The sequence below is a fragment of the Demequina sp. genome, assembly GCF_049841215.1.
GTDB lineage: Bacteria > Actinomycetota > Actinomycetes > Actinomycetales > Demequinaceae > Demequina.
Window position 1 is genome coordinate 114,015 of record NZ_JASGEO010000013.1, and the last position, 115,343, is coordinate 229,357.

The window sequence follows — 115,343 nt, forward strand, 5'->3', positions numbered from 1 at the left end:
CCCGGTGGCGCGAGCGAAGACTGGTACCAGGGCATTCGCGTGCGCCTGATGACGCTCGACGGAATCGAGGTGGCGAGCTCTGGCGTCGGCACCGTCAATCACACCTTCACTCTCGATGACCTCACACCGGGCACCTACAAGGTGCGATTCGACGTACAGCCGTACTGGGACTACGAGAACGACGAGTTGGTACAGCCCAACCTGCTCAGCGAGTGGTTCGATGACGCGGCCTCGCTCGCCACCGCTACGGTCGTCGACATCTCAAGCGGCAGCCAGGACCACATCGACGCAACGCTTGCGAGCGGACTCACCATAGGCGGCACGGTGACGTACCCCGCGGGCACGTCGGCGGAGGTCAAGGGCGCTGCCTTCGTCTACACGGAGGTGGAAGACGACTACCGGTACGGGGTCTTCGACGTTGACTCCGGGACGTACGCCATCACGGGCCTTCGCCCTGGTACCTACGAGCTGCACTTTGGCGATAACGGTGTGTTCGACCCCGAGACCGCGGACTACCTGCCTACCGGCCTGTTCCCGTGGGTGGTGGGCGCTACGGAATACTCGCCCATCGCGGAGGTGACCGTCACGAGTTCCGACGCCACCCTCAACGTGGAGTACCGCCAGGGCGCGCGGATTCGGGGCCACGTCAGCCTTGACCCCCTCGCACCAAGCACCTGGATGTCTGGCGTCTACGTAGAGATCAACGGTGACAACGGCTACGCGAAGGTGCGGCCCAACCCCACCACCGGAGACTTCGCGACCGCGCCGCTTCCCCCTGGCGAGTACCGAGTCTCTTTCGACTCCGAGCCAGTCGCGATCGAAGAGCCTCCCGGCTACGTGTGGCCCAACCTTGTACCCGAGTACTACGACGACTCTCCCTTCCCAGACAACGCCGCCACGGTGACGCTCGGCACCACCGATGCCACCGGTATCGACGCACAGTTGGCGCTTGGGCGCGCCATCAGCGGCCGCATCACCATTCCCAGCAGCCTTCCGGAACAGGCTTACGAAGGCATCACCGCCTACGCCACGGACGCGGAGGGCAACTCGTGGAGTGCACACGTTGGCCCGAGCGGGGAGTACGGCTTCCGTGGGCTTGCGTCCGGCGCGTACATCCTTCACTTCGCCGCTGGCGACTACTTCAACGGCTTCGAGGACGTCCCCACGGGGCTCATCAGCGAGTACTACAACGACGCCACCACGCTCGCGGACGCCGATCCCGTGGACGTCACCGCCGGCGATGCACCACACGTCGACGCCACGCTCGAGCTTGGCGGATGGATCTCGGGCCACATCACGCTCCCGCTCGGCGCCGATCCCGACTGGTATGGCGGCATTGCCGTGAGTGCACGCCAAGACTCTCGCGTGGTCTACGGCACGGTGAACAGTTCCGGGGATTACCAGATCACCGGCCTCCCCGTTGGCGATTGGCTCGTGGAGTTCGCGGTTGGCGAGTACTACGACGACGACACGCACACTGTCGAGACCCCCAATCTCGCCTCGATCTACTACCCCAACGCCACGAGCGCAGGCAGCGCCACGTTGGTCACATCCACCGCATCAGGGGCAACCGGCAAGAACGTCACCATGCCAAGCGGCGGTCAGACCTTCACCTCGATGCCAACCCCCACGATCGGCGGCTCCGCGGCGTACGGCAACACCCTCACCGCCACCCCAGGAACGTGGTTGCCGGAACCAGACGGCATCGAGTTCCAGTGGAACCGCGACGGCGCGCCCATCTCCGGCGCCACCAACTGGCTGTACATGATCGGCGACGCGGACCTCGGCCACGTCCTCACGGTCACCGTCACGGCGCGCCGCATCGGGTTCGTCACCCAATCGCAGACCTCTGGCGGAGTGAGCGTGGCGCCGGCCTCGCCCTTCTCCTTGGCGCCCTTGCCCACCATCAGTGGAAGTAAATACAAGGGTGCCGTGCTGACCGCCAAGCCGGGTTCGTGGATCCCCACCCCGTCCGCCTTCGCGTACCAGTGGTACCGCAACGGCTCGCTGATTTCCGGGGCCACCAAGTCCACCTACACGCTCACGGCGTCCGACGCTTCCAAGACCATCACGGTTAAGGTCACCAGTTCTCTGGGCGGCTATGTATCGACCGCGCGCACCTCCGCCGGATCGGCGATGCCCAAGTTCTTCACTTCCACCCCAACCCCCACCGTCAGCGGCACCCTCAAATCTGGATACACGCTCACGGCGAAGGTCGGCACCTGGGCGCCCAAAGCGTCGGGCCTCAAATACCAGTGGTACCGCAACGGCGTGGCAATCTCGAAGGCCACCAAGACCACGTACAAGCTGACGACGAGCGATCGCGGAAAGACCATTACGTTCAGGGTGACGGGTTCGCTGAGCGGGTATGGAACCACACCTGTGACGTCGGCGGGCAAGTACGTTCCCAAAGTCTTCACCACCGTGCCTACGCCAACGATCAGCGGCACACTCAAGTCGGGATCCACGCTCACGGCTAAGGCGGGGACGTGGAAGCCAACGCCGACGAAGCTGACGTATCAGTGGTACCGCAACGGGGTGGCGATCAAGAGCGCGACCAAGAGCACCTACAGACTCACCTCGAGCGATAAGGGCAAGAAGGTCACGGTCAAGGTCACGGCGACCCTCAGCGGGTATCTCACGGCGTCCAAGACAAGTTCCGCAAAGACAGTCGCCAAGTAGCGCTACCGTAACGCCTTACGCCGCGATTACCAGGTAGTCTGGCGGCACATCACGTACTCCAGCTGAGGGAAATACGCCTTGAGACTTCGCCGCGCCCGCCTGTCCACCGCCGTTGCCACCATCGTTGCCCTACTCGTGGGGGCGGTCGTGGTCGCTCCAGCGCAGGCCGTAGAGACCCGCACCATTAGTGGCACCATTTCGTGGCCCGCTGACCTCAGCGCCGAGTGGCAGGGACGGCTCTCCGTGGCGGCCCAATCCACCACCGGCGGCGGCACCGTCGCGATCGGAAGCGTCAGCAAGACCACCGGCGCGTACAGCCTCTCGGTTCCTGCGGGCGTCTACGACATCTCCTTCGGCGTCTACGGATATGAGGACGCCAACCACGTCATCCAGTTCTCGAACATCATCAACGAGTACTACAACGACGTGAAGCTGACGTCGAACGGTGCCACTCACGTGGATGTCACGACGGCGAGCAAGTCCAACATCAACGCGACCCTTGAGTACGGCTACTCAATCTCCGGCAAGGTTACGGTGCCCGCGGGAGTTCCCGCCCAGTGGTACCGCGGCGTCAGCGTGGAGGCGTTCGGAAACGGCGTCAACGGCGTGAGTGGATGGGTCAATCCGGACGGCACCTACGTGATTCGCGGCCTCATTCCCGGCTCGTACACCCTCAACGCGCTGGTTCGCCCCTATTGGAACGACGCAGGCACGGCCACCGTGGAAGTCCCACTCGTTGGCGAGTACTACGTCAATTCGCGCACCGCAGACAAGGCCACCCGCGTCACCGTCAACGGCAATGTCACGGGAAAGAACTTTGCCCTTGATCGCGCGTTCACGATGTCTGGCACGGTGAGCATTCCTGCGGGTGCTGACACTGCGCAGCTCAAGGCGATTCAGGTCTACGCCACGGACGGCGGTGAGAAGTACGGATACGGAACGGTTGATCCCGCCACCGGAAAGTGGACCATCAAGAACCTTCCGCCGGCCTCGTACACGGTTAGGTTTGGCGCGAGTTCCACGTACTGGGATGACGCAACCGCTACCCGCAAACCGGCGAACCTCATCACGGAGTACTACAACAACTCCGTGACGGAGTCCGGCGCCACCAAGGTCACCATCTCCACCGCGAACCGCACGGGCATCAACGCCACCTTGGCGCTAGGCGGCGAGATCACGGGCGGCGTCATCCTGCCCCCGGATGCGCCCCAGAAGTGGCTCCACGGAGTCCAGGTCTACGCGATTCCTAGCAGCGGTGATCGCATCCTCGGAACCGTCGATCGCACCACGGGCTCGTACCGCATCGGGCAGCTCCCCGCCGGAACGTATCGGGTGCTGTTCTCCGTGGCGAGCATGGTCTCGTACAACGGAGAGACGTTCTCCCCCGCAATGGCTAGCGAGTATTGGAGCAACGCGCGGACTCTCGATACGGCCAAGGCCGTCACCGTGGCTTCGGGCAAGACGGTGACGGGAATTCACGCGGCGCTGGAGCCGATCATCACCGATGCCCCTTCGCCCACCGTGCAGTGGTACGAAGGCACCGCTGGCCTCAAGGCGAACATCGCGGCATGGACCCCAGCGCCCACCACCCGCACGTTCCAGTGGCTCCGAGATGGCGTCGCCATTCCTGGCGCCACGTCAGACATCTACATGCTCAAGGACTCCGACCGCGGCCACCTCTTCGCGGTGCGTGCCACCGGGGTGCTCGAGGGCTACGCGGACACGGTGCGCACCTCAAGCAGCTACCGGATTCCGGAGTTGACCTTCACCACCACGCCCACTCCAACAGTCTCAGGTACCGGCAAAGCGGGATACACCCTGACCGCAAAGCCCGGCACGTGGGCGCCCAGCGCCACGCTGTCGTACCAGTGGTACCGCAGCGGAGCTAAGATCTCCGGCGCCACCAAATCCACGTACACGCTCACCACGAGCGATCGCGGCAAGACGATCACGGTGAAGGTCACGGGAAAGCGCACCGGGTACACGAGCGTAACCACCACGTCCGCAGGCAAGGCGATCCCCAAGGTCTTCACCACGGTCACGCCCCGCATCACCGGCACGCCTCGCTCGGGTCACACGCTCACGGTGGTGCGCGGCAGCTGGACGCCCACACCGTCGTACACCTACCAGTGGTTCCGCAATGGTGTGGCGATCACCGGCGCCACCGCAAAGACGTACAAGCTCACAAGCAAGGACAAGGGCAAGAAGATCACCGCCCGCGTGTACGGCAAGAAGTCCGGTTACCTCACCACGTACCGAACAAGCGCAGCAAAGACGATCGCCAAGTAGTCGCCCTTCCGCCCAGTCTCACCCTGGTCTCAACTTCCTTGGGGTTACGCCCGACGCTCCCCTAGCGTCATGCGTATATCGCGCCTGCGCGCGGGCTGAGGGAGGACAACATGGGGCGGCGCCTCACGTCATTGCTGGTGCTGGTGGGTTTGGCGACGGGTTTGGGGCTTGCCTCTGCGACGCCAGCCAACGCGGACACGTACACGATCTCGGGGGCGATTAGCCTCCCTGCGGGCGCTCCCGAGGCGTGGGAGGACCAGATCTACGTTTCCATCGGAGGCGATACGAGCTTCACCGTCAAGGCGGATGCTTCGAACGGCAAGTTCTCTTTCACCGGCCTGGAGGACGGCTGGTACGACCTCAAGGCCTACGCCTATCCTCCCGGCGGAAACGGCGAGGTGCCCAACCTCGTCACCGAGTACTACGGGGGCTCGTACCTTTGGGAAGACCGCACCACCATCACGATCAATGGTGCGAGCGCGACGGGGAACAACATCGACCTCGATTTTGGGGCGATCTTGCGCGGTCAGCTATACCCCCACAGCTCGCTCACCATGGCCGACATGCAGGGCGTCCAGGTGACCGCGACGGGTCCGAGCGGCGTGACATACCGTGCCACGGGAAATGGCACAACCGGCATGTACGCCATCACGGGCATGATCCCGGGCGCGTACACGCTGCGGGTGGACGCCACGAGTTACAGCGGCGCGGGAGGGGGTTCGGTGACACCCAACGTCGCGTCGGTTTACGACGGCCCGTGGTTCGACGTCCCGAGCACGTACAACCTCGCCGCCACGTCCGGTAGCAGCAGTTACACCCGAAACCTCGTGCCGTATGAGGCGTTCACCGCCTCTGGAACCGTGTCCCTCGAGGAGGGGGCCGACCCAGCATTACTGGGAGGCGTCAAGGTCACGTTCACGAGCGAGTACCACTCCACTGGACCCTCGGCCACGGTGGACCCCGTCACGGGCGCGTGGTCCCTTCCGGGCCTGCCTCGCGTAACGTACTACGGGGCGCGAGCGAGCGGGCTAGGCCTGGTGCCCAAGACATACCCCGTATCACTCACCTACCCGTCGAGCGATCTAGACCTTGGCATGATCACCCTTGCTGCGGGCCGCACCGTCTCAGGCACCGTGACCCTCAACGGAGTGACTCCCACAGAGGAAGACCCCATCCCCACATACGTGCAGTTCGCGAGCCCGGGATATACGTCTCCCGCAATTCTCGTGGATGAGGACACGCGAACGTACACATCAGAGGGACTTCCCCCAGGCACCTACACGGCCCGCTTCTGGGGTCCGTACCCCGTGGTGGTCGCGGAGGAGTACTACAACGACGTCTACGACGTGGCCGACGCCACCCCCATCGTGGTCACCGCCGATGCCGACATCACAGGCATCAACGCCGAGCTGAGCCCTGTCCGCCACTTCACGGCAACGCCCACGCCCACGTTCACGGGAACCAAGGGCCTGGGGAACACGCTCACGGTCTCCAAGGGCACGTGGAAGAGCACCCCCGAGGCCTTCAGTTACCAGTGGTACCGCAACGGCTCGGCGATCTCCGGCGCCACCAAGAGCACCTACAAGCTGACGTCCTCCGACTCGACCAAAAAGATCAGCGTCAAGGTGACAGGGTCCAAGCCCACCTACACGTCGGTGTCCAAGACGTCCGCTCAGGTGACGATGCCCAAGTTCTTCACCAAGGCGCCAACCCCCGCCATCAGCGGCACTCTGCGCTCTGGGCACACGCTCACCGCGAAGGCCGGCACCTGGTCTCCCTCCGCAAGCCTCAGTTACCAGTGGTACCGCAATGGGGTGGCGATCTCCAAGGCGACCAAGAGCACCTACAAGTTGACGTCAACCGACAAGGGCAAAAAGATTCAGGTGCGCGTGCGCGCTGCCAAGTCCGGTTACGGAACGGACTACAAGTACAGCTCCGCGAAGACGGTCTACCTCGAGTTCTCCAAGGCGCCAACGCCTACCATCAGCGGCACAGCGAAGGCGGGCTCCACACTCACCGCGAAGGCTGGAACCTGGTCACCGACGGCGACACTGAGTTACCAGTGGTATCGCAACGGCGTCAGGATCTCCGGCGCCACCAAGGCCACCTACAAGCTCACGTCGAGCGACAAGGGCAAGAAAATCTCGGTCAATGTCGCGGGAAAGAAGTCTGGGTACTACACGATCGTGAAGTCCAGCGCGAGCAAAACCGTCGCTAAGTAACCCACCCAGCCCGGCCGTCGGGCCTCAAGCGGTTTGCGTGATGTCCACGGTGACTGCGAGCGTCTTCGTGGAGCCCGCCACAACGCCCGTGAGTGGCGGCACGTCGCCGTATTCGCGGCCGCGTCCCACGACCACGTGGTGGTCCCCCACCTCGCGATCGTTGGTGGGATCAAAGCCAAACCAGTCGCCGGTCCACCACTCCACCCACGCGTGAGACTCGCCGCGCACCTTCTCGCCAATCGCGGCATCGCGCTTGGGGTGCAGGTAGCCGGAGACGTAGCGAGCGGGAATGCCAACCGAGCGCAACGCGCCGATCGCAAGGTGCGCAAAGTCCTGGCACACTCCCGAACGCACCTCCCACGCATGCGCGGCGGGCGTGTGCACCGAGGTGACACCAGGCACGTACTTGACCTCATTGTTGAGGAAGTCGCAAATGGCGCGAGCGGTCTCGTCTGGGGTGCCTTTGTGGGCGGCATCCGTGGCGAAGGCGCGCACGTCCTCCGTGGGCTCGGTCGTGGGGGTGTTCACCAGGTACTCGCACAGCAGATCCTGAAAGCGCGGCCCGGTGATGGCGTCCCACCCGGCCCTCTCCTCCCGCGCGGGCACCGATGACACCTCAACAAGCGAAGCGCCGACTACCGTGAGCGACTGGTGCGGTTGAAGTACCTCGAACACCGTGACATCGGTCTCCCAATAGTCGCGGTAGGTCTGCCGCCACGTCACCGGGGACACCTCGATGCGGCTGTCCAGCACGCGCTGACGCGGAAGCCACGCGGGAGTGAGGCGCGCCTCGTTGTACGACGACACGACCTCCTTCTCGTATGCGAAAGAGGTCTTGTGCTCGATGCGCAAAGTCGACATCTAGAGGGCCTCCTGGCTCCACAGCACCGTGGATGCTGGGAGGAAGTAGCGGTCGCGAATAAGGTCCGACGCTAGGGCACAGGCGCGCTGTACCTCCCGCATTTGCTCTGGCAGGTTATCGAGGATCTCGCGGACGTCTCTGTATTCGAGGTTGGTGCGCGCCCTGCCGAGGGCGAGGCGAGCGCGGTCACTCAGCGCCCGATTATTGGAGGCTCCCTCGATGAGGCTCAGGGTCTCCTCTGCTTTGGCAAGGCTGTAGGCGATGGAGCGCGGGAACAGGCGATCTACCAGCAGGAATTCCGCGGCGCGCTCTTCGGTGACGAGCGCCCTCACCGTCCTGAGGTATGCCTCGTGGGCGCTGCACGAGCGCAACAGGGTGGTCCAGTTGGGGCCTGTTGTGCCCTCGAAGTGACGGGTCATGAGGAGGCGCGCGATCATGTCAGCGCGCTCCAGGGAGCGGCCAAGTTCCATGAAGTGCCAGGCGTCGTCGCGACTCGTGGTGGCGCTCGAGAGGCCCCAGACAACCGCGGCACGCTCGCGCACCCACACGAAGTACTCGTGCGGCCGTGCGGAACTGGACCACCGCGGCAACTGATTCCGCGTTGTGTTGAGGGACTCCCACACCTCCGTGGAGATGACCTCGCGGGCGCGCCTGGCGTTTTCGCGGGCGGCAGTGAGCGTGCCCGCGATGGAAGAAGGCTTAGTGGCGTCGAAGGCGAGAGCCTGCAGCACGTCCCGGCGCGTGACGGGAGCGGTGAACTCGCAGTTCATGACGTTAAGCAGGGAGGCATTGGCGCTTGGCTCATCCACCCAAGGGTCTTCGAGCAGCACATTGAGGTGCACGTCCAAGAGCCGGGCCGTGTTGTCCGCGCGCTCCACGTAGCGGCCAATCCAGAACAGCGACTCGGCGATGCGGCTCAGCACGGCGTGCTCCCCTCATCCGCGAGCTGCTGTTGCTGCTGTTGCTGCGCTTGCTGCTGCCCCACGTAATCGTCTGGGTGAGCGGCCTGCGGCACGGCCGTGACTCCTGAGAACTCCACCCGGCTCTCTGGCGGCGGGGACATCGAGCCGCGGTGGCGCACGCCGCCAAGCACCCAGGTGTCTTTGGACCCGCCGCCCTGCGACGAGTTCACGATCAGCTGCCCCTTCGCGAGCGCCACGCGCGTCAGCCCGCCCGGCAGCACCCACACGTCGCTGCCGTCGTTGATGGCGAAGGGACGCAGGTCCACGTGACGCGGCTCGAGTCCCTCCTCGGTGAGTGTGGGCACGGTGCTGAGCTGCACCACCGGTTGCGCGATCCACCCGCGCGGGTCCTCAAGGATCTGCGAGCGCGCTTGCGAGAGCTCCTCCTTGGACGCCTTGGGCCCAATGAGCACGCCCTTGCCGCCCGCGCCGTCTACCGGCTTGACCACCAGCTCGTCGAGCCTGTCGAGAACCTCGGCCAGAGCGTCGGGCTCCTCAAGCCGCCACGTGTCCACGTTAGGCAAAATGGGGTCTTCCCCCAGGTAATACCGGGTGAGGTCGGGCATGTAGGTGTAAATGAGCTTGTCGTCGGCCACGCCGTTGCCCACCGCGTTGGCGATGGTCACGTTGCCAAGGCGGGCCGCGTTGATGAGGCCCGGCGCGCCAAGCGACGAGTCGCTGCGGAAGACCACGGGATCCAAGTAGTCGTCGTCAACGCGCCGGTAGATGACGTCCACGCGGCGCCTGCCGGCAGTGGTGCGCATGTACACGCGGCCGTTGTGGCACTCGAGGTCGCGGCCCTCGACGAGCTCAACACCCATGGTGCGCGCGAGCAGCGAGTGCTCGTAGTACGCCGAGTTGTAGACGCCAGGAGTGAGGACCACGATCGTTGGATCGTCCACGTCCTCTGGCGCCGCCTTGGCAAGCGATGAGCGCAAGCGCTGCGAGTACTCGAGCACTGGACGCACGCCCATGGCGCCAAAGAGCTCGGGGAACATTTGGGACATGGCGCGGCGGTTGGAGAGCACATAACTCACGCCCGACGGCACGCGCACGTTGTCCTCGAGAACTCGCCAGATCCCGTGCTGGTCCCGTACAAGGTCGATGCCGGCGATGTGCACGCGCACGCCGTTAGTGGGCTCAATGCCGGCGACGGAGCGGTAGAAGTACTGGCTGGACGCGATGAGACGGCGAGGGACGATGCCGTCGTTCACGCAGTGCTGGGAGCCGTAGACGTCAGCAAGGAAGGCCTCGAGGGTCTTGACGCGCTGCGCCACTCCAGGGGAAATGATGTCCCACTCGTCCGCGCCCACGACGCGCGGAACGATGTCGAGCGGGAACGGCCGCTCCTCGCCAGCGTGGTCAAACGTGACGCCTTGGGCCAGGTACGTGTTGGCGAGGGACTCGGCGCGAGCGAAGAGGTCGTCGCCGGACATGCGGTCGATCTCGGCGTAGACGCGGGCGTACGGCTCGCGGACCTTGCCCTTGACATCCATGGCCTCGTCCCACGCCTGAACGGGTGCGTAACGAGTCCACGGAGTCTCTGACGTGTCCTGCGACATGTTCCGAGCCTAGGGCGTACGTGTTTCCGATGCGTCACAACCTGTTTTCGGTTCGATGTGGCTGATAGATTGCCGAACATGGGGTACCCAGAAGACCACCTCGCCGCGGGCGAGAACATCATCGTCAACGCGCGTCCGCACTGGAAGCGACTCATTGGATCGGGGCTGCTCTTCCTCGTGGGGACGGGGCTCGCGATCTTCTTGTACTCGCTGCTCGGACCCGAAGACTCCACCACCAACACCGTGCTCACGATCCTCATCGTGGTGGGCTGGCTCGTGGTGGCGGTGATCTGGGGCTTCATTCCCTTCATCCGCTGGTTCACCACGCACTTTGTGATCACGGACCGGCGCATCATGTTCCGCACGGGCGTGATCACGCGCCAGGGCATCGACATTCCCATGGCGCGCATCAACTCGGTGCAGTTCCGGCACGGACTCATCGACCGCGCATTCAAGACGGGAACCCTCGTGATCGAGTCGGCGTCAGACGATCCTCTCGAGTTCAATGACATTCCGAATGTCGAGGCCGTCCACAAGATGCTCTACGAAGAGCTGTACGACGAGCTCCACGACGACGGCAAGAACTGAGCCTTACCCAGCCACAGCGTCGGCTCGGCGCTAGATTTGCAGGTATGACGACCGACTCCCTGTCCCCCGAGTTCGCGCAAGAAGTTGCCAACGGCTACACGTTCGACGGCCCCACCCTCAAGCTCGGCGCCTTGGTGCAGGGCGAGGAGGCCACCGAGTCCGCGCAGGTGCAGATCCCGCTCGCGATGATGAACCGGCACGGCCTCGTAGCGGGCGCGACGGGAACGGGCAAGACGCGCACGCTCCAGCTCATGGCCGAGGGGCTCAGCGAGGCCGGAGTGCCCGTGTTCGCCGCCGATATCAAGGGCGACCTCACGGGCATGGCGATCGACGGCGAACCCAAAGACTTCATCGACAAACGCGCAGCGGACATCGGGCAGGACTGGTCCCCGGCGTCGTACCCCATGGAGTTCTACAGCCTTGGCGGCATCGGCACGGGGGTCCCCATCCGCACCACTGTGACCGACTTTGGGCCGCTGCTGCTGAGCAAGGTGCTTGGCCTCAACGACACGCAAGAGAGCTCGCTGAGCCTCATCTTTCACTGGGCGGACACGAACAAGCTCGCGCTGCTCGATCTCAAGGACCTGCGCTCCGTCATCGCCTACCTCACGTCGAAGGAGGGCAAGGAGGAGCTCGCCGGGATCGGCGGCGTCTCCCCCGCTACCGCGGGCGTGATCCTGCGCGAGATCTCCTCGCTCGAGGCCCAAGGCGCCGAGGAGTTCTTCGGCGAGCCGGCCTTCGACACCAAGGATCTGCTGACGGTTGGCGCCGACGGGCGCGGCGTCATCTCCGCGCTGGAGCTGCCCTCGCTGCAAGATCGCCCCGCGCTATTCAGCACCTTCCTTATGTGGCTGCTCGCTGACCTCTTCGCGGACCTGCCAGAGGTGGGCGACCTCGACAAGCCCAAACTCGTCTTCTTCTTCGACGAGGCGCACCTGCTCTTCACGGACGCGTCCAAGGAATTCCTCACCCAGGTCACGCAGACGGTGCGCCTCATCCGCTCCAAGGGCGTTGGCGTGTTCTTCGTGACGCAAAGCCCCAAAGACATTCCGGCCGACGTTCTTGGCCAGTTGGGCTCTCGCGTCCAGCACGCGCTGCGCGCCTTCACGCCGGAGGACGCCGCCGCGCTCAAGGCCGCGGTGCGCACGTACCCCAACTCGCCGTATGAGCTGGAAAAGACCCTGACCTCGCTCGCGACGGGCGAGGCCGTGGTGACCGTGCTGAGCGAGAAGGGCGCGCCCACTCCGGTGGCGTGGACACGATTGCGTGCCCCGCGCGGATCAATGGATGCCGCGCCGGCGGAGGCCGTGACGGCAGTGATCAACGCCTCGGCTGGCTCCGCCAAGTACGCCGTGGAGACCGACCGCGAGAGCGCCTATGAGCTGCTCGCCGCGCGTGTGGAGGCGACGGCGGCCGCGGCCGCGCAGGCCGAGGCGGCTGAGGCACAGGCGAAGGCCGACTCCGCGGCCAAGAAGGCGGAAACCGCACCCCGACGCACGAGCACTCGCAAGGAGAAGTCGGTGGTCGAGGAGATTCTGACCTCGTCCACCACCAAGTCACTGGCCCGCAGCGCGGGGCGCGAGCTGATCAACCAGATCTCGCGCTCGATCTTTGGGACGCGCTCGCGCTAGCCGGCACGCCCCGCTGCGGACGCGATCCCCAGCCACGTGTGCGGCACTCCCTCGAAGCACCAACCCAACTTGGGAGCACGCTGGGAGATCCAGATCGCGGGGACGCGCTTGTCTCCCCTGCGGGATCCGGCGAGCATGAAGCAGTGGTTCTTCTCCACGAAGTGGGGCGCGACGGTCGCAAGCGAGAGTCCCTCGTCGATCGTGAGCGGCGTGCGGCCGCGCTCGGCGATCGCGGGCAGCGCGTCGCGAGGCGCCACGTTGAGAAACTCGTCACCGCGATCGATGCCGTAGAGCCAATACACGGGGGCCTCCGGAATGTCGACAACCGGCGCATACGGTGCCAGGCCCGCTTCTCCGTGGTTGCGATCGAGAATCCCCTCCTTCGCGGATCCAGGAATCCTGAGTGCGGGCACCCGCGCTTCTGCGGGGATCACCTCGGCAGTGACCACCGCAAGCGCGGGCTCGTCAACGGGCTCAAGGGCGCCGAACAGCGCCCGGAACGCGTCCTCCGTCAAACCGGCCAACTGCGGATAGCCCACTGACACGTACGCGTCGACTTGGGATTCGAGGGTGGCGGTGAACTCGGGCAAGGTGGCCTCCAGGCGCTCGGGTGCGACGTCAACGCACCTGGCGGCGGCTATGTTCCCGGCCGCAACTCCCGGGGCAAAGCCCAGGAGACCTAGATGCCGCCCGCATCGCGAAAGCGGTCCGCGATGATGTCGATCAGCCGCTCGTCTGGCGCCAGCGGATCGGTCACGTGGTCGGCGCCGGCCTTGCTTAGCGTGTCTTGGAAGAAACCGGGTGATAGCAGGTATGACACGACGGCGACGTCCGAGTCCTCCTCGTATTCGCCATTGGCACGCGCGGCCTCCACAGCTTGCGCAACCGTGGGCTCAATTCCTGCCGCATACCCCACGCGAACCGGCCCGTCCCACGCCAGCCGCAGCGCATCGAGAGTGCGCTCGGTGTCCGCCTGGGAGCGCGCGTCGGAACTGCCCGCGGGAGCAAGCACCAGGGTGGCTGTGGGGTGCACGGAAGCCTCGTCCACGCGATCCCGCACAATGGCGATGAGACGCGGGTCGGGGCCAAGAGCGGGAGCTGCCACAACGTCGGGCCTGGTACGTACGGCGTTGGCGATGTCCACGTGCACGTGATACCCGCCAGCAAGCAAGTACGGAACCACCACCGCGGCAATGCCGTCGGCGGATTCGGGGATGCCAAGCACCACCTCGTCAATGTGCGGTTCCTGGACATCGACGTAGGCCACGCGCACCTCCACCCCCAACCGCTGTCGCACGCGCTCGGCCACGGCAAGCACGCTCGCCTGCCCAGCCGCGTCACGCGTGCCGTGCGCGCACAGGATCATCACCGGCGCGCTCACGCGGCCACCGCCAACGCATAGCCGCGCTTGACCACCGTGCGCACCAAAGCTCGGGCCTGCGACGCCTCGCGAAGGCGGTTGATGGCCGCCTCCACCGCATGCGCTCCGCTTTGACCAGACGGCATGATCTCTCCCAACTGCTCACGCGTGAGCACAGAGCCGTTCGCCTCGGCGAGGGCCTTCAGAATCGCAAATCCGGAGGGCGAGAGCGGCAAGGGCTTGCCGTCAAGCACGGCCGTGGTGGCCCGCACCACGAGGCTACCGGCGCGCGTACGGCGCGTCAGGCAGTCCTCCCCGTAGTGCTTCACCAGGTCCCGCACGAGCGCGCCAAGGCGCCAGCGATCGGGGTACTGGACGGCAAGGCCAGCGCTCGCCAACGGCTCCGCGGTAATAGGCCCGACGGCCTGCAACAGCAAAGCTCCAGCGGACACTTTGGCACGGATTGCGTCGAGCAGTCCAAGGTCGGTGGCGCTCGCCACCCACGCCGAGGCGCCGGGTGCCGAGGTGAACAGCACGGCGTCGCACTGCCCGTTCGCTGCGGCGCGCAGCCACTCTTCGTGGGCAACCGGATCAAGCGGCGGACCCCAGCCGTAGACGACGAGGCCAACCACGTCAGCGCCCGCGCCACGAAAGGCCTCATCGAGCCCGTCAGAGCCATTGCCGTGGTGCTGCACCGCGATGCGCGCGCCGCTCACGCCTTCGGCGAGCAGATAGTCACGGAGTTCGGCGGCAGTCTCAGACTCGGCGACCCAGTCTGCTTCAAGCCCAGCGGCTTGAATCGCCCCGCGCGCCTTGGGCCCGCGGGCGATGAGTCGGGCGTGACTCATCACCTCCAGAAGTTCGTCAGCGAGGCCAGCAGCGTCGGCGGCCTCCACCCATGCGCGGAAGCCGATTCCGGTAGTTGCCACCACGATGTGCGGCGGATCCGCGATGACGCGGCGAGTGTCGCGCACGAGCGCGTGATCGTCGAGGTGCGGGACGGTGGACAGCGCGGGTGCGTGGCGCACGGTTGCCCCGCGGCGCTCGAGCGCCGCCGCCAATTCACGCTTGCGCCGGTCTGCCGTGATGACCACGACACATCCCACAAGCGGTTCGCCAATTGCCGACACGCGCGCCTCCCCTTCAGGAGGTGGCGCCTGCCTGAGAGCCGAGGAAGTCCGGGGCTGCCACCTCTCCGATGACGATAACCGCCGGAGGTTTCACCGCCGTTTCGGCAGCGATACGAACGATCGCGCCAAGTTCACCGCGCGTGACGCGCTCTTGTGAAGTGGATCCGCGCTCAATGATTGCCACGGAAAGTTCCGGATCTGCCCCTGCCGCGAGCGCCGCCTCAACGATCCCCGGCAGCGCGTTCACCGCCATCAAGAACACCACCGTGGAGCCCGAGGTGATGGCCGCGAGCGCCGCCGCATCCGCCCCTGCATGTCCCGAGGTAACGAGCACCGAGTTGGAGATGGCACGGTGCGTCACGGGGATTCCGGCAAGCGCGGGCACGCTCAGCGCGCTCGTGACGCCAGGAACCACCTCCACGTCCACGCCAGCCTCGAGGCACGCGTGCACCTCTTCGCCGCCTCGCCCAAACACGAACGGATCGCCACCCTTCAGCCGCACCACGGTCTTGCCGGCGAGCGCCCTGTCCACCAGGATCGCGTTGATCTGGTCTTGCGGAACAGGGTGATTATCAGGGCTCTTGCCCACGTTGACGATCTCGACGTCATAGGGAACCGCCACCAGCAGGCCGGTAGCTCCCAAGCGATCGGTGACCACAACGTCGGCCTCTGCTAGGGCCTGGCGACCGCGCACTGTCACCAACCCAGGGTCTCCGGGGCCGGAGCCAACGAGGATGACACGGCCGGCTCCTTCGCGCCGGCGGCGCAGGTCAACCTGCCCAGAGTCGATGTAGTCGGCAATGGCGTCACGCACCGAACGGATCCGGTGCGGATCCGGAGCATCCACGGACACCACTCCAACGGTCACGTCACCGTGGGTGGACATCGCCGCTTGGCGGGCCGTGCCCTTGCTCGCATCCGAGGCGTCGATGCACCACACGCGGCGCTCCAACGCCCACGCCGCGATGGCGTCGTTGAGGGCCGCGTCATCCGTGGCGGCGAGCACCAGCCATGCGTCGTCGAGGTCCGCGGGCTCAATGGGCCGCGCCTCCCACGCCAGGTCACCATGGCTCGCTTGGCGCTCAATATCGTCCGACGCTGCGGGCGCCACCACGCGCACGGCGGCCCCGGCGGCGAGGAAGCGGCGAATCCTGCGGGTCGCCACCGCGCCAGCGCCCGCGACCACAACGCGCTTGTCCGCGAGGTCGAGCCCAAAGAGAACTGTCACCGGTGACCGGCCAGGGTGAGGAACACCTGGCCATTGTCGAGGGTGACGGGGAATGTCTCCAAGTCGGGGCCGCCCGGTGTGACCGGTTCGCGGTCCATCGTGGAAAGGCACAGCCCCGTGGTGAGGGAAAACACCTGCTTGTAGATGGGGGAAGCAATCGTTGGTTCGGCTCCCCTGGAGCCGGTGATTCCTCTCGACATGACGTGCGCCCCAGAGAATGGATCGAGGTTCTGAACGGCGTAGACGGACCCGTCCGCGAGGCGGAAGATCGCCACCTGCAGATTGCCGAACAGCGCCGCTACGCCCAGGTCAGGGGTGAGACGATCCAGGCCGCACACCAGGGTCAGCGTCGCGGGGAGGGACACCGCGGTCATGCCCGCACCTCCAAAGTGTCGCCCGCAACGAAAACTGGACCCCGCGGCCTTCTCTGCCCACGCTCGGCGACGTATTCCAGCGACGGATCCGCAGCGTCGGGCGCATTGACGAAACTGGCGAACTGCGCGAGGCGAGCGGGATCGCGAAGCACGGCGGCCCACTCGTCCTCGTAGGAATCGATGTGCCGGGACATGTGCGCGTCCAGGTCCGCGCAAATGCCAAGGGCGTCGTCGACGATGATCTGCCGCAAGCGATCAAGCCCGCCTTCGAAGTCCTCTTGCCATGGCGCGGTGCGTTGCAGGCGGTCCGCGGTGCGAATGTAGAACATGAGGTAGCGATCGATGACCTTGAGGAGCATGGCGTCGTCGACGTCCTCCACCAGTAGTTGGGCGTGCTTGGGATTGAATCCGCCGTTGCCGCCCACGTAGACGTTCCAGCCCTTCTCGGTGGCGATAACGCCCACGTCCTTGCCGCGCGCCTCCGCGCACTCGCGCGCACAACCGCTGACGCCAAGCTTGATCTTGTGCGGGCTGCGCAGCCCGCGGTAGCGAAGCTCGAGCGCGATCGCCATGCCCACGGAGTCCTGCACTCCGTAGCGGCACCACGTGGAGCCCACACACGACTTCACGGTGCGCAGGCTCTTTCCGTAGGCATGCCCCGACTCCATTCCGGCATCTACCAGGCGCTTCCAGATGGCTGGCAATTGCTCAATCCGCGCGCCAAACAGGTCGATCCGCTGGCCCCCAGTGATCTTGGTGTAGAGCCCAAAGTCCTTGGCGACCTCGCCAATCACGATCAGCTTTTCCGGGGTGATTTCGCCGCCGGGCACGCGCGGCACCACCGAGTAGGTGCCATCCTTTTGCATGTTGGCCATGACGCGGTCGTTGGTGTCTTGCAGCGCCGCGCGCCCTTCCGCGAGCACGTGGCCGTTGTACAGGCTCGCGAGGATCGACGCGATGGCGGGCTTGCAGATGTCGCAGCCGCTGCCCGTTCCCAGGCGGTCGATGATTGCGCTGAACGACGTCAGTTCCGCGATCTGCACCGCGCTGAAGAGTTCCGCGCGGCTCATCGCGAAGTGTTCGCACATCGCGTTGGACACGGCGATGCCCGCCCGCTCCAGTTCCGTGGTGACGAGCTTCTTCACGAGCGGCACGCAGGATCCGCACGCGGTCCCCGCCTTGGTGCACGCCTTCACCTCACTCGTGTCGGTACATTCGTGCTCCCTCACGGCCTCGCGGATGGTTCCCGCACTCACGTTGTTGCACGAGCACACGGTCGCCGCATCGGGGAGTTCCAGTTGTGGCCGCCCTGCTCCGTCTCCAGAACCTGCGCCCTCGGGCAGCAGCCACGCCGCCGCGTCGCCAGGCAGTTCCGCCCCCACCATGGGCCTTAGGCTCGAGTACGCAGAGGCGTCGCCCACGAGGATGCCGCCGAGCAGCGTGCGCGCGTCGTCGGTCAGCACGAGCTTCTTGTAGACGCCGGCCACCGGGTCCGCGAACACCACCTCGAGCGCACCCGGCGTGGTGGCAAACGCGTCACCAAAGCTCGCCACGTCAACACCAAGGAGTTTGAGCTTCGCGGAGGTGTCGGTGCCCGGATAGGTGGACGTTCCGCCAAGCAGGCGGTCCACGGCGATCTCCGCCATCGTGTATCCCGGTGCCACGAGCCCCACCCACGCGCCCTGAATGGACGCGACCTCGCCAATGGCACTGACCGCCGGATCCTCCGTGAGGCACGTGTCGTCAACAGTCACTCCCCCTCGCTCACCAAGCGAAAGGCCCGACGCTGCGGCCAGTTCGTCTCGCGGCCTCACCCCGGTAGCGACGATGATCACGTCGGTGGCGAGCTCGGCGCCGTCGGCAAACCTCACGGAACCCACGGCGCCGGTGCGGCCAGGCGCGAACCGCGAGGTCTGCGCATCCACCTTCACGGAGACGCCCAACTTCTCGACGAGGCGCTTGAGCGCCGCACCACCGGCGTCGTCTACTTGCACGTTCATGAGGCGCGGCCCGGCCTGAATAACGGTGGATACCAGGCCTAACTCTTGCAGTGCTCCCGCGGCCTCAAGGCCAAGGAGTCCACCCCCGAGGACCGCGCCGCGCAATACTCCCCCGCCGCGCTCCGCACGCAGGCGCTCCACGTAGCCGCGGATCGCGGCCACATCATCGATGGTCCGGTACACGAACACGCCGGGCAGGTCCGCTCCCTTGATGGGCGGCACCCACGCGTACGTGCCGGTGGCGAGCACCAGATGGTCGTAGTGCTCGCTGGTGCCATCCGTGGCCGTGACTGTGTGCGCGTCGCGGTCGATCGCTTCGATGCGGTGGTCCCGACGCAACGTCACGAGCGGGTCATCCCACAGGCCGCGGTCACCCAGCTCGAGATCCTCCGGGTGCCTGCCGGTGAAGTAGGTGGTGAGCGCCACCCTGTCATACGGGCGCCGGGGCTCTTCGGCACACACCGTGACGCGATACCGCCCCTCAGTGTCGCGAGAGCGCAGCGCCTCAACGAACCGATGGGCAACCATTCCGCCGCCTACGACGACCACATGTTCCGGGGACTGGATCATGCCAACCACGGTAGGAAGCGGGTGTTACAGCGGCGCCGGTGGGGCGTAAAGGTCTGCGAACATCTGTCTCACCGTTCGTGAAGCGGCGATGTGAGAAGTCAGGCGCTGGCCCAGGCCGTCACGGCGTGAACGACCACTGCGATGTCCTCCGAGGTGTGCTCCGTCGACACAAACCACGCCTCGAACGCGCTCGGCGGCAGGTAGACCCCGGCCTCATGCAAGGAGTGGAACAGGCCCGCGTACGCCCCCGAATCCTGCTTGCGCGCGTCATCAAAGGTGACCGGAGAATCGGGCAAACCCAGGAAGAAGGATGCCAACGTGCCCGCTCGCCCCACCGCGAACGTGCGCCCTGCGGCAGCCAACGCCCCCGAGACCCCGGCAACCAGAGCGTCGGACGTGTGCGAAAGCCGCGCATACGCGGCCGCATCCATGAGCCCAAGCGTCGCGAGCCCCGCGGCCACGGCCACCGGGTTCCCCGAGAGCGTCCCCGCCTGATACACCGGCCCAAGCGGCGCCAGCTGCTCCATGAGATCCGCGCGCCCGGCCACCGCGGCAACGGGAAGGCCGCCGCCGATGACCTTGCCGAACGTCACCAAGTCTGGGGTCCAAGGTTCACTGCCCGACGCTGCGGCCAGGTCACGCTCCACGCCCCAGTACCCGGCGGGGCCGGCTCGGAAGCCCGTGAGGACCTCGTCGCAGATCATGACTGCGCCCTCGTTGCGGCATAGCGTGGCGATGAGGCGGTTGAAGCCAGGCGGCGGTTGCACCACGCCCATGTTGCACGGGGCGGCCTCGACGATGACCGCCGCGATGGAGCCGCCGTGCTCGGCGAAGGCGTCGGTGAGCGCGGCCTCGTCTCCGTACGGAAGCACCATGGTGTCCGCCGCAACGGCTTTGGTGACGCCGGCGGAATCCGGGGTGCCCGCGGTCGCGAGGCCGGAGCCCGCAGCCACGAGCAAGGAGTCAGAGTGGCCGTGATAGAGCCCCGCGAACTTCACGATCACATCGCGGCCCGTAGCCGCGCGCGCCAGGCGCAGCGCGGTCATCGTGGCCTCGGTGCCCGTGGAGACCAGGCGAACTCGCTCCGCCGGGGCATAACGGGCGCGGATCTCCTCCGCGAGCGCGATCTCGCCCTCGGTGGTGGCTCCAAAACTCAGGCCGCGTTCGGCCGCCTTGCTGACGGCCTCCACCACCACCGGGTGCGCGTGGCCAACGATTCCCGCTCCCCACGAGCAGACAAGGTCGACGTACTCGCGGCCGTCTGCGTCGGTGACGCGAGAGCCGTGCCCGGACGCGATGGGAACCGGATGCCCGCCCACGCCGTTCCACGCGCGCACGGGTGAGTTCACACCACCGGGGACGATCGCCGCGGCGCGGTCAAAGAACGTCATGCCAGCCACTCGCTCAGCTCGAGCGCCGCGTAGGTGAGGATGATGTCGGCGCCCGCTCGCGCGATCGACGTCACCGCCTCCACGTGTGCGGTGCGGCGATCGATCCAGCCGTTCGCGGCCGCCGCCTCGATCTGCGCATACTCGCCGCTCACGTGATACGCGGCCACCGGAATGGCCGACGCTGCGGCAACGTCCGCGAGCACGTCCAGATAGGGCAGGGCTGGCTTCACCATGACGATGTCGGCGCCTTCGGTCTCGTCGAGCGCGGCCTCAAGGAGACCCTCGCTACGGTTGGCCGGGTTCATTTGGTAGGTGCGGCGGTCTCCTTCGAGTTGGCTTTCCACGGCGTCGCGGAAGGGGCCGTAGAACGCGGAGGCGTACTTGGCCGAGTAGGCAAGAATCGCGGTGTTGGTGTGCCCCGCGCCCTCTAGCGCTTCACGCACGGCTGCCACTTGGCCGTCCATCATCCCGCTGAGCCCCAGCACCTCTGCGCCGGCGGCGGCCTGCGCGAGCGCCATGCTGGCGTACACCTCAAGGGTGGCGTCGTTGTCCACGGAGCCGTCTTCTCCGAGGACGCCGCAGTGGCCGTGATCGGTGAACTCGTCAAGGCACAGGTCAGCCATCACCACGAGGCGACCTGCCGCGGCCTCGTTCGCAACGGAGATGGCGCGATTCAGGATTCCCTCTGGAAGCGACGCCTGTGTACCGACAGCGTCACGGACTTGCGGAACGGCGAAGAGCATGACTCCGCCGAGGCCTGCATTCGCGGCGGCGTCCACCACGTCCGCTAGCGAGTCCAGCGAGTGCTGCGAAACTCCTGGCAGAGAGTTGATGGGCCGAGGCTCGTCGAGTCCTTCGCGCACAAAAACGGGCAGCACCAGTTGGGACGCCGAGACGCGGGTCTCGGCCACGAGCCTGCGCATCGCGGGTGTGGCGCGCAAGCGGCGCGGGCGAATCGCTGACGTCATGCGTCCTCCCTGGTATTCCAGGCGTTCTCGAGAGCCTCAAGGATACCGTCGTGACTGGGGATGGCGGCAACTGCGCCCACGGTCAGGCCCGCGCCCTTGGCGGCGGCCTGGGTGGTGCGCCCAATCGCCACCACCAGGGTTCCCTCCGGTGCCGCGTGCGGCGCGTACCGCTCAGCCACGGAACCGCTTGTGAGCAGCACCGCGTCGAACTCACCCGCTGCCAGCGCAGCGGCCGTGTCTGCGGAAATGCCGGGGCCGTCAACAACGCGATACGCCTCCACCTTGGTGACGTCCCACCCCTTGCGTTCAAGCCCACGAGCGAGCACCGGCCCGGCCAGATCCCCAAGCGGGACGAGCACGCGGCCGGGTCCCTCCGGGAAGTCCGCGACGATCCCGCGGGCGTCTTGCGTGCCGCTGGGCACAAGGGCAACATCGAGCCCCACGCCCGCGCACACAGAGCGCGTTGCCTCGCCCACCGTTGCTACCTGGGCGAACGGAACGGGGTCGGCGAGCGAGCGAGCGTTTGCGGTGGCAACGGCCGCCATGGCGAGAACCGCGTTGCGGCTCGTCACCGCGAGCCAGTCAAACGCCCCGTCGCACCACTCGAGCGTCGCCGCCGCGAGCACCTCTGGCTGCGCGGTCTCCACGACCTCGATGAACTCGACCTCGTCCACGAGCGCTCCTGCAGCGCGCAAGCGCTCGGCGAGATCCCGTCGTCCCGCGGTGACAGGGACGAGGATGCGGCGGCCTGCGACGCTCACCCACGCCCCATGAGGCTTGCGGCACCGCGCCCAAGCAGAGCGTGCGCGGCGGCGCGGCCAAGCGACTCTGCGTCGTCCGCGCGGCCAGCCGTCTTCTCGGTGAGGGTGAGCGTGCCTTCGGTGTTCATGACGCGCACCGTGAGCCTCAGCGTGCCGTCCTCAACGGTGGCGAACGCGCCAACGGGCGCGCTGCACCCCGCGTCGAGCACTGCGAGCGCCGCACGCTCCGCAGTCACAGCTGCGCGGGTCGCGGGATGATCCAGCGAGCGCACCAGCTCCGCGAGCTCCGCGGGCGTGTCGTCCGCGATCTCCACCGCGAGCGCGCCCTGACCCGGCGCGGGCAGCATGTCGGCGGGGTCAAAGAGTTCGCTCGCCTCGGCCTCGCGGCCAAGCCGATTGAGGCCGGCCGCCGCGAGCACCACGGCATCGAGATCCGCGCCCACCATCGCGAGCCGTGTGTCCACGTTGCCGCGAATGGGCACGGTCACGAGGTCATGACGCAAGGCGAGAACCTGGGCGGCGCGCCGCGGCGAGCCCGTCCCCACGCGAGCGCCCTTGTGGAGCCCGGAGAGGGTGCGCCCGTTGGCGCACAGCGCGTCGCGAACGTCTTCCCTTTCAGGCAGCGCAGCGAGTTCCAGGCCCTCGTACGGAGCAGTTGGCATGTCTTTGAGCGAGTGCACGATGAGGTCGCACTCCCCCGCGAGTAACGAGGACCGCAGCGCCGTCACAAAGACGCCAACCTCGCTGAGGCCTACCAGGGAGGCCCGTGAGATGTCGCCGTGGGTGGTGATAGGCACCAGGTCTACGTCCACCTCGAGGCCTCGGCGAGCACCTGCAGCGACGAGCGACTCGGCGACCATGCCCGACTGGGTGGTCGCGAGCGCCGAGCCCCTGGTACCGAGCCTGATGTGCACGCTTACTCCGACGGAGTGCCCGTTGGCGGCTTGCGCGTTGCGGCGATCAGCGCCGCGGCAGCGCCACCGATCACGAGGAGGCCGAGGATGCCCCACAGCCACGGGCTCACCCCGCCCGTCTCTTCAACGGCTTCCGCGCTTGGGCTCACCGAGGGTGTGGCGCTTGGCGTTGGCGATGCGCTCTCCGTTGCGGTCACGGTCACTGTTGGGGTTGGCGATGCGCTCGGCGAGGGCAGCGGAGCGACCAGATCGACGTGAATCTCGCCCTCCTCCGCGTGACCGTCCACCGACGCGTTGCGCCACGCAATGGTGATCTCGCCAGGAGCGAGATCGGTCACGGGCGCCTCGAGCACGGTCGGCTCGGCGAGGGTGACCTCAAGCTCCTGGGTTGCGCCAAGACCGTCCGTCACGGTGATCGAGTTGCCGATCTCCAGCAGCTCCTCAGAGAACTCAAGGCGAATGCTGCTGAGCTCGGTGACCGACGACCCATCGACGGGATCAGACGACACCAACTCGGCGTGAGCGGAAGCGGGAACGGCAAAGGCCGCAGCGGCGAACGTAAGCGCCGCAACCGCAAGGGCGCGACGAGAAAACTGAGTCACAGGCATGGTGACCATTCTGACATCCCCAGCCACAGCGTCGGGCATGCCAAGGCCCATGCGAAAGGGCGGGTGACATCGCCACCCGCCCTTTCGCGTTCAGAGCGTCACTAGACGGTCCAGTGACTGGCTCCCACCTTGCTCTTCCACCACTCTCCTAGGCCGATGGCCTGGCGGTAACGAAGCTCCAGAAGCACAGCCGCGATGATGCCGAGCGCCTCAATCCAGTGCTCGTCAAGGAACGGGTTGGTGGACGGCCACATCTGCGTCAGATACATGAACAGCAGCATGAGCGAACCCGCCCACATGGCGACCTTGGTGCCCACGCCAAACATCAGCGCAAACCCAACACCGAGCAGGCCGAGCATGAACGGCCAGTCGGTCCAGCGCTGGCCACCGAGGTCCACGAAGAAGTCATGGAACGGGCTGTTGACGTTCCCGCCGTAGACCAGATAGCCCTCGGTCACGTGACCGCCGTTGACCCATGCGCTGTCGCACATGGCGTCGATGCTGAATGTGCCGTCGTCGTTGGTGGTGCGACACGTGCTGTAGCCAAGGCCAAACAACTTGTCGAAGAACGCCCAGAGGAAGATGAATCCAATGGCGATGCGGAGCAGGCTGAGGAAGATCCAGCCGGCGCCTCGGTAGTCCGACGGCGTCTTTGCCGCCGGCTCAGCGGTGGTCGTAGGTTCAGTACTCATGCGTGTTCCCTCCCATGGTGGACACAGAGGGGACCGGGGACCCGTCCCCCGCAAAACACGCTAGCCCTCATTGGTGGCAAGCGCGCGAGATACCTGTCGTGTCGCACAAAGGAACGGGCCCCGCGACGTGTGGTCGCGGGGCCCGTTTGGGGGAGGGTTCTAGACGAGCCAGGTGTTCGAGCCGACGAGCTTGCGCCACCACTTGCCCAGTCCAATGGACTGGTAGCCAAGTTCCAGCAGCACCGCCGCGATCACCGCGACCGCCATGATGATGTGGTCATCGAGGATGGGGTTGGTGGCCGGCCACATCTGCGTCATGTACATGAAGATCAGCATGAGCGGACCGGTGACCATGGCCACCTTGGTGCCGATGCCGAGCATGAGGGCGAGGCCGATGCCGAGCAGACCGATCATGAAGACCCAGTCGGTCCAGCGCTGGGCGCCGAGGTCGACGAAGAAGTCGTGGAACGGGCTGTTGACGTTGCCGCCGTACACGAGGTAGCCCTCGGTCACGTGGCCGCCGTTGATCCATGCCTTGTCGCAGAAGGCGTCGATCGTGTAGGTGCCGTCCTCTGCCACGGTGCGGCACGTGCTGTAGCCAAGGCCAAGCAGCTTGTCGACAAAGGCCCACAGGAAGTAGAAGCCGATACCGATACGGGTAATGCTCAGGAATACCCAGCCAAGCTTGTGGCCGGTCAATGCGGGCGCCGTTGTGGGCGCTTCAGGCGTCGTTGCCATGGTGTGTTTCTCCTCATCACACGGGCCTTGTGGGCCCTTAGCGCCGGGGTAGCGCCTAACCGTGAATCTATGAGGCGTTTTGAGCGCGCACATGGGACCACAGTCCCGTCTTGGTCCAAGGGCCTCGCGGCGCCGAAAAACCGCATAGAGTCGAGAACCATGACGAGTGTTGACTTCCCCACCGACGGCGCGGCCTGGCGCGATTACCTGGAGATTCACGTGAGTTCGCGTCTCGAGGGCGCAAAGGGCGTCCTCGACGCACTGCGTTCGGGGAACGCCGTTGACGTGCTTGCGGAGTGGAATGAGGCGGACATCGCGATCATCCACGCGATGGAACTGCCCCAGATTCTGGCGGAGTGCCACCCCGACGCGGGGGTTCGTGAGCTGGCCGGAGAACTGTTTGTGCGCGCCCAGACGGTGCGCCAAGAGCGCGATCAGGATGCGGAGCTCTACTCCCTCATCGCTGGGATTGATGCGTCCACGCTGACGGACGACGCCGCGAACGTCCGCGAGCTCTTGCTTGGCGACTTCCGTGCGGAGGGTGCCCACCTTGGCGACGAGGCTCGCGCGGAGCTTGCCACCGTGAACGAGCGCATCACCGCGCTGTCCACCAAGTTCAGCGAGAACATTCGCGACGCTCAGGCCTCCATTCGCATCGCGCCGGAGCGCCTCGCGGGGTTGCCGCAGGACTACATCGACGCCCACCCGGTTGGCGACGACGGCCTTGTCACCATCACCACCGAGTACCCGGACAAGTTCCCGTTCATGGAGATGGCCCACGACGCGGATGCGCGTCGCGACCTCGTCATCGCCGACTATCAGCGCGCCTACCCCGCCAATGACGCCGTGCTCGCCGAGTTGCTCCAGGAGCGCCACCGCAAGGCCGAACTGCTTGGCCTGCCGTCCTTCGCGGATGTCGCTACCCAGCGGATGATGATGCCCGACGGCGACAGCATTGGCCGCTTCATCGACGAGGTGAATCTCGCGGCTCGCCCCGCGGCGCTCCGCGACGTAGAGCGCCTGCTCGAACGCAAGCGCAAGGACTTCCCCGACGCGACCAACGTCACGGTCTACGACGCCACTTACTACGTGGAGCGCATCAAGGCAGAGGAGCTTGGCGTTGACGCCAACCAGGTGCGCGAGTATTTGGACTTCGGCAAGGTCAAGCAAGGCGTGCTCGACCTCACCGCGCACCTCTTCGGCTACACGTTCGAGCTGGTTCCCGACGCGCCCACGTGGCATCCGGACGTCGAGGTCTACGACGTGAAGGAGGACGGCGAGTGGGTGGGCCGCATCCACCTCGACATGCACCCGCGCGAGGGCAAGTTCAGCCACATGGCGTGCTTCGCCGTGGCAAGCGGCTTCACCAACCGCAACGTTCCCGAGTCGTCGCTCATGTGCAACTTCCCGCGCGGGCTCATGACCTTCGACGACCTCGTGACGTTCCTTCACGAGTTTGGCCACTTGATCCACGAGATCGCCGCGGGCCAGCAGGTGTGGGGCCGTCACACCGGGCTCAGCGATCAGCAGGAGTGGGACTTCGTCGAGGCCCCCTCACAGATGCTCGAGGAGTGGGCGTGGACCGCTCCCGTATTGCAGCGCTTCGCCACGAACGCCGCGGGAGAGCCGATTCCCACCGAGCTCGTGGACGCTCTGCGCGCCTCGCGTGATTTCTGCGAGGGCATGGGAACCGCCCGCCAGCTCGCGTACGCGGCGCTATCCCACCGCTTGCACAGGGACCACCCCACGGACATTGCGCCATTCGCCGAGGCGATCGAGGCGGAGTACGACGTCCGCGACATGATCCCGGACACCCACCAGTACGCGTCCTTTGGGCACCTCACGGATTATTCGGCCTGCTATTACACGTATCAGTGGAGTCTGTCCATCGCCAAGGACATGTTCACGCAGTTCGATCCAGACAACCTCCTGGATGCCGAGGTTTCCAAGCGCTACCGCCGCGAGGTGCTCAACCCCGGCAATAGGCGACACGCCGCCGAAAGTGTCGAGGCCTTCCTTGGGCGTCCCTACTCCACCGACGCTTACCGGGAGTGGCTCGCCTCGCTGTAGTGAGCGTCGGGCAGCTTTGAAGCTGCCCGACGCTTAGGCCAGTTGGGCATCCAGGTGCGTCTTGAGCACGCCGGCCATATCGATGGATTCGTTGAGGAGCCACTGAATCTGGAGGCCGTCCATGAGGGCCACCCACTGGCGGCCCGCGTCGGCCGGATCCAGGCCCGGGCGTGCCTTGCCGTCCTCGATGAGCTCTACGAAGTGCTGCGAGATCTCCGCAACTACGCGGTCATAGCGCGCCACGAAGTAGGCGTGGGCGGGGTGATCGGGAGCGGTCGCCTCCGCGGACAGCGTGGCGAAGAGCTCAACAAGACCCCTGGTGCCGGAGTTCTTCCGAGCCACCTCGACGAGGGAGTTGAGCGCGTCGAGGCCACGCTCCGCGGCTCCGGCGAGAGCGGAATCGTCTTGGTCGCGGCGCATAAGTACGGCCTCGAGCAGTCCCGCCTTGGTGGGAAAGTGATAGAGGAGTCCGGGGTGGGTTAGGCCGCACCGGGCCGCGATGTCACGCAGCGAGGCGCCCCTATAGCCACTCTCGCCGAACATCGCGGTGGCGGTGGCGAGGATGTGCTCGCGGGTTGCGGCTCCGCGTTCGGATTCGCCCATCTGGCGGCCCCCTTGGTCGCTGTCGCAAGCCCGGCCGGGCCGCGTGGCGCTTAACTTACCACACGGTAGGTCTTGCGCTACACTGGCGCGCGTGACCGAATCGTTTCGTGACCCCAGCCTGCCCATCGCGGACCGCGTAGCCGACCTCGTTGGGCGCATGACGCTCGCCGAGAAGGTGGGCCAGATGCTCCAACTCGACGCGAAGAACGGGGTGGACGAGTACGTACTCGAGTACAACGTCGGGTCCCTGCTGCATGCGTCACCTGAAAACCTGGCACGCGCGCACGAGTTGGTCAAGCGAACCCGCCTGCAGATTCCACTCATCATCGGCGACGACTGCATCCACGGTCACTCGTTCTTCGAGGGCGCCACGATCTTCCCGACGCAGTTGGGCATGGCGGCGTCCTTCTCCGCGGACCTGTTGGAGCGCGTTGCCCGCGCCACCGCCGTGGAGGTGGCGCCCACGGGCATCCACTGGACGTTCTCCCCCGTGCTGTGCATCGCGCGCGACCTGCGCTGGGGCCGGGTTTCCGAGACGTTTGGCGAGGACCCGTTCCTCATCGGCGAGCTCGCCTCGGCGATGGTGCGCGGTTACCAGGGCCACGGCCTCACGGATCCCGATGCAATCCTCGCCACCGCTAAGCACTTCGCCGGATACTCCGAGACCCAGGGTGGCCGCGATGCGTCCGAGGCAGACATCTCCCAGCGCAAGCTGCGCTCCTGGTATTTGCCGCCTTTCGAGCGTGTGGCGCGCGAGGGGGTCGCGTCGTTCATGCTCGGCTACCAGTCCACCGACGGCATCCCGATCACGATCAACAAGTGGCTGCTCAACGATGTGCTGCGGGCCGAGTGGGGCTACACCGGCACCCTCGTGACGGACTGGGACAACGTGGGCAACCTCGTGCGCGAACAGCGTCTCTACCCCGACTACGCGCAGGCGGGCGCGGCGGCCGTAGACGCTGGCAACGACATGATCATGACGACGCCCGCGTTCTTCGAGGGAGCCCAGGCGGCCGTTGCACAGGGTCTGCTTGACGAGGCGCACGTCGACGCGGCCGTCTCTCGCATCCTGACGCTCAAGTTTGAACTGGGGCTGTTCGAGAACCCGCGGGTGCCGGATCTTGCTCGGCAATCAGAGGTGATCGGGTCTGCGGCTCACGCTGAACTCAACCGCGAGGTGGCTCGGCGTTCGATCGTGCTGCTCCGGAACGATGGGACGTTGCCGCTTGATCGCGACGAGGTGCGCCGCATCGCGGTGGTGGGCCCCAACGCTGACGACCCGGACGAGACGCTCGGCGACTGGGCCGGCCGCTCCGGCCAGGCGGATTGGCTACCCGATGGCCACCCACGCCACATGATTTCCGCGGTCCTCGACGGCATTCGCGCCTTTGCCGGGCCCGACGCTGTGGTGGAGTTTGCGCGCGGCGCCGAGATAGTGCGCACTGGCCCGGATCCCATCGGCGACTTCTTCCCCGACGGTCAGCCGCGCCCGCACATCGCCTTCCCCGTGGCGCCAGACCCCGAGCAGATCGCGGAGGCTGTTGCGCTCGCCGAGCGATCCGACGTGGTCATTGCCGTACTTGGCGACGTGATCCAGTTGGTCGGCGAGGGCCGGTCCACCGCAACACTTGAGTTTCAGGGCGGCCAGGTGGCACTCCTCGACGCCCTCGTGGAGACCGGGAAGCCCGTGGTGCTCGTCGTGCTCGCGTCGAAGCCGCACGTGCTGCCGCCGTCTGCAGAGAAGGTCGCGGCGATCCTCTGGGCAGCCAACCCGGGCATGGAGGGCGGAAACGCCCTGGCAGAGCTGCTGTTCGGTCTCGTCGAGCCGTCCGGTCGCATGCCCATTTCGTGGCCGCGTCACGTGGGCCAACAGCCCACGTTCTACAACCAGATCGACGCCCAGCACGGGTACCGGTACGCGGACCTCACGCAGGAACCGCAGTTCGTGTTTGGCGAGGGGCTCTCGTATTCGTCGGTCTCCTACGACGTACCTGCCCTTGAACTCGCTGTGCTGCGCCCGGAGGACACTGTGCGCGCGAGCATTCGCGTCACCAACACAGGCGACCGTCCGGTACTCGAGACCGTTCAGGCATACATCCGGGACGTCAACACCTCGGCGACGTGGGCCGATCGCGAACTCAAGACCGTTGCCCAGGTGAGCCTGGCGCCGGGCGAAACCGTGGCCGTCGGGCTGGAAGTCCCCGTCTCCGCGTGCACGATCGTGACCTCTGACGGCCGCCGAGTGGTGGAGCCGGGCATGTTCGAGCTGCTTGTTGGCCCGTCCTCGCGCCTCGCGGACCTCCAGAGCGCGGCCTTCGAGGTGAAGATCTGATGTCCGTCGCCGCGAGCGAGTACACGGCGGCTCGCCTCAGCCGCGCGCGGCTTGGGGTGACCCTGCTCTTTGTCACGAACGGCCTCATTTGGTCCAACCTCGCGCCTCGCTACCCCGAGATTCGGCGCGGCCTTGAACTCACCTATGGGCAATTCGGCACAGCGGTGATGTTTGGCGGCATCGGCGCGATGGTGGTGGGCCTCAGCGCCGCAGCGATCATCCGCCGGTACCGCTCCGCTCGCGTTGCTGTGGTGACGATGGTGTTCATGGCCGCGGGGCTCGTGCTCGCGGCGCTCGCGCCCAATGGCGTGCTGTTTGCCGCGGCGTTGTTCGCGGTGGGCGCGATCGACTCCATCGTTGACGTGGCGCAGAACTCGCATGGCCTGCGAGTGCAGCGCGAGATGAAGCGATCGATCATCAACTCGCTGCACGCGATGTGGTCCATCGGCGCCGTGCTCGGCGGCCTCATGGGTGCGGCAGCCGCAGGCCTCGACATTCCCGTTCCGACGCACTTCACGATCGTGTTTGTGCTGGTACTCGCCATCAATATCGTCGCGTACCGGATGTTGCTCCCTGGTGCCGATCCCGTGCCAGAGGCGACCGCAGCGTCGGGCGGCGGCAGCCTCCGTGCCGTCTCTGTTCGCGTGTGGCTGATCCTTGCGTCGCTCGCCGTGGTGGCGATCGCCGGCGGTTGGGTCGAGGACGCTGGCGGCACCTGGTCCGCGAACTACCTGCATGACTCGCTTGGCGCGGCGGCGTCGCTAGCGGCGATGGGCTTTGTGGCGCTCATGACGATGCAGACCATTGGGCGCCTCATCGGCGATCGGCTCGTGGATCGCTTTGGGCAGCGCACGGTGGCGAGGGCGGGCGGCCTGCTGGTGATCGTGGGCATGGGCAGCGCGCTGCTGTGGCCGTCGATCCCACTGACCATCGTTGGCTTTGGCCTCGCGGGGCTTGGCGTGGCCACGACCATCCCGGCGGCGATGCACGAGGCCGACGAGCTACCTGGTTTCCGGGCGGGCACGGGGCTCACGATCCTGTCATGGACCCTGCGGCTTGGGTTCCTGCTCTCCCCCGTGCTCGTTGGGCTCATCGCGGACGAGGTGTCGCTGCGCGTTGGGCTGACGCTCGTGGTGGTGGCTGGCGTGCTCATCGTGGTGTTCGCGCAGGCGCTGTCCCAGCGGCCCCGGTCGCGTGCTCTCGACGTTGAGACGCCGGAACCCCACCCGGCGCCGTAGCGCCGCTCGATCCTCGCTCGGCGCCCGCCCCCGAGGAGACCCCAAACGCGAGCGCAAGCGGCAGTGCGACCACGCCCACCGTTAGCCCCGCAAGAACATCAACTCGCCAGGTGGTGCGCAATCCCGCGTAGTCGGCGCGGCTGGGCAGCAGCTCCCTTACCGCACGGAATCCGGCGTTCATTCGGCGGCGGCAACCATGGCGTGGCGCGCCGCGAGCACCTCTCTCAGCAAGGTGCGCGCGGCGGCAAGCAACTCGGTCACACCCTCGTGAGCGAGGCGGTAGAACACCTCGCTGCCGCGGCGTTCCGACGTCACGAGGTCATACCCTCGCAGCACTCGCAAGTGCTGCGACACGTGGGATGCCTCGAGCCCCGTCTCGGCAATGAGCCTGGTAACCCCTAGTTCGCCGCCCTCGTCCAAGAGTTCTAGGATGCGGATCCGCACCGGATGCGCCAGTCCCTTGAAGAGTTCCGCCTTCACCACGTTGAGCGACCTGCCGGAGTCCATGCGCTCGCCTTTCTTGACATGACGGTTGCATCATATCGCTATATCAGCGCAATCTCGACCCACCCGCCTTAGCCTCTAGTCGACGCGCAGAGGCCGCTCCCCCGCGGTTTAGGCAGCTCACGCATACCGTTTGGCGAAATCTGGCCCGGATTAGGCACCTGAGTGTCACTCTTTGTCCCGTAGCGCCCGGGCGCCCTGCTCAGCCCGAGCCGCACCACCCGAGCCGCACCACCCGAGCCGCACCACCCGGGCCGCACCACCCCAACCACCCAGCCACCCCCGCGTCGGCCAGCGCGAGAAGTACCACTGGCGTGCCTAAACCGAGGCCACTTGGGCTTCGAGGTACACGTGAGCTGCCTAAACCGCAGAAACCCCGGGAATGGATCGGCGCGGTTCGCGTTATTACATGCAAACGCATATAATCGACTAAGGCACAGACCCAAGAGGAGCACCCCATGCAGTTCGGCATCATGTCCGTCAGTGACATCACCCGCGACCCCGTTTCCGGCTACACCCCAAGCGAGGCCGAGCGCATCGACGCGATCGTGAAGATCGCCAAGAAGGCCGAGGAGGTAGGCCTCGACGTCTTCGCCGTTGGCGAGCACCACAACCCCCCGTTCTTCAGCAGCAGTCCCACCACCCTCCTCGCGAGCATCGGCGCCCAAACAGAGCGCATCCAACTCACCACCTCCACCACGCTCATCACCACCAACGACCCTGTGCGCCTCGCCGAGGAGTACGCGATGCTGCAGCACCTCACCAAGGGGCGCATGGACCTCATGCTCGGCCGCGGCAACACCGCGCCGGTGTACCCGTGGTTCGGCCAGGACATCCGCCAGGGCCTCCCGCTCGCGCTCGAGAACTACAACCTGCTGCACCGGCTGTGGCGCGAGGACGTCGTGGATTGGGAGGGCACCTTCCGCACGCCCCTGCAGGGCTTCACGTCCACGCCGCGCCCGCTCGACGACGTTCCCCCATTCGTGTGGCACGGCTCCATCCGCACCCCAGAGATCGCCGAGCAGGCCGCCTTCTACGGCAACGGCTTCTTCGCTAACCACATCTTCTGGCCCAAGGAGCACACCATGCGCATGGTGGACTTCTACCGCCGCCGCTTCGAGGCCTACGGCCACGGCACCGCTAAGGAGGCGATCGTTGGGCTCGGCGGCCACATCTTCGTGGGCAAGACGTCTCAAGAAGCCAAGAACCAGTTCCGCCCGTACTTCAACGAGGCCCCGGTGTACGGCCACGGCCCGACGCTGGAAGAGTTCGCGGCAGCCACACCTATGGTGGTTGGTTCCGTTCAGGAAGTCATCGACAAGACCCTGACGTTCCAGGAGTACGTGGGCGATTACCAGCGCCAACTGTTCCTCGGCGATCACTCGGGACTGCCGCTCGGCATGGTGCTTGACCAGCTGGAACTCATCGGTGGCGAGGTTGTGCCCGTGCTCCGCAAGGAGCTAGAGGGCCGCCGCGATCCCGAGGCTCCCGCGAACCCACCAACGCACGCCGAGATGGTCAAGGCAAAGTACGGCGACGCCGAGCCGCGCCAGCCGCGCCCCAACGCCAACCGCGGCGACAACGTCACGGGCGGCTCACCGTACCAGGACACCGACGTCGAACTGCAGGCGTCGTACCCGGTGATCTGATGGGAGCCAAACTTGCGAACGACGCATGGGAGGGCGTGCTCACCGCGCACGCCGTCCTGATGCGGTCCTTCGCCTCCACGGACATCTGGGGCAACACCTCAATGCGCGAGTACGACGTCCTCTACGCGCTCGCCAAGTGCGACGAGCCGCAACGCCTCACGGACCTCCGGGAGCACGTGCTCCTCAGCCAGCCGGCGCTCTCTCGCCTGGTAGATCGCCTTGTGGAGCGCGGCCTCGTGTCCCGGTGCGAAGACTCCGCGGATGCCAGGGCCGTGCGCGTGGCGCTCACGGACGCGGGCAAGGACCTGCAACGCACCATCGGCCGCGCTCACGCCAAGGACGTCACCGCCGCCATGGCGCCCCTTACTGACGAGGAGTTGGAGACGCTCCGGCTGCTCACCTCAAAACTGATAGGAAGGTCGTCATGACGAACTTCTCCGTCGTCGTCGTCAACGCTGGCGTCTCCGACCCCAGCTCCACCCGCCTACTCGCCGACCGCGCCTCCCAGCGCCTCGCGAGCCTCGCCAAAGAACGCGGGCACGAGGTCGCCCTGCGCACCATCGACCTGCGCGAGATCCTCCCGGAACTCCCCGCGGCCCTCTCAAGCCAACTGCTCGGCCCCAAGTTCCAGGCAGCCGTCGCCGCACTCGCGGACGCAGACGCAATCGTCGCCGCGACCCCCGTCTATAAGGCCGGCGCGAGCGGCCTCTTCACGAGCTTCTTCCAGGTGCTCGACAACGACCTGCTCATCGGCAAGCCCGTGATCCTCGCGGCCACCGCCGGCACCGCCCGCCACGCCCTCGTGGTCGATGAGGAACTGCGCGCGCTCTTCGCCTACCTCCGCACTCTCCCCGTCCCCACGAGCCTCTTCGCCTCCACGGAGGACTGGAACGATAAGGCACTCGGCGAACGCATCGATCGCGCCGCGTTCGAGGCCGTGTTGCTCATGGAGTCCGGCTTCGCGCGAGCCCTCAAGGACGAGTCGTGGCGCCGTTACCAGCACGAATACGGGTCGGCTGGCGGCACCAACACCGAGATCGACCTGAGCACCGACCTGATGCGCCTTGCCCAGGGCGGCACGCTCAAGCCGAGAGACAGCCAAAGGTGACCCAGCGTCGGGCCGTGTTCTTGGACGTCGACGGCACCTATGCCCTTCACGGCAGGGTGCCCGACGCTCACGTGGGGGCGGTGCGCGCGGCAAGGGCGGCGGGGCACAAGGTCTTCCTGTGCACGGGGCGGCCCGTTTCCGCCCTGCCGCAGTCGCTCACGGGCGCCGGGTTCGACGGGTACGTGTGCGCGGCTGGCGCGTATGTGGAGATCGGCGGCGAGACGATCGCGGACGTCGACTTCCCGGCGCCGTTGGCCGCAGCGCTCCTCGCGGAACTCGACGCGCACGGCGTGGACTACATCGTCGAGAACGCACACGAGCTGCTGCTCCCCCGCACCGCGAAGCACCTCATGACGCGTGCGCTTGGCGCGTACGGCGGCGAAAACGCCGAGGTCTTGATTGAGGTCGTGGACTCATTCACGGGGATCCCCGTCACCAAGGTCATCTGCTTTGGCGGCGACCGCGCGCTCACGGAGATCATCCAGCCGCTGGGACCGGACGTCGCGGTGGTTGCGAACTCAATCGAGGACCTTGGCCGCGGCGCGGGCGAGGTGTTCCAGGCGCACATCAACAAGGCCGTGGGCATTGCCGCCGCAATCACAGAGCTAGGAATCGATCGCGACGACGTCTTCGCGTTCGGCGACGGCCTCAACGACCTCGAAATGCTCGAGTTCGCTGGGGTTTCGGTTGCGATCGAGGGCTCGGATCCGCGCGTGCTCGCGGCCGCCGACCACGTCATTCCTGGTCCCGAACGTGCGGGGCTCGCGAGCGCCTTCCATGACCTGGGGCTGATTGCGTGACGCGCGTGGGCGTGCTCGGTGCCGGAAAACTCGGCACTGCGCTGGCGCGCCTCGCGGTTGCCGCAGGCCATGACGTGCGGATCGCGGGCTCTGGCGATCCTAAGTTCATCGCGCTGCACCTCTCCATCGAGGCCCCGGGTGCGGCTCCCGTCACGGCCGCGGAAGCAATCGCGAACGCCGACCTCGTCATCCTGGCGATCCCCCTCCACCGCCTCGCGGAACTAGACACCGCGACTCTTGCTGGCCACACCGTCGTCGATGCCACCAATTACTGGTCTGCCGTCGACGGCCCGCTCCCCGAGTTCACGGACCACCCCGGCGGCACCTCGGTGGCCGTGGCCTCCGCGCTGCCCGGTGCCCGCGTCGTCAAGAGCCTCAACCACATCAGCGCGAACGACCTCGCTCAACACGCGCGGGACAAGCGCCGCATCGCGATTGGCGTGGCGTCGAATCACGCCATCAAGGCCGACGCCGTGGCAACGTTCGTGTCCAGCCTCGGCTTTGAGCCCGTTCAGTTGGGCGGGCTGGATCGGGGCGTCGAACTCCAACCGGGCGCCGCCGCTTTTGGAAGGCCACTCACGCAAGAGGCGCTGTTGCGCGCGGTGGCGGGGTAGCGTCGGGCCATGAGCGAGCACACGGTAACCCGCAACGACGAGCGCAACCGCTACGAACTGCGCGTTGGCGACGAACTCGCCGCGCTCGTTGACTTCATCGAAGGCGACGGCGGCATCGTCTTCACCCACACGGAGACGCTCCCCAACTTCTCCGGTCAAGGCCTGGGCCTTGAAGTCGTCCAGCACGCCGTCGCCGACGCGGTTGAGCGCGAGCACACCATCACTCCCCTGTGCCCCTTCGTGCGCCGCTACCTTGAGCGCAACGAGGTGCCCGGCGCAAACATCAACTTCCCCGAGTCCCCGTGACCGGCCGACGCTGGGCGGGCCTGGGCGCCGTAGTCGCCTTGGCCGTGACGATCGTTTTCGCCACGATTGGGGACGGAGTAGAGTCCCAGGGCACGGGTTGGCGCGCGTGGGTCATTGATTACGGACACACCATCACCTGGGCTTTTCTCACCGTCGCGCTAGCGCTCGTAGCGCTCAATTGGGGCCCACGCAGACTGCGAGATGCCCTGTTCTGGGCGGCACTCGCGAGCTATGCGGCGTTCATGGCGACGCTCCTCACGCGGTAGCGCACCCACCGCGGAACCACCTTCCACCCCTGCGCGTTGCCCCCACAACGGCGTACCCCGCGCCACGACAAGGAGAGCAGCGATGCAGTGCCCAGTAGACGGCGAACGCCTGGTGATGAGCGAGCGACAGGGCGTGGAGATTGACTACTGCCCCCAGTGCCGAGGCGTGTGGCTCGATCGCGGCGAACTCGACAAAATCCTGGACCGCTCGGTCACAGAAAGCGCGCCTCGCGGCGCCGAACGCGCTGGCGCTCCGCAACAGCAGGCCTACCAAGACCCTCGCGGCCAGCAGCAGTACGGGCAGCGCAAGAAGAAGGAATCGTGGCTTGGAGACCTGCTCGACTTTGGATGATCCTCGCTAGATCAGCACCACCATCGCCCGGGCTACGGTCCAGTGACGCTCTCCACAAACGTTCGCAGGTGGCCGAGTTCTTGTTCGCTCACGTTGTGCCCAACGCCCGTATAGACGTGCGCTTCGAGGGTTGAGTGCGCGGGGAGGAACTCCTCCGTCGCGGCGATCGCGTGCGGCGGAATCACAAAGTCCGCGTCTCCCCTTCCCCAGAACACCGGGGGGCGTGATTCGGCGAGCACAGCGTCGGCTCGTTGAGTTGAGGGAAGCACGTATCCGCTGAGGATCACCGTGCCCGTGAGGCGATCGGGGTGCGTTCGCAGCAATTGGGACGCCATGAGACCGCCTTGCGAGAAGCCAATGGCGATGAGTGGGCGGTCCTGGAGCTCGGCGTCCGCCCAGGTCCACAGCGCGTCGGTGGCCGCATCGATGGGCGCCTGGCGATCCCACGAGTCCTCGGACTCGAGTGGATACCAGGCGTAACCGAAGCTCGGATGGCGAAGGGGTGCGCGTACGGAAGCCCAAGCGAGGCCGCGCGGGAGGTAGCCGGCGAGCCCCGCGAGATCCTGCTCATCGGAGCCCCAGCCGTGCAGAAACACTGCAACCGGGCCCGGATCCTGCGCGTATGTACCGACAGCGTGAAGGGTCACGAGCGGTCTCCGTCCGCGAACACGCGCCGACCCTCAACGAAGGTTTCGGTCACTCGAGCCGCGCTGATCTCTTGGGGTGCGTGGGCGAATGGATCGCGATCCAGCACGGCAAGGTCCGCCAGTTTGCCGACTTCGATGGTGCCGGTGCTGTCGTCGAGGTGATTCACGTAAGCCGAGCCTGCCGTGTACGCGGTGAGCGCCTCACGAAGGGTAAGGGCTTGGCCGGGAAGGAACGGCTCCTGCTCCCCTTCCTCGGGTGCCCAGCGGTTCACCGCGGTGTGAATGGCCTCGAGTGGATTGGGGCTCGAGACGGGCCAGTCGCTGCCCGCGGCGAGGCGCGCGCCCGCGCGGGAAAGCTCGCCGAATGGGTACTGCCACGCGCCGCGGGTCTCGCCGAGGAAGGGCAGCGTGAGCTCCGTCATCTGGGGCTCGTAGGTGGCCCACAAGGCCTGCATATTGGCGGTGACGCCCAGCGCGGCGAAGCGCGGGATGTCTTCTGGGTGCACCACCTGGATGTGCGCGATGTGGTGGCGAGTCTCGCGCATTCCATTGGCCTCGCGAGCGGCCTCCACGGCGTCGAGGCACTCCCGTGCGGCACGGTCGCCGATCGCATGGAAGTGCACCTGGAAGCCCCTGGAATCCAGCGCGGTCACGGCCTCTTCGAGGAGCTCGGGGTCCACGAACGAGATCCCGTCGTTGGTGGTGGCGTGGCCGTGGCCGTCCGCGTACGGCTCGAGCATTGCGGCCGTGAAGTTCTCCGCGACCCCGTCCTGCATGATCTTGACGCTCGTGGCGCGGAACCGGCCTGCGCCGAGCGTGGCTCTGCGCTCCTCAAGTTCTGCAATCTGCTCCAGACCACGGTCCCTGTCCCACCACAGGGCGCCTACCACGCGGGCCGTAAGCGACCCGGCCGTCGTTGGGTGTCGCGTACCGATACGGTGATACGCGGCGCCGGGGTCGCGCATGTCCGCGTAGTCGCCGATGATCGCGTCTTGCCACGCGGTGATTCCAAAGCCGTGGAGGTGCTCTTGGGCCACGAGCAGCGCATGCTCGCGCTGCTCGAGGGTGCTGTCAGGGATAAGCCCGCTGACGAGGGCCATTGCACCCTCGTGAAGCGTTCCCGTGGGGTCACCCGCCGCGTCGCGTTCGATGCGGCCGTCGCGCGGATCTGGCGTGTCCCTGGTGATTCCCGCGAGTTCAAGCGCGCGCGAGTTCACCCACGCACCGTGCGCGTCGCGGTTGGTGAGGAACACGGGTCGGTCCGCCACGGCGCGGTCGAGGAAGGCGGCCTCTGGGGTGCCACCGGGGAACATCGACATGTACCAGCCGCCGCCGGTGATCCACTCGTCGTCAGGGTGCGCGGCCGCGTACTCGGCGACGTTGGCGAGCGCCTCTGCGGGCGTCTCCGCGGCACGCAGATTGCAACTCAGCAGGCTTCTGCCGCCCCCATACGGGTGCACGTGCGCATCCTGGAACCCTGGAATGAGGAGGCCACCGGCGAGGTCAACCACCTCCGTACCAGGGACAATGAGGTTCCGAACCTCATCGCCGCCAACCGCAACAATTCGGCCCCCAGCTACGGCGACGCTCGACGCGGGAGGCGCCCCAGCGTCGGGCAGGAAGACGGAACCACCGGTGAAGACGAGGTCTGCGTTCACGCCCCTACTCTCCCATCAGGTGCCATGTCGCGTACTTGGGTTCGCGGCCGCGGCCCGTGGAGCGCGAGGCGAGGCGGCGGCCGATGTACGGGAGCACGTGGACGCGCGCGTAGTGAGCCTCGGAACGGAAGGTGGCGGGGGGTGCGGGATCGCCCTCGTCGGGGAAATCCGTGGGATAGCCGAGCGCGGTGAGCACGGCCGCGGCAACACGCTCGTGGCCAAGAGGGCCAAGGTGGAGCCGGTCATCTGCCCAGTAACGGGCGTCCCTGATGTGGTCGTCACCCCAATTGCTGATGAGTTCGTTGCCGGTGCGGCTCACGAGTTCCGTCGCGGCATCCATGTAGGCATCTCCGCGGCCGTCCATGCGCCGAGCCAAAGGCAGGCGCTCGGTGGGATGCGCGCCGGTGACGAAGACGAGGCGCACGCCCGCCTCGCGGCACTTGTCGATCGCGAGTTCGGTGAGGCGGATCATCTTCTTCACGTTGAAGGTGGGGCGCAGCATGTCGTTGCCGCCACCGTTGAACAGGATCAGGTCCGGCTTGGGGTCCAGTGCGAGCGCCGCGTCGAGCTGCGTCGTGGCGATGGGCTTGAGGATGCGGCCGCGAATGGCGAAGTTGGCGTAGTAGACGGGCTCGTCGAGGCGTTGCGCGAGTTGTTCCACCACGCGATCCGCCCACCCGCGCGGCTCGCCGAGCACGCCGTCTGGCCCCACGACCTCGTCGCCAATGCCTTCCATGAAACTGTCACCGACGGCTGCGATACGCACCCATCGATCGTAATCCCGGCTAGTCCTGCGGCTGAACGAGCGCTATCTCGATCCACTGCGGATGCTTCGCGGACCGCCCATCCCCCGACGAGCGGCGCATGATCCGCCTGCCAACCCACGGGGCGACGTGACGCACCGTGTACGCGGCGTCCCCAAGCTTTGTACGTGGCGAGGCCGCCTCGCCGCGAGCGGGCAATGGCGTCGCAACACCAAGAACCGTCAGCACGAGCGCCGCGACGCGCTCGTGACCGCGAGCGTTGAGGTGCAGGCGGTCCTCGCACCAGTAGCTGCGATCGCGAAGCTCGGCGTCGTCGAAGCAATTGACGAATCGCACGTCATCGAGACCCGAGATAAGGGAGGGAATGGCATCCGTCAACTCGCGTCCACGGCGATGGAAGGCGGCGCCGTTGGGAAGGTTGTCGCTGGGATCCGGCCCGCTCAGGATGAGCAGGTCCGCGCCCGCCTCCGCGGCCCGCTCCACCACACCGGAAAGCAGCGCCACGCACGCGGCCGTGGTGTAGCCAGGGCGGAGCATGTCATTGCCGCCACCGTTGATGACGAGCAAGTCTGGGGGCGGCGTGAGCGCGAGCGCCTGGTCAACCTGCTCGGTCGCAATGCGCTCAAGGAGCCGTCCGCGCACGGCAAAGTTCGCGTAGTGGACGTGCTCGCCGCCGTTGACCGCGAGGCCCTTGGCAACCATGTCTGCCCAGCCGCGCAGCGAGCCATCCGACCGCTCGTCCCCAACGCCCTCAGTGAAGCTGTCCCCCACAAATGCAATGCGCACTAGTGAATGGTAGGCCCAACGGGGCCTGCTGCTACCGGGCCGGTTACCTATCTCACAGTGCAACGCTCGGCACGTCCCTGCGCCAGCCCTCGCGCGAGACCGACAACACCCCTGACCACTATTCGGCACTTCGGCGCTCGCGCGGACTCGCAAGAGGCCCCTGAGTGGTCAGGGCTGTTACGGTCAGGAACTGGGGCTAGCGCGCAACTACGGCGGTTGGGCGAGGTCGCCATGTCATGGCCGATGCTGCAGCCAATGACGCTCGCACGTCCAGCACTCTCTGGTTGCGGCTGCCGCGGAATCGCAGCGTGAGGTCGCGCTCTCCCGCGAGGTACGGACCGTCCACGAGCACGTCGCACAGTTCCATGAGGGCGAGCTTGTCCCCGCCCTCGGCCACGATCTGCTCAAATGTGTACCCCGACCACGCCCACACGTCCTTGGTGCTGCCGAACTCCGCTCGCGCCCTAGTCACCACAGACAGGCACACCTCGGTGCTAAGGAACGGCTCGCCCCCCAGCAGCGTGAGGCCCTGGACTGCCGGATGGGCGAGGTCGCGCATGATGACGTCCTCGAGCGCCCTCGTAAACGGAACGCCGTAGCGGAAGCTCTGTGCCGCCACGTTGAAGCAGCCCTCGCACTTGAACAGGCACCCGCTCACATACAGAGCACACCGCACCCCCTCGCCGTCCACGAACGTGAACGGCTTGTAGTCCGCGACGTACTGCTGGCTGACGCGAGAGCTCAGCCACAGTGCGGGATCCGGGGCGAGTGGCATGACCCAACCTCCCTACGGAACCCTGGTCCTACCAGGCATGTGCTTTACCCGGGCCGCGATCTCCTGGTGCCGCCCGTGCACCATGGGCCGCTGCTGCGGGTTGCCGAGGTAGCCGCACGTGCGCTTGACCACGTCGCACGAGCGCGGGTCGGCGTTGCCGCATTCGGGGCACGCGAAGCCGCGCTCCGTGGGGTCAAAGTCGCCGGCGAACCCGCACTCATAGCAGCGGTCGATAGGCGTGTTCGTGCCCAGGTAGCCAACGCGGTCATAGGCGTAATCCCATACGGCCTCGAGTGCCTTGGGGTTCTGCTGGAGCACCGGGTACTCGCAATAGTGGATGAACCCGCCCGTCGCGAGTTCCGCGTATGGCGCCTCGAAGTCGAGCTTCTCGAATGGCGTTGGGGACTTGCGCACGTCGTAGTGGAACGAGTTGGTGTAGTAGTCCTTGTCGGTGATGTCCGCGACCTCGCCAAAGCGCTCCTTGTCCAGGCGGCAGAAGCGATCGGTGAGGCTTTCGCTCGGCGTGGAGTACACGCTCACCTGGTAGCCCGACGCTGCGGTCCAGTTCTTCGCGTGCGCTCGCAAGGATCGGAGCACGTCGAGCGTGAACTCCTTGGCCACGGGGTCACCCTCCCACTCGCCGCCAAAGAACGCGGTAGCGACCTCATACAAACCGATGTAACCCAGCGACACGGTAGCCCTGCCATTCGCGAACAACTGGTCCACAGAGTCGGCCGGGCCTAAGCGCTTACCGAACGCGCCGTGAATGTAGAGGATGGGCGCGTTGCCGGGCGTGGCTTCTTTGCAGCGCGTGATGCGGAACATGAGTGCGTCGCGGACGGTTGCGAGGCGCTCCTCGAGCAGTGCCCAGAACACCTCTTGGGAGCCGCGAGATTCCAGCGCAATGCGCGGCAAGTTGAGGGTGACGACGCCGAGGTTCATGCGGCCGGCGACCACGTCGTTGCCGTCCTCGTCCTCCCAGCCTTGCAGGAAGCTGCGGCACCCCATGGGCGCCTTGAACGAGCCGGTCATCTCCACGATGCGGTCGTAGCTGAGGACGTCCGGGTACATGCGCTTGGTGGCGCACTCGACGGCGAGCAGTTTGATGTCGTAGTTGGGGTCGCCTGGGTCCAGGTTGAGGCCGCGCTTCAGCGTGAAGAGCAACTTGGGGAAGATCGCCGTGCGACCCTCGCCGCCGAGCCCACGGATGCGGATGTTGAGGATCGCAGTCTGGATCTCCCGCTCGTACCAATCGGTGCCGAGGCCAAAGCCAACGGATGTGAACGGGGTCTGGCCATTCGACGTGAAGAGCGTGTTGATCTCGTACTCGAGCGACTGCATCGCGTCGTAGATGTCTTTGCGGGTCTTCTCTTGGGCGAACTGTTCGCGCTTGTCCTCTTCCACCCATTCCGCGGCGTCTGCCAGGTGCTTTGCGTAGTTGAGCCGCGCGTACGGGGCCAGCAGTTCATCCGCACGGTTGACCGTGCAGCCGCCGTATTGGCTGCTGGACACGTTGGCGATGATCTGCGAGATCTGCGCCGTGGCGGTTTGAATGCTGCGGGGCGGCGTGACGGCGGCGTTGCCGATGCGGAAGCCGTTCGCGAGCATCGTCTCGAAGTCGATGAGGCAGCAGTTGGTCATCGGCTGATACGGGTGGTAGTCGAGGTCGTGATAGTGAATGTCGCCCTTCTGGTGCGCGTTCGCCACGTGCGGCGGCAGCATGCGCAGGCCGATCGCCTTGCCCACGATGCCCGCCGTGAGGTCGCGCTGGGTGTTGTAAACCTCGGAGTCCTTGTTGGCGTTCTCGTTGACGAGCGTGCTGTCTTTGTCCAGCAGCTTGTTGATGGAGTGGTTGAGGTCCGTGGCCTTGGAGCGCGCGAAATCGCGCTGCACGCGGTAGTCGATGTAGGCACGAGCCACGTCGTACTCGCGAGCCTCAAGCAGCACGTGCTCCACCACCGACTGGATCTCGTAGATCTTGACCTCTGTTGTGAAGCGGCGCGCCAGTTCCTCGTCGATTGCCTGCGTGAGCTGCGCGATGGCGCGCGCGTGCTGGTCCGTGACGTCGCCGTGGACGGCCTCGAAGGCCTTGCGCAGCGCCTGGTTGATGCGCGCGTCGTCAAACGTGAGCGTGCGGCCGTCGCGCTTGACTACCGTCAGCATGCCCAACGCTGTTGTTGGGTCCGACGCTGTGGTTGAGTTTGGTGCGGCCGTGCGGGTGACCTCGGTGGCGGTCATGGTTCCTCCTCCGTGGCGCCACCGGGGAGTTGGCCACTACATCTAGTGTCTATGCGTGTTAGGCCACACTAGATGTGGTGGCTGGGTGCTGGTTTGGGACTTTGGTCCCGAGTCACTGCTCAGCGCTGTAGTTACCCCTCGCGCTTCACCTTCTTGGCCGCAGCATCGGCCAGTTCCTTGGCCTTGGAGCCCGCCTTCTTCGCGGCATCGGCCGTGGCGCTACCTGCCGTCTTGGCGGCGTAGCCTGCCTTCTTCGCGGCGTCCTTTGCAACGGTCTTGGCGCGGGCCTCCATCGGGTTGCCGTCCTCGTCCACCTCAACGCTGCGGAAGGCCTCGGTGGCCTCGGCCATTTTGGTCCACACGGTCTCGCCGAAGTCCTTGGCAGTCTCGGTAGCGGCCCTCATCGCGACCACCGCGCGGGAAGGATCGGGGATGCCGTCGCCATCGCTGTCGTCGAGCTCGAGCCAGTCCGGCCACGTCTCGAGGGGAGCGGAGAATCCCTCGCGGCACGACTTCACCACGCCAGAGCCGAAGTAGTAACTGGCCGCACCGCCCGCCACGGCGCCGATCACGGGAAGCGCCTTGGAGCTGATCTTCACGCTACCAAGCACGGCGATGTGGGCGCCTGCCTCACGAGCCAGCACCATCGTCACGGGCACGAGCGCCGAGTCCGGCAGCTGCGTCGAGAGTAGGTCACCCCACTTGGGCGCCACCTTGCCCGCAGTCTTCTCGGTGGCGGTGCGGGCGCCCTGAATCGTGGCGCCGGCGGGGAGCGCGCTCAGGGCGAGCTCGGTCACGCGGCTCTTGCGCTTCTCCCCCAGCACCGCACCAAGCACCACGGCCTTGGCGCGGTCGGGATCGTCGATGCGGTAGCCACGCAGCTCCGCCATGCAGATCGCGAACAGGGCCGTGCTCTCGTAGAAGAACAGCAGGTCTGCAACGCCAAGGCCGATAGCGATGGGCACTCCCACGGCAGGAATGGTGGCCGACGCACCAATCGCCGCGCTCGCCGTGGTGGCCGTAGCCACATACTGCGACTCGATGGTCTTCATCACCTGCGCGGGCGTGGCGTCGGGCTTCTTGCGCCGAATCTCCTTGATGTAGGCGATCGCCGCGGGCCGCTGCGCCGCGATGACTTTGAACACCTGCTCCTGGAAGTCACCAGGGAGGACGGGGGTCTTGGTCACGTCAGCGTCGGCCATGCGGGGTCTCCTTTGATCGGGCGTTGTCGGTCAAGTATTGCCGACCAGGTCAACACGGCTAGGCGCGCACAACTTCCACGAGGCCCTCGAGGCCGGCGAAGTCGTCCGCGTTGCGCGTGATCACTACGGCTCCGTGGGCCGCCGCGGTTGCCGCGATCATGAGGTCGATGGCGCGCCCGCGTACCGACCGGCCCTGGGCGATGAGCAACCCACATGCGGACTCATAGGCTGCCGCCGCCGCATCATCGAAGGGAATGCCTGGACCGAGCAACGCGCGGAGCCGCGCGACTCGTGATTCCCTTCGCACTCGCTCCGCTGGATCCAAGGCTTTGCGAATGCCGTAGCCGAGTTCCGCCCACGAAAGCGACGAGATCGCAACCTTGTAGCCCTCGTGCTCCAAGCTCTCTGCGACGAGCAGATTGGTGTCGAGAATCGCCTTCACGCTGGCGCGCCCCAGGGATCGGCTGGGTCTTCAGCCCTTCGGAGGTCATCGAGATCGTCATGCCAACCGGGCTCGGAACCTAGTTCACCGAGCAACGCATTGAGCTCCTCGCTGGGCACCCACCGGAAGCGTTGGACTGAGACGATTTCGGCGATGGGTTGACCGTGGTCAGTGACCGTATAGGTGGCGCCCGCCTGCACAGCGCGAAGCATCGCGGTGGGATTCTGGCGCAATTTGCCAACGCTGATCGACTCGGCCATGTCACGACTCCCTTCGTAGATAATTATCTACGCAGGGCAGAGTTTGTCGATAGCGCACTTCCGCTGCACACACCAGCAAACGAAAAAGGACCGCCCATCCGGACGGTCCTTCTCGTTCTGTCTCAACCAGAGTGGAGCTGAGGGGACTCGAACCCCTGACCCCCTGCATGCCATGCAGGTGCGCTACCAGCTGCGCCACAGCCCCGCGATCTTGCGATCACTCTTGCTCAAATGAGCGACTGCCATAGTAGCCCAGGCGAGCCGCCAACAACTAATCGGCACCCAGTCCAAACGCCTCGATATGCCACGCCCCCGACTCAACTCGCGTCACCACAGCAGCCGCGGCGTGCGGCACGCGTCCAAGAACAACGGACGACGCTGGCTCACCTATCGCTGCCAGCAGACCAAGCGTGATGGGACTTCCGTGGGTGACCACTACCGCGGGCACCTCGTCGTCCCAGATTCGCTCGAGCCCGGCAAGCACTCGGGCAGCGACGGCCTCTTGGCCGTCCCACCCCGGTACATCGGGATCGACGCCGCGTTCGCGTTGCTCCCATTGCGCTGGCCAGTCGCGCTTGACCTCGTCCCACGTGAGCCCCTCCCACGCGCCATACGAGCGCTGGTTGAACGCCTCATCGACCACAACAGAGCCACCTACCAGGGCGGTCAGCGTCTCGGCAGTCTGCACGGCGCGGCGCAGCGGCGACGAGAACACGCGCAACGCACGCTCCCCCGTCTCCCCATAACGAGCCGCGATTCTCTCCGCCGCCCACGCGGCGCGCGCGAGCCCAGCCGCGTCCAAATCAACGTCCAAGCGGCCCTGAACCCGGCCGTCGGCGTTGGAGGGCGTGGGCGCGTGGCGCCACAAGACAATGCGACTCACGCGACACCACCCACATAGACCACGTCCGCCCACACGTTGTGGCGCTCAAGTTGCCAGCGCCCATCCGGGCGGTGGCGCAGCCGAGACCAACACGTGTTGCCCAGATTGCCAAGCGTGCGGTGGTTGAGCGACAGCCCAAGGAGGCCCATCATGCCGATACGCGCAGACGAGCCGTGAGAGAACACCACAAGATCAGACGTCGCGCGCCCAGCCCACTCCTCAATCGACGCCGCCACGCGTTCCGCGACCAGCTCGTGCACCTCGAAGCCCTCGATGCCCGGGTTGCCGTGCGCGTGCCACTCCTCGACCTCGGCGGGCCATCCCGCGAGCCGCGCCTCCGGAGTGATTCCCTCCCACACGCCGTAGGCGCGCTCGCGCAAGCGATCATCGAGGGCCACCGGCACACCAAGAACGGCACCGAGCGCCAAGCCCGTGTCATGCGCACGCGACAACGGCGACGAAACGAGCACAGCGTCGGGCGAAACCAACTGAGAAAGTACGGCTGCCATGATGCGCGCCTGCTCCCGCCCAGCGTCGGACAGGGGGATGTCAGTGGAGCCTTGCAGCAGGTCCAGCTTGTTCCATTCGGTCTCGCCGTGGCGAACGATGAAGAGCCGGGTCACCCTTCCGAGGGTAGCGGGGCGGATGGCAGCGGCACTACCGGGCAGTCCTTCCACAAGCGCTCAAGCTCGTAGTATGCGCGATCCTCCTGGTGCATCACGTGCACGATGAGGTCGTTGAAGTCCAGCACGGCCCATCGGCCGCCGCGGGCGCCCTCACGACGCAGCGCCTTGGCGCCGTTCGCGTGGAGCTTCTCCTCGATCGCGTCGACAATCGCGACCACCTGGCGTTCGTTAGTGCCTGACGCAATAAGGAAGACGTCCGCGAGCGGCATCTTCTCGCTCACATCGAGCGCAACGATCTCCTCGGCCTTGACGTCTTCGGCAGCAAGCGCAGCAGTGCGCGCGAGCTCCAAGGCCCGCTCAGAGGCCGTCACGAGCCCGACTTCGCGATGTTCCAGGCCAGCACGCCAAGCACAAACGCGAGCGCACCGATGACCGCCAGGTGGGCCCACCGGAAGTGGCGAGCGCCGCCGCCCGCGGCAGGCTCGGCGATGCGCTGGGGCATCGCGCCGGAGGACGTGAGCGGCTCGGTAGAACGCAGTTCCGCTTGCTGCCCGACGGTGGGGTTGGCTTGCGTATTCAGCAGCGCGCTGAGATCGGGGCGGGGAAGCTCGCGCTGGACCGGCTCCGCGGGGAGCTCACGGACCGGCGTGGCACCAGGATTGATGAACGGGTGCGTGTCCCACATGGTGGGAGCGGCCGCCTCTGTCGTGGCCGGCGCGGCCTGCTGGGCGGGACGCGCGGGGGCCGGCGTTGCCGGGACAAGTGCGCTCCACACCGGGCTCACACCCGTGCCACCGTCGCGGGCCGGCTCCGTGGGAACCGGGATGTCCTGGACAAAGGGCGCCTCTGTGAGGTCAACAGGTGCCTCTTCCGCGGGCGCTGCCTGCGGAAGGATCGACGCACGCACGGGCTCATCGACGGTGGGGGCGTTCCACAGTTCCTCGACGTCCACGCCGTCCGGAAGTTCCGGCACGTCGAGCGCGGGGGCGGGCTCCGGCTGGGGCTTTGGTTGGGGCTCGGGCTGGGGTTCAGGCTCCGGCTCCGGCTGCGGTTCAGGCTCCGGCTGCGGTTCAGGCTCCGGCTGCGTCGCCTCCGGCACCGCTCCCGTGCTGGCTCGCGTGATGCCCGCCATCGCCTCGTGAGTGAGGCGGCGAATCTCGTCCGCATCGCCTTGGTTAGTGGTCTGCGGGGCGGAGGCCTGCTGGGCCTCGAAAGCACGCGCCTGCAACGAGCCCGGCGGGAAGAGGTGACGCAGGTCCGCAGGGATCGCCGACGGCGCCTCCTGGGCCACCGGCTCTGGCGCAACGTCGGGCTCCGGCGCAACCACGGGCTCCGGCGCAACCACGGGCTCCGGCTCAGCCACAGCGTCGGGCACTACAGGCTCAACAACGGACTCAACGACCGGCTCGGCCTCAGGCTCTGGCGCCGTCTCCGCGAAGGCGGCGGCAGCGGCAGCACGCTCTTTGGCGAGGCGTTCCTGCTCGGCGAGAACCTCGGGCGTCATCGCTGGCATCTGGCCAGTTGCAATGAGCTCCTCTTCCTCGGTCCACGTCTCAATGGGGTTCGCGAGGCGCTCAAGGCGGCGACGTTCGCGGCGGCTCATGATGCTCTCGGGCTCTGGGGTCGAGGCCACGGGCAGCGCCTGCGTCATCTCGCCTTCAGCCGCGCGTGCCGCCTCTTCCATTGCGCGCCGCTCACGGCGCGACAAAGGCTGGGCCGGCTCACTCATGCAATCCTCCGAGGTACAACTGGTGGTCTTCTACGTACTGTGCAACAGCGTCGGGCACCAGGTAACGAATCGGCGCACCCGCCCTCACACGGTCGCGAACATTTGTTGAGGATACCGCCAACGCCGGAACATCTACCAGGACATGTGGCGCATCCAACTGTTCCAACGAATGACCCGGCCGCTGGACTCCCACAAACGTGGCAAGTGTGACGAGAATCTCGTAGTTCTTCCACTGCGGGAGCGTCGCCAAAGAGTCGGCGCCCGTGATGAAGAAGAACTCCGCGCCAGGGTGCGCCTTGCGAAGATCGCCAAGCGTATCCACCGAGTAGGTGGCTCCCCCACGCACCAGGTCAACATCGCTGGTTTCAAAGCGAGGATCGTTGGCAATGGCGGCGTGGCACATTGCCAGCCGGTCACTGCCCGACGCTATGGGAGCGGGCTTCAAAGGCTGGGCATTCGCTGGGACCAAGAGGACCCGGTCTAGTCCAAGGTCGTGATGCACCTGCGAGGCCGCCGCAAGGTGGCCAATGTGGACAGGATCGAACGTACCGCCGAGGATGCCGAGCCGAGTCACGATCAGTGACGCGTGCCGACGCTCCGGAATGCGAACACAACGAACAGCATGCCCATGAGCACCGTGAATGCAAGGAGGCCAACGGCGACCGGGTTGATACCGCCTTCGTGGGCCTTCTCTGCCGTCTCGGCCAGCACTGCTGTCACCATCGCCTGTCCTTTCGTGTGTTGGTCCAGTATTCCATGGCGCGGAGGTATTTCAGGGCACGCCGTCAGCCGCGCACGTGGCCGTCGCCGTAGGCGATCCACGTGGTGGTGGTGAGCTCGCCCAGGCCCATGGGTCCGCGGGCGTGCAGCTTCTGCGTGGAGATGCCAATCTCCGCACCGAGGCCAAACTCGCCGCCGTCGGTGAACCGCGTGGACGCGTTGACCATGATCGCCGCTGAGTCCAGGCCCGCCACGAAGCGATCAGCGGAGCCGATGTCATCCGTGACGATCGCCTCCGTGTGCCCCGTAGTGAAGCGGCGGATGTGCGCGAGCGCCTCCTCGAGGTCGTCAACCACCTTGACCGCGATGTCGAGGGACAGGTACTCCGTGGCGTAGTCCTCGTCCGTGGCAGCGACGGTCTCCACGCCCGCCGGCGCAACCTGCGCGGTGGCGCCGTCGACGTGCAAGGTGACCCCAGCGTCGGCCAGTGCCTGGAGAACGGCGGGCAGGACGTCGCCAACGCGGTCCTTGTGCACCAGCAGCGTCTCCGCGGCGTTGCACACTCCCACACGGTGCGTCTTGGAGTTGAGGACGATGTCTACGGCGCGCTGCAGCGGCGCGCTCGCGTCGAGGTAGACGTGGCAATTGCCCTCGCCCGTTTCAATGGCGGGGACGGTCGACTCACGGACGACCGTCTGAATCAGGTCGCGGCCGCCACGCGGAACCAGCACATCTACCAGGCCCCTTGCGTTCATCAGGACGCGCGCGCCCTCGCGGCCGTAGGCGTCGATGGACTGCACGGCGTCCCGTGGCAGGCCCACGGTCTCGAGGGCGTCTTGGAGCACGGCGACGATCGCCTCGTTGGAACTGGCCGCGGCACTGCCGCCGCGCAACACGGCAGCGTTGCCCGACTTCAGCGCGAGGCCGGCAGCGTCAACCGTCACGTTGGGGCGGGCCTCGTAGATCATGCCAACCACGCCCAGCGGAACCTGCTTCTCGATGAGGCGCAGGCCGTTGGGAAGCGTGGAGCCGCGGCGCACCTCCCCTACCGGGTCCGGGAGGGTGGCGACAAAGCGCAGAGCCTCGGCGATCGTGCCGATGCGGGCCTCCGTGAGCGTCAGCCTGTCGAGGAGCCCCGGCGACATGTCGTTGTCGCGGCCGCGCTGAACGTCCTTGGCGTTCGCCTCGACGAGCGCTGCGGCATTGGCGACCAGAGCGTCGGCCATTGCCTCGAGCGCGGCGTCCTTCTGGGCGCGCGTTGACGTGGCTAGCGAGCGCGACGCGACCTTGGCGCGCTGGCACGCCTCGAGTACGGCCTTCTCAACATCGACGTCCGTGGCAGTCATGCGGGCAAGTCTAGGCCGCGATCGCCTCTCCACACAGAGCGATCGCCTCTCCACACAATCTCAGTCCCGCGCCGGTGTTGGTGTGCATGGAAAAGGTGGATCGCCGCCGCCGGAACCTCAATCTGTGTGGAGAGGCATTCGGTGTGTGTGGAGGGGCGCTTGGGTTAGCGGGCGCGAGCCGGTTCCACCGCCTGTTGAACCGTTGGCGTGACGGCCGCCGGCTTCTTGTGACGCAGAGCCGTGTCACCCACGACCACACCGACCAAGACGAGGGTCATGAGGATGCAGATGAGCCACTCGTTTGGGCTGAGCGAAGTGGTGCCAATCCACCGCTGCAGGAAGCCAAGCTCCGTCGACAGCACGATGAACAGCACGGGCCAGATCTGCAATTGCATGGCCTTGCCCCACGGTGCCTTGAATCCAAACTCAGGATCCCGCCGTAGTGCGATTGCCGTGCCGAGCGTTCCGAAGGCCATGATCACGTACGTCATGGTGACGGGGTACGACGGGGTGTCCGCTCCCGCGAGATCGTCACTGAAGATCCACAGCGGCGCGAACGAGACCAGGAACAGCACGGCGCCGTAGATGAGCCAGCGCAGCACGTTCTTGCCACTCGCGATTCCCTGATTGACGTTGCGCGGAGGACGCTGCATGAGACCTGGTTGTTCCGGCTCCATGATGATCACGATCACCGCGAAGATCGCCACCGCGAAGTTCAGCACCAACACCTGGATGGGCGTCAGCGCCATGCCTTCGTTCACGTTGAAGATGCTCGCTACCAGGAACAACAGCACCAGCGAGATGAGCTGTCCCATCTGGAACGTGAGGTAGTTAGCGATCTTCTGATACACGGCTCTGCCAAGCCTCACCGCATGCACAAGCGTGGCGAAGTTGTCATCCGTGAGCACGAGTTTTGCCGCCTGCTTGGTGACCTCGGAGCCGGAGCCCATGGCCACGCCGATGTCCGCTTGCTTGATCGCCGCGGCGTCGTTGACAGCATCGCCCGTCATCGCCACAACCTCGCCCCGGTTCTGCAATCGCTGAACCAGACGCAGCTTGTCTTGAGGCGTGACGCGACCAAAGACAGACAGGTCGTCCAAGCGCGAGTCCACCTCAGCGTCGGACAGCGCAGCGAAGTCCACGCCCGCCATTCCCTGGCCGGTGAGGCCCAACTCCTTGCCGATCGCCGCGGCCGTGACCACGTGGTCGCCGGTGATCATGCGAACCGTGATGCCAGCAGCTTGAGCCTCCTCCACCGCGAGCTTTGCCTCGAGGCGCAAGGGGTCGACGATGCCGACAACCCCCACGAACACGAGGCCCTGCATGGAGCTCATGGGGTCGGCAAGGGCTGCCTTCTCTTCCTTGTCCTCGAACACGCGGATGGCAAGCGCGAGCGTCCGCAGGCCCTGGGAGGAGCGGTACTCAATCTCTTCGGTGACCTTGTCCGCGAGCGTGGCAACGGGTGCGCGCGTTGTGCGGTCAACGAACGCCTCCGTGGACCGCGCCAGGAGCACATCCGGAGCGCCCTTGACGATCGCGATGAGCCGGTCCTGGCCCTGGAGTTCTGTGCGGTGGAAGGTGGCCATGAACTTGTAGTCGGAATCGAACGGCACCTCGGCGAGGCGTGGGAACTTGCGCTTGATCTCAGGCACGTCAACGCCAAGCTTTTGGGCGAGAACCACGAAAGCGGCCTCTGTGGGATCGCCGATCACCACGCCGTCCGCGCTCACGGTTGCGTCGTTGGGGAGGGCGAGTGCGTAGGCGAGAGCCTGGTTGTGTTCCACCGGCTCGCCATCGGCGGAACGCACGGCTCCCTCAAAGGAGTAGCCCGCGCCATCTACGGAGAAGGTGCGCCCGCCGATCCAGATGGACCGCGCCATCATCTCGTTCATCGTGAGCGTGCCCGTCTTGTCGGAGCAGATCGCGCTCGTGGCGCCAAGCGTCTCTACGTCGTTGAGGGACGCGATGATCGCCTTGGACTGTGCCAACTGGTTGGCGCCCCACGCGAGCATCTGCTGCACGAACGTGGGCATACCAGTGGGGATCGCGGAGATCGCCACGGCGGTGCCAAGGAACATGAGATCCGCGAAGGACTGGTTTCGCATCAGGCCGATGCCGATGATGATCGCCACCGCGCCCCAGGCCACTGCCCCAATCACGTTCGTCAGCGAGCCCAGTTCCTTCTGCAACGGAGAGCGCACGCGCTCCACTTGCGCGAGCATCGTGGCGATAGCGCCCATCTCCGTGCTCATGCCGGTAGCGACAACAATGACCGTGGCCGTGCCTCTCGTCACCGAGGTGTTCTGGTAGACCATCGAGCTGCGGTCGCCGAGCACCACGTCTTCCGCTGTTGCGGTCGCTGACTTCTCGATGGGCGTGGACTCGCCCGTGAGGGCCGCCTCCTGGGTCTCGAGGGTGGTTGACCTGAGGATGCGCGCGTCCGCGGGCACGATGTCTCCCGCCTCGAGCTCCACCACGTCCCCGGGGACCAGCTCGGGAGCTGGCAGGGATACCACTGCCCCGTCGCGATGAACACGAACCTGCGGCACCTGCATGGTCGCGAGCGCGTCGACGCTTGCCTGCGCCTTCTGCTCTTGCCGCGCGCCAGAAAACACGTTGAAGGCGACGAGCAAAGCAACGAGGATTCCCGTGGACGCCTGGCCAATCGCGAACGAGATCACGGCGACTGCCACGAGCATGATGTTCATGGGGTCCGCAAGTTGCTTCACGCACAGCTGCACGAACGACGCTGGCTTGGCCGCCGTAAGTTGGTTGCGACCGTACTTCTGCAGCCGGGATGCCGCCTCGGAACCCGTGAGCCCCTGTGGCGAGGTGGCAAGCTCGCTTGCCACAGCGTCGGGCTCCCGCGACCACCAGGGGGTCTTTGGTGTCTGCACGGTGTCAACGCTCATGATCGCTCCCTCACATCGGATGTCTATGACACTAGTGCCGCGAGCGGTGCCAGGGGGCAGCGCAGCTAGATCTTTCCCAGCGCCTTCTGCGCCTCAACTCCGCGCTGCATCATCATGAAGTCGAAGGCGTTGAGAGGATCGTCGCCCATCCACCACGGATACCCGCCGCAGCGGCCGGCAATCCGCTGAATCGCCTCGAGAGTGAGTTGCGCGGTCTTGGCCTCTCGCGGACGCACCGCGACCACGAACGCGCTGAGCGCCTGGATCTCCTCGGGGCCGGGGCTTGCGTTGCTCGCCCTCATGAACAGTTCAAAGACATGAGCCAGCTCGTCGTACTGGGCCGCCGAGAGCTTGGGCTCGAGGCCGCTCTTCGCGCTCTCGATGGCCGCATGCGCGAGCATCGCGCGCGCAGGATCCCGCGGAGCGGTGCTCTCGATCACGTGCCGCGCGAACGCCCACGACACGTCCGGGTCCCCCGTCCACTTGGCGGCGAGGCCCTGCATCAGCGCCTCGCTCGCGTAGAAGTCGAACGGCTTGCGGTCGCTCGCGTGTTCGAAGCGACCGATCTTCTCGTCGACATCCGCCTGCAGCCCGCGAGCCACAGCGATGAGCGGCACCCACGGAAGGTGCGAGTCAGGGAAGGCCTCCACCTGTTCGGCGAGAAAGTCCTCGGCCTTGTTTAGCCCCTCGAAGAAGCTCTCCCAGACGGTGTCATCCACCTTCCTCGCCACAACGCCAGTGCGCACGGCCCAGGCGTCACGGGTCAAACCCATGCCTACGAGCGCAGCCGTCACCGGGGTAGGGCCGTCAGCGTGCCAGGCCTCAAAGCGAGCGGTTGGCAGCCCGCGCTCAGAAGCGAGTTCCCAGAAGAAGTAATCCGCCTGCTCACCGGCGCGGAGTTCCGCGTCCGCAATGGTGATGGAGCCCGCCTCAAGCGCGGCTCGCACCTCGTCAAGCGCGGGTGCTCCCACGGCGCCGAACGCCATTGGCCCCTCCCGCAGGTTGTCGATATCGCCCGCCCACGCGGCCTTAAACGATCGCAAGAAACCCATGCGTGGATGCTAGCCGCGGTGTGGGCATGGTCAGACCCACGTAGAGATGACGTCACGCACCATTACGGCCGCGATTGGGGTGGGCTCTGGCGTGTTCTTCCTGGTGAAAGCGGTGCGCGCTAAGCGACGACGATGAGGTCGTCGATGTGCACAAGCGGGCGCGCAAAGTGCTCGCCAAGCGTGTTCTTGAGTTGCGCGGTCGAGAGCCCCAACATCGCCGGAATCTCGTAAGCGGGGAACGCCGCGAGGCCACGAGCCACGATGGCGCCATCGGGCCCCACGATCTCCACGGGGTCACCCGCCTCGAACTCGCCGCGCACGGCGGTGACTCCGGCGGCGAGAAGGGACGCGCGTCGGCCAGCGACCGCCCGCGCGGCACCCGCATCCAGCACCAACTGGCCATGAGTCTTCGCCGCGTGCTTGAGCCACGTGAGCCGCGTCGCCGAGCGCTTCCCCGTGGCCACAAACAGGGTGCCAACGTCCTCGCCAGCCACGGCCGCGGACGCGTCAGACGCCCCAGCAAGGAGCACCGGCATTCCGGAGGAGGTGGCGATCGACGCGGCCTCGAGCTTGGTGATCATGCCGCCCGTGCCCACGGCGGAGCCACGGCGGGTGACGTCGATGCCGTCCAGATCCGCGGGGCTCGAGACCACCGCGATGCGCCGCGCACCCTCCGTGCCGGGCGCGGCGGTGTAGAGCGCGTCCACATCCGTGAGCAGCACCAGGGCCTCCGCGTGCACCACGGTTGCCACGAGCGCGGCGAGGCGGTCGTTGTCGCCAAAGCGGATCTCGTCCGTCGCCACCGTGTCGTTCTCGTTGACGATGGGCACAATGCCCAACTCCAGCAACCGGCTCAGGGCCCGCTGGGCGTTGCCGTAATGCGTGCGGCGCACCATGTCATCCGCGGTGAGAAGCACCTGGCCCACCGTGAGCCCATGGCGGGCGAACGCCGTGGAGTATGCGGCAATGAGCTTGCCCTGCCCCACCGAGGCCGCGGCCTGCTGCATCGCGAGTTCGCGCGGCCGCGCAGGCAGACCAAGCGGCCCAATACCAGCGGCGATGCTTCCAGAGGTCACCAATACAGCGTCCCGGCCCTGCACACGGGCCGACGCTACGGCATCGGCTATGCCTGCAAGGCGGGCTTCGTCGAGGTGTCCGTCAGCGCCCGTCAGTGAGGAAGAACCGACCTTGACGACGATGCGGCGCGCGTCGCGAATGGCGGCACGCGAGTGGCTCACTCGTCCTCCAGGTCCTGATCGTCGCGGGCGGGGTCGGTCCAGTGTCCCGCACCACGCTCGTCGTCGAGTTCGCGGCGCGCCGCTGCCCTTCCCTCGTAACGTTCCTTGAGTTCTTCTCGCTTCTGGGCGCGGGTGGCGCGCTCTGCACGCTCGTGCTGCTCAAGCCGCAGATCGGAACCGCGGGCGCCAAGCAACTCGGCGCCCGCCATCATCGTGGGCTCCCAGTCAAAGACCATCCCGCCCTCGCGCGGACCAATGACCACCTCGGAACCGGGAACCGCGCCAGCCTTGAACAGCGCCTCTTCAACCCCCGCGCGCGCCAAGCGATCCGCGAGGTAGCCCACCGCCTCGTCGTTGGTGAAGTTGGTCTGCTTGACCCACCGCTCCACCTTGGTGCCGCGCACCTGGAAGTAGTCCTCCGCGCCGTCGCGCACGTGCGTCACGGTGAACCCGCTGTCGTCAACGGCTCGCGGTCGGATCACGATGGGCGCAGCCTCGAGTTCGGGAGCCTTGGCGCGCTCCTCCGCCACCATGTCCGCGAGCGCAAAGCTCAGCTCTCGCAACCCCTCGTGAGTCACGGCGCTGACCTCGAAGATGCGCATGCCGCGCTCCTCGAGCTCAGGGCGCACCATCGCCGCAAGATCGCGGCCGTCCGGCACGTCCACCTTGTTGAGGATGATGATCTGTGGGCGCTCCGCGAGCGGCACTCCGTTGATGGCGTCGTCAGTGCTGTAGGCGCGCAGCTCGCCGGAGATGACGTCGAGGTCGCGCAGCGGATCGCGGTCACTCTCCAGCGTGGCCGTGTCCAGCACGTGGGCGATCACGGAGCAGCGCTCGATGTGGCGCAAGAAGTCGTGACCAAGGCCCTTGCCCTCTGATGCGCCCTCAATGAGGCCGGGCACATCGGCGATCGTGTAGCGAGCTCCGCCCGCCTCAACAACTCCAAGGTTCGGCACCAAAGTGGTGAACGGATAGTCAGCGATCTTGGGCCGCACCTTGCTCATCGCCGCGATAAGCGAGGACTTTCCAGCGCTGGGGTAACCCACCAACGCCACATCCGCGATCGACTTGAGCTCAAGAAGAACGGACGCCTCTTCGCCGGGCTCGCCAAGCAACGCGAAGCCGGGCGCCTTGCGCTTGGTATTCGCGAGCGCGGCGTTGCCCAGTCCACCGCGGCCACCGGCGGCGGCCACATACTCGGCGCCGTCGCCAACGAGATCGGCCAGCACTTCGCCGGAGGGCGACTTCACGATGGTGCCGTTGGGCACACCAAGGACCAGATCGGGCGCGTTGGCTCCGTGCCGCATGTCTCCAGCGCCCTGGGCGCCATTGGATGCCTTGCGGTGCGGACCGTGGTGGTAATCGAGAAGCGTGGTCACCTGGGGGTCTACGCGAAGGACAACGGAACCTCCGCGCCCACCGTTGCCGCCGTCGGGCCCCCCGAGCGGCTTGAACTTTTCACGGTGCACCGAGGCGACACCGTGCCCGCCGTTGCCGGCGGTCACGTACAGCACCACGCGATCGACGAACGAAGCCATGGTGCCCTCCTAGTGACGATATGAGCCTAGATATGCGTCAGGGGCGCTGCCATGCGGCGCGCCCCTGAGCGAAAAACTGGTGGTCGGTGAGGGTTACGCCTCTGCGGCCACGATGTCGACGACCTTGCGGCCACGACGCTGACCAAACTGCACCGAGCCGGCGGCGAGGGCGAACAGGGTGTCGTCCTTGCCACGGCCAACGTTGTTGCCCGGGTGGAAGTGGGTGCCGCGCTGGCGAACGATGATCTCGCCCGCGGAGACGACCTGGCCGCCGAAACGCTTCACGCCAAGGTACTGGGGGTTCGAGTCGCGACCGTTGCGCGAGGAGCTTGCGCCCTTTTTGTGTGCCATGAGGAGTTCGCCTTACTTGATTCCGGTGACCTTGAGCCGCGTCAGGTCCTGACGGTGGCCGATGCGCTTGCGGTAGCCGCTCTTGTTCTTGTACTTGAGGATGTCGATCTTGGGACCGCGCTCGTTGCCGATCACCTCAGCGGTGACCTTCACCTTGGCGAGGGCCTTCGCGTCCGAGGTCACCGTCTCGCCGTCGACGAGCAGCAGCGGAGCCAACTCAATCGACGAGCCGGCCTCTGCCTTGAGGCGGTTGACCACGACGATGTCGCCTACGGAGACCTTCTCCTGGCGGCCACCGGCCTTCACAATCGCGTACACCATGATGCGTTCCTTAACGTCTTGACAGGTTTCCCGCCGCAGCCGCACCCATTTTGGTGGGCGCATGCGGGTTTGGGCGCTTCCGCGCCGACGTACAAATGTACCCGCTCGAGGGGGTCCCGGTCAAACGCCGCGCCGTTTCGCTCCCGTGCCCATCGCGGGCTTGCGGGTTCCAACGGACGTGCCATTGCATGGTCCGTCAGTTTCCGTGATTTCACGGGATCTGACGGATCAATCCGCGTTCTGCCCGTCAGTTTGGCTCGCCCGCCCGACGCTGTGGCCGGGTCAGGCGTTCTGCTCGCCTTGGTCTTCGGTCGGCTCGGGCTGCGGCTCGGTGTCGGGCTCCGCCTCAACGTGGTCGCCCGGCAGCTCCACGGGCACGTCGAGTTCCTGCGGCTCGCGCAGGACGACTGGCTCGCCGTCCTCGTCGTGCGGGTGAGCCTTCTCGGCCGCCGCCGCAATCGACGCGAGCGTCGCCTTCACCGCCGCGCGAGCGTCCTCACGGTCGTCGAGCGCGTGCGTCTCGCCGTTCACGGGACCAGAGTGCGAGTGGTTGTGCTCAACCGGCGCCTTGCTGGCACCGCCACGCGAACCCCGGCCAGAGCGTCGGGCCTCCGGCTGCTTTTCCGAAGCCTCGGCGACGGGCTCGCCGTGCACGAGGAATCCGCGGCCCTTGCAATGCTCGCAGGTCTCGCTGAATGCCTCGACCAGGCCCTGGCCAACGCGCTTGCGCGTCATCTGGACCAGGCCGAGCGAGGTGACCTCGGCTACCTGGTGCTTGGTGCGGTCGCGGCCAAGGCACTCAATCAACCTACGCAGCACGCGGTCTCGATTGGCCTCGAGCAGCATGTCGACGAAGTCGATAACGATGATGCCGCCGATGTCGCGCAGGCGCAGCTGGCGAACGATCTCTTCCGCGGCCTCCAAATTGTTCAGCGTCATCGTCTCTTCGAGCGTGCCGCCCTTGCCCACGAACTTGCCGGTATTGACGTCGATGACCGTCATCGCCTCGGTGCGGTCGATGACGAGCGAGCCGCCCGAGGGCAGCCAGACCTTGCGGTCCATTCCCTTCGCGAGCTGCTCATCGATACGGGCCTCCGCGAACACGTCGCGGTCGCCAACGAACTTGTGCAGGCGCTGCTGCAGGTCGGGCGCCACCTGGCTCACGTACATCGACAGCGAGTTCCACGTGTCCTCACCCTGAATGGTGAGCGAATCGAAGTCCTCGTTGAAGATGTCGCGGACCACGCGGATGGCCATGTCGGGCTCACCGCGAAGCAGCTTGGGAGCCTTGCCGTTCTTGACCTCATCCTCGATGGTCTGCCACTGGCGCTTGAGGCGCTCAACGTCGGCGCGCAGCTCCTCTTCAGAGGCGCCCTCGGCAGCGGTGCGCACGATCACACCCGCATCTGCAGGGATGACCTCGCGCAGTAGCTTCTTGAGGCGCGCTCGCTCGGTGTCGGGGAGCTTGCGGCTGATGCCCGTCACTCCCCCACCGGGCACGTACACGAGGAAGCGGCCGGCGAGCGAGATCTGCGACGTGACGCGAGCGCCCTTGTGGCCGATCGGATCCTTCGTGACCTGCACCATGACGGTGTCGCCGGGCTTGAGCGCGAGTTCGATGCGGCGCGGCTTGCCCTCGAGGCCAGCTGCATCCCAGTTCACCTCGCCCGCGTACAGCACGGCGTTGCGGCCGCGGCCCACATCGACGAACGCTGCCTCCATACCAGGCAAGACGTTCTGCACGCGGCCCAGGTACACGTTGCCGGCCATGGACTCTTGGGCCTGGCTCGAGACGTAGTGCTCAACAAGCACGTCGTCCTCGAGCACCGCAATCTGCACGCGCCCGTCCTTCTCCCGCACCACCATGGAGCGCTTGACGGACTCGCGGCGCGCAAGAAACTCCGCCTCGGAGATCACGGGGCGACGGCGCTGCCCGTCGCGGCTCTCGCGCCGACGCTGACGCTTCGCCTGCAGGCGCGTTGAGCCCTGCAGCTGGTCTACTTGCGTGGACGCAGCCCCGCCACGAGATCCGCGCGAACGGCGGCGCTTGCGCGGCTGGCCGTCCTCGTCAACATCGTCGCCCGACGCTGCGTCACCTTCCGCGCCCTCGTCGCCTTGGGTGTCGCTTGCGTCTGCACTCTCGTCGGTGTTCGCGGCGGTGCCGGTCTTCTTTCCGCGTCCACGGCCGCCGCGACGACGACGACGCCGCGCCGTGCCTTCGCCGCCTTCGCCGGCGCCGCCCTCGTCACCACCGCCGGCGTTGTCGCCGGTAGGTGCCGAGTCGGCCGGAGCGTCGGTCTTGGGTGCAGCGTCACTTGCGGCGTCGTTCGCGGCATCCGCCTTGGGTGCGGCCTTCGCCTTGGGAGCCGCCTTCTTGCGCGGAGCCTTAGGTGCGACCTCAGCGGGAGCCTCCACAGCGTCGGGCGCCTGGGACGTGCCCGAAGGCGGACCGGCCGGCGCGGACGCACGGCGAGAGCGGGTGGGGGCTTTCACGGGCTCCGGCGCCTGGAAGATCACGGCGTTGCTGGAGAATTCGGGTGTGGTGTTGTCCTCGCTCACGCGGGTACTCCTGATCGAGGCTCCCCACACGGAGCACCGATATTCGTCGTTCGCGGTTCGGAACTTCCGACCGCGCAAGTCTCAAGTGGCCGCGGCTACAGCGTTATGCGCCCATCCCCGATGTCTCCGCCTTGTGGGCGGGATCCTGGCGGGACTGGCAGCAACTCGACTGCGAATGTCGCGCGGGTGGCGTCCGGTGTGGCTGGGCGCTTCCTTGCGGACCATTGTGGCACAGGGGTGCTGGTTTTCCCCAGTTTCTTGATAATGGCGAGCCGCGCGACACACCCGGGACCTTGGTCCCCCAGCGTCATTCCAGGAAGGTCGGTAGATTCGCGCCTAGGAGCACAGAAAGGTCCCCACTCGCTCATGGAAGCGCTTGATCTGGCTCGGTGGCAGTTTGGAATTACCACCGTCTATCACTTTGTCCTTGTCCCCCTCACCATCGGCCTGTCCGTTCTGGTCGCGATCATGCAGACCGCCTGGTACCGCACCGGAAACGAGAAGTGGCTGCGGCTGACCAAGTTCTACGGGAAGCTGCTGCTGATCAACTTCGCGCTTGGCGTTGCGACCGGCATCGTGCAGGAGTTCCAGTTCGGCATGAACTGGTCCGAGTACTCCCGCTACGTCGGCGACATCTTTGGCGCTCCGCTTGCCATGGAGGCGCTCATCGCGTTCTTCCTGGAATCCACGTTCCTTGGGCTGTGGATCTTCGGTTGGGACAAGCTGCCGCGCAAGGTGCACCTTGCGACCATCTGGCTGCTCGCGATCGGCACCACGCTCAGCGCGTACTTCATCATCGCGGCCAATTCGTGGATGCAGCACCCGGTTGGCGCCGAGTACAACCCTGAGACGGGCCGTGCCGAGATGAATGACATCTGGGCGGTGCTCACCAACCCCACCACGCTCGTCGCGTATCCCCACGTGATCTCCACCGCGTTCCTCGTTGCCGGCACGTTCGTGTGCGGCATCGGCGTGTACTGGATGGTGAAGAAGGCTCGCGCTAACAAGGACGACGCTGACTTGCCGATGTACCGCACGGCGGCTCGGTTTGGGGCGTGGGTGATGATCATCGCTGGCGCAGCCGTGATCATTTCCGGTGACGAGCAGGCCAAGATCATGTTCGAGCAGCAACCCATCAAGATGGCGGCTGCGGAGGCACTCTGTGAGACGGAGCAGCCTGCCGCGTTCTCGCTGCTCTCGGTTGGTCACCTCGGCGCCACCGACTGCAACGACGTCAAGACCGTGCTCGCGATCCCCGGCATGCTCAGCTTCCTCGCCACGGGCGACTGGAACGCGGAGGTCTCCGGGCTCAACGACCTGCAACCCAAGTACGTGGAGCGCTACGGCGCGGTGGACGAGAACGGCGACGTTATCCACTACCAGCCCAACCTGCTCATCACGTACTGGACGTTCCGCCTGATGATCGGCCTCGCGGTGTTCTGCGCAGCGCTGGCTCTCGCGGTGTTGTGGACCACGCGCAAGAAGCAGTACGCGGACCAGAAGTGGATGAAGACCCTTGCCGTGGTGTCGCTGCCGATGCCGTTCCTCGCGGCAAGCTTCGGGTGGATCTTCACAGAGATGGGCCGTCAGCCCTTCGTGGTGGCGCCCAACCCAACGGGCTCCGACCAGATCTTCCTGCTCACCACCTTCGGTGTCTCCACGGCCGTGTCTGCGACCATGGTGCTCACCTCGATGATCGTCTTCACCGTGGTCTACGCGGTGCTTGGCGTGTTCTGGTTCCGCCTGATCCATCGCTACGCGGTGGAGGGCGCTGCCCCCGCCAATCCGCCCCATAATCCCGACGACGGCGAGGCCCCCGGTCCTTTGTCGTTCGCGTACTAGGAGTCCCCCCATGGATCTCGCACTCGTCTGGTTCATCCTGCTGGCGGTCCTGTGGACCGGCTACCTCGTGCTCGAAGGTTTCGACTTCGGCGTGGGCATGCTCATGCCGATCGTTGGCCGCAACAACACGGAGCGCCGCGTGGCGCTCAACACGATCGGCCCCGTGTGGGACGGCAACGAGGTGTGGCTGCTCACCGCGGGTGGTGCCACCTTCGCGGCCTTCCCCGAGTGGTACGCCACGATGTTCTCCGGCTTCTACCTGCCGTTGCTGCTCATCCTCGTGGCGCTCATCATTCGCGCGGTCGCGATCGAGTACCGCGGCAAGATCAACTCCGAGGTGTGGCGCTCGCGCTGGGATCTCGCGATCATCATCTCCGCGTGGATCCCGTCCATCCTGTGGGGAGTGGCGTTCGCCAACCTGGTGCGCGGCGTCAACCTTGACGAGAACCACCAGTACTCCGGCAACTTCTTTGACCTGCTGAGCCCGTTCGCGCTGCTCGGCGGCGTGGTGACGCTGCTGCTGTTCCTGAGCCACGGCTCCATCTTCTTGGCACTCAAGACTGACGGCATCGTCCGCGAGCGCGCCGAGAAGCTCGCCAAGCGCTTTGGCCTGTTCGCGATTCTCGCCGCCGGCGTGTGGGCCGTGTGGGGTCAGCTCGCGTACTCGCGCAACACGTGGACGTGGGGTGCCGTGGGTGTGGCAGCCGTTTCGCTCATCGCCGCGTGGTACTTCAGCAGTACCAAGAAGTTTGGGTTCGCGTTCATCGCGAATGCCGTGGCGATCGCCGCCGCGGTCGTCTTCATCTTTGGGGCGCTCTACCCTAACGTCATGCCCGCGATCAACGACCCGGCCAACTCGCTCACGCTCGACAACGCCTCCTCCACGGACTACACGCTCAAGGTGATGACGTGGGTTGCGGTGATCTTCACGCCTATCGTCCTCGGCTACCAGGCGTGGACCTACTGGGTGTTCCGCAAGCGCCTCCACGTGGATCACATCCCTGAGCACTCCGAGTTGACCTTCTCCAAGGTTTAGCCCCGTATGCGTCCCCTCGATCCGCGCCTCGTAGCGCGGATCGGCCCGGCCCGCCGTTACGTCATCGTGACGGCGGTTCTTGGCGTCTTGACCGCTGTACTGATCCTGCTGCAGGCGCTCGTGATCGCGCGCGTCCTGTCACCTGTGCTCGCCCCCAGTGAGCTCACGGCCGACGGCCTTGGCTGGCTTGGGCGCCTGGTTCCAGTGAGCGTTCGTGACCTCCCCGTGGGGATCGCGTGGCTCGCGGCTATCGTCACGCTCCGCACCGCGCTCATGTGGCTCCAGGAGCGCCAAGCCCACCGTGCAGGCACCCGCGTGGTGAGCGAACTGCGCGAGGCCGTGGTGGAGCATGCGGCGACGCTGGGGTTGAGGTGGGCAGCGTCGGGCCGTGCGGCCGATGTCACCATCCTGTCTACGCGCGGCCTGGACAACCTGCTCCCCTACTTTGTGCGGTACTTGCCGCAGTTGTTCCTGGCCGTGACGGTCACGCCGATCATGGTTGTGGTGGTGCTCGGGCTCGACATCACGTCCGCCTTCATCGTGGTGGTGACGCTCCCGCTGGTGCCGATCTTCATGATTCTCATCGGCCGCCTCACGCAGGTGCGGTCCGCGCGGCACCTCACCGCGATGCAGCGCCTCAGCACGCAGACCCTCGACCTGATCTCGGGCATCCCCACGCTGCGCGGCTTTGGGCGTGCGCAGGGGCCAGCGGCGCGCGTGCGCGAGCTTGGGGACGCCCACCGCCGCGCGACGATGTCCTCGTTGCGCGTGGCGTTCCTTTCGGGAATGGTGCTTGAGCTGCTCACCACGCTGTCCGTGGCGCTCGTTGCGGTGTCGATGGGCTTTCGCCTCGCGGACGGCAACATCAGCATCGAGACGGCGCTCGCGGTGCTTGTGCTTGCGCCAGAGGTCTACCTGCCGCTGCGCAACGTTGGCACGCACTTCCACGCGTCTGCAGACGGGATGGCCGCCGCCGACGCCGCCTTCGAGTTCCTTGACCAGCGCACAGACCAGCGCCCTCGCACCGGCCCCGCCCCATCGCTTGTCGGTACACCGGTGTCGCTTCAGGGCTTTGGGGTGACCGCGGCGGACGGGCGAATGGCGCCTGCCGCCCTGTCGCTCGAGGCCGCCCCGGGCGCGGTGACCGTGCTCGTTGGCCCCAACGGAGAGGGCAAGTCCACGGCCCTCGCGGCTCTCGCTGGTTTGGTAATGCCCGACGCGGGGGTCGTGACGGCGGGTGGCGTCACCTTAGGCTCCGGCTCCTCCGCAGTTGAGGACGATTCATGGACCCGGCAGTGCGCGTGGGTGCCGCAGCGGCCAGACCTCGGCCCAGAGGGCCGCACGCTGAGCCTTGGCCAGCGCCAGCGCGTGGCTCTCGAGCGCGCGTTTGCGTCAGACCGTCCCGTGCTCTTGCTTGACGAGCCCACCGCGCACCTGGATAAGGCTGGGCGCGCCGAGGTGATCGCCGCGGTGCTCGCGGCGGCCGCTGCCGGGCGCACCGTGGTAGTGACGACGCACGAGCGCGAACTCATGGACGCCGCATCATCCCTGGTAGAGGTGCGTGCGTCATGACGCCACGATCCGCGCTGAGAGAGGCCATCCGCGATACCGGCATCACCTGGTGGGGGTACGCGCGATCAGTGCTTGCGGGCTCTGCCGCGCTTGGTTCCGCGGTGGGACTCGCGGCCGTTGCCGCGTGGCTCATCGGCCGCGCCGCGCAGCTGCCCTCCCCTGCCGACCTCGCTCTCGCCGCGGTCGCAGTGCGGTTCTTCGGCATCGGGCGCGGCCTGTTCCGTTACGTGGAGCGCCTGCTCTCCCACGACACCGCCCTGCGCGGGGTGGTGACGCTTCGCGAGCGCACGTACGAACGCCTCGCGGGCGCAAGCGCGCGCTCCGTGCTGTCACTGAGGCGCGGCGATATCGTCGCGCGAGCGGGAGCGGACCTGGACGCCGTTGGCGACGTCGTGGTGCGCTCCCTCATCCCCTTTGGCGTGGCCGTCACCATCTCCGCGGTCGCCGCGGGCATCGTGCTGTGGCAACTACCGATCGCGGGCGCGGCCCTCGCGCTCGCCCTGATCCTCGCGGGCGTAGTGCCCGCGGTCCTCACCGCTCGCCAGGCGCGCATCGCCGCCGACGCAGGCGTGGCAGCGGCCGCAGAGGTGTCCGCGGCGGCGCTCTCCGCCATCGAATCGAGCGCCGAGCACCGAGTGTGGGACGAGGACGGCGCGGCGCTCGACGCATTGCGGCGTGCCAACCGCGCCTCTGAAGGTGCGGCCGACGCCGCCGCCCGGCCCGCGTCCCTCGCGGCGGCCTCGCAAACGCTGTTCAGCGGCCTTGGACTCATCGCGTGCCTCGCACTCGCCGTGACCGCGGCCCGCAACGGCGACATCAGCGGCCCCGCGGCCGCGATAGTCGCCCTCACTCCGCTCGCCGCTTTCGAGGCCGTCGGCGCCATCCCTGCTGCGATCATGCAGTACTACCGATCGTCCGCCGCGGCGTTGCGCCTTGCCCAGATGAGCGACGAACCAGAGGCGACCACAGCGTCGGGCATCATCACCCCGGCGACGCTCGAGCTCACGGACCTGAGCGTTGGCTGGCCGGGCGCCAAGCCAACTCCACCCGTCACGGGAGAGGTGACGCCGGGAAGCGCGCTCGCGCTCGTTGGGCGCTCCGGCGTGGGCAAGACCACGCTCTTGCTCACGATCACGGGCGCCCTTCCCGCGGTCGCGGGCGGCGTCACCTACGGCGGCAAACGCCTCACTCCCGCCGACGCGGGCGCGGCATTCGCGCTCACCCTCGAGGACGCGCACCTCTTCGGTACAACGGTGCTCGAAAACCTGCGCGTCGCGAGGGCGGGAATCACCGACGACGATGCCTGGGAGGCGCTTGAGCGCGTGGGGCTCGCCGAGTGGGTGCGTGCACTTCCGGCCGGGTTGGACACGGAACTCGGGACGGGAGGTCACACCGTCAGCGGCGGCGAACGCCGGCGCTTGCTGATGGCCCGTGCCCTACTCGCAGACGTGCCGCTGCAGCTGCTCGACGAACCCGGCGAGCACCTCGACACCGCTGGTATCGCCGCCTTTGGCGCGGCCGTCGAAGCGATGCGCGCCCAGGGCCGTACCGTGGTGATCGTGACGCACGACGACGAGGTGATGGCGATGGCGGACGCGGTGGTGACTCTCGATGGTGAGTGAACCACTGCTCGACGCGATCGTGTCTCTCAACGCCCAGTTGGACCTGCCGCACGTCCTCGACCGCTTCCTCGGTGCCGCCACCGAACACACCGGCGCCAACTATGCGGCCATCAACATCGTGGACGCGGACGGCATCAGTGTTGACTTCCACTACACAGGGGTGCCCGACGGCGTGTGGGCTCGGATTGGCCGCGCACCTAACCACGTGGCCACGTTGGCGAGGATTCCCGACGACGGCGTGATCGTCATCGACGAGCTCACGAAGCATCCGTCGTTTGCGGGCTTCCCCCCTGGTCACCCGCCCATGGGGGCGTTCCTTGGCACGGCCTTGCGCGTGCGGGGCGAGGTGTTTGGCTACCTGTACCTTGCGGACAAGGTGGGAGGCTTCACCGCCGACGACCAAGATGCGGTGCTCGCGCTCGCCGCCGCGGCGTCCGTGGCGATCGACAACGCACAGCTCTACGAACGCGCTGTACGGCGCGAGCGGTGGCTCGAAGCGTCGCAGGGAATCACCACGGAACTGCTCAGCAATCCCGGCGAAGAGGACGCGCTTGGGCTGGTGGTGGAGTCCGCGATGAACCTTGCCGATGCAGCTCACGCCGCCCTCGTGCTGTCCGGGGTTGGCGACACGTGGGTGATGGAGTTCACCGCGGGCCCCCTCGCGAGCGAACTCCTTGGACTCGTGCTACCGGAGGACGGCTTCGCGATTGGCGCGATCCGCACGGGTGAGGGAGCGATCGCCGCCGCGCCGCCCGGTGGAACCATCCTTGTTCCCGTGCGCGATCTTGGCCCCACGCTCTACGCGCCGCTGCGCACTGGTGACCGCAGCGTCGGGCTACTCATGCTATGGCGAGACAAGGGTCAGCGGCCCTTCAATGACGAGGACCTCGCCACCGCTCAACGCTTCGCCAACCAAGCGGCCGTGGCCCTCACGCTGTCCGAGCTGGCGCACGTTAAGAACGTCACGCAACTCTTGGAGGAGCGTGATCGCCTCGCCGACGATCTCCACGACTTCGTCTCCCAAGAGCTCTTCGCCACCGCGATGCAGATTGAGGCCATCTCCGCGGATGTGTCTCCCGAGGCTGCTGAGCGGCTGTCGCGAACCCTCGACCATGTCAAGCGCGCCCAGCACGAGGTGCGCGGCGTCATGAGCACCCTCGCCGGTCACCGATCAAGCGAGCCGTTCGGTGAGCGCATCAACCGCGAGCTCATCATGGCTCAAGACTCGTTGGGCTACGTCCCCACTCTCCACGCCGACTGGGTGGGCGTTGACGACGCGGTGGCCGGGGATGTGAGCCTCGGCGATGACGTGGTGGCGGTGCTGCGTGAACTGCTCTCGAACGTGGCGCGCCACGCGGACGCGTCGGCCGTGCACATCGATCTTGGCGCCGCCAACGGACGATTCAGCATTGTGGTCACCGACAACGGCATCGGGCCCGCGGGTGCGCGCAATCGCCACTCGGGAACCTCCAATCTCGCGGGCCGCGCGCTTCGCCGCAACGGCACGTTCACGCTGGATCCCGTGGCGCCGGCCACCGACCACCCGGGCACCCGTGCCGAATGGAATGTCGAGATCAACGAATAGGGGGACCATGAACGTCGCGCTCAGAATTGCCGCCGTGCTCGCGGTCGTTAACACCGCTCTGTTCATGTCGGAAGCGGCCGACGAGGGGCCGAATCCCGGCCTCATAACCCTCACCGTGGTTGGCGCGGTCGGGGTGGTCCTGTGCTTCATGCCCGCCCCGCTGTGGGCCAAAGGGGTTGGCGCGATAGCGCTCGCGGTGGCACCCGGATACTTCTACCCCTTGAACGCGGTCTTCTTGGTCCTTGGCGTGGTGGCCATCGCCATGGGGGTACGACAACGCCGCAGAACGGAACGCGTCAACCGCGGAACGACTGCGCCTTCTTCGCCGTAGCCCACGCCACCACCTGCGTGCGGCGCTGCAGGCCCATCTTCGCGAGCACGCTCGTCACGTGGTTCTTGACGGTCTTCTCGGCGATGCCAAGGCTGTCCGCGATCTCGCGGTTCGCGAGCCCCTGACCCACGAGGTCAAGCACGCGGCGCTCCATCGGCGTGAGGCGCGCAACGGCGTCGTCCTCGTGCACAGCGATGTGCTGACCGTGCTCGCGGCCGCTCGCGGCGTCACGCACCGCCTGCAGCACCTCCGCGGAGCCCGCGGTCTTCGCAAGGAACACATCCGCGCCGGCAGCCCGCGCCGCCGCACGCGCCTCGTCATCGTCATACGAGGTGAGGACCACGACGCGCGTCTCAGGAAGCGACTCCCGCACCTGGGCGATGACGTCGAGGCCCGTGCCGTCGGGAAGGCGAAGATCGGAAAGGATCACCTGCGGCCGCACGGCCACCGCGCGGCGCACGCCTTGCGCCACATTCGCAGCTTCCGCGACGACGGTGAACCCGTCCGCGCGATCGATAATGTCGCAGATGCCTCGACGGACCACTTCGTGGTCATCGAGCACCATCACGGTGATGTCGGCCATGGGGTGAGCCTATCGTGACCTCAGGCGCTGGCAGCGAGGACACCAGTGCGTGGAGCGGCCTCCCATGACGGCGCGCAGCATCGGCCGTCCGCACCGCGCGCACGGCTCTCCCCCACGCCCATAGGCGTTGAGTTCACGGTCGAAGTAGCCCGACTCCCCGTTGACGTTCACGTAGAGCGCGTCAAAGCTCGTGCCACCAGCGGCGAGCGCTTCGCTCATCACCTCTCGCGCGGCGTCCAGGAGCGCGCCGGTCGCCTTGCCGCTCATGCCCGACGCTGGGGTTGCGGGATGCACTCGCGCTCGCCACAGCGCTTCGTCGGCATAAATATTGCCGATTCCGCTCACGAGGGTTTGGTCAAGCAGCACCTGCTTGATCCCGCGATAGCCCTTGCGCCACTGGGCAAGCACCGTGGTGCGGCGAAGGGCGGGATCAAGGGCATCGCGCCCAATGTGTGCCACCGAGGCCGGGACCAAGGGCGACGCGCTTCCAAGCCCACCGGGGAGGCCATCCGGCGTGAGGACAACGGGCTCGGCGTCAAGGTAACCAAACGTGCGCTGGTCAAGGAAATCCAGGGTGAGCGGGCCGTCGGGCAGGGAAAGCGTGAAGCGAGCGCGGCAATGCGGGTGAGGCGCGGGCGCCGGCACAGGCGCCACGCGGAACTGGCCGGACATGCCAAGGTGCGCGGAGAGGGCGAGGGCGCCGCCGCTGAGGTCAAGGCCGTCGAGCAGCATCCACAGGAACTTGCCTCTGCGGACCACTGCCTCGATGCGGGAACCGGTAATGGCGGCGGCGAATGCGTGCGGGCTGGGGGCGCGGCGGACGCACGAGTCGCGGAAGACCTGCACGTGATCGATGCGGGCGCCGAGAACGTGGGCTTCGAGGCCCAGGCGAACGGACTCGACCTCAGGCAGCTCAGGCAAGTCAGGCGTTCGCGGCGTCGGTCGCGACGATCGCGCGATAGGCCTCTGCCGCGGCGGCCTGCTCCGCGTGCTTCTTCGCGGTGCCGGTGCCGCTCCCGATGACGTCGCCGCCAACGAGCACATGGGCAGTGAACTCGCGCTGGTGATCCGGGCCCGTGCCGTCCACCTCGTAGACGGGGGCGCCAAGGCCGCGCTCAGCGGTGGCCTCTTGGAGGGAGGTCTTCCAGTCGAGCGCCACTCCAGAAACGGCGGCGGCCTCCAACGTGGGGCCCACCAAGCGCAACACAACCTCGCGAGAGGTCTCGATGCCGTGGGTGAGGTAGATCGCACCGAGAATCGCCTCGAACGCGTCGCACAGGATCGAGTCCTTGTCAGCGCCGCCGGACGTGCGCTCTCCCTTGCCGAGCAGGACGCACGGACCCAACTCGAGCTCGCGCGCAACCACGGCGAGGGCGCGTTGCGACACGGATGCCGCGCGCATCTTGGCCAGCTCGCCTTCCGGCAGATCCGGGTGGGTGCGATACAGCCAATCGGTAACGACGATGCCCAGCACGGAGTCGCCAAGGAACTCAAGGCGCTCGTTGGTGGGCAACCCCCCTGCCTCATAGGCAAAGGAGCGGTGCGTGAGGGCAAGCACTAGCAACTCGGGGTCCACGCTGACACCGAGCCGCTCCACAAGGGCATCAGCTGACGCCTGGCCCGGTGTGGTCATGAAGATGGGTGCTTAGCCCTCGTGCTCGGTGCGCAGCGCCTCGACGTACTGGCGACCGTTGTAGGCGCCGCACGTGGGGCACGCCTGGTGCGGAAGCTTCTGCGCCTTGCACTGCGGGCACGCAACGAGGTCGGCGGCGGTCGCCTTCCACTGCGAACGACGCGCACGCGTGTTGCTGCGCGACATCTTGCGCTTGGGAACAGCCACGGCTAACTCTCTTTCGTTTCGGTCAAACCCTGCAGGGCCGACCATCTTGGATCGATCACTTCATGCGTGTGCTCCGGGTCATCCGCGAGCCGCGCGCCGCATTGGTCGCACAGCCCCGGGCAATCCGGGTCACACAACGGGATGAACGGCAGTGAAGTCACCACCGCGTCCCGCACAAGTTCTTCAAGGTCAATGACGTCGCCATCAAACTCGTAGACGTCCTCTGGCTCGCCTTCCTCGTCGTCGACCTGCTTGTCAGGGTAGGTGAACAGCCCTTGGAAACTCGGGTTCACCTCAAGGCGAACCTCGTCCAAGCAGCGGCTGCACTCCCCAACGGCCTCAGCCGCGACGGTTCCGTGAGCCCAAATGCCTTCGGAGACGGACTCGAAGCTCGCACTGAGCTCCACGTTCGCGCCCTCCGGCACACCGATGACATCCGTGCCAAGGACCGCAGGGGCCGGAAAGCTCTCAGAGGCTTGCCTCTGCTCGCCGGGACGACGCACCAGTTCCCGCATGGAGAACATGTACGGCGAGGCGGCAGGGCGGTGGTGATGAGACACGCACGCCTCCAGCTCGTTCCGGTCCGGGTGGACCTTGGCCCATGACGCAACGGCAGGACCAGCGATCAAGTGTACGGGAAAGGAGCCCTCCGGCTCAACCCGATGCCACGGCGAGCCTAGAGCGCAGCTGCCACAGCGTCGGGCACCCCGGCGGGAACGTACGCAGAGATGTCCCCACCGTGCCTCGCAACGTCCCTCACCAGGGACGACGCCACGTGCGCGAGCGCCGCGTCGCCCGTGATGAACACCGTCTCGATGCCCGTGAGCGAGCGGTTCATGAGCGCCATGGGGCGCTCGTAGTCGTAATCCGCTCCGCCGCGAAGACCCTTGACGATGGCGGTGGCGCCGCGCTCTTTGCAGAAAGCGACGAGCAGGCCATCGGTGGCGGAGACAGTGACATTTGGCACGTGCGCCAAGGCGTCCGACGCGAGGGAGACTCTCGCTGCCAGGCTCAGTAAAGGGGTCTTGGCCGAGTTGTGGGCCACGGCCACGATCACCTGGTCAAAGAGGTTCGCTGCCCTCGTAGCGATGTCCACGTGGCCAAGGGTCACGGGGTCAAAACTGCCTGGCAGAACGGCGGTTGTCATGACTTCACCTTATGAGCGAAGTGGAGAACTGTCTCCCCATAGTCCTTGGAGACGATGGGCGCGATGGTTGGAGGCCACTCCGGAAGGGGCGCGCGGCGGGTCCACTCGACAATCACGTTCGCCTCCGGATCGAGGCGATCCGCGAGCGCGTCCAGGACGGCCGCGAGGTCTCCCCTGGCGATGTCATACGGGGGATCGATGAAGACGAGCGAGTACGTCTCGTTGGTGCGGCGGAGAAACTGGAGCGCACGCTCCTTGACCACGCGCGCCCTGGTACCCAGGCCTAGCTCGCGGATGTTGGCCTCGATGATGCGCGCGGCTGGCGTCGCTGATTCCACGAGCGTTGCGGTGGCGGCTTTGCGGCTCATCGCCTCAAGCCCGAGCGCTCCGGATCCGGCGTAGAGGTCAAGGACGTGGGCGCCTTTGAGTGCATTGGCGGCATCGAGCCTGCTGAAGAGCGCCTCGCGAACGCGATCGGTGGTGGGACGCGTGCCCGCGGCGGGCACCTGTAGGCGCCTGCCGCCAAAGTCCCCCGCGATGATCCGCGTCATGCGGGAAGTCTACGGGCGGCGGCAGGCCAGCCCAGCGTCGGGCCAGCATCCGCCGGTTCACCCCTCCACACACGGCGGATGCCCCTCCACACAAAACCGTGTCTCCGAGCACGCCGCACTCCCCCGTCGTACGGGGCGTGACCCCGGCAACACCGAGGTTGTGTGGAGGGGCATCCGCCGTGTGTGGAGAGGTGTTCAGGGGTTACGCGATGCGGCGCATCACTTCTAGGCACGCGCGGGCGTTGTGGTACGGGCACTTCCAGGGCCCAATCTTCACGTCGCCTTGCGCCCCAACGCGCACTGATCCGTCGCGCTCGAGCTCGGCGAACCACTCGCCATGCTCACGGTCGATGACCTTGTCTTCGATGAAGTCCCACGCGCCGAGCGCGGCCGCGCGGTCCTCCGCGCGGCCCGCGATCTGGAACGCGTTAAGCCACCCCACCACGCCTTCCGCCTGGGGCCACCAGTGCTTCTGATCGTTCACCACGCCCTGGGGAGTGCCCTCGTACATCACCGCGCCGTCGTCATCGAGTCCGTGCGCACGCACCGCGTCTGCGAGCAGCAGCGCGGCTGAGCGCGTCCGCTCCTCGAGTTTCCCGTCATCGATCCCGGCCGCGGCGAGCGCCTCCCACGCATCCCACAACAGCCAGCTGGCCTCGATGTCGTGCCCGTAGCTCACGGTGTCCACCTGCGAGTTCCAGTCCGCATCGAAGAACAACTCGCAATGGGCGAAGGGAGTGAGCACCAGGATGTGCTCAAGCGACACGGCGAGTAGCTCATGCAGCGCCTCCCGTACCCGGGGATCCCCCGTCACGCGCAGCAGCGTTGTGTACGCCTCAAGCACGTGCAGGTTGGTGTTCATGGACTTGGGGACAGACATGTCCTTATCGCTGAGCGCGGTGTTCTCGAGCGGTCCCCACGTGCGCGACAGCGCCTCCAGGTATCCGCCGCGCGAGCGATCGCGCGCGTGCCCCTCGAGCAGGGTGAACAGTTCCCACGCGGCCTCGCGAGCTCGCTCGGCACCCGTGAGCTCGTACCACTGCGCGAGTCCGTAGATGGCGAAGGCCTGCGCGTAGACCTGCTTGCGGTCGGCGGCGACGCTGCGATCGGGGTTGAGCGCCCAGTACACGCCGCCCTCACTCTCGTCCCAGAAGTCGCCGAGCAACAGGTTGAGTGACGCCTGTCCCACGGCCGTCAGCTCGTCGCGCCGTTCCGCGAGGTCGCGCGCCGCCACCGCAAACGTCCACAGCGTGCGCGCGGCAATGACCGAGTGGCGCGGGCGCGAATTGTCGATGGTGAGGTCGTCGAGCACCGCGCCGCGAAGCCACCCCGCGTCGTCGAAGGCGTGCTCGGTCCAGAACGGAAGGATGTCATTGACGAGCTCGGCGCGAGCGCGCGCCTTGAGCTCCGTGAGGGCCGCGTCGCCCACCACAATTTGAGGCATGAGCCAACGGTAGCGGGAATATCGAAACGTATCGACCGCTCGCCCGCTACTGTGGCGCCATGGCCCAAGAGACACCGAGGTTCCGGCGGGCGCCGTGGCTCGTTGGCGCGGGCGCGCTCGCTGCCGTTGTCGTCGCAGGCGGGGTGTGGGCGGCCACCACAAAAGCTCCCCAAGCCAGCCCGACGGCGCAGGCACCTTCGGCGACGCCCTCGCCTTCAGCGTCGGGCCCCGTATGCACCGCCCTACTCAGTGTGACCAAGCAGTGGGACGGTGGCTATCAGGCGGAGGTGATTGTGAGTGCGAGGGCGCCGCTCGCGAACTGGGAAGTGGGCCTCAATCTGGAGGGCGGGGTGGTCACGGCATCGTGGGACTCGACGATGCCGGTGGGGTCCACGGGTATAACCACCGCAGCGAATGCAAGCTACAACGGCACGGTCACCGCTGGGAGCACGGCCACGTTTGGGTTCACCGCGAACGGCGGTTCGCCGTCAGATCTCAGCGCAACGTGCGTGGGAACCGCTACCGGGCCGGTGAGCGAGAGTCAGGCCGCTGGCCCCACACCACCGCCCACCTACACGTCGCAAGCGAACGTGGCCTCCCCTGGTGACGACGATTGGCTCCACACGGACGGCAACCGGATCGTGGACGCGCAGGGACGCGCGGTGTGGCTCACGGGCGCCAATTGGTATGGCTTCAACCTTGAGCAGCGCATGCTCGTTGGACTCAACGTGGCCAACCTGGACGACCTGATGGACCAGATCGCGAGCCGCGGCATCAACGTGATCCGCGTGCCAGTCTCTACGGAACTCCTGCTCGAATGGCGCGACGGCGAGGCGCGAGTTCCGCAAGCGGTAAACCAGCAGCTCAATCCCGGCCTCGCGGACAAGACCACGCTCGAGGTGTTCGACGCCTTCCTCGGCGATGCCAAGGACCGCGGCGTGAAGGTGTTTCTCGACGTGCACTCTGCGCTCGCCGATGACGACGGCCACCTCTACCCCGTGTGGTACAACGAACCGGTCTCCACCGCGGACTTCCTGGACGCGTGGACATGGGTGGCGGCTCGGTACGCCAACGACGACACGGTGATCGGCTTTGACCTCAAGAACGAGCCGCACGGCCAACCGAGCGAGACTCCGCGCGCCATCTGGGACGCCTCCACCGCCAAGCACAACTGGCGGCATGCCGCAGAGCAAGCGGGCGACGCGATCCTTGCCCAGAACCCCCACGCACTCGTCTTCGTGGAGGGCATCGAGGCGACACCTCGCACCGGCACCAGCTTTGCGTCCACGGACAACGGTGACTACAGCTTTGGGTGGTGGGGCGGCAATCTGCGGTTCGCCGCGGAGTTCCCCGTGCGCCTTTCGGAGCCACGCCAGCTCGTGTACTCACCGCACGAATATGGGCCTCTCGTCTACGACCAGCCATGGTTCCAGAAGCCCTTCACTAAGGACTCGCTCACCACCGACGTGTGGGAGCCGAACTGGCTGTACTTGCACCAGGACGGCACCGCGCCCTTGCTCATCGGCGAATGGGGAGGGCGCCTTGGCCAAGACCCTCGCCAGGACGTGTGGATGGCCGCTCTGCGCGACCTCATCGTTGACGAGCACCTGGCTCACACCTTCTGGTGCCTCAATCCTGAGTCCGGCGATACGGGCGGCCTCTTCGCGAATGGGTGGGGCTCGTGGGACGAGGAAAAGTACGCGCTGTTGCGGCCCGCGCTGTGGCAGACCTCCGGCGGTCGCTTCGTGAGCCTCGACCATGCGACGCCCCTTCCGGGTGGCGTCTCGGTCACTGAGTACTACGACCAAGGCAACCCTCAGCCACGGTGACGCCTCGCCGGGATGATGTTTCTCACTTACCCCTACCGGCCGCGGCGCAACCCTCCTAGCCTGGCCGCATGACGTTGCCCCTCGAAATGGAAGAGGCCTTTGGGCCGCGCGTTGACAAAGCCGTGGACAAGGTGGGCGGGCTGCTCCCGGTGGAGTGGTCCAATGAGCTCCGCACCGTGATCCGTGGGATTGTCGCGGACGCGTACTACTCGGGCAGCGGCCAGTCGCAATTGGTCGAGTACGAGATGCGACGCAGCTTCTAGGCTCACGCGCGCTCGAGGAACTCCTCTTGATCGCCGCCCAGCCAGGCATGAATGGCCGACGCTAGGGCTGGGTGACGCTCCAAGGTTGGGTCGTCGTCAATCACTTTGCGCGCGTCCTCGCGCGCCGTTGCGATGAGCGCGGCGTCACGCACCACCTTCAGGAGGCGCAGCGACGAGCGGCCGGATTGCCCCGCGCCAAGCACGTCGCCTTCGCGGCGAAGCTCCAGGTCCTTCTCGGCGAGCTCGAAGCCGTCGGTAGTTGCGGCGAGCGCGGCGAGGCGTTCGTAGGCGAGGCTGCCCTCTTCGGCAGAGCTCACGAGCAGGCACACTCCTGGTGCGGTGGAACGGCCCACCCTGCCGCGCAACTGATGCAACTGGGAGATGCCAAAGCGATCGGCGTCGAGGACCACCATGGCCGTGGCCTCAGGAACGTCGACTCCCACCTCGATCACCGTGGTGGACACGAGCACGGGCGTCTCCCCCGACGCGAATCGCGCCATCGCCGCGTCCTTCTCCTCGGCGCTGAGGCGGCCATGCATCAGCCCAATGCGCACGCCGGCGAACTCTCGCCGTTCCGCGAGCATCGCGGCCACCTCTGTGGCGGCGGCGAGCGGGGGGCGTTCCTTTGCCGGCTCGAGGTCGAGGCGATCGTCGGCGTCTGAGTCGTCCACAGCGTCGGGCGGTTCGGTGGGATCAATGCGAGCGCACACCACGTATGCCCGCCCGCCCTTGTCTACCTCTTCCCTGACGCGCGCCCAGGTACGAGCGATCCACACGGGATTCTGGGCCGGTACCAGGTGTGTTGCGGTGCTGGCGCGCCCAGAGGGGCGCTCCCCGAGCACCGAGGTTTCGAGGTCTCCAAACACGGTCATCGCGACGGTTCGTGGAATCGGCGTTGCGGTCATGACGAGGGTGTGCGGCGGGCGTTCTCCCCTGGAGCGCAGGGCGTCGCGCTGCTCCACGCCAAAACGGTGCTGCTCGTCAACCACCACCAGGCCAAGGTCCGCAAACTGGACGGTTTCGCTCAACAAGGCATGGGTGCCGATGATGATTCCGGCGGCGCCCCCCGCGGCCTCCGCTAAGGCTGCCCGACGCTCCCGCGAGCCTTGCGAACCCGTCACCAGCACTACCCGAGTTGCGTTGTCCGCGCCCCCCAACATTCCTCCGTCACCGAGCGGGCCGAGGAGCGCCCGCAATGCACGCACGTGCTGAGCCGCAAGCACTTCCGTGGGTGCGAGCAGGGCGGCCTGGCCGCCAGCGTCCACCACCTGGAGCATCGCGCGCAACGCCACCACCGTCTTGCCTGCCCCAACATCGCCTTGCAAGAGGCGCAGCATCGGCACGTCCGCGGCGAGGTCGCGCGCAATCTCCTTGCCCACGTCGTGCTGGCCCTGTGTCAGCGCGAAGGGCAAGCGCGCGTCGAGAGCATCGACGAGACCGCCGGTGCGCGCGGGCCGCGCCACGGCAGACAGCGCCGCGTGCTCCGCGCGGCGGCGCGCCAAGGCGGTCTGCAGCACAAGGGCCTCCTCGTAACGGAGGCGAGCACGACCGCGCTCGTGGTCACTGGCGTGTTCCGGTTCGTGGACGAGGCGCAGGGACTCGAGGAGCGTGGGTAGCCCGCGCTGCTCGCGTAGGTCGGCAGGAATCGGATCTGGAACGTCTGCCTCTTGGAGCGGATCCAAGACCGTGCGCACGGCCCTCGCGATGCGCCACGTGGGCGCGGAGGCGGCCGCGGGATAGATGGGGATGGGGCGCAGTGCCTCGTAGATGGCCTCATCCGCATCCGCCGCATCCACGCCAACGATGAGGTAGTCGGGGTGCGTCAGTTGGCGCTTTCCGCGGTACTCCCCCACCGTGCCGGTGAAGAGGCCAGTGCGGCCGGGCCGCAGCTTGTCCTCATGCATGCGCAACACGCCCGTGCGCTTGGCGAAGAAGGTGAGCTGCAGGGTATCGCGCCCATCAGAGACGATCGCCTCAAGCATCGCGCCCCCGCGCGAGTGCATGGTGCGCACCGTGGCCGAGCGCACCTGGGCCATCACGGTCACGTGTTCCCCTGTACGCAGGGACCGGATGTCCGTGAACTCTCCAGGGGTGCCATACCTGCGCGGGTAGTGACGCAACAGCTCCCCCACCGTGGTGAGCCCCAGTTTCGCGAGTGTGGCCGCGGTGCGATCACCTAGCGCTCGCTTGAGCGTCTCCTCGAGCCGCTCGCTCACGCGGGAGCGTTCTCCACGCCAACGGCGATGGCGGGAGACACCTGGTTGCCCTCGTACACGGCCACATCAGCGTGGGGTGCGGCGGCGGCAACGGAGAGCCGCACGCGATCCGCCACTGCCGAGTCCACTCCGCGCCCCACGATGACCGTGACCACCTCTGTGCGTTCGGAGAGCAATCGGTCCACGTCATCATCGAGGTCCTCGGGGGAGGTCTCAATCACGTGCGTTGCCGCGATGGCCGCTGCCATGCGGTCCGCAACGGACTCGCCTGGCGTCGCGAGCGCCGAGGCCGCGATAGCGGCCACCACGTGCGCCTCGTGCGCGGTGTCCAACACCGTCAATTTGGGTCCACGGCGCTTCGCGGCGAGTTTGCGCGCTGCCCCGAGCAGCGTGGGATCGCCCGCGACCACGACCCCCGCTGACCCCACGGCGTCGCGCAGCGCGCGCATCAGGTCTTTGCGCGGAGCCTGGTCTGGCACCGGGATCAGCAGCACGCACGCGCCCGCCTCAGCCAGAGCGTCGGCCAGGCCAGGGCATGTGGTGAGGGCGACGATAGTGGAGGCGTCCTTGGCGTGGTCATCGATTCCGCGCACCACCACCTTGCGCGCACCAGCGCTCATGGCCACCCGCACGGCATCGCCGGGCCGCTCCGTGTGCACGTGGGCCTGCCACAGGCCGTGCGAACCGATCACCGCCACCGAGTCGCCGAGCGCCTCGAGCCGGGTGTTAAGTTCGCGGGTCATGTCGCTGCGGTTCACGGCGACGAACATGACCTCGTAGCCACCCTCGTGCCCGTGCGGCGGGTGGTACGAGCGGTACGCGTCCATGTCCGTGGACCAGTCCACCTCGTCGTACGCGGCAAGCACCCCGGGGCCGGCGAGCGTCTCCGCGAGCATCTCGAGCTGCAGCACCAGCCCTGCGGCGCCCGCGTCGACAACGCCCGCCTCGCGCGCGGGCCCAAGTTCCTGCTGCGTCTTCGACAGCGCGGCCCTAGCACCAACCACGGCGGCGATGATGGTCGCCTCGCGCGCCGCTCCAGAAGCGACGGCGCCGTGAGCTGCCGATGCCGCCGCCTTCGCCACCGTGAGAATGGTCCCCTCCACGGGAGAGCCCACGGCGGAATACGCGGCGTCGGACGCGGCGTCAAGCGCCTGGTAGATGTCGCGAGCGGAGGTGGCAGACAGGCCACCGCGCGCATCCACCGATGTCAGGAAGGCATTCAGATAGGCGCTCACGATGACGCCAGAGTTGCCCCTAGCCCCCAGCAGCGCACCCCGCGCGAAGGCCGCAACAACCTCCTTGTGTGTGGCCTCCTTGGGCAGATCTGCAACGGCACGGTTGCCCTCACGAAGGGTCAGATAGATGTTGGTGCCCGTGTCCGAATCCGCCACCGGAAAGACGTTGATGGCGTCGAGGCGATCGCGCGCGCGCTTCACGGCGTTGGCGCCGCTATCAAGCCAGCGTCGCAGTTCCGCGGCGTCTGCCACCGTGCCTCCCTGTTCGTGTTTCACCGCACCGGCCCCGCCCTGTGCGTGGGTACCATGTTCCCACGGTGCGCCGACAAGCCCACCGTAACCGTGCCGTCGGGCATGGGAACTTGGCCAAATGCCGTGTCATCGGGTACGCTTGTGCGGTTGCCTGAGCGCCTCTCGGGCCCATTCACAAGCTTTCAAGGAGAACTATCGTGGCTGCCAACTGCGACGTCTGCGGCAAGGGTCCGTCCTTCGGTAACTCGATCTCGCACTCCCACCGCCGCACCTCGCGTCGCTGGAACCCGAACATTCAGCGCGTGCGCGCCATCGTTGGCGGCACCCCCAAGCGCGTGAACGTCTGCACGTCGTGCCTCAAGGCCGGCAAGGTGCAGCGCCGCGTTTCCGCGTAACACTTCTTAGCAATTGCGGGCGTTCCCTTCGGGGGGCGCCCGTTTTGCTTTCCCTGCCTAAGCCGAATGCCTCCTGGCGGCAAGCCAGAGGTCGCATGGGCTGCTTGCGACCTCACGCGTACCGCCAGGACGCTTGCCCCGACTCAACCGCGAAAGTGATCCCAGCCCAGGGCGCTTGGGTTCTCTCCATCCACGGTGACGCCTGCGCCGGCCCGCACCTCGCCGATGACCGTCCACCCAGTTGGCACGGCACCGCGCGCCGGGAAGGTCGCGAGCATGTGGTGATCCTCGCCGCCGGTGAGGGCCCACTGCTGGGGGTCTCTGTCTAGCGTTCTGCCCGCCGCCACCGCTGCCAGGTGAACTGGCACAAGGCCCGACGCTATCTCCAGGGCGGCGTCGCTGGCACGGGCGATTCTGGTTGCGTCTCGTAGCAGGCCGTCGCTGATGTCCATCATCGAGGTGGCGCCGCGTAAGGCCGCCTCTAGGCCCGCGCCGATGAAGGGACGAGGGCGCAGGAAGAGCTGAACGGCCTCTCCTTCTGTTTCGCCCGCGCTGAGGAGAGCGAACCCCGCGGCGGCCGCACCGAGCGGGGCCGAAACCGCGATGACGTCGCCAGGCACGGCGTCGGCCCTGGTAACCGGGTCCATGCCGTGCGTCTCGCCGATTGCGGTGACGCCGATGTGGACTTCGGTGGAGGCGCTAAGGTCGCCGCCGACCACGCCGACTCCGTGCGGCTCGCAGGCTTGGCGCAGGCCGTCCGCGAAGGCGAGGACCCACGCGACCGGGGTGCTTGGCGGCGCCGCAAGGGTCACCTGCAGAGCCGTTGGGACGGCGCCCATCGCGTCGATGTCGGCGAGGTTCTGAACGGCGGCACGCCAGCCAGTGTCGTCGCCCGTTGACCAGTCCATGCGGAAGTGGCGGTTCTCGACGAGGACGTCACTGCTGACGACAAGGTGGCCGTCTACGGAAAGAACCGCTGCGTCATCGCCCGGGCCGAGGATCTCGGCGTCCGTGGTGGGGAGGCGCGGGGCGAAGGCCGCGATGAGCGCGTCCTCGCCGAGTTCGCCGATCGTGGTCACGAGTAGAGCCTAGGCGGCGGAACCCACCAGCCACGCCCGCGCTCGCGTGAGCCGCGCGTACGCGAGCCCAAGGAACAGTCCGCGGCACACGTTGAAGATAAGGAACGCGCGCCACAGGTTGGCGTTGCGCGCGTTGTCGCCTGCCTCGTCCGCGCCAAGCCACCAGATCGCGAAGAACACAAGGGCGGACGCCACCATCGTGATGAGCATCCACCTCACCTTGCCAGCACCAAGGAACACGCCGTCAAACAAGTACGCGCCCGCACTGAGCAGTGGCAGCGCGGCGAGCCACGGGATGACGGCCTGGGTGGCGGCGGTGACCTCGGGTAGCGATGTCAACACCGCTACGAAGGCACTGCCCGCCACCGCGTACAGCAGAGTAAAGACCGCCCCGATTGCCACCGCGGGCAACGCGGACGCCCCCACGGCGCGATGGAACTCAGGCACGTCCCGCGCCCCTATCTCGCGCGCGGCCAGAGACTCCGCCGCGTGCGCGTAGCCGTCCTGCCCGTACGACGCCAGTAGCATCAGCTGCATCAGAATCGCGTTCGCCGCCACCACGGTGGTCGAGACGTGCGCGCCATACGCAGTCATGAATGTCAGCACGGCGTAGAGCACCGCCGTGCGCAGGAAGATGTCGCGGTTGAGGCCAAGCACGGCGCGCCACCCCGTGCGCAGGCCGCGTCCGCGCCACCGGAGGGCCGACGCTCTGGTCGCCTCTCCCTGCGCCCGCCACCACAGCGCGAGGGCCAGGGCAAAGCCCACCCACTCGGAGATCGCGGTGGCGACGGCCGCCCCCTCGGCGCCAAGCTGGAGGCCGGCAACAAAGATCAGGTCGAGGATCACGTTGAGCGACCCAACCGTGACGACGACCGCGAGCGGCCGCTTGGTGTCCCCAGCCCCGATGAACCAACCCGCGATGACCAAGGTGAGCAGAACGGCGGGCGCGCTTGCCAGCCGAATCGAGGTGAAGGAGGCGGCGAGATCTGCCATCGCAGCGTCGGGCGTGAGAAGCGTCATGAGCCACGGCACCACCGCCCACTGAACGGCGATGATCCCTACGCCCAGCCCGAGTGCAAGAAGGGCCGAGCGTTGCGCGTGGGTGAGCGCAGCGTCGGGCCTATTGGCGCCTAATGCTCGGCCTACCAGGCTCGTTGTGCCAGTCCGGAGGAAGCTCAGCAGCCAGAACGCCGCGCCGAGGACCGTGGAGCCGATCGCCGCGGCCGCGAGGTTAAGCTCGTCGCTGAAGTGGCCAAGCATCGCAGTGTCGATGAGGCCAACGAGCGGCACAGAGATGTTGCTGAGGATCGCGGGCCACGCGAGCGAGAAGGCGCGGCGGTGCGGCCAGGTGCGCACGCCGAGTGTCATGGCGCCACCGTAGCGCGGGCCTAGGCTTAGGGCGTGCGCTTCTTGGGTCTTGCGGCGGTTTGTGGTGCCAGTGCGGCGGTGCTGGCCGGGTGCTCGCAGCCCTTGGTGGTGGATCCCGCGCCGTACGCAGCAGATCCCGATTGCGCGCGCGTGATGCTCGCGATGCCTTCTGAGCTGGGCGGCCTCGACGTACGTGGCACCACGTCACAGGCCACTGCCGCGTATGGCGACGAGTATCCGATCGTGGTGCGGTGCGGAGTGGAGCCGCCGGGGCCGACCACGGAAAGCTGCGTTGAGGTGGCCGCGGAGGCTGGGACGCAGGACTGGCTCGTGGTGGAGGACGGAGATCAGTGGCGCGCGACGAGTTTTGGGCGGTCGCCGGCGGTTGAGGTGCTGATTCCTACTGCAAGGGCGCAGGACGCCGTGGCGGATCTGTTGGCAGAGGTTTCGGGGCCGGCTGCTTTGGCGCCTTCGAACGGTCTGGAGTGCAAGTAGCCTGGTAAATGGCCGCTTGCCGCCATGTCAGTGGTCGGTGGTTTGCTTGATTCATGACCGCGGACGCCGTTGTTGATGCCCCCTATATGGGGTTTGTTGACGTGCCCGATCCCGCGGAAGAACTCATCCGGCTGTGGGCAGATGTAGACGCCTTGGTGTCGCTCCCTGTAGCCGCGACCGCCGTGGGCGAGAAGGCCTTGGCCGCAGCACAACTAATCGCGCGCGTGAGGCACGCCGCTGACGCTTTGCTAGCGCCGTACGCGGCTCGGCTGGAGGAACTGTCGGGCCCGGAACTCAATGAGCGGTTCGCGCGATACAAGGGCTTTCCCAACGCCGCCGAGCTGCTCTCTGCGACGACCGGACTGTCGCGTTCTGAGGCCGCAAAGCTCATCGGCCTTGGCCGCGCGGTTGACCGGCACGTGACAGTTGAGTCTGCGCCGGAAGTGATCGCACCGGTCGCTGAGCCCATGGAGGAACTGCTCTTGGGCGAAGAGGCGGCGCCAGAGCGTGTGGCGGCGCCTGCGCCCGCGCCGTCGCCGACGCCGCGAAGGGTGTTGTCGCCTCTCGCTGCGGCGATCCGGGCCGGGCTCGGGACGGAGAAGGCGAACCTGATTCAACGCACGCTTGATGACATGACAGCGCGACGCGACGAGGCAGAGGCATTCCTTGCCGAGCGTGCCGGCAAACTCACGATTGTGCAGTTGCGCCGGCTGTGCTTCGAGACGTTTGCCGAGTTTGACCCACAGGGCTACGCGGACCGGGAGGAGCGGCAGCAGCGGGACCGGTTCGTGACGTTCCGCACAGAGCTCGATGGCATGGTGTCGTTCTTTGGCAAGCTCCCGCCAATCGCCGCCGCACCGCTCAAGGCATGGCTCGAAGCCGAGACAGACGCCGAGGTGTTCGGTCAGCGCGAGTTGCCACGCGACCAGCAGCGAACCTTGGGACAGATCATGGCGGACTCATTCGTCGACATGGCACGGCACGTTGCTGGGTGCACCAAGGCCACGTCGCGTCCCAAGACCACGATGGTGATTCGCGCCAGCCGCGAGTCGCTAGCGACTGGCACCGGGCACGCAACGGCGGACGGTATCGAGGCACCAATCCCCATTGCCACGGCGCTGTTGGCGGCCGTCGACCTCGAGTTCGCAGCCCTACTCACCGATGACGAGGGCCAACCCCTCAAGTTTGGCCGCACGCGCCGCTCCGCAAGCCGCGCTCAGCGTCTTGTGGCGATGGAACGTGACAAGGGTTGCGCGCAATGCCACCGGGCTATTTCCAGGTGCAACGCGCACCACATCATCGAATGGGACTACGGGGGTCCTACCGACCAAGACAACCTCGTGATGCTATGCATCGGTTGCCACCATCGCCTCCACGAAAACGGGTGGGGCATCAGCGTTGAGAACTACCAAGTCTGGTTCATCCCACCGGCAACCGTTGACCCGCAAAGACGACGACAACCGGGAAGTTCCGTACGCCTCTAGCCCCGCGGCGAGAGGCGTGATGGAGCGCTGCCTGGCCAGGCGTTGGCCGGGCGTTGGCGCGGCCTGGCTCGGCGCGGCGTGGGCCCGGCGTTGGCCCGGCGTTGGCCCCGCCAGTTACCGCAAGCCCACCGGACGGTTCAGTGCAGTCTCGAGGAGCGTCGAGACCAACTCGGGGTAGTCCACACCCGTCGCTGCCCACATTCGCGGGTACATCGACGTTGGCGTGAACCCCGGCATCGTGTTGATCTCGTTGACGGTGATGGTGCCGTCGCCACCAACAAAGACATCGACGCGCGCCAACGACTCACCGCCGATGGCTTGGAAGGCGGCCGCCGCGATATCGCGCACGCGCTCGATGGTCGCGGAGGGCAAATCAGCGGGACACAGCAGTTGCACGTGAGATTCATCGAGGTACTTGGCGTCAAAGTCGTAGAAGACGTGGTCGCCGCCGGTCACGATCTCGCCCGGCAGCGATGTGCGCGGGCCGTCCACCGTCCCGAGAACGGCGGTCTCGATCTCGCGCCCAACAACGGCACGCTCAATGAGCACCTTTGGATCATGCTTAGCGGCACCAGCGATCGCGGCATCAAGAGCCTCATAGGTGTCAACGCGCGAGATTCCCATGGACGACCCTGCCCGCGCAGGCTTCACAAACACAGGCAGCCCGAGCGCCACTATCGCGCCCCGCCGCGAGCCGACGTCCTGCCCTGGCAGCAGCACCACGGCGTCGGTCACCGGAAGGCCGGCGTCAACGAACGCGGCACGCATGAACTGCTTGTCCATGCCTATCGCAGAGCCCAGCACCCCGGAACCCACGTACCGCACGTCCACGAGTTCAAGTGCCCCCTGCACGGTCCCGTCCTCGCCGAACGGTCCGTGCAGCACGGGAAACACCACGTCGATCGTGCCGAGCGCTCGCGCCTCGCCAGAGTCTTCAAGCACCCGCCATCCCCCCGCGCCAACGTGGGATGGAGGCAGAACGGTGTGCCCAGCGTCGGGCACCGAGGGCATCTCGCCGTCCACGATGCGCCAATCCGCGGGATCAGCAGAAGCGAGCGTCCACCGCCCATCTCGGGTGATGCCGATGGCCACAACATCCCAGGCAGAACGGTCAATCGCTCCCAAGACGCCCCCCGCTGTCACGCACGAGACTCCGTGTTCGGACGAGCGGCCACCAAACAGGACTGCGACCACAGGGCGCTGCGTCACGTCACCCCACCTCGGACTTCCGCGGCCGGCTGAGCAACAAGCCAAGCACGTCCTTTGGCGCCACTTCGCCCGCGAGCATCGTCACCACGGCGTCGCAAATGGGCACGTCCACGCCAAGGCTCGCCGCGAGTTCCTGAATGGATCGCGCAGTGGTGACACCCTCGGCGGTACCTTCGCTGGACGCGAGGGCTTCGCCGAGTGTCGCGCCCTGCCCAATCCGCTTGCCGAGCATATGGTTGCGGCTGAGCGGCGAGGCGCAGGTCGCGATGAGGTCGCCCATGCCGGCGAGTCCACTGAACGTCTCAGGACGAGCCCCCAGCGCCATACCAAGCCGCGTGATCTCGGTGAGGCCGCGCGTGATGACAGTGGCCGTGGTGTTGTTGCCAAACCCAAGCCCGTCAGAGACTCCCACACCCACCGCAATCACGTTCTTGTACGCTCCGCAGAGCTCCACGCCAACGACGTCGGTGTTCGTATAAGGCCGGAAGTAGCCCGACGCTGTGGCGGCTGCCACTTTGTCGGCGGCTTCAATCGTGGTTGCGGCAACGACGGTGGCAGTGGGCTGGCGGGCGGCGATTTCGCGGGCAAGGTTGGGACCAGAGACCACGGCGGTTCGTTCCGCAGGGATCTGGGCAACCTCGGCGAGAACCTCGGACATCCGCAGGTGCGTGTCCGCCTCGACGCCTTTCATGAGCGACACCACTACGGCCGTGGGCGGGATGAGTGGTGCGAAGTCGGCGATGATGTGCCGCACCTTCTGGGCGGGCACGGCCACGGCGACGATGTCGGCGTTCTCGAGGGCCTCCGCTGCGTCCATCGTGGTGGCGATGCCCGTGGCGAGTTGGAGGTCGGGAAGTGCGCGGGTGTTGCGCCCGTGAGCGGACACTTCCGCAAGCGTCTGCGGATCGCGGCCCCACAGCGTGGTGTGCGTGCCAGCGTCCGTGAGCACCGAGGCGAACGTGGTGCCCCACGCGCCAGCGCCGATCACGGCCGCGCGCGTCACGAGGCGCCCTCCGCGTTGTCTGTCTTGGGCGCCTGGTGCGCTCGCATGTCGAAAGGATGCTCCGGGGGTGTCTCACCACGGATGTCCGCCACCATGGCTGTCAGGGTAGCCATGATGCGGTCCGTCGCGATACGCAGCAGCTCGGTGTCGATGGGCTTTCCGCGGAGATCGTCAAGATCAATCGCCGGTCCAGCGCGCACCACCATGGGTTTGCGGGGAAAGAGGTCCGGCTTCTTCGAATAGGGCGGAAGGACAAGGTGGGCACCCCATTGCGCAACGGGGATAACCGGCGCCCCACTCTCAAGGGCAAGGCGTGCGGCGCCCGTGCGCGCCACCATGGGCCACATGTTTGGGTCTCGCGTGAGCGTGCCTTCGGGGAACATCGCAATCATGTCGCCACGGTCAAGGACAACGCGCGCGTAGTCTAGCGAGTCTTTGGCCTGGGACGTGCCGCGATACACGGGGATCTGGTCGCCGGACTTCAAAACGCGGCCAACCACGGGAATCTCGAACAGTTCCTTCTTTGCCAAGAAGCGCGGCGGGTGGCCGGAGTTGTACAGGTAGTGGCCAAACGTCAGCGGGTCCACGTAGCTGACATGGTTGGACACCGCGATGAAGCCGCGATCCGTCGGCAAGTGCTCTTGCCCGGACCATGAGCGCTTGAGCAGCAGCGTCGCGAGGGGCCGCACCAGGTTGACGACGGTGCGGAAGGCCCAATTTGGTCGTGTCGCCATCCGGCCTACTCGACCGTGGCGCCAAGCGCGGCGAGTTTGCCCCGGAAGTCCTCGTAGCCGCGGTCGATGATGCCGATGCCGTGAACCGTGGAGGTGCCGGTTGCCGCGAGCGCCGCGATGAGGTGGGAGAACCCGCCCCGCAGGTCGGGAACCGTGATCTCCGTGGCCGTCAAGGGCGTAGGGCCGGAAATCACTGCACTGTGCTTGAAGTTCAGCTGCCCAAATCGGCACTCCTTGTCGCCAAGGCACTCACGGAACAGCTGCACATGGGCGCCCATGGCGACCAGCGCGTCGGTAAACCCAAAGCGCTTCTCGTACACAGTCTCGTGAACGATCGAGAGGCCCTTCGCCTGGGTGAGCGCCACCACGAGCGGCTGCTGCCAGTCGGTCATGAAGCCGGGGTGCACGTCCGTCTGCAGAGCGATCGAGTGAAGTTCACCGCCGGGGTGATAGAAGCGGATGCCCTCGGGAACCACATCAAACTCGCCACCCACCTTGCGGAACACGTTGAGGAACATCCCCATGTGCCGCTGTTGGGCACCGAGCACCATGATGTCGCCACCGGTGGCGAGGGCCGCAGACGCCCACGACCCCACCTCGATGCGGTCGGTGAGCGCGGTGTGGTCATAGCCGTGCATCCGCCCAACACCCTCAATGGTCACGGAGCGGTCCGTGTCTACAGAGATGATCGCGCCCATCTTCTGCAACGTGTCGATGAGGTCCTTGATCTCGGGCTCAACCGCCGCGTTGTCGAGGCGGGTGATGCCTTCCGCCATGACCGCGGTGAGCAGCAGTTGCTCGGTGGCGCCAACGGACGGGTAGGACAGCCGGTACTTGATGCCGCGCAGACCGTTGGGCGCGCTGAGGTGCAGGCCGTCAGGGTGCTCGGTCACCACGGCGCCGAAGCGCTGCAGGATTTCGAGGTGGAAGTCGATGGGCCGGTCGCCGATGCGGCATCCGCCGAGGTCAGGGATCACGGCTTCGCCAAGGCGGTGCAACAGGGGACCACACAGGAGGATGGGGATGCGCGACGACCCAGCGTGCTCCGCAATGTTTGCGGCGTCCGCCTTGGTCAGTGCGGTGGGATCGATGGTGAGTTCACCGGACTCGACGTCGTAGTTGACGTCGGCCCCGTGCAGGCGCAGCAGTGCGGACACCACTCCCACATCGCGAATGTCTGGAACGTTGCGAAGGGTGGAGGGGGTAGAGCCCAAAAGTGCGGCCACCATCGCCTTGCTGACGAAGTTCTTGGCGCCCCGCACGCGGATCTCTCCGGTAAGCGGTGCCCCACCCGTCACGCGAATGGAGTCGGTCATGCTCCTAGTCTCTCATTGACGACCCTAGGCTGACGTCATGTCTGATGCCGCTCGCGTGATGTGCGCCGGTTTGACCACGTGGGACGTGGTTCATCTGGTCTCGCGGCTTCCGTCCACGGACGAGAAGGTGGCGGCGCTCGACTTCTTCACGGCTGCAGGAGGCCCCGCGACGAACGCTGCGGTGGCCGCGGCATGGCTTGGTAGCCGCCCGACGCTGGTGACAGCCTTGCCTGACCACCCGGCTTCAGCGCTCATCGCCGATGACCTCGCCCGGTGCGGTGTTGAGTTGGACATCGCGGCCAGCTACGAGGGCGCCCCCATCACCGCGTCGATCATGGTCACGCAGTCCACGGGCGAGCGGGCGATTGTGTCACCCACGGGTGCCGCGACCGGCGAGCAGCCAGTTATCCACAGGTTTCCAGTTACTCAAAACATGTTTTCCCTACTGATCGACGGGTACTTCCCCTCCCTGAGCCTGCCGCTGGCCAAAAGCGCACGTAATCAGGGCATTCCGGTGATTCTCGACGCCGGCAGTTTCAAGCCGTACTCCCACGACCTGCTCCTGAATGTTGACGTTGCGGTAACTTCTGCGGTCTTTGAGCCGCCTGGAACCGGCCGGAATCCCGAGGCCGTCTTCGCCTATCTCAGGGCTCGCGGCGTGATGTGGGCCGCCATTACCCGCGGCCACGACTCGATCCTTTATATGTGCCCTGGCGGCTCCGGCGAGGTGGCCGTCCCCACGGTGGATGGCGTCGTGGACACGCTCGGCGCTGGCGACTTCTTCCATGGCGCGCTCGCCCACCGCATCGCGACGCAGGGCCTCAGCGGCGACCGCTTCCCGGAAGACCTCGCGTTCGCGGCCGACGTTGTGGCGAGGTCGCTCACGACGTTCGGCACGCGCGCGTGGCTTAGTCAGCGCCCCTAACGACGCGCGTCGCATAGGAGTCCGCTACCAGCGCCGTGCTCGCGGCATCCACGCGGTCCACCCATTCAACGGCCGCATCAGGCTGGCGGCCCGTGGCCACGCGGCGCGCAATCAGCCGCGACCGCGCCACGTCCCACGGCACGTCAATGCGCCAGATCTCGTCCAGCAGCTCCCGCACGCGCGGCCACAGCCCCAGATAGTTGCCCTCGACGATCACCACTTGCGCCCCGCGCCTCACTGAGATCGCGTCCGGCACCACCGCGTGAGACTCGCGCGAGTAGCCAGGGGCCATGAGGTTCACCGAGGTGTCGCGGAGACGCCCAAGCAACGTCTCAAACCCCACCCGATCGAAGGTCTCTGGCGAGCCCTTGGACTCCAGGAGTCCACGCTCAGCCAACACAGCGTCGGGCAGGTGAAAGCCATCCATGGGCACAACGGCGACGTTCACGCCAGAATCGGTGAGGCGCGTGGCAAGCCCAGCGGCGAACGTGGACTTACCGCTCCCTGGCCCGCCGCTAATGCCCAGTAAGAACCGCGCGGGCATGGCTAGCGCGAGTCGCTAGGCGACGGGACGAGCGGCCTCGACGTGCTCCTTGGGGAGCGTCTTGGCAGGCAAGGTCTTGGGACGCCAGGATTCGCGCTTGGCCTCAAACGCGGTGATGTCCTCCTCGTGCTGGAGGGTCAGGCCGATGTCGTCGAGGCCCTCCATGAGGCGCCAGCGCACGTAGTCGTCGATCTCGAACGGCACGGTGAGCTCGCCGCACGTGACGGTGCGGTCCTCAAGCGAGACGGTGATCTGCTTGCCCGGCTCGGTCTCGATGAGTTTCCACAGCAGCTCGATGTTCTCTTGCGACAACACACCGGTCAGCAGCCCTTGCTTGCCGGAGTTGCCGCGGAAGATGTCCGCGAAGCGCGGCGCGAGTACCACCTTGAAGCCGTAGTCCTTGAGCGCCCACACGGCGTGCTCTCGCGACGAGCCCGTGCCGAAGTCGGGGCCCGCCACCAAGACGCTGCCATGCTTGTACTCCTCCTGGTTGAGGATGAACTCTGGGTCGCCACGCCACGCGGCGAAGAGGGCGTCGTCGAAACCGGTCTTGGTGACGCGCTTGAGGTAGACGGCAGGGATGATCTGGTCCGTGTCCACGTTGGAACGGCGCAGCGGGACGCCAACGCCGGTGTGGGTGGTGAACTTTTCCATGATTGCTCCTAATAGGCCCGACGCTGGCTAGACCAGCGCTGGCACGTCCAGATCGGCGGGGGTGGACAGGGTTCCGCGCACCGCAGTGGCGGCGGCGACGAGCGGCGACACGAGGTGCGTGCGGCCTCCCTTGCCCTGGCGACCCTCGAAGTTGCGGTTCGAGGTGGAGGCGCTGCGCTCCTGGGGGGCCAGCTGGTCGGGATTCATGCCGAGGCACATCGAGCAGCCTGCGTTGCGCCACTCGGCTCCGAAGTCGATGAAGATTTGATCAAGACCCTCGGCCTCCGCCTGCAGGCGAACCCGCGCGCTACCAGGCACAACGAGCATGCGCGTTCCCTCGGCCTTGGTGCGGCCCTTGATGATCTCTGCTGCGGCGCGGAGGTCCTCGATGCGGCCGTTGGTGCACGAGCCGAGGAAGACGGTGTCAATGTGGATGTCTCGCAGCGGGGTGCCCGGCGTGAGACCCATGTACGCGAGCGCGTTGGCGGCGGCCTCGCGGTCGGTTTCGTCGGCGAAGTCGTCAGGGCTTGGCACGTTGGCGGAGATTGGCAGTCCCTGGCCGGGGTTGGTGCCCCACGTCACGAACGGCTCGAGGTCACTCGCCTCGAGCACCACTTCCGCGTCGAACACGGCGTCGTCGTCGGTGACCAGGGTCTTCCAGTACTCAACAGCGGCATCCCAGTCCGCGCCTTCTGGCGCGTGGGGGCGGCCGTTCACGTAGTCGAACGTGGTCTGGTCCGGGGCGATGAGGCCTGCGCGGGCCCCCGCCTCGATCGACATGTTGCACACCGTCATGCGCGCCTCCATGGACAGCGAACGGATCGCCTCTCCACGGTATTCGAGCACGTAGCCCTGTCCACCACCGGTGCCGATCTTGGCAATCACCGCAAGGATGATGTCCTTGGCGGTGGTCCCCTCAGGAAGGGTGCCGACCACGTTGATGGCCATGGTCTTGAACGGCTTCAGCGGCAGCGTCTGGGTGGCGAGCACGTGCTCCACCTCGGAGGTGCCGATGCCGAAGGCGAGCGAACCAAAGGCACCGTGAGTGGAGGTGTGTGAGTCGCCGCAGACGATCGTCATTCCGGGCATCGTGATGCCGAGCTGTGGACCAACCACGTGCACAACGCCCTGGTCGGCGTCGCCGAGCGAGTGGATGCGCACGCCAAACTCGGCCGCGTTGTTACGCAGCGTATTGATCTGCACGCGAGAGGTCTCGTCCGCGATGGGAAGGTCGATGTTCAGCGTGGGGGTGTTGTGGTCCTCGGTCGCGATGGTGAGGTCCGTGCGGCGCACCTGGCGGCCGGCAAGGCGGAGCCCCTCGAAGGCTTGCGGCGACGTGACCTCGTGGCACATGTGGAGGTCGATGTAGATGAGGTCGGGAGCGCCGTCGGTGCCTTTGCGCACCAGGTGGTCGTTCCACAGCTTCTCGGCCAGAGTCGTACCCATGCTCTTCACTCCTAACGGGGGGACAATCCCATTCTAGACATCTCACAATATGAGACACTAATATCGCTCTATGGACAATCATAGCGGTGTTGGCGTCATTGACAAGGCGGCGGCGATCCTCGGCGTTCTCGAGGAGGGGCCTGCCACTCTTGCCGAACTCGTGGACGCCACGCACCTTGCGCGGCCCACCGTGCACCGCCTCGCACTAGCCCTCGAGCACCACCACCTGGTTGGCCGTGACGCGACCGGCGCGTTTGTGCTGGGGAACCGCTTTGCCGCGCTCGCGGCCGCCGTTGGCGAAGACCGCCTCGTGAGCGCGGCCCTCCCCGTGCTCACCACCTTGCGCGATCGCACAGGCGAATCGAGCCAGCTCTACAGAAGGCACGGCAGCTCTCGCATCTGCATCGCCGCTGTTGACCGCCCCGTTGGTCTTCGCGACTCGATTCCCGTCGGTACAACCATGACGATGGCCGCGGGCTCTGCCGCCAAAGTGCTGCTCGCCTGGGAGGCGCCGGAAGTAATCCACCCGGCCCTAGCGTCGGCCCGCTTTACTGCGGCCGATCTCGCCTTGGTGCGCGAGCGCGGATATGCCGAGAGCTCCGCGGAGCGCGAGGCTGGCGTGAGCTCCGTGAGCGCGCCCGTGTGGGGCACGAGCGGAACCGTCATCGCGGCCGTGTCGATCTCCGGCCCTGCAGAGCGCCTCACTGCGACGCCAGGCAAGCTCCACGCGGGCGCAGTGCTTGATGCAGCGCGCCAGCTCAGTGACGTGCTCATCCGCACCCACGTGGGGTAGCGGCCGCGGCGCTTGCGGGGTGACGACCGCACAGTTTGGTCGCACTGAAATAGGAGACTTCCCACAAATGGGAACGCAAACACTGCTGACTTTCGGAGATTCTCGCGCCAGCGTTTGCGGGCCGATTCGACGGCGCTGTTAGCATCCGCCAAACCGCGAAACGTTTCGCGAGCCCATCGACAAAGGAGTCATGGTGAACGCACGGATGCTTGCCCGAATCGCCGCCGTCACAATCGCATCGCTTGCGGTGACGCTTACGGGGGTGACTGCGGCCCAATCCGACGTTGGTAACGGCACCTTCGACTCCGGCGTCGATCCTTGGTGGGCGTATGGCGCCACCCTCGCGAATGTGGAGGGCCAACTCTGTGCCACGTCTTCGGCCGCCAACAGGTGGGACGCGGGTGTGGGCCAGAACGGCATCACCATGAGCGCGGGCGACAAGGAGATCGCGTTCACCGTCACAGGCGAGGGCACGTTCAAGGTCAATGTCGAGACGCCAGAGGGCACAAGCGCGCTGGGCCAGGAGTTCACTGTCAGCGGCACTCAGACCTTCACCTACGACTTCACCGCTGCCGAGACCACGTCCGCGAAGGTGCTGTTTGAGGTGGGCGGCAACGCCAGCGGCCACACCGTGTGCTTCGACAACATCTCCGTCACGGACGTCGCCGCCGAACCGACTGTGCTGATCTCGAATGACTTCGCGATCCTCACCGGCGGGTACTGGGCGTACGCGAACGGCGGCGCCACGTCATCACTCGTCAACACGGACGGCGCACTGTGCTACTCCACGGACGCCGTCAACCGCTGGGACGCCGGAATCGGTTACGACGGCTGGGCGTCCGTCGCTGGTGACGCCACGCTGTCCTTCGACGTCAAGGGCAGTGGCACCTACAAGGTGAACGTGCAGGTGCCGGACGGCACCAGTCAACTCGCGCAAGAGTTCACCGTGAGCGACCCCGGCGCGTGGGTGCACCAATCGTTCGACTTCGACATCGCCGAGGGCGTGGGCAAGCTTCTGTTTGAGGTGGGCGGGGAGGACGTGTGCCTCGACAACATCGTGCTGAGCGTGATCGAGTCCGATGGCCCCGACGAGCCCGAGGAGCCGGAAGGCCCCGTGCTCCAAGGCGGCGTCAACCTGCTCGACAACGGAAACTTCGCCGCGGACGTAGCTCCGTGGAGCGCCTACGGTCACACGGGCGCCGTAACGGACGGCGCCTATTGCGGCACCGTGACCGCGCCACTGGCAAACCCGTGGGACGCGGGATTCGGCTACAACAACCTCGAGTTGCCCGCGGGCACGTACGAATTCTCGTTCGACGCGTCAACTACCGGTTCCTTCACCGCGCTCGTGCAAGAAACGGGAGGCAGCTGGACCACGTTCGCGCAGACACCGGTGACAGGCGACGCGATGACGCACTACTCGCTGTCCTTCACCCTCGACGATCCCGTTGACGTTGCGGCTTTGCAATTCCAGTTTGGGCCTCTCGCATCGGGATCCTTCGACGCGTGCATCGACAACGTGTTCCTCGGCGCTCCTTCGGTGGAGTACGTGACAAACGGCACGTTCGATGACACGAGGGATCCGTGGAAGAACGACGGCGTGACCAGCTGGTCCATCGACTCCGGAGCCCTGTGCTCCGAGGTTCCCGGCGGCACACCCAACCCGTGGTCCGTGAACATCCACTATGACGGCATGCAGCTTCCTGCCGGCCCCTACACGCTCAAATTCAGGGCCTCGGGCACGGGAGGCCCCATGCGAGCGCTCGTCGGCCTTGGCGCCTCTCCGTACACCGTGTACACCGAGACGAACGCCACGCCCGGTGCGGACCTCGAGGAGTACACGGTCTACTTCACTTTGGCGAACGCGAGCGACAACGCACAGATCGCGTTCCAGGTGGGCGGCTCGTCCACCCCGTGGACGTTCTGCATTGACGACGTCTCGCTCGCAAGCGGCGGCGAGAAGCCCCCGTACGCACCTGAGACGGGGCCACGCGTCAAGGTCAACCAGCACGGCTACCTCGCAGACGGCCCTCAGCGTGCCACCCTCGTGACAGACGCCACCGACCCCGTCGCCTGGGAACTGGTGAAGGTCGGCGACGACGTGGCCACCGCGTCGGGCATGACGACGCCGAAGGGCGTGGAACCATCCAGCGGCGAAAACGTGCATGTCATCGACTTCGGCGGCACGTACGCGGCTGGCACGTATGTGCTCACAGCTGACGGCGACCAGAGCTACGAGTTCACGATCGGCGATGACCTGTATGATGGCCTGCTCACCGACGCGCTGAACTACTTCTACCTGGTGCGTTCCGGCATCGAGATCGACGGCGACATTGTGGGCGAAGAGTACGCACGCCCCGCAGGTCACGTCTCGAGTGCCGGTGGCGACGCCGCAAACCAGGGCGACCACAACGTGGGCTGCCAGCCCGCGGAAGAGTCGCTCGTGGTCTACGGCGAGCCGTGGACGTGCGACTACACGCTAGACGTGGTGGGTGGCTGGTATGACGCTGGCGACCACGGCAAGTACGTGGTCAACGGCGGCATCTCGGCAGCTCAGCTGCTCGGCACCTATGAGCGCGCGCTCCGCGCGGGGTCCGACGCTGTGGCAGCTCTCGCCGACGGCTCGCTGAACGTTCCCGAGCACGGAAATGGCGTGCCAGACATCCTCGACGAGGCCAAGTGGGAGCTCGACTTCATGATGTCGATGACGGTTCCCGACGGTGAAGAGCTCGCCGGCATGGTGCACCACAAGGTGCACGACTACGGCTGGACTGGCCTGCCGCTGCTCCCCCACGAGGACACCAAGGTGCGGTACTTGCACCGTCCCTCCACCGCGGCAACGCTCAACCTCGCTGCCGACGCGGCGCAGGGTGCCCGGCTCTTCGATACCTACGACCCCGCCTACGCCGCGGAACTTCTCGCCGCCGCCGAGGTGGCGTGGGAGGCGGCGCTCGCCCACCCGGCGATCTACGCCACCGCGGCGGACGGGAGCAACGGAGGTGGCCCGTACAACGACGACGACGTCTCCGATGAGTTCTACTGGGCAGCGGCGGAGTTGTACCTGACGACGGGCGACGCGGAATATCTGACCTACCTGCAGAACTCCCCCGTGGCCACGATCGACTCCTTCCCCACGGCTGGCTTCAGCTGGGACCAGTTGGACGCGATCGCAAAGATTGACCTGGCGACGGTCACAAGCCCCTTCCCCAACCGCCACGCCATCGCGGCGCAAGTGGTGGCCGGCGCGCAAGCGATCGCGACGGTGCAAGCGGTGCAGCCGTTTGGCCAGGCACTGCCTGCGGACAAGTTCGTATGGGGCTCCAGCAGCCAAGTGGCCAACAACGTGGTGGTACTCGCCGCCGGGTATGACCTCTCCGGCAATGACGCTCTGAAGGACGCGGCGTATGAGTCCATGGACTACCTCTTTGGGCGCAACGCGCTGAGCAACTCGTACGTCACTGGGTACGGAACGGTCTCCAGCCAGAACCAGCACTCGCGCTGGTTTGCCCATCAGCTCAACAGCGAACTCCCCAACCCTCCAAAGGGCTCGCTCGCGGGCGGCCCCAACGCGGACTACTCCACGTGGGACGGCACCATCGCGGGCCTGTACCCCGCCAAGGATTGTGCGCCGCAGTACTGCTACGTGGATGACATCACCTCGTGGTCCACGAATGAGATCACGGTCAACTGGAACGCGGCGCTCAGCGCGGCAGCAGGGTTCCTGTCCGCGCCTGAGGCACCGGTGACGCTGCCGGACTTGCCGTTCGACTCCGCACCAAAGCCAAGCATCACCGGCAGCAAGGCCCTGGGTGGCACGCTTAAGGCGAAGATTGGCACGTGGGATCCCACGCCGAGCACCGTCACGTATCAGTGGCTGCGAAACGGCAAGAAAATCGTGGGTGCCACCACGTCGACATACAAGGTCACGCGTGCGGACTCCGGTGCGTCACTGTCCGTGACGGTCAAGGGATCGAAGACCGGCTACGTGACCACGTCGCGGACGTCGTCGGCGGTGAAGGTCAACAAGTTCTTCACCAAGACCCCAACGCCAACCATCACGGGACCGGCCTTCGCCGGCTACCGCCTCACCGCTCACCCGGGCTCGTGGTCGCCTAGCGCCACCTCGTTCTCGTACCAGTGGCTGAGGAACGGCAAGCCCATCACGTCCGCCACGAAGTCCAGCTATGTGCTCACGAAGGCCGACGCTGGGGCCAAGATCACCGTGGCAGTCACCGGTAAGCGTGCCGGCTATGACTCGGTGACCAAGACCTCGGCGGCCAAGACGGTCGCGAAACTGTACTTCACGGGGTGGGCCGTGCCTCGCATCACGGGCACGCTCGCGGTTGGGCACACGCAGAAGGTCACGGTCGGATCATGGACGCCTAAGCCGGATTCGTACAGTTACCAGTGGTATCGCAACGGGGTGGCGATCAAGGGGGCCACTAAGTCCACCTACAAGTTGGTGAAGGCGGATCGCGGCACCTACCTCTCGGTGAAGGTCACGGCCCACAAGAAGGGCTACCACGACCTCTCCATCAAGGGCGGCAAGATCACTCGCGTGCAATAGCCGCGCGGGCATGCCGCTGGCCTAGGCTGGCGGCATGCCTGGCACTCCCATCGTCGTCTTCGACGGCGAGTGTGCCCTGTGCAACGGCTTTGTCGCGTGGCTCATCCGCCACGACAAGAACGCGGTCTTCAAGGTTGCGGGCAGCGCTGGCGACGTGGGCAAGGCCATCGTCGCCGCGGCGGGCCTCGAAGGCGAAGTGGTGCAGTCCACGATCGTGGTGTGGGACGGGACGCGCGGCCTTACGCGGTCCGACGCCGTGCTCGCCATCGCGACAAAGCTCGGCTGGCCGTGGCGCGCCTTGGGGATTGGCAGGGCTCTGCCCCGCGCCTGGCGGGACGCCGTGTACGGCGCTATCGCACAGCGTCGGGCACGGCTCGGTGCCGAGGACCCCGCGTGCGGCGTGCCGCCTGCCGAACTCGTGGCTCAATGGCGCTCGCGGCTCGCGACGAGGGCGGATGTCCCAGGGGAAAGCGAAAACCTCGCCACCTGAGGTGACGAGGTCAACGTAGCCCCGACGGGATTCGAACCCGCGCTACCGCCTTGAGAGGGCGGCGTGCTAGGCCGCTACACAACGGGGCCCTAGCTGCGTTGCACCCTCACGGGCGGCGAACGCGAGTACCAACTGTACCGGACGCGACCCCCGCTGCGCCAATCCGCGCTCCGTGGTGCCCGTGGGCCAAGATGAGCACATGAGCGAAGCCCCGGTACCGCCCTCTCACGAACCCGAGCGGCACGCGTCATGGCCAGAGCTGTTCTTTGATTTGGTGGCGGTTGCCGGCGTGGGAATTGTCGCTCAACAACTGGAGCAGGACCAGAGCTGGCAACACGTTGGGGTGCTCGCCGTAACGTTCGCCGCCTTCTGGATTCTGTGGGCATCGGTCACCACCTACGGCAACCTGCGCGCAGACAACACCTCGCTCGTGGTGCTCTTCGCCGGCATGGCCGTGCTGGGGACCATGGCGGCCGCGGTTCCGGGCATCTACGACGATCATGCGCGCGTCTTCGCGATCGCGTTCGTGGTGGGCCGCCTCATCGTCGCGCGCCCGTGGTCCAGGGCCTCCGTGGTCGTGGATATGCCTATCGTGCAGGCGAGCATAGGCGTGATCCCGTGGATCGTGTCCATCTGGATTGAAGGTGACGCCAGGTATGTGTGGTGGGCCGTTGGCATTGTGCTTGACTTGTGGGTGCTCGCCACGGAATCCGGCGAGAAGCGCGTGGCGCAGGCGCAGGAGCGGCTCAATAACTCCCTTGCGATGCGCAAGCGCCGTCTTGAGCGGGCTCCGCAGAACCAGGGTTCCTCGCGGCGCGCTGTGAGGCGCGCGGAGGCGCTCGAATCCGGCCGCTACCGAGGACGCGAGATCCCCACCACCATCACGGCTCTCACCGGCGACGAGGCGCACCGCGCAGAGCGTATGGGTCTCTTTGTGCTCATCGTGCTCGGCGAGGGGATTGTGCAGCTCACCGTGGCAGCGGCGGCTGCCGAGCACTGGGATCGCGCCTTGCTGATCTCTACCCTTGGCGCGTTCGCCCTGGTATGCGAACTGTTCGTGGTCTCGGTGCTGAGAGGAACGGCGGGAATCGCACTGCTGCCGGGATCGGCCATTCCTCCGCGCGCCATGTGGCTGGGGCACTTGGTGGTGGCGATGAGCCTCGTGACGTTGATGGCGGCGCTCGGCAAGCTCCTCGAGGAACCTGGCGAGCCCGCGAGCGTCCACACGGCGTGGATGCTCGCGATTGGCATCGGCGCGTACGGCCTGCTCAGCGGCCTCGCTCACCTGTTCAACGGCACCGCCCGACGCTGGGGACCGGCCCTCGCGATTGGCGCACCATTACTCGTGGCGGGTGCCGTGGTGCTCGGCGCGCACGAGTCCGTGCGCGCCGGCGCCGTGGGCTGGATCCTTGCTGCGGCGGTTGGGGTCGCCGCCGGCTTGGGTGTGCGCCTACTTGACGGTGGAGGTCTTCGCCGAGGTACGTGACGTGGTGGTGTAGCCCGTCTTCTTCGCCGTCACCTTGACCGTGATCGTCTTGCCCTTGTCACTCGACGTGAGCTTGTAAGACGATCCGGTGGCACCGGAGATCGCGCTTCCAGAGCGGTACCACTGGTACGAGTAGCTCGACGGGGTGGGCGACCACGTGCCACGCGTGAACTTCAGGGTGGAACCCACCTTTGCGGTGCCGGAGATCTTGGGCGTTGGCGCGGTCTTGAACGTTCCATAGGCGACGGTCTTGGCCGCGGACGTCTTGGGCTGCGAGGCGTAGCCGGAGCGCTTGGCGGTGACCTTGACTGTGAGCTTCTTGCCGGCAGAGGCGGTGCTCACGGTGTAGGTGGACTTGGTGGCGCCGGAGATCGCCACACCGTCGCGGTACCACTGGTACGAGTAGCTCGACGGGGTCGGCGACCACGTGCCCTTGGACGCGGTGACCGTGGACCCCACCTTGACGGTGCCCGAGATTGCCACGGAACCGGTCTTGGTAAAGAACTTGGACAGCGTGAGCGAGGACGAGGTCTTCGACGCCGTCGCATAGCCGGTCGCAGAGCCGGTCACCTTGACGGTGATCTTCTTGCCCGAATCCGACGACGTCAGCTTGTACGTCTTTGCCGTAGCACCGGAGATTGCCGAGCCGCTGCGGTACCACTGGTACTTCAGGGTCGACGCTGCCGGCACCCACGTGCCAGCAGTTGCGGTCAGCGTGGCACCAAGGTAGGTGCTGCCACTGATCTTGGGTGTGGGCACGGTGGTGAACGAACCCGCGGCGACGGTCACCGTGGGCGTGCTCGTGGCAGCGGTGCTCGTGTACAGCGCCTTGTCGCCCGTGGCCTTCACCGAGATGGCGTGACCGTAGTCGGCAACAGTGAGGACGTATGTGGCGTTCGTCGCGCCGTCAATGGCAACGCCATCGCGCAGCCACTGGTACGTGAACGCATCCGCCTGGGGCTCCCACACGGGCGCCTGCGCGGTGAGCGTTGACCCCACCTTGGCGGTGCCCGCGATGATCGGTGCGGGAGTGGCCGTGAACGTCTGGCCCGCCACCTCAACCGGGGTGGAGGTCTTGGTTCCGCCCTGGTAGCCAAACTTCGTGGCGGTGACCTCGGCGTAGATCTCAGCCCCAGCGTCGGCCGCCTGCAAAATGTACGTGGACGCGGTGGCACCAGCGATGTATTGGTTGTCCCGCACCCAGCGGTAGACGTACGCGTTGGGCGTTGGCGTCCACGAACCGGTGGTGACGCTCAAGGTCTCACCAACGGCCGCGGTACCACTGACCACGGGCGACGCGGAGTTAGTGAACTGGCCGTAGTTGACGAACTGACCCGCGGACTGCGCGGTCGTTGCCGCATAGCCGGTGGCCGTGCCTGTCACCTTGACCGAGATGTTCTGCTGAATGTCGTCAAGCGTCAGAGTGTAGGTAGAACCCGTTGCGCTGGCAATCGGGTTGACTCCCCGCATCCACTGGTACGTGAACGTGGCCGTGGGTGTCCATGCTGGCACGTTCGCGGTCAGCACATTGCCCGCGATCAAGGTGCCCGTGACCGTAGGCGCGGGCGCGGACGCGAACGCACCCTCAGCCACCACAGAACCAGCAGAAGTCTTGGACGTCGTGATGTAGCCGGCCTTCGTCCCCGTCACAGCAACCGTGATCGTGGCCCCAAGGTCTGCAGGCGTCAGCGTGTACGACGACGAGGTGGCGCTGCCAATGTTGCCGCCATTGCGCTTCCACTGGTACGTGAAATCAGGCGCCGGGTTCCACGTGCCGGTAACGGCCGTGAGAGCCTGCCCCACCGCGGGCGTGCCCGAAATAGTGGGGACCGGGGCGGCCGTGAATGGGCCGGGAATCGAGAGGCCCGCCGAGGTCTTGGTGGTGTTCACGTACCCGGCCTTGACACCAGTGACATCGACGGTGATGGTCGTGCCCTCGTCGCTTGCCGTCAGCGCATACGTGGATGACGTGGCCGAGGCGATCGACACGCCATTGCGCTTCCATTGGTACGAGAACGCCGGCACAGGGTTCCACGTGCCGGTGTTTGCCGTGAGCGTCTGGCCCGTGGCCGGAGTGCCCGTGATGGTGGGCAACGGGGCCGCCACATAGGCGGACGCGGGAATTGCGAGCGCCGCCGAGGTCTTGCTCACCGAGGTGAAGCCATCGCGAGCGCCGGTCACGGCGACGGTGATCGAGGCACCCGCATCCGCCTGGGTCACCGCGTACGTGTCGCTCGTGGCGCCAGCGATGTTCGCTCCGTCACGCTTCCACTGGTATCCAAAGGAGGTCGTGTACGGCTCCCACGTACCGGCGACCGCCGCAAGCGTCGATCCGACACTGGCGGTGCCAGAGATCGTGGGGGTAGGCGTGACCCAGAACTCGCGGTTGCCAACCTGCGCGTCGATCGTTGCGTTGATGCCCGTGACATTCCCAGCGATCGCGCTTACTGAGTCGGCCGCGTAGGGGCTGCGCTTGTTGTTGTAGTACTCGTAGGCGAAGTTGCCGTCGTTCCACTCGCCATCGATCGTGCGACCGATGCTCGCAAAGTTGACGGTGTAGGTATCGGGCGCGAGCCCCTTGACGGTGTAGGCACCAGTGGTCGCATCGACTCGTGCCGAACGGTACGCGCCATTCGTGCCTTCCGCGTAGACAGAGAGATATGGCTTCCATGCTGCGTCGATCCCTGAGCCTAGGGTCACGGTGCCAGAAATCGTGCGCCCCACCGGCATGGTGATGTTCTTTCCGGTGGCGTTCGCCGTGGTCACGTTGACCTTGGTGGAGCTAGCCGCGGTGTACGCACCGCCGTAGTACACCGAGGCCAATGGCGTGTAGACGGTGTCGGGCCCATCGCTCCAGTTGCTCGAGGCGAACTCAAGTGTGAAGTTGTCGGGGATCAAGCCGTAGACCGTGTAGGCCCCCGTTGTGGTGTTGACGGCTGCGGCACGGAACTGACCAAGGTCACCCTCCGCGTATACGTAAATGCCACGGAGCGCGTCCGTGGACACACCAGCAGGCAGCGACACCGTTCCCGAAATCGTCTTTCCGAGCTCGAGGGTGGCATTGATGTTCGTCTTGTTGCCGGTCGCAAAATCGAGCTTTGTCGAGTCCGCGTACGTGTACGCGTTGTTGTAGAACTCGGGGATGAGGTTGGCTGTGCTTCCGCTCTTGGGAGCGAAGTAGACGGTCAGCTGCTTGGCGGGGAGGCCGCGGATGACGTAGGCACCGGTGACCGGGTCCACTTTTGTGTCGATCGAGTCGCCGCAGTTGCACCCCTCGGGCCCAGGAATGCTCACCTGCGCGTACAACTCGGACTTCCACGCCGAATCGGCGCCCGCAGCAAGCGAGACGGTGCCGGAAACAGTGGAACCTGCCACATACGCGTAACTCACGTTCGTGCGGTCCCCCGCCGTGACATCAACCACCGTTGGCGCGTCATTGGGCTGCGACAGCAAGTTCGCCGATTCCCAATACCCGTCTGAGTCGTGGTCCACAAGCGAGGCGCCGAACTCGAGCTTGTAGACACCGGGCTCGAGGCCCGTGAGGGAGAAGGTCTTGGCGGTGTAGTCAACATCGACCGTGCCCGCCCAGTCGCCCTCGGAGTCGTAGGCGGTGATGTAGACGGTCTCCGCCCACCAGCTCTCGATCCCGGACGCCGGAATCGTGAACGTGCCACTGATGGTGCGCGTCCCCGCGGCCTGCGCCGGAGCCGCAACAAGAACGCCCACAAGGGCGACCAGCACCGCGGCGGCGGAAGCGATGAGACGGTGGACGATGGACGGCGCAGCAGTGCGAACGTTCAAGATACATACCCTCCGGACGCGCCCCGCGTCTCGGACCGCTGAGGTCACCCTAAACGGTTGAAACGCCGATAACCAAGTCGCACACTTGCGCGCGCCCGATTTACCACATCAGCAATGCATCGCGGCAAGAAACCTGATAAAGGGCACACAAAGGCGAGCCAAGACAGCTACCTAGGCAGGCCGTCGGGCCGGAGACGCGGGCCCAAGGTCCCATGAAATCGTGAGCTTGCGCTTCTAGCGTGGAAAGCACGAGGGGCCTCAACGAGGAGGTGTCAACATGACCCGCACCTATGTGGTGACCGGGTCGGCGTCTGGCATTGGAAAGGCAACCGCCGACCTGCTCGCTTCCCAAGGACACCGTGTGATCGGTGTCGACATCCACGATGCAGACATCGTGGTGGATCTCACGACGGAGTCCGGCCGCGCAAGCATGACAGAGCGCGTTCGCGAACTCTCTGGGGGCCGTATCGACGCGATCATCGCCGTCGCCGGCCTTGCAACCCCCTCCGTTGAGACGGTGGGAGTCAACTACTTTGGAATGGTCGCCACGCTCGAGCGGCTGCGGCCCATGCTGGATGAGTCCGACGCTCCCCGCGCAGTTGGCGTGGCGTCAATGGCGAGCCTGATGCCCGTGGACGACGAACTGGTCGAGGATCTCGTGGCCAACAACGAGCCCGCCGCGCTCGCGCGTGCGGACATCTTGGCCGCGGATCAGGAGCACGGACGGCTCATCTACTCCTCCACCAAGGTGGGGTTCTGCAGGTGGGTTCGCCGCAACGCCGCGAGCAAGGAGTGGGCCGGCGAGGGCATCCCGCTCAACGCGGTGGCGCCTGGCATCATCCTGACCCCCATGGTGGAGCCGCTCATGCAGACCGAGGAGGCGAAGGCCGGCCTTGCGGCCATGGTGCCGATGCCTCTCAACGGCTTCGCGGAAGCCATCGTGGTGGCGCGGCTGCTCGCGTGGCTCGCGAGCGAGGAGAACTCTCACCTGTGTGGTCAGGTGATCTTCGTGGACGGCGGCTCCGACGTCGTCATCCGCGGCGATTCCGTGTGGTGACCAAACCCAGCCACGGCTCCCGTCCACACATTTTGCTGGGTGGCACGTAGCGTCGGGCCAACTACCAGGCCCGACGCTGAGGCCAGAACGCCCGAACGTCATCTTTGTGTGGAGGGCGGTTGGGCGACGGGTTGGGAGGGGAAGCAAAAAAGCCCCGCGAAAGCGGGGCTTTGAGCTGGGCTACAAGGATTCGAACCTCAACTAACTGAACCAGAATCAGTCGTGCTGCCAGTTACACCATAGCCCAATGATTCCTCGCGGAACCGGGTACCTACTGTACCGCCTCGGGCGGCTCACCCAAAACCGGCGCGGTCGCCGACGCCGCCGCATACTCGTCGATGAGTGCGCGCTCCGCCGGGCTCGGAGTGCGGCACCCGCACGCGTTCGCGTGCTCAAAGTGCCACTGAGCGCGCTCGTGGCGAGAAGGGTGTGCGGGCATGCGGTTCGCGGCATGCCATTCGCGGTTGATAGCTCCCATGCTGGCCTCCACCAGACACAGTAGCGCCGCCGCGCGCGAGTCGATGCGGGTGGTGATCGCGCGCGGCGGCACAGTCAATGTGCGGGCCGTCTAGCCCTCGGCGGAGGCGCCACCAACCTCGGTTCCGCCAGTGCCGGACTCGGTGGAGCCGGAGCCCTTGTCGCCGGACCCAGACTCACCGGAGCCGGTGTCGCCAGAGCCCTCGGAGCCTTTACCGTCACCCTTCGAGCCCCAGTCGCCACCCTTGTCCCTGTCGCGGGAGGTGCCGCCCTCGGTGCCCTTGTCCTTGTCCTTGCCCTTGCCGGACGTGCCGCCCTTGCCGTCGCCGCACGAGCCCTTGTCGCCCTTGCCGCCCTTGCCGGACTTGGACGCCTTCTCGGCGTCCTTCTTCTTCTCCGACGACTTGTGCTGGGACTTCTCCGACTTCTCGCCCTTGTCCTTCTTGGTGGGCTTGGGGCTGGGATCGGTGCTGGGGGTGACGACGGGTGCGGGTGCCACCGACACCTCATCGGTGGGGGTCACGGTTGGCGAAGGAGAGTCGGTGGTCACAGCCGGCACGTTGTGGTGTGCGGGCTCCGCGGTGGAGTTGAACACGCTGCCAGCAGCCGCGCTGCCTCCCACCGCGATGGCCGCCGCGGACGCGAGCGACGCCGTGCCAACGGCACCGGTCCACACCACGCGGCCCCTGCGCGCCTTCCGCACCAGCACGGCGGAGTCATCCGGCGCCGTCAGTGCGTACTCCGTGCCCACATGCTGGGCGAGCGTGCCCAGCCGGTTGCTGAACTCGTTCATGCGTACCTTCCCTCGATAACGGTTGCGCGAACATGAAGTTCGGCCACCTCTGCCGCATCGTCTTCGACGAGCCCGCGCAGCTTCGTTGCCGCGTTCGACAGGTACCGCTTGACGGTCCCATCTGCGAGCTTCATGGCGGCGCCAATCTGCGCCACCGTTAAGTCGTCCACGTACTTGAGCACCACCACGGCACGCTCCTGAGGGGCAAGCGTGCTGAGGAGATACTCCAAGTACGCGTCCGAGGCAACGGTCCCTGCGTGGCTAGCCACAGCGTCGGGCACCGCTACCAAGGTGCGCCGCGCCTCGGCGACCTTGCGGCGCCGGGAGCGGTCAATTGCTTCGTTGACTATCGCGCGGCGAATGTAGCCCTCTGCCTGCGCGACAGATGTCTTGGCGCGGCCGCGAGCGAACGTCCGCACGATCGCCTCTTGCGTGATCTCTTCCGCGTCAGAGCGCGATCCGCACACGAGGAAGGCGTAGCCGACGAGTGCGGGGCGGCGCTCACGCACCACCTGTTCCATCACCTCGGCCCACTTCGCCACGCTGCACTCGCTTTCTGTCGCGTCTACAAAGGTTCGACGCAGTGCCCGCCTATTTGGTTGTAGCGTGCCTCAGTTCCGTCAGCGATGTCACCTTAATGACGTGCCCGGGATGCCCGACGGCGTGGTCGCCTATGCGGTCAAGCCAGATTCCCGTGAGGCCGGCTTGGGCTGCGGCGACCGCGTCGATGTCCAGCTCGTCGCCGACATACGCGGTGTGCTGTGGGGCGTGACCAAGCTTTTCGCACGCGAGCGCGAAGACTTCGGGAGCTGGTTTACCGTAGCCCAGCGTGTCCACTCCCACGAGCATCGGGACGCGCTCAAGGCCGCATGCGGCGAGCTTGAGTTCCTGGTACGCGACCGCTGCGTTACTCAGTGCGCCGTAAGCGATGCCGCGGGCGTCGAGTTCGTCGAGGCAAGCCTTGGCGTCGTCGTGCGCGCGCCAACCCTCTTGGAACGCGCGCTCGAAGTCGTCGTTCCAGGCGTCGTAGGCGTCGTCATCCATTGTGGGGCCGCCATATATGGCGTGGAGTTCGTTGGCGCGGCGCATGCGCTGTTCGCGATAGCCGATCTCCCCGCGCGTGTGCGCGCGATAGTGACCGCCCGCATCCGTGCGCCAGGTGTGCGTGAGTTCCTCCGGGCTCGGCACGTTGGTGAGGTAGTGCGCGGCCACGGTGGTGAGGGCGTGGCGGAAGGCGCCGCGGGTGTCCACGAGGGTGTCGTCAACATCAAAGAGGACGGCGCGGATCACGCGGCCAGCTCCATCAGGATCCACACCACACCCTCCTCACTGAGTTGTCCCGTGCGCGCGAACCCAGCCTTCTCGTAGGCGCGGATGGCGCGGAGGTTGTCCTCGCGAACGTCGAGCGTGAGCTTGCTCAGGCCAACGTGCGAGAACGCGTGGTGCGCCATCAGGTCCGTTGCCTCGGAGCCGAGCCCACGCCCAAACCATGCGGGACCGCGCAACACGATGCGGAAGTTGGCGCTCGCATCGGCGGCGGAGACCTCATTGAGCACAGCCTCACCAGCGAACTCCCCTGTCGCGTTCTCGACGATGACGAGGTCCAGCCGGTCTGGGGCGTCGGCGCGCGTGCCCACCCAGTCAGCGATCTGCGCGCGAGTGAACGACGCGGTGGTGAGTGTCAGCGCCCTTCCCTCGGGATCGTTGACCATCTCCCACGCGGCGTCAGCGTCCTCCGCAGCGTAGGGACGGAGCGTGACGAGGTCACCCACGAGGGTGGGTTTGTCCCAGGGTGCGAGCTCGCTCACGCCAGCGTGGCCCGCAAGCGCTTGAGGCGCTCAACGGACTGGTGCTGGCCAAGAATCTCCATCGATTCAAACAGCGGCGGCGAGACTAGCCGGCCCGTCACGCCCACACGAAGAGGCCCAAAGGCGAAGCGCGGCTTGATGCCCATCTGCTCCACGAGCACCTCGTTGAGCGCGGCCTGCTGCGCCTCGGGCGAGAAGTCCTCCAGGCCCTCGAGCACGCCAATAGCCGCGTCCAAGATCTCCGCAGCGTTTTCCGGCAACTTAGCCACAGCGTCGGGCTCAAGAACCACGCTTGCCGTGTCAACGAAGAGGAAACCAAGCATGCCAGGCGCCTCGCCAAGCAGCGTCATGCGCGTCTGAACCAACGGCACGGCGGCGGCGAGCGTGGCCTCCTCGTGGTTGGTGAGGCCCGTCACCTCGGTGGTGCCGATGAGGCCCGCGTTGTACAGGTACGGGAGCAGGCGCTTCGCGAACTCGGCGGTGGGAAGCATGCGCATGTGCTCCGCGTTGATGGCCTCTGCCTTCTTGAGGTCAAAACGGGCGGGGTTGGGGTTGACGTCCGCAATGTCGAAGGCGGCGATGAGCTCTTCGCGCGTGAAGATGTCGCGATCGGGGGCGATGCTCCAGCCAAGGAGAGCCAAATAGTTCAGCAGGCCTTCGGGAAGGAAGCCGCGGTCGCGGTGGTGGAAGAGGTTACTTTCTGGGTCACGCTTGGACAGTTTCTTGGTGCCCTCCCCCATGACCATCGGCATGTGCGCGTAGGTCGGCACGGCGTCGGCGATGCCAAGCGCAACCATGGCGCGCCAGAGCACGATCTGGCGGGGAGTTGAGGACAGCAGATCCTCGCCGCGCAAGACGTGGGTGATGTGCATGAGCGCGTCGTCTACGGGGTTTACCAGGGTATATAGCGGGTCACCGTTGCCGCGCACGATCACGTAGTCCGGCACGGAACCCGCAGGGAAGGTGACCTCGCCGCGAATGAGATCGGTGAAGGTGATGTCCTCGTCTGGCATACGCATGCGGATGACGGGGAGGCGACCCTCCGCGCGGTAGGCGGCCTTCTGCTCCTCAGTGAGGTCGCGGTCAAAGCCGTCGTAGCCCAACTGGGGGTGGCGGCCAGCTGCCTCGTGGCGAGCGGTGACCTCCTCCGGGGTGGAGAAGGACTCGTAGGCGAAGCCGGCTTCGAGGAGCTGTTGCGCCACCTCCACGTGCAGGTCTCGGCGCTGCGACTGGCGGTACGGTCCGTAAGGCCCGCCGATGTCCGGCCCCTCGTCGTAGTCGATGCCAAGCCAGCTCATCGCGTCGAGGATCATGTCGTACGACTCTTCAGAATCCCGCTCCGCGTCCGTGTCCTCGATGCGGAACACCATCTGCCCGCCTAGGTGGCGCGCGTACGCCCAATTAAACAGCGCGGTGCGGACCATTCCCACATGGGGAAGGCCCGTTGGCGAGGGGCAAAAGCGAACGCGAACTGCGGACATGATGCGGGGCTGTGTCTTTCTGGAAGTGGGGCTAGTCGCGGCGGATGACGGGATTGCGGAGGGTGCCGATGTCTTCGATCTCCACCTCAACCACGTCACCGTGCTGCATGCGCGTGACGCCGGCGGGCGTGCCAGTGATGATGACGTCGCCGGGTAGCAAGGTGGTGATCTCGGAGATCATCGCGATGGCGTTGGGCACGTCGAGGATCATGTCTTGTGAGTTGCCACTGACCGTCACGTTGCCGTTGATGCGCGCCTGGATGGCGACATCGTCGTGGGCGAGCTCTGTCTCGATCCACGGGCCCAGCGGGAGGGACGTGTCGAACGCCTTGGCCCGGAACCATTGATCCTCCATGCGCTGAAGGTCGCGAGCGGTGACATCGTTAGCGCAGGTAAAGCCGTAAATGTAGTCCTCGGCGTTCTCTGGGGAGACGTTGCGGCACACGCGGCCAATCACGATTGCGAGTTCCGCCTCCACCTGCACATCCTCCGAGTAGGAGGGCATGACGATGGGGTCGTCGGGCCCAATCACCGCGGTGTTGGGCTTGAGGAAGATGATGGGCACCTCTGACGCCGGCCCGCGTGCCTTGATCTCCGCGGCGTGCTCTGCGTAGTTCTTGCCAAGGCACACCACCTTGGATCGCGGAATCACGGGAGCAAGCAACCGGACGTTGTCCGTGAGGGGGATCCGCTCGTCGGTGATCGTGCCCGGCGTGTACATGGGGTCGCCGGTGAGTACCACCAGCTCCTCTTTGCCCTCGTCGCCATCGACAATCGCGTAGCGGGGCTCTTCACCAGTGGTGAACCGTGCGATGCGCATGCCCTCCAGGGTAGTGCGTCGCCGCGCCCGCGGGGGCAGGCGCCCGTAGCATGGGCCTATGCCCTCCGAGCGGAGTGACGAGCTTGCCACGAAGGCCGACGAGCGCCTCGCCGTGTTGTTGAGCCGCGCCGACGCTGCGGCCGACTTTGACCTTGGCGTCGCCTATCACGATCGCAGGGTTGCGGACTTGCTCGCTCACCTCTACGCGTGGCACGTGGTGTTCGATGGCTGGGTTGCGCAGGACAGGGCGGGTTCCGTACCCGCGTATCCCGCCGAGGGCTACACCTGGGAGAACCTCGATGGGCTCAATGACGCGTTCTACCGCGCTCATCAGGACCGCCCCTACGACGCCATTCGCGCCATGCTCGCCGCCTCCCATGCCTCGATGTTGCGGTTGCTGGACACCTTCACACAGGAAGAGCTGACGGATCCTGCGCGCTTCGAATGGCTCGGCGGCCAGGCGCTCGGAGACGTCGCTGACGAGTGCCTCGGCGAGCATTACGAGTGGGGCCTTCGCACCTTTGACACGGCCGGGATGGCGTGACCGCAGTTTCTGACGGGCGACCCGCGCGCGTCACTGGGCTCGATGTTGCCCGCGCGCTCGCGCTGTTTGGCATGTTTGCCGCCCATATTGCGAACGCCGGCATGTACGGCCCTGGTGGGTGGCGATGGCTCGTCGCGACGCACGGCCGCTCGTCGGCGCTGTTCGCCGTGCTTGCTGGGGTGTCGATAGCCCTCATGCTGACCCGCTCAAGCGCCGCCGACCCCGTGCGGCACACCCGGGTGCGTGTCGCCGTGCGCGCCGTGCTGCTGATCTTCCTTGGTTGGGCCCTCGAAGCACTTGGGACGCCCGTGGACGTCATTTTGGACAACCTAGGCGTGATGTTTCTCCTGGTACTCGTAGCATTCCGGTGGCGGCCCTGGGTACTGCTTGGTCTTGGCGCGGTCATTCTCTGCGTTGGCCGCGACGTGCTGCAGCCACTCGTGGACCATCTCCCCACATGGTTCTACGACCTCCCCGTCATCCACGAGCTGTGGGGCATCCACTACCCAGCGCTCATCTGGGTGGGGTACGTGCTGATTGGTATGGGCCTAGGGAAACTAGCGCCTTGGCGAGGGCAAGCGCTCGGCTGGCTTGCAGCGTCGGGCCTATTGCTGGCCGTACTTGCTTACGGAACGGGCGCGTGGACCCTCGCCGCGAACGGCGAGCCGATTGTGTGGGGAGACTCGTGGGGCGAATCCGATGCCTGGTACCAGATTGCGGCTCACAGCTACACGGCGTTCGAGATGCTCGGCAACGTTGGCGTGGCGTGCGCGGTGATCGCGTTGTGCTGCTTTGTGGCGCGTGTTCTGCCGCGCGTCACGTGGCCGCTTGCTGCGGCGGGTTCCATGACGCTCACGCTTTACACCGCTCACATCGTGATGATCGCGATTGCCGGCGCGGGCATCGTGTTCGAGCCCACGAACGCCGCGTGGCTTGCGTTGTGTGCCGCGTGTCTTCTGTTCGCGAGCGTGTGGCGCTGGCGGGTGGGGCAGGGTCCGCTCGAGGGCGTCTTCACCTCTGCCTCAACGGCGCTCGCCAACATTGACGCCGTCTGGCGCGCGCGTGTCAGTGGGCCTGTCTAGGGTCTGTTTTGTGGACGTGACTTCATGGTTGCTTGACTCTGACCCGTCGATTCGCTGGCAGGTTCTACGGGATGTAGTTGGCGCCCCGGCCGACGTTGTGGCTGAGGAACGCTCTCGCGTCGCCAATGAGGGGTGGGGGGCGCAACTGCTCGACCTTCAGTGGGAGGACGGCTCGTGGGACGGCGGGGCGTGGGGACCCGCCGATTTCAGCGAGGAGACCTGGAAGACAGAAGGTCAGGCGTGGACTTCGACGATGTGGACGCTCGCGTTGCTCGCGGATCTCGGCGTGGTGCCAACCGATCCCCGCGTTGCTGCCGCTGTGGAGAAGGTCGCGGCGAACGTGAAGTGGGAGTACGCGGGCGAGAACTACTTCGACGGCGAGGTGGAGGCGTGCATCAACGGGCGTACCGTGAGGGCGGGCGAGTACTTCGGGCGAGACATGTCAGCGCTGGTAGCGCGACTGTTGAGCGAACAGAAGCCCGACGGCGGGTGGAACTGCTTCGAGTCTGAGGTGTCGAGCTTCGACTCCACGCTTGGTGTGCTCGAGGGGTTCGTGGAGTTCGTGTCCCGGCGCGGGCCCGATTCGCGCGTGGACGCCGCGATCGATCGCGCGCTTGAGTACATGTACGCACGTGGACTGTTCCGCGGGCTGCGTTCCGGCGAGCCCGTGCAGGAGTACTACCTCTGCTTCACCTACCCCAACCGGCACAACTATCACGTGCTGCGGATTCTTGACCTGGTCCGCGCGTCAGGGCGCGCGCCGGACCCGCGTGCGGTGGAGGCGATCTCCGTAATTCGCGAGCGCCGCGGTGAGGACGGACGGTGGCTCCATGAGGGCACCATGCGAGGGCGGATCCCGTTTGTCTTGGAAGAAAAGGGCGAGCCTGGCCGCTGGACCACCCTTATCGCGACGCGGGTGCTGAACTGGTGGGACGCGGCTCAGCCCGTTAGTTGATGATCGTGTCCTCGCCGCGCTCATTCAGCGCGGCGAGACCGGCGCGCATCGCGTCGATCTGATCCTGGGAGTGACCCTCCCACCCCTCGAGTTCGCGGACTATGCGCACAGGATCTGTGCTGCGGTAACTCCTCGTGGGGTTGCCAGGGAACTTCTTGTCCGTCAGGTTGGGGTCGTCCTCATAGTCGCCGGTGGGCTCGACGACGTAGATGCGGCCGGTCGCTTCGCCAACCGCTAGCTCCGCCCCCCACGCCGCGGCGTCCAGGGTCTTGGTGAAATAGACGTGGTTGAGCGCGGTGCCGAAGTTGGCACCGACGCCCGGTCGCAGCAGGTCTCCCGGCGAGAGCACGGCCTTGGTTCCGTGCAGAAAGTCGGGATACTCCTCAAACGCGACGGGTGCCGGCATGTCCACCTCCTACGGCAATTATGCGCGCCCATCCCATCCCCGGCCTATGTGTGCGTCAGCACCGCTTTTCGGGGTGAGAAGTCTCCTGTGTGTGCGTGAGCGCGCATTCCGCCGTCGGCGCCGGCACAGGGGAACGCCGACACACACCCGGCACATCAGACCTCCGAAAGTGGTGCTGACGCACACATACGAGGCGAGGGGTGAGAACTGGGAGAATTGGCCCGTGAAGACCCTCGCCGAAGACCAGTGGCGGCCGCGCGCCCAGGCGTTCGAGCGCAGGGCAGACGCGCTCACCGCCGACCGTCGCGAGCGGGTCGCGCGCGGTCAGGGCCACGCAGTTGACGACTTCTTGTACGAGTACTACCCGACCCGGCCATCCTTGTTGCGCCGCTGGCACCCGGGCGTGGGCGTTTCCCTAGAGGGCGCCCACGACCACGCGGGCTGGCGCTGGTACAGGTCCGACGCTGGGGTCACCTCGGTGGACGCGGTCGCCTTCTGTGAGGCTCGCGGCGCGACGGTTGACTTCGTAACGGGCCTGGTAGCGGCCACTTTGACGCGCCGCGCGGCGCTCGGATGCTTTGGGCTGCACGAGTGGGCCATGGTCTACCGCGACCGCGACACCCGCCATGCTCTGCCGCTGCGGCTGGGCGCGGAGGGGACGGACCAGGTGGTGGCCTCTCACGACGTCGTCTGCACCCACTTCGATGCGTACCGGTTCTTCACCGAGGACGCCGTGCCACGGAATGCGCATGCACTCTCCCGCGAGACTCAGTCGCAGATGGAGCAACCCGGCTGCCTCCACGCAACGATGGATCTCTTTAAGTGGTGCTCGAAGCTCGCGCCGGCGGTGCCGTCCGAGCTGACCCTGGACGCGTTCGAGCTCGCTGTCGAGGTGAGACGCCTGGACATGGCGGCGTCGCCGTACGACGTTTCCGGCCTTGGGCTCGAGGCGCTGCGCATCGAGACTCCCGACGGCAAGCGCGATTACGCGGCGCGCCAGCGAGAGTTCAGCACCCGAGGAGAGGTGCTGCGGCGACGGCTGCTGGACGCATGCGACGCGATCCGCCGCGAGGCAAGCGAGGCCGCCGATGCCAGAACTGGGGCTTGACCGTCGAGTTTGTGCTGGGTAACGCCCCCGATGACTGCATCGCGGTGGAGGTTCTGCGATTGGAGCATCCCGGTACCGAAGGCCACGATGCCGAGTGGTTGGTGTGCACCGCAACCCTCGTCGCGGGCGGCTTCCGCGCCGCGATCACTGGGTCACTCTGGGCCAGCGACTTCCGCTACCTTCGCGAAGGACTCGAGCGGCTCTATCGCGAACTCGCAGGATCCGCTGAAATCAAGGCACTCGAAGCGTGGTTC

The 115,343-nt window shown here is 66.4% G+C and carries 107 protein-coding genes and 3 tRNA genes (2 of these 110 cut by a window edge); 38 read left to right on the forward strand and 72 right to left on the reverse strand.

Annotated elements, in window-relative coordinates; translation table 11 throughout:
- From QM618_RS06475 to QM618_RS06485, 3 genes are all read left to right on the forward strand, one after another.
- Positions 1-2,682, forward strand: the 3' portion of a protein-coding gene (locus QM618_RS06475; RefSeq protein ID WP_428095893.1) for a hypothetical protein. The gene continues 1,035 nt to the left of window position 1, outside the view; only the last 2,682 of its 3,717 coding nucleotides appear in the window; its start codon lies off the left edge, out of view; the stop codon is at positions 2,680-2,682.
- A gap of 78 nt (positions 2,683-2,760) precedes the next feature.
- Positions 2,761-4,971: a hypothetical protein gene (locus tag QM618_RS06480; protein WP_428095895.1), complete on the forward strand. Its 2,211-nt coding sequence runs from the start codon at positions 2,761-2,763 to the stop codon at positions 4,969-4,971.
- A 110-nt stretch (positions 4,972-5,081) separates the two neighbouring features.
- Positions 5,082-7,193, forward strand: a complete 2,112-nt coding sequence (locus QM618_RS06485; RefSeq protein ID WP_428095897.1) for a hypothetical protein — start codon at positions 5,082-5,084, stop codon at positions 7,191-7,193.
- A 24-nt stretch (positions 7,194-7,217) separates the two neighbouring features.
- On the opposite strand, the gene QM618_RS06490 is transcribed toward QM618_RS06485, so the two are convergent.
- The 3 genes from QM618_RS06490 to QM618_RS06500 are packed head-to-tail and all read right to left on the reverse strand — an operon-like array spanning position 7,218 to position 10,579.
- Positions 7,218-8,054 (reverse strand): transglutaminase family protein, encoded by an 837-nt coding sequence (locus QM618_RS06490; protein WP_428095899.1) that lies wholly within the window; start codon positions 8,052-8,054, stop codon positions 7,218-7,220.
- On the reverse strand, positions 8,055-8,978 hold the full coding sequence (locus QM618_RS06495) for an alpha-E domain-containing protein (protein ID WP_428095901.1): 924 nt from the start codon (positions 8,976-8,978) through the stop codon (positions 8,055-8,057).
- Positions 8,972-10,579 (reverse strand): circularly permuted type 2 ATP-grasp protein, encoded by a 1,608-nt coding sequence (locus QM618_RS06500; RefSeq protein ID WP_428095903.1) that lies wholly within the window; start codon positions 10,577-10,579, stop codon positions 8,972-8,974. Before QM618_RS06500 ends, QM618_RS06495 begins: the two co-directional genes overlap by 7 nt.
- A gap of 78 nt (positions 10,580-10,657) precedes the next feature.
- Here QM618_RS06500 and QM618_RS06505 point away from each other — a divergent pair, with 78 nt between their 5' ends.
- On the forward strand, positions 10,658-11,167 hold the full coding sequence (locus tag QM618_RS06505) for a PH domain-containing protein (RefSeq protein WP_428095906.1): 510 nt from the start codon (positions 10,658-10,660) through the stop codon (positions 11,165-11,167).
- A gap of 44 nt (positions 11,168-11,211) precedes the next feature.
- Positions 11,212-12,798: a helicase HerA-like domain-containing protein gene (locus QM618_RS06510; RefSeq protein WP_428095909.1), complete on the forward strand. Its 1,587-nt coding sequence runs from the start codon at positions 11,212-11,214 to the stop codon at positions 12,796-12,798.
- Here QM618_RS06510 and QM618_RS06515 read toward each other — a convergent pair.
- From QM618_RS06515 to QM618_RS06575, 13 genes are all read right to left on the reverse strand, one after another.
- A complete protein-coding gene (locus QM618_RS06515; protein WP_428095912.1) occupies positions 12,795-13,388 on the reverse strand; it encodes a DUF5701 family protein in 594 nt (197 codons plus the stop codon). The genes QM618_RS06510 and QM618_RS06515 overlap by 4 nt on opposite strands.
- Before the next feature lie 89 nt (positions 13,389-13,477).
- Entirely contained in the window at positions 13,478-14,179 is a 702-nt protein-coding gene (locus QM618_RS06520; RefSeq protein ID WP_428095914.1) for a sirohydrochlorin chelatase, read from the reverse strand.
- Positions 14,176-15,252, reverse strand: coding sequence for a uroporphyrinogen-III synthase (locus QM618_RS06525; protein ID WP_428095916.1), 1,077 nt, complete (start codon positions 15,250-15,252; stop codon positions 14,176-14,178). The genes QM618_RS06520 and QM618_RS06525 overlap by 4 nt, the downstream gene beginning before the upstream one ends.
- 49 nt (positions 15,253-15,301) lie before the next feature.
- Positions 15,302-16,516: a uroporphyrinogen-III C-methyltransferase gene (gene cobA / locus QM618_RS06530; protein WP_428095918.1), complete on the reverse strand. Its 1,215-nt coding sequence runs from the start codon at positions 16,514-16,516 to the stop codon at positions 15,302-15,304.
- Complete coding sequence (gene nirD / locus QM618_RS06535; RefSeq protein WP_428095921.1) at positions 16,513-16,890, reverse strand: nitrite reductase small subunit NirD; 378 nt, start codon at positions 16,888-16,890, stop codon at positions 16,513-16,515. Before nirD ends, cobA begins: the two co-directional genes overlap by 4 nt.
- Positions 16,887-19,460 carry a nitrite reductase large subunit NirB gene (gene nirB / locus QM618_RS06540; RefSeq protein WP_428095923.1) on the reverse strand — a complete coding sequence of 858 codons (2,574 nt, stop codon included), beginning with the start codon at positions 19,458-19,460 and terminating at the stop codon, positions 16,887-16,889. Before nirB ends, nirD begins: the two co-directional genes overlap by 4 nt.
- 98 nt (positions 19,461-19,558) lie before the next feature.
- On the reverse strand, positions 19,559-20,851 hold the full coding sequence (locus QM618_RS06545; RefSeq protein ID WP_428095926.1) for a glutamate-1-semialdehyde 2,1-aminomutase: 1,293 nt from the start codon (positions 20,849-20,851) through the stop codon (positions 19,559-19,561).
- On the reverse strand, positions 20,848-21,819 hold the full coding sequence (gene hemB, locus QM618_RS06550) for a porphobilinogen synthase (protein ID WP_428095928.1): 972 nt from the start codon (positions 21,817-21,819) through the stop codon (positions 20,848-20,850). Before hemB ends, QM618_RS06545 begins: the two co-directional genes overlap by 4 nt.
- Positions 21,816-22,580: a uroporphyrinogen-III synthase gene (locus tag QM618_RS06555; protein ID WP_428095930.1), complete on the reverse strand. Its 765-nt coding sequence runs from the start codon at positions 22,578-22,580 to the stop codon at positions 21,816-21,818. The genes hemB and QM618_RS06555 overlap by 4 nt, the downstream gene beginning before the upstream one ends.
- The gene (hemC, locus tag QM618_RS06560) at positions 22,577-23,494 is read right to left on the reverse strand and encodes a hydroxymethylbilane synthase (protein ID WP_428095932.1); all 918 of its coding nucleotides are present in this window, start codon (positions 23,492-23,494) and stop codon (positions 22,577-22,579) included. The genes QM618_RS06555 and hemC overlap by 4 nt, the downstream gene beginning before the upstream one ends.
- A gap of 2 nt (positions 23,495-23,496) precedes the next feature.
- Positions 23,497-24,102: a copper resistance CopC family protein gene (locus tag QM618_RS06565; protein WP_428095935.1), complete on the reverse strand. Its 606-nt coding sequence runs from the start codon at positions 24,100-24,102 to the stop codon at positions 23,497-23,499.
- Positions 24,103-24,203: 101 nt separating this feature from the next.
- Positions 24,204-24,794 carry a DoxX family protein gene (locus tag QM618_RS06570; RefSeq protein ID WP_428095937.1) on the reverse strand — a complete coding sequence of 197 codons (591 nt, stop codon included), beginning with the start codon at positions 24,792-24,794 and terminating at the stop codon, positions 24,204-24,206.
- A gap of 159 nt (positions 24,795-24,953) precedes the next feature.
- Complete coding sequence (locus QM618_RS06575; protein WP_428095940.1) at positions 24,954-25,532, reverse strand: hypothetical protein; 579 nt, start codon at positions 25,530-25,532, stop codon at positions 24,954-24,956.
- Positions 25,533-25,691: 159 nt separating this feature from the next.
- Here QM618_RS06575 and QM618_RS06580 point away from each other — a divergent pair, with 159 nt between their 5' ends.
- Entirely contained in the window at positions 25,692-27,602 is a 1,911-nt protein-coding gene (locus QM618_RS06580) for a M3 family metallopeptidase (protein WP_428095942.1), read from the forward strand.
- A gap of 33 nt (positions 27,603-27,635) precedes the next feature.
- On the opposite strand, the gene QM618_RS06585 is transcribed toward QM618_RS06580, so the two are convergent.
- The gene (locus QM618_RS06585; protein WP_428095944.1) at positions 27,636-28,205 is read right to left on the reverse strand and encodes a TetR/AcrR family transcriptional regulator; all 570 of its coding nucleotides are present in this window, start codon (positions 28,203-28,205) and stop codon (positions 27,636-27,638) included.
- A gap of 91 nt (positions 28,206-28,296) precedes the next feature.
- Here QM618_RS06585 and QM618_RS06590 point away from each other — a divergent pair, with 91 nt between their 5' ends.
- Positions 28,297-30,537 carry a glycoside hydrolase family 3 N-terminal domain-containing protein gene (locus tag QM618_RS06590; RefSeq protein ID WP_428095946.1) on the forward strand — a complete coding sequence of 747 codons (2,241 nt, stop codon included), beginning with the start codon at positions 28,297-28,299 and terminating at the stop codon, positions 30,535-30,537.
- A complete protein-coding gene (locus QM618_RS06595) occupies positions 30,537-31,775 on the forward strand; it encodes an MFS transporter (protein ID WP_428095949.1) in 1,239 nt (412 codons plus the stop codon). The genes QM618_RS06590 and QM618_RS06595 overlap by 1 nt, the downstream gene beginning before the upstream one ends.
- A gap of 177 nt (positions 31,776-31,952) precedes the next feature.
- On the opposite strand, the gene QM618_RS06600 is transcribed toward QM618_RS06595, so the two are convergent.
- A complete protein-coding gene (locus QM618_RS06600) occupies positions 31,953-32,282 on the reverse strand; it encodes an ArsR/SmtB family transcription factor (RefSeq protein ID WP_428095952.1) in 330 nt (109 codons plus the stop codon).
- A gap of 455 nt (positions 32,283-32,737) precedes the next feature.
- On the opposite strand from QM618_RS06600, the gene QM618_RS06605 reads away from it, so the two are divergent.
- The 8 genes from QM618_RS06605 to QM618_RS06640 all read left to right on the forward strand — a co-directional run bounded on the left by QM618_RS06605 (position 32,738) and on the right by QM618_RS06640 (position 37,374).
- Positions 32,738-33,928, forward strand: coding sequence for a CE1758 family FMN-dependent luciferase-like monooxygenase (locus QM618_RS06605; RefSeq protein WP_428095954.1), 1,191 nt, complete (start codon positions 32,738-32,740; stop codon positions 33,926-33,928).
- Positions 33,928-34,356 carry a MarR family winged helix-turn-helix transcriptional regulator gene (locus tag QM618_RS06610; protein WP_428095957.1) on the forward strand — a complete coding sequence of 143 codons (429 nt, stop codon included), beginning with the start codon at positions 33,928-33,930 and terminating at the stop codon, positions 34,354-34,356. The genes QM618_RS06605 and QM618_RS06610 overlap by 1 nt, the downstream gene beginning before the upstream one ends.
- Complete coding sequence (locus QM618_RS06615) at positions 34,353-35,036, forward strand: CE1759 family FMN reductase (protein ID WP_428095959.1); 684 nt, start codon at positions 34,353-34,355, stop codon at positions 35,034-35,036. Before QM618_RS06610 ends, QM618_RS06615 begins: the two co-directional genes overlap by 4 nt.
- Before the next feature lie 14 nt (positions 35,037-35,050).
- On the forward strand, positions 35,051-35,836 hold the full coding sequence (locus QM618_RS06620) for an HAD hydrolase family protein (RefSeq protein WP_428095960.1): 786 nt from the start codon (positions 35,051-35,053) through the stop codon (positions 35,834-35,836).
- Complete coding sequence (locus QM618_RS06625) at positions 35,833-36,450, forward strand: NADPH-dependent F420 reductase (protein ID WP_428095961.1); 618 nt, start codon at positions 35,833-35,835, stop codon at positions 36,448-36,450. The genes QM618_RS06620 and QM618_RS06625 overlap by 4 nt, the downstream gene beginning before the upstream one ends.
- 9 nt (positions 36,451-36,459) lie before the next feature.
- On the forward strand, positions 36,460-36,756 hold the full coding sequence (locus QM618_RS06630; RefSeq protein WP_428095962.1) for a GNAT family N-acetyltransferase: 297 nt from the start codon (positions 36,460-36,462) through the stop codon (positions 36,754-36,756).
- On the forward strand, positions 36,753-37,022 hold the full coding sequence (locus QM618_RS06635) for a hypothetical protein (protein WP_428095963.1): 270 nt from the start codon (positions 36,753-36,755) through the stop codon (positions 37,020-37,022). Before QM618_RS06630 ends, QM618_RS06635 begins: the two co-directional genes overlap by 4 nt.
- 82 nt (positions 37,023-37,104) lie before the next feature.
- Positions 37,105-37,374 (forward strand): zf-TFIIB domain-containing protein, encoded by a 270-nt coding sequence (locus QM618_RS06640; RefSeq protein ID WP_428095964.1) that lies wholly within the window; start codon positions 37,105-37,107, stop codon positions 37,372-37,374.
- Positions 37,375-37,406: 32 nt separating this feature from the next.
- Here QM618_RS06640 and QM618_RS06645 read toward each other — a convergent pair whose 3' ends face one another.
- The 24 genes from QM618_RS06645 to QM618_RS06760 form a co-directional block, all read right to left on the reverse strand.
- Entirely contained in the window at positions 37,407-38,021 is a 615-nt protein-coding gene (locus tag QM618_RS06645; RefSeq protein WP_428095965.1) for an alpha/beta hydrolase, read from the reverse strand.
- Entirely contained in the window at positions 38,018-39,679 is a 1,662-nt protein-coding gene (locus QM618_RS06650; protein ID WP_428095966.1) for an amidohydrolase, read from the reverse strand. Before QM618_RS06650 ends, QM618_RS06645 begins: the two co-directional genes overlap by 4 nt.
- A gap of 4 nt (positions 39,680-39,683) precedes the next feature.
- A complete protein-coding gene (locus QM618_RS06655) occupies positions 39,684-40,445 on the reverse strand; it encodes an SGNH/GDSL hydrolase family protein (RefSeq protein WP_428095967.1) in 762 nt (253 codons plus the stop codon).
- A 19-nt stretch (positions 40,446-40,464) separates the two neighbouring features.
- Complete coding sequence (locus QM618_RS06660) at positions 40,465-41,229, reverse strand: SGNH/GDSL hydrolase family protein (protein WP_428095968.1); 765 nt, start codon at positions 41,227-41,229, stop codon at positions 40,465-40,467.
- Positions 41,230-41,425: 196 nt separating this feature from the next.
- Complete coding sequence (gene nrdG / locus QM618_RS06665; RefSeq protein ID WP_428095969.1) at positions 41,426-42,004, reverse strand: anaerobic ribonucleoside-triphosphate reductase activating protein; 579 nt, start codon at positions 42,002-42,004, stop codon at positions 41,426-41,428.
- A 12-nt stretch (positions 42,005-42,016) separates the two neighbouring features.
- A complete protein-coding gene (gene nrdD / locus QM618_RS06670; RefSeq protein WP_428095970.1) occupies positions 42,017-44,242 on the reverse strand; it encodes an anaerobic ribonucleoside-triphosphate reductase in 2,226 nt (741 codons plus the stop codon).
- Between the two features lie 131 nt (positions 44,243-44,373).
- The gene (locus QM618_RS06675; RefSeq protein ID WP_428095971.1) at positions 44,374-45,444 is read right to left on the reverse strand and encodes a hypothetical protein; all 1,071 of its coding nucleotides are present in this window, start codon (positions 45,442-45,444) and stop codon (positions 44,374-44,376) included.
- Positions 45,445-45,502: 58 nt separating this feature from the next.
- Positions 45,503-45,886, reverse strand: a complete 384-nt coding sequence (locus tag QM618_RS06680) for a PIN domain-containing protein (protein WP_428095972.1) — start codon at positions 45,884-45,886, stop codon at positions 45,503-45,505.
- Entirely contained in the window at positions 45,883-46,146 is a 264-nt protein-coding gene (locus QM618_RS06685; protein ID WP_428095973.1) for a type II toxin-antitoxin system Phd/YefM family antitoxin, read from the reverse strand. Before QM618_RS06685 ends, QM618_RS06680 begins: the two co-directional genes overlap by 4 nt.
- 132 nt (positions 46,147-46,278) lie before the next feature.
- Positions 46,279-46,351, reverse strand: a tRNA-Ala gene (locus QM618_RS06690).
- Between the two features lie 66 nt (positions 46,352-46,417).
- The gene (locus QM618_RS06695; RefSeq protein ID WP_428095974.1) at positions 46,418-47,029 is read right to left on the reverse strand and encodes a histidine phosphatase family protein; all 612 of its coding nucleotides are present in this window, start codon (positions 47,027-47,029) and stop codon (positions 46,418-46,420) included.
- Positions 47,026-47,652 (reverse strand): histidine phosphatase family protein, encoded by a 627-nt coding sequence (locus QM618_RS06700; RefSeq protein ID WP_428095975.1) that lies wholly within the window; start codon positions 47,650-47,652, stop codon positions 47,026-47,028. Before QM618_RS06700 ends, QM618_RS06695 begins: the two co-directional genes overlap by 4 nt.
- Positions 47,649-48,026 (reverse strand): ribosome silencing factor, encoded by a 378-nt coding sequence (gene rsfS, locus QM618_RS06705; protein WP_428095976.1) that lies wholly within the window; start codon positions 48,024-48,026, stop codon positions 47,649-47,651. The genes QM618_RS06700 and rsfS overlap by 4 nt, the downstream gene beginning before the upstream one ends.
- Entirely contained in the window at positions 48,023-49,384 is a 1,362-nt protein-coding gene (locus QM618_RS06710; RefSeq protein WP_428095977.1) for a hypothetical protein, read from the reverse strand. Before QM618_RS06710 ends, rsfS begins: the two co-directional genes overlap by 4 nt.
- The gene (gene nadD / locus QM618_RS06715) at positions 49,377-49,961 is read right to left on the reverse strand and encodes a nicotinate-nucleotide adenylyltransferase (protein ID WP_428096474.1); all 585 of its coding nucleotides are present in this window, start codon (positions 49,959-49,961) and stop codon (positions 49,377-49,379) included. The genes QM618_RS06710 and nadD overlap by 8 nt, the downstream gene beginning before the upstream one ends.
- On the reverse strand, positions 49,961-50,107 hold the full coding sequence (locus QM618_RS06720) for a hypothetical protein (RefSeq protein ID WP_428095978.1): 147 nt from the start codon (positions 50,105-50,107) through the stop codon (positions 49,961-49,963). Before QM618_RS06720 ends, nadD begins: the two co-directional genes overlap by 1 nt.
- Positions 50,108-50,169: 62 nt before the next feature.
- The gene (locus QM618_RS06725; protein ID WP_428095979.1) at positions 50,170-51,450 is read right to left on the reverse strand and encodes a glutamate-5-semialdehyde dehydrogenase; all 1,281 of its coding nucleotides are present in this window, start codon (positions 51,448-51,450) and stop codon (positions 50,170-50,172) included.
- Positions 51,451-51,614: 164 nt separating this feature from the next.
- Positions 51,615-54,362, reverse strand: a complete 2,748-nt coding sequence (locus QM618_RS06730) for a cation-translocating P-type ATPase (RefSeq protein ID WP_428095980.1) — start codon at positions 54,360-54,362, stop codon at positions 51,615-51,617.
- A 65-nt stretch (positions 54,363-54,427) separates the two neighbouring features.
- Complete coding sequence (locus tag QM618_RS06735) at positions 54,428-55,414, reverse strand: hypothetical protein (RefSeq protein ID WP_428095981.1); 987 nt, start codon at positions 55,412-55,414, stop codon at positions 54,428-54,430.
- A 119-nt stretch (positions 55,415-55,533) separates the two neighbouring features.
- Entirely contained in the window at positions 55,534-56,652 is a 1,119-nt protein-coding gene (proB, locus tag QM618_RS06740) for a glutamate 5-kinase (protein WP_428095982.1), read from the reverse strand.
- The gene (gene obgE, locus QM618_RS06745) at positions 56,649-58,190 is read right to left on the reverse strand and encodes a GTPase ObgE (protein WP_428095983.1); all 1,542 of its coding nucleotides are present in this window, start codon (positions 58,188-58,190) and stop codon (positions 56,649-56,651) included. The genes proB and obgE overlap by 4 nt, the downstream gene beginning before the upstream one ends.
- A gap of 93 nt (positions 58,191-58,283) precedes the next feature.
- Positions 58,284-58,541, reverse strand: coding sequence for a 50S ribosomal protein L27 (gene rpmA / locus QM618_RS06750; RefSeq protein WP_428095984.1), 258 nt, complete (start codon positions 58,539-58,541; stop codon positions 58,284-58,286).
- 12 nt (positions 58,542-58,553) lie between these two features.
- Complete coding sequence (gene rplU / locus QM618_RS06755) at positions 58,554-58,862, reverse strand: 50S ribosomal protein L21 (RefSeq protein WP_428095985.1); 309 nt, start codon at positions 58,860-58,862, stop codon at positions 58,554-58,556.
- Between the two features lie 282 nt (positions 58,863-59,144).
- Positions 59,145-61,421, reverse strand: coding sequence for an Rne/Rng family ribonuclease (locus tag QM618_RS06760; RefSeq protein WP_428095986.1), 2,277 nt, complete (start codon positions 61,419-61,421; stop codon positions 59,145-59,147).
- A gap of 366 nt (positions 61,422-61,787) precedes the next feature.
- Here QM618_RS06760 and QM618_RS06765 point away from each other — a divergent pair, with 366 nt between their 5' ends.
- The 6 genes from QM618_RS06765 to QM618_RS06790 are packed head-to-tail and all read left to right on the forward strand — an operon-like array spanning position 61,788 to position 69,409.
- On the forward strand, positions 61,788-63,263 hold the full coding sequence (locus QM618_RS06765) for a cytochrome ubiquinol oxidase subunit I (RefSeq protein WP_428095987.1): 1,476 nt from the start codon (positions 61,788-61,790) through the stop codon (positions 63,261-63,263).
- Between the two features lie 10 nt (positions 63,264-63,273).
- On the forward strand, positions 63,274-64,299 hold the full coding sequence (cydB, locus tag QM618_RS06770) for a cytochrome d ubiquinol oxidase subunit II (RefSeq protein WP_428095988.1): 1,026 nt from the start codon (positions 63,274-63,276) through the stop codon (positions 64,297-64,299).
- Between the two features lie 6 nt (positions 64,300-64,305).
- Positions 64,306-65,871, forward strand: a complete 1,566-nt coding sequence (locus QM618_RS06775; protein WP_428095989.1) for an ABC transporter ATP-binding protein/permease — start codon at positions 64,306-64,308, stop codon at positions 65,869-65,871.
- Positions 65,868-67,493 (forward strand): thiol reductant ABC exporter subunit CydC, encoded by a 1,626-nt coding sequence (cydC, locus tag QM618_RS06780; protein WP_428095990.1) that lies wholly within the window; start codon positions 65,868-65,870, stop codon positions 67,491-67,493. The genes QM618_RS06775 and cydC overlap by 4 nt, the downstream gene beginning before the upstream one ends.
- Positions 67,483-69,078: a sensor histidine kinase gene (locus QM618_RS06785; RefSeq protein WP_428095991.1), complete on the forward strand. Its 1,596-nt coding sequence runs from the start codon at positions 67,483-67,485 to the stop codon at positions 69,076-69,078. Before cydC ends, QM618_RS06785 begins: the two co-directional genes overlap by 11 nt.
- 7 nt (positions 69,079-69,085) lie before the next feature.
- Positions 69,086-69,409, forward strand: a complete 324-nt coding sequence (locus QM618_RS06790; protein ID WP_428095992.1) for a hypothetical protein — start codon at positions 69,086-69,088, stop codon at positions 69,407-69,409.
- Here QM618_RS06790 and QM618_RS06795 read toward each other — a convergent pair.
- From QM618_RS06795 to QM618_RS06830, 8 genes are all read right to left on the reverse strand, one after another.
- On the reverse strand, positions 69,375-69,992 hold the full coding sequence (locus tag QM618_RS06795; protein ID WP_428095993.1) for a response regulator: 618 nt from the start codon (positions 69,990-69,992) through the stop codon (positions 69,375-69,377). The genes QM618_RS06790 and QM618_RS06795 overlap by 35 nt on opposite strands.
- A 9-nt stretch (positions 69,993-70,001) precedes the next feature.
- Positions 70,002-70,913, reverse strand: coding sequence for a bifunctional DNA-formamidopyrimidine glycosylase/DNA-(apurinic or apyrimidinic site) lyase (gene mutM / locus QM618_RS06800; protein WP_428095994.1), 912 nt, complete (start codon positions 70,911-70,913; stop codon positions 70,002-70,004).
- Between the two features lies 1 nt (position 70,914).
- A complete protein-coding gene (rnc, locus tag QM618_RS06805; RefSeq protein ID WP_428095995.1) occupies positions 70,915-71,625 on the reverse strand; it encodes a ribonuclease III in 711 nt (236 codons plus the stop codon).
- A gap of 12 nt (positions 71,626-71,637) precedes the next feature.
- Positions 71,638-71,832 carry a 50S ribosomal protein L32 gene (gene rpmF / locus QM618_RS06810; protein WP_428095996.1) on the reverse strand — a complete coding sequence of 65 codons (195 nt, stop codon included), beginning with the start codon at positions 71,830-71,832 and terminating at the stop codon, positions 71,638-71,640.
- A 2-nt stretch (positions 71,833-71,834) separates the two neighbouring features.
- Complete coding sequence (locus QM618_RS06815; RefSeq protein WP_428095997.1) at positions 71,835-72,392, reverse strand: YceD family protein; 558 nt, start codon at positions 72,390-72,392, stop codon at positions 71,835-71,837.
- 116 nt (positions 72,393-72,508) lie between these two features.
- On the reverse strand, positions 72,509-72,979 hold the full coding sequence (gene coaD / locus QM618_RS06820) for a pantetheine-phosphate adenylyltransferase (RefSeq protein WP_428095998.1): 471 nt from the start codon (positions 72,977-72,979) through the stop codon (positions 72,509-72,511).
- A complete protein-coding gene (gene rsmD / locus QM618_RS06825; RefSeq protein ID WP_428095999.1) occupies positions 72,976-73,530 on the reverse strand; it encodes a 16S rRNA (guanine(966)-N(2))-methyltransferase RsmD in 555 nt (184 codons plus the stop codon). The genes coaD and rsmD overlap by 4 nt, the downstream gene beginning before the upstream one ends.
- A gap of 202 nt (positions 73,531-73,732) precedes the next feature.
- Positions 73,733-74,974: an AGE family epimerase/isomerase gene (locus tag QM618_RS06830; RefSeq protein WP_428096000.1), complete on the reverse strand. Its 1,242-nt coding sequence runs from the start codon at positions 74,972-74,974 to the stop codon at positions 73,733-73,735.
- Positions 74,975-75,033: 59 nt separating this feature from the next.
- On the opposite strand from QM618_RS06830, the gene QM618_RS06835 reads away from it, so the two are divergent.
- Both QM618_RS06835 and QM618_RS06840 read left to right on the forward strand, forming a co-directional pair.
- Positions 75,034-76,803: a cellulase family glycosylhydrolase gene (locus QM618_RS06835; RefSeq protein ID WP_428096001.1), complete on the forward strand. Its 1,770-nt coding sequence runs from the start codon at positions 75,034-75,036 to the stop codon at positions 76,801-76,803.
- Between the two features lie 68 nt (positions 76,804-76,871).
- Positions 76,872-77,066, forward strand: a complete 195-nt coding sequence (locus QM618_RS06840) for a hypothetical protein (protein ID WP_428096002.1) — start codon at positions 76,872-76,874, stop codon at positions 77,064-77,066.
- A gap of 2 nt (positions 77,067-77,068) precedes the next feature.
- Here QM618_RS06840 and QM618_RS06845 read toward each other — a convergent pair whose 3' ends face one another.
- Positions 77,069-79,282 (reverse strand): ATP-dependent DNA helicase RecG, encoded by a 2,214-nt coding sequence (locus QM618_RS06845; RefSeq protein WP_428096003.1) that lies wholly within the window; start codon positions 79,280-79,282, stop codon positions 77,069-77,071.
- Positions 79,279-80,769, reverse strand: coding sequence for a DAK2 domain-containing protein (locus QM618_RS06850; RefSeq protein ID WP_428096004.1), 1,491 nt, complete (start codon positions 80,767-80,769; stop codon positions 79,279-79,281). Before QM618_RS06850 ends, QM618_RS06845 begins: the two co-directional genes overlap by 4 nt.
- 197 nt (positions 80,770-80,966) lie before the next feature.
- Between QM618_RS06850 and rpmB the strand changes: the two genes are divergently transcribed.
- A complete protein-coding gene (gene rpmB, locus QM618_RS06855; RefSeq protein ID WP_428096005.1) occupies positions 80,967-81,164 on the forward strand; it encodes a 50S ribosomal protein L28 in 198 nt (65 codons plus the stop codon).
- A gap of 143 nt (positions 81,165-81,307) precedes the next feature.
- Here the strand turns inward: rpmB and QM618_RS06860 are convergent, their stop codons facing one another.
- Positions 81,308-82,243: a thiamine-phosphate kinase gene (locus QM618_RS06860; protein ID WP_428096006.1), complete on the reverse strand. Its 936-nt coding sequence runs from the start codon at positions 82,241-82,243 to the stop codon at positions 81,308-81,310.
- A gap of 9 nt (positions 82,244-82,252) precedes the next feature.
- Positions 82,253-83,611: an MATE family efflux transporter gene (locus QM618_RS06865; RefSeq protein WP_428096007.1), complete on the reverse strand. Its 1,359-nt coding sequence runs from the start codon at positions 83,609-83,611 to the stop codon at positions 82,253-82,255.
- A 33-nt stretch (positions 83,612-83,644) separates the two neighbouring features.
- On the opposite strand from QM618_RS06865, the gene QM618_RS06870 reads away from it, so the two are divergent.
- Entirely contained in the window at positions 83,645-84,106 is a 462-nt protein-coding gene (locus tag QM618_RS06870) for a DUF3515 family protein (RefSeq protein ID WP_428096009.1), read from the forward strand.
- A gap of 53 nt (positions 84,107-84,159) precedes the next feature.
- The gene (locus tag QM618_RS06875) at positions 84,160-85,590 is read left to right on the forward strand and encodes a DUF222 domain-containing protein (RefSeq protein WP_428096011.1); all 1,431 of its coding nucleotides are present in this window, start codon (positions 84,160-84,162) and stop codon (positions 85,588-85,590) included.
- Between the two features lie 114 nt (positions 85,591-85,704).
- Here the strand turns inward: QM618_RS06875 and QM618_RS06880 are convergent, their stop codons facing one another.
- From QM618_RS06880 to murA, 4 genes are read right to left on the reverse strand one after another with little or no spacing between them, the layout of a single operon-like run.
- Positions 85,705-86,799 (reverse strand): D-alanine--D-alanine ligase family protein, encoded by a 1,095-nt coding sequence (locus QM618_RS06880; protein WP_428096013.1) that lies wholly within the window; start codon positions 86,797-86,799, stop codon positions 85,705-85,707.
- A 1-nt stretch (position 86,800) separates the two neighbouring features.
- Complete coding sequence (locus tag QM618_RS06885; protein ID WP_428096015.1) at positions 86,801-87,802, reverse strand: NAD(P)H-dependent glycerol-3-phosphate dehydrogenase; 1,002 nt, start codon at positions 87,800-87,802, stop codon at positions 86,801-86,803.
- Positions 87,799-88,536 carry a lysophospholipid acyltransferase family protein gene (locus tag QM618_RS06890; protein ID WP_428096017.1) on the reverse strand — a complete coding sequence of 246 codons (738 nt, stop codon included), beginning with the start codon at positions 88,534-88,536 and terminating at the stop codon, positions 87,799-87,801. Before QM618_RS06890 ends, QM618_RS06885 begins: the two co-directional genes overlap by 4 nt.
- 5 nt (positions 88,537-88,541) lie before the next feature.
- Positions 88,542-89,852, reverse strand: a complete 1,311-nt coding sequence (gene murA / locus QM618_RS06895; protein ID WP_428096019.1) for a UDP-N-acetylglucosamine 1-carboxyvinyltransferase — start codon at positions 89,850-89,852, stop codon at positions 88,542-88,544.
- A gap of 37 nt (positions 89,853-89,889) precedes the next feature.
- Here murA and QM618_RS06900 point away from each other — a divergent pair, with 37 nt between their 5' ends.
- Positions 89,890-90,777, forward strand: coding sequence for a PfkB family carbohydrate kinase (locus QM618_RS06900; protein WP_428096021.1), 888 nt, complete (start codon positions 89,890-89,892; stop codon positions 90,775-90,777).
- Here the strand turns inward: QM618_RS06900 and QM618_RS06905 are convergent.
- The 3 genes from QM618_RS06905 to leuC are packed head-to-tail and all read right to left on the reverse strand — an operon-like array spanning position 90,761 to position 93,421.
- The gene (locus QM618_RS06905) at positions 90,761-91,321 is read right to left on the reverse strand and encodes a nucleoside/nucleotide kinase family protein (protein ID WP_428096023.1); all 561 of its coding nucleotides are present in this window, start codon (positions 91,319-91,321) and stop codon (positions 90,761-90,763) included. The two genes, QM618_RS06900 and QM618_RS06905, sit on opposite strands and share 17 nt — an antisense overlap.
- 15 nt (positions 91,322-91,336) lie before the next feature.
- Positions 91,337-91,975 carry a 3-isopropylmalate dehydratase small subunit gene (gene leuD, locus QM618_RS06910; RefSeq protein ID WP_428096025.1) on the reverse strand — a complete coding sequence of 213 codons (639 nt, stop codon included), beginning with the start codon at positions 91,973-91,975 and terminating at the stop codon, positions 91,337-91,339.
- Positions 91,976-92,002: 27 nt separating this feature from the next.
- The gene (gene leuC / locus QM618_RS06915) at positions 92,003-93,421 is read right to left on the reverse strand and encodes a 3-isopropylmalate dehydratase large subunit (protein WP_428096027.1); all 1,419 of its coding nucleotides are present in this window, start codon (positions 93,419-93,421) and stop codon (positions 92,003-92,005) included.
- Between the two features lie 70 nt (positions 93,422-93,491).
- Between leuC and QM618_RS06920 the strand changes: the two genes are divergently transcribed.
- The 3 genes from QM618_RS06920 (at position 93,492) to QM618_RS06930 (ending at position 99,271) form a co-directional block, all read left to right on the forward strand.
- Positions 93,492-94,214 carry an IclR family transcriptional regulator gene (locus QM618_RS06920; RefSeq protein WP_428096029.1) on the forward strand — a complete coding sequence of 241 codons (723 nt, stop codon included), beginning with the start codon at positions 93,492-93,494 and terminating at the stop codon, positions 94,212-94,214.
- Positions 94,215-94,404: 190 nt separating this feature from the next.
- Positions 94,405-98,781, forward strand: a complete 4,377-nt coding sequence (locus QM618_RS06925; protein ID WP_428096031.1) for a glycoside hydrolase family 9 protein — start codon at positions 94,405-94,407, stop codon at positions 98,779-98,781.
- 34 nt (positions 98,782-98,815) lie between these two features.
- The gene (locus QM618_RS06930) at positions 98,816-99,271 is read left to right on the forward strand and encodes a thiol-disulfide oxidoreductase DCC family protein (RefSeq protein ID WP_428096033.1); all 456 of its coding nucleotides are present in this window, start codon (positions 98,816-98,818) and stop codon (positions 99,269-99,271) included.
- A gap of 16 nt (positions 99,272-99,287) precedes the next feature.
- On the opposite strand, the gene QM618_RS06935 is transcribed toward QM618_RS06930, so the two are convergent.
- A tRNA-Glu gene (locus QM618_RS06935) sits at positions 99,288-99,360 on the reverse strand.
- 110 nt (positions 99,361-99,470) lie between these two features.
- Here QM618_RS06935 and QM618_RS06940 point away from each other — a divergent pair.
- Positions 99,471-100,757 (forward strand): low temperature requirement protein A, encoded by a 1,287-nt coding sequence (locus QM618_RS06940; RefSeq protein ID WP_428096035.1) that lies wholly within the window; start codon positions 99,471-99,473, stop codon positions 100,755-100,757.
- Here QM618_RS06940 and QM618_RS06945 read toward each other — a convergent pair.
- Complete coding sequence (locus QM618_RS06945; RefSeq protein WP_428096037.1) at positions 100,722-104,558, reverse strand: hypothetical protein; 3,837 nt, start codon at positions 104,556-104,558, stop codon at positions 100,722-100,724. The two genes, QM618_RS06940 and QM618_RS06945, sit on opposite strands and share 36 nt — an antisense overlap.
- A 277-nt stretch (positions 104,559-104,835) precedes the next feature.
- Here QM618_RS06945 and QM618_RS06950 point away from each other — a divergent pair, with 277 nt between their 5' ends.
- Positions 104,836-105,615: an SDR family oxidoreductase gene (locus QM618_RS06950; protein ID WP_428096039.1), complete on the forward strand. Its 780-nt coding sequence runs from the start codon at positions 104,836-104,838 to the stop codon at positions 105,613-105,615.
- A 175-nt stretch (positions 105,616-105,790) separates the two neighbouring features.
- Here the strand turns inward: QM618_RS06950 and QM618_RS06955 are convergent.
- From QM618_RS06955 to QM618_RS06990, 8 genes are all read right to left on the reverse strand, one after another.
- A tRNA-Gln gene (locus QM618_RS06955) sits at positions 105,791-105,862 on the reverse strand.
- 24 nt (positions 105,863-105,886) lie between these two features.
- A complete protein-coding gene (locus tag QM618_RS06960; RefSeq protein ID WP_428096041.1) occupies positions 105,887-106,093 on the reverse strand; it encodes a hypothetical protein in 207 nt (68 codons plus the stop codon).
- A gap of 90 nt (positions 106,094-106,183) precedes the next feature.
- Positions 106,184-106,885: a hypothetical protein gene (locus tag QM618_RS06965; RefSeq protein ID WP_428096043.1), complete on the reverse strand. Its 702-nt coding sequence runs from the start codon at positions 106,883-106,885 to the stop codon at positions 106,184-106,186.
- Positions 106,882-107,427 (reverse strand): RNA polymerase sigma factor, encoded by a 546-nt coding sequence (locus tag QM618_RS06970; RefSeq protein ID WP_428096045.1) that lies wholly within the window; start codon positions 107,425-107,427, stop codon positions 106,882-106,884. The genes QM618_RS06965 and QM618_RS06970 overlap by 4 nt, the downstream gene beginning before the upstream one ends.
- Positions 107,428-107,476: 49 nt before the next feature.
- Positions 107,477-108,175 (reverse strand): HAD family hydrolase, encoded by a 699-nt coding sequence (locus QM618_RS06975; protein WP_428096047.1) that lies wholly within the window; start codon positions 108,173-108,175, stop codon positions 107,477-107,479.
- Positions 108,172-108,693, reverse strand: a complete 522-nt coding sequence (locus QM618_RS06980; protein ID WP_428096049.1) for a GNAT family N-acetyltransferase — start codon at positions 108,691-108,693, stop codon at positions 108,172-108,174. The genes QM618_RS06975 and QM618_RS06980 overlap by 4 nt, the downstream gene beginning before the upstream one ends.
- Entirely contained in the window at positions 108,690-110,174 is a 1,485-nt protein-coding gene (gene gltX, locus QM618_RS06985) for a glutamate--tRNA ligase (protein ID WP_428096051.1), read from the reverse strand. The genes QM618_RS06980 and gltX overlap by 4 nt, the downstream gene beginning before the upstream one ends.
- A 31-nt stretch (positions 110,175-110,205) precedes the next feature.
- A complete protein-coding gene (locus tag QM618_RS06990; RefSeq protein ID WP_428096053.1) occupies positions 110,206-110,994 on the reverse strand; it encodes a fumarylacetoacetate hydrolase family protein in 789 nt (262 codons plus the stop codon).
- Positions 110,995-111,052: 58 nt separating this feature from the next.
- Between QM618_RS06990 and QM618_RS06995 the strand changes: the two genes are divergently transcribed.
- From QM618_RS06995 to QM618_RS07005, 3 genes are read left to right on the forward strand one after another with little or no spacing between them, the layout of a single operon-like run.
- Positions 111,053-111,538 (forward strand): ClbS/DfsB family four-helix bundle protein, encoded by a 486-nt coding sequence (locus tag QM618_RS06995; RefSeq protein ID WP_428096055.1) that lies wholly within the window; start codon positions 111,053-111,055, stop codon positions 111,536-111,538.
- Positions 111,535-112,620 carry a heparan-alpha-glucosaminide N-acetyltransferase domain-containing protein gene (locus QM618_RS07000; RefSeq protein WP_428096057.1) on the forward strand — a complete coding sequence of 362 codons (1,086 nt, stop codon included), beginning with the start codon at positions 111,535-111,537 and terminating at the stop codon, positions 112,618-112,620. Before QM618_RS06995 ends, QM618_RS07000 begins: the two co-directional genes overlap by 4 nt.
- Positions 112,621-112,630: 10 nt before the next feature.
- On the forward strand, positions 112,631-113,575 hold the full coding sequence (locus tag QM618_RS07005) for a hypothetical protein (RefSeq protein WP_428096059.1): 945 nt from the start codon (positions 112,631-112,633) through the stop codon (positions 113,573-113,575).
- Here the strand turns inward: QM618_RS07005 and arr are convergent.
- A complete protein-coding gene (gene arr, locus QM618_RS07010) occupies positions 113,568-113,981 on the reverse strand; it encodes an NAD(+)--rifampin ADP-ribosyltransferase (RefSeq protein ID WP_428096061.1) in 414 nt (137 codons plus the stop codon). The two genes, QM618_RS07005 and arr, sit on opposite strands and share 8 nt — an antisense overlap.
- Positions 113,982-114,204: 223 nt before the next feature.
- On the opposite strand from arr, the gene QM618_RS07015 reads away from it, so the two are divergent.
- Both QM618_RS07015 and QM618_RS07020 read left to right on the forward strand, forming a co-directional pair.
- Positions 114,205-115,089 carry a 3-methyladenine DNA glycosylase gene (locus QM618_RS07015; RefSeq protein ID WP_428096062.1) on the forward strand — a complete coding sequence of 295 codons (885 nt, stop codon included), beginning with the start codon at positions 114,205-114,207 and terminating at the stop codon, positions 115,087-115,089.
- A protein-coding gene (locus QM618_RS07020) for a WapI family immunity protein (protein ID WP_428096064.1) crosses the window boundary here: on the forward strand, positions 115,086-115,343 show its 5' portion. It continues 183 nt past the right edge of the window; 258 of the gene's 441 nt are visible here — the first part of the coding sequence; the start codon lies at positions 115,086-115,088; its stop codon lies off the right edge, out of view. The genes QM618_RS07015 and QM618_RS07020 overlap by 4 nt, the downstream gene beginning before the upstream one ends.

Excerpts from the sequence above, each read along its gene's own strand:
- QM618_RS06905 (WP_428096023.1), bottom strand. The coding sequence starts at position 91,321 with ATGCCCGCGCGGTTCTTACTGGGCATTAGCGGCGGGCCAGGGAGCGGT.
- QM618_RS06775 (WP_428095989.1), top strand. The coding sequence starts at position 64,306 with ATGCGTCCCCTCGATCCGCGCCTCGTAGCGCGGATCGGCCCGGCCCGC.
- QM618_RS06790 (WP_428095992.1), top strand. The coding sequence starts at position 69,086 with ATGAACGTCGCGCTCAGAATTGCCGCCGTGCTCGCGGTCGTTAACACC.
- QM618_RS06490 (WP_428095899.1), bottom strand. The coding sequence starts at position 8,054 with ATGTCGACTTTGCGCATCGAGCACAAGACCTCTTTCGCATACGAGAAG.
- QM618_RS06875 (WP_428096011.1), top strand. The coding sequence starts at position 84,160 with ATGACCGCGGACGCCGTTGTTGATGCCCCCTATATGGGGTTTGTTGAC.
- QM618_RS06630 (WP_428095962.1), top strand. The coding sequence starts at position 36,460 with ATGAGCGAGCACACGGTAACCCGCAACGACGAGCGCAACCGCTACGAA.
- leuC (WP_428096027.1), bottom strand. The coding sequence starts at position 93,421 with ATGGGTACGACTCTGGCCGAGAAGCTGTGGAACGACCACCTGGTGCGC.
- QM618_RS06710 (WP_428095977.1), bottom strand. The coding sequence starts at position 49,384 with ATGAGTGAGCCGGCCCAGCCTTTGTCGCGCCGTGAGCGGCGCGCAATG.
- nrdD (WP_428095970.1), bottom strand. The coding sequence starts at position 44,242 with ATGACCGCCACCGAGGTCACCCGCACGGCCGCACCAAACTCAACCACA.
- QM618_RS06605 (WP_428095954.1), top strand. The coding sequence starts at position 32,738 with ATGCAGTTCGGCATCATGTCCGTCAGTGACATCACCCGCGACCCCGTT.
- QM618_RS06610 (WP_428095957.1), top strand. The coding sequence starts at position 33,928 with ATGGGAGCCAAACTTGCGAACGACGCATGGGAGGGCGTGCTCACCGCG.
- QM618_RS06575 (WP_428095940.1), bottom strand. The coding sequence starts at position 25,532 with ATGGCAACGACGCCTGAAGCGCCCACAACGGCGCCCGCATTGACCGGC.
- coaD (WP_428095998.1), bottom strand. The coding sequence starts at position 72,979 with ATGACAACCGCCGTTCTGCCAGGCAGTTTTGACCCCGTGACCCTTGGC.
- QM618_RS06950 (WP_428096039.1), top strand. The coding sequence starts at position 104,836 with ATGACCCGCACCTATGTGGTGACCGGGTCGGCGTCTGGCATTGGAAAG.
- QM618_RS06500 (WP_428095903.1), bottom strand. The coding sequence starts at position 10,579 with ATGTCGCAGGACACGTCAGAGACTCCGTGGACTCGTTACGCACCCGTT.
- murA (WP_428096019.1), bottom strand. The coding sequence starts at position 89,852 with ATGACCGACTCCATTCGCGTGACGGGTGGGGCACCGCTTACCGGAGAG.
- QM618_RS06990 (WP_428096053.1), bottom strand. The coding sequence starts at position 110,994 with ATGCGCATCGCACGGTTCACCACTGGTGAAGAGCCCCGCTACGCGATT.
- QM618_RS06485 (WP_428095897.1), top strand. The coding sequence starts at position 5,082 with ATGGGGCGGCGCCTCACGTCATTGCTGGTGCTGGTGGGTTTGGCGACG.
- QM618_RS06765 (WP_428095987.1), top strand. The coding sequence starts at position 61,788 with ATGGAAGCGCTTGATCTGGCTCGGTGGCAGTTTGGAATTACCACCGTC.
- QM618_RS06725 (WP_428095979.1), bottom strand. The coding sequence starts at position 51,450 with ATGACTGCCACGGACGTCGATGTTGAGAAGGCCGTACTCGAGGCGTGC.
- QM618_RS06995 (WP_428096055.1), top strand. The coding sequence starts at position 111,053 with ATGCCCTCCGAGCGGAGTGACGAGCTTGCCACGAAGGCCGACGAGCGC.
- cydC (WP_428095990.1), top strand. The coding sequence starts at position 65,868 with ATGACGCCACGATCCGCGCTGAGAGAGGCCATCCGCGATACCGGCATC.
- leuD (WP_428096025.1), bottom strand. The coding sequence starts at position 91,975 with ATGGAAAAGTTCACCACCCACACCGGCGTTGGCGTCCCGCTGCGCCGT.
- rpmA (WP_428095984.1), bottom strand. The coding sequence starts at position 58,541 with ATGGCACACAAAAAGGGCGCAAGCTCCTCGCGCAACGGTCGCGACTCG.
- QM618_RS06580 (WP_428095942.1), top strand. The coding sequence starts at position 25,692 with ATGACGAGTGTTGACTTCCCCACCGACGGCGCGGCCTGGCGCGATTAC.
- QM618_RS06940 (WP_428096035.1), top strand. The coding sequence starts at position 99,471 with ATGAGCGAAGCCCCGGTACCGCCCTCTCACGAACCCGAGCGGCACGCG.
- QM618_RS06865 (WP_428096007.1), bottom strand. The coding sequence starts at position 83,611 with ATGACACTCGGCGTGCGCACCTGGCCGCACCGCCGCGCCTTCTCGCTC.
- arr (WP_428096061.1), bottom strand. The coding sequence starts at position 113,981 with ATGCCGGCACCCGTCGCGTTTGAGGAGTATCCCGACTTTCTGCACGGA.
- QM618_RS06685 (WP_428095973.1), bottom strand. The coding sequence starts at position 46,146 with ATGGCCGAGTCGATCAGCGTTGGCAAATTGCGCCAGAATCCCACCGCG.
- QM618_RS06545 (WP_428095926.1), bottom strand. The coding sequence starts at position 20,851 with ATGACGTTCTTTGACCGCGCCGCGGCGATCGTCCCCGGTGGTGTGAAC.
- rnc (WP_428095995.1), bottom strand. The coding sequence starts at position 71,625 with ATGACCACACCGGGCCAGGCGTCAGCTGATGCCCTTGTGGAGCGGCTC.
- QM618_RS06505 (WP_428095906.1), top strand. The coding sequence starts at position 10,658 with ATGGGGTACCCAGAAGACCACCTCGCCGCGGGCGAGAACATCATCGTC.
- QM618_RS06795 (WP_428095993.1), bottom strand. The coding sequence starts at position 69,992 with ATGGCCGACATCACCGTGATGGTGCTCGATGACCACGAAGTGGTCCGT.
- QM618_RS06585 (WP_428095944.1), bottom strand. The coding sequence starts at position 28,205 with ATGGGCGAATCCGAACGCGGAGCCGCAACCCGCGAGCACATCCTCGCC.
- QM618_RS06615 (WP_428095959.1), top strand. The coding sequence starts at position 34,353 with ATGACGAACTTCTCCGTCGTCGTCGTCAACGCTGGCGTCTCCGACCCC.
- QM618_RS06595 (WP_428095949.1), top strand. The coding sequence starts at position 30,537 with ATGTCCGTCGCCGCGAGCGAGTACACGGCGGCTCGCCTCAGCCGCGCG.
- QM618_RS06965 (WP_428096043.1), bottom strand. The coding sequence starts at position 106,885 with ATGAACGAGTTCAGCAACCGGCTGGGCACGCTCGCCCAGCATGTGGGC.
- QM618_RS06730 (WP_428095980.1), bottom strand. The coding sequence starts at position 54,362 with ATGAGCGTTGACACCGTGCAGACACCAAAGACCCCCTGGTGGTCGCGG.
- gltX (WP_428096051.1), bottom strand. The coding sequence starts at position 110,174 with ATGTCCGCAGTTCGCGTTCGCTTTTGCCCCTCGCCAACGGGCCTTCCC.
- nirB (WP_428095923.1), bottom strand. The coding sequence starts at position 19,460 with ATGATCCAGTCCCCGGAACATGTGGTCGTCGTAGGCGGCGGAATGGTT.
- QM618_RS06570 (WP_428095937.1), bottom strand. The coding sequence starts at position 24,794 with ATGAGTACTGAACCTACGACCACCGCTGAGCCGGCGGCAAAGACGCCG.
- QM618_RS06930 (WP_428096033.1), top strand. The coding sequence starts at position 98,816 with ATGCCTGGCACTCCCATCGTCGTCTTCGACGGCGAGTGTGCCCTGTGC.
- QM618_RS06720 (WP_428095978.1), bottom strand. The coding sequence starts at position 50,107 with ATGGTGACAGCAGTGCTGGCCGAGACGGCAGAGAAGGCCCACGAAGGC.
- QM618_RS06925 (WP_428096031.1), top strand. The coding sequence starts at position 94,405 with ATGGTGAACGCACGGATGCTTGCCCGAATCGCCGCCGTCACAATCGCA.
- hemB (WP_428095928.1), bottom strand. The coding sequence starts at position 21,819 with ATGACGTCAGCGATTCGCCCGCGCCGCTTGCGCGCCACACCCGCGATG.
- rsmD (WP_428095999.1), bottom strand. The coding sequence starts at position 73,530 with ATGACGCGGATCATCGCGGGGGACTTTGGCGGCAGGCGCCTACAGGTG.
- QM618_RS06900 (WP_428096021.1), top strand. The coding sequence starts at position 89,890 with ATGTCTGATGCCGCTCGCGTGATGTGCGCCGGTTTGACCACGTGGGAC.
- QM618_RS06640 (WP_428095964.1), top strand. The coding sequence starts at position 37,105 with ATGCAGTGCCCAGTAGACGGCGAACGCCTGGTGATGAGCGAGCGACAG.
- QM618_RS06510 (WP_428095909.1), top strand. The coding sequence starts at position 11,212 with ATGACGACCGACTCCCTGTCCCCCGAGTTCGCGCAAGAAGTTGCCAAC.
- QM618_RS06600 (WP_428095952.1), bottom strand. The coding sequence starts at position 32,282 with ATGGACTCCGGCAGGTCGCTCAACGTGGTGAAGGCGGAACTCTTCAAG.
- rplU (WP_428095985.1), bottom strand. The coding sequence starts at position 58,862 with ATGGTGTACGCGATTGTGAAGGCCGGTGGCCGCCAGGAGAAGGTCTCC.
- QM618_RS06675 (WP_428095971.1), bottom strand. The coding sequence starts at position 45,444 with ATGGCCGACGCTGACGTGACCAAGACCCCCGTCCTCCCTGGTGACTTC.
- QM618_RS06890 (WP_428096017.1), bottom strand. The coding sequence starts at position 88,536 with ATGGCGACACGACCAAATTGGGCCTTCCGCACCGTCGTCAACCTGGTG.
- nrdG (WP_428095969.1), bottom strand. The coding sequence starts at position 42,004 with ATGCCACTCGCCCCGGATCCCGCACTGTGGCTGAGCTCTCGCGTCAGC.
- obgE (WP_428095983.1), bottom strand. The coding sequence starts at position 58,190 with ATGGCTTCGTTCGTCGATCGCGTGGTGCTGTACGTGACCGCCGGCAAC.
- QM618_RS06920 (WP_428096029.1), top strand. The coding sequence starts at position 93,492 with ATGGACAATCATAGCGGTGTTGGCGTCATTGACAAGGCGGCGGCGATC.
- QM618_RS06785 (WP_428095991.1), top strand. The coding sequence starts at position 67,483 with ATGGTGAGTGAACCACTGCTCGACGCGATCGTGTCTCTCAACGCCCAG.
- QM618_RS06565 (WP_428095935.1), bottom strand. The coding sequence starts at position 24,102 with ATGCCTGTGACTCAGTTTTCTCGTCGCGCCCTTGCGGTTGCGGCGCTT.
- QM618_RS06960 (WP_428096041.1), bottom strand. The coding sequence starts at position 106,093 with ATGGGAGCTATCAACCGCGAATGGCATGCCGCGAACCGCATGCCCGCA.
- QM618_RS06830 (WP_428096000.1), bottom strand. The coding sequence starts at position 74,974 with ATGCCTCAAATTGTGGTGGGCGACGCGGCCCTCACGGAGCTCAAGGCG.
- QM618_RS06835 (WP_428096001.1), top strand. The coding sequence starts at position 75,034 with ATGGCCCAAGAGACACCGAGGTTCCGGCGGGCGCCGTGGCTCGTTGGC.
- cydB (WP_428095988.1), top strand. The coding sequence starts at position 63,274 with ATGGATCTCGCACTCGTCTGGTTCATCCTGCTGGCGGTCCTGTGGACC.
- QM618_RS06735 (WP_428095981.1), bottom strand. The coding sequence starts at position 55,414 with ATGGGTTTCTTGCGATCGTTTAAGGCCGCGTGGGCGGGCGATATCGAC.
- nirD (WP_428095921.1), bottom strand. The coding sequence starts at position 16,890 with ATGACCGCGGTGTCCCTCCCCGCGACGCTGACCCTGGTGTGCGGCCTG.
- QM618_RS06840 (WP_428096002.1), top strand. The coding sequence starts at position 76,872 with ATGACGTTGCCCCTCGAAATGGAAGAGGCCTTTGGGCCGCGCGTTGAC.